The following is a 101,290-nucleotide window of genomic DNA, read 5'->3' as shown; positions in this document are numbered from 1 at the left end:
CATCACCAGCAACCTGTACGTCAGTCAATCCCCCTCCAGCACTAAAACCAGCGTAAAAAGTATCGACTGTAATATCTGTATATGCGTTACTAAATAGCGAAATCACATCGCCAGCATCTCTTGTTGGCGGTGTTGGTGCTGCTGTAGTTGGAGCATCTCCGCCAGCACCAGCAACAACATTTACGGTTCTAGTAACCTCCGTTGCAGCATTTCCAGCAGCATCACTTACATTATAAGTAATTGTATAAGTCCCAACTGTACCTGTATCGACAGTATCTCCTCCCACTGTGATGTTTCCAGATATGTCTCCGTCTACATTATCAGTAGCTGTTGCACCCGGATCAGTAAAAGTTTCGCCTTGCGTTACCTCAATGGTAGCGTCTCCATTTAAAGTAATAACCGGAGCCTCTGTATCACCACTGCCAGAATCATCTAGCATAAGTGAAACATTATCAATTACGACAGTGCCAACTTCAGCACCCATATCAAATAAAATGCGGCTATTGGCTCCACCGAAATCGGTAGCCGTCAACATCAAAGTGAAGGTTTGAGTATCTGTTGTTAAACTTACTGATTGACTTGTATTCGTAAACGGAGCCTCATTTAACCCAATTCCGGCTAGCATCGTTCGAGTGCGATCTGAAGACGCATCGAACTTTAAGATGTAGCTTTCGCCTTGGGTGATTGCAACCACCTGACTTAAATTAACATCAAATGGGTTACCCGCAGTCATTACATCAACTAAATTGAAACTATTACCACCTTCAGTAACAATATTTCGACCACCGCCAATCCATGGATCATCACCATTTTCAAAATCTCCGTTGGTAATAAGCCCAGAATCGAAACCGCCTCCACCACCATTGGTGTCACTACCATCGCCACCTTCTACTAAAGAAACATTATCTATCACTACAGTACCTACTTCAGCACCCATGTCAAATAGAACTCTACTATCTGCACCGCCAAAATCGTTAGCAGCTAATTGCAAGGTAAACGTCTGTGTTTCCGTCGTTAAATTAACGGATGGTGCCGTGTTTGTAAATGGATCCACATTTAGACCAATGCCAGCAAGCATCGTTCTAGCACGATCTGAAGAGGCATCAAAAGTTAATATGTAATTGGTGCCTTGCGTAAGTTCAACAACCTGACTCAAATTAACATCAAATGGGTTTCCTGCGGTCGTTACATCGACCAAATTGAAACTATTGTCGCCTTCAGTAACAATATTTCGACCACCACCAATCCAGGGATCGTCACCATTCTCAAAATCTCCATTGGTAAGAAGGCCAGAATCGAAAGGAGGAACTGGTGTTTCTACCTGAACAATATCATCAATATAAAAAGTACCAGCCGTAGTACCAGGTCCATCTACAAAAAGAGTAAGTCTTTCATAGGCTGCCGCATCAGTAAATGAGAATAGTATTTCTTCCCAACCTGAACCACCATGGCTCACTACCGTTTCAATACTTGCAGCACTACCTTCTTCTAGTTTCAGTAGAACGTCAATCGCTGACTCTGACCAGAAATTCATTTTTATGGTCTTTTCTGTGGCCAAATCAATTGGGGCTCCTAAGTCGAAAAAGATTCCTTCAAAGGCCGCTCCGCTATTCGTGATAGCTCCAACTTTTGAAGCCACATCGTTAGTTCCTCCTGGAGCAGGATTATCAACCACATCAAAACTTGTTCCTCCAAAAAGTCCTGCCTCATAATTCACATTAGCTCCATCAAATGTTATTGGCAGTGCCACTACTTCGGGAATGAGTACTGTAATTTCGTCTTCAAACGTATCAGAAGCTCCAGCAACATTCATCGCTTTTAATGTGATCGTGTACGTACCTGTTTCATAGGTTTTGATTGGGTTAATTTCCGTAGAACTAGTCCCGTCACCAAAATCCCATTCGTACTTAGTAGCTTTTTCTGATATATTAATAAACTTTACTGTTCCAGTATCTTCATTTAAAGTGAATGTAAATCCTGAAACTACTTTTGGTAAGTTGAAATCATCCTCGTTACATCCGAAGATGGTCAACACCAAAATAAATATTGAGATCTTTTTAAATTGTTGAATTACTTGTCGCATAATCTTGTTTTGTTGTTAGTTTAATTCGGTGTTTTTGTAGACTCTTACGTAGTCAACCAGCATTGTTTGTGGAAAAACTGTTTCTGCATTTGGTGACCCAACGAAAGATCCTCCTACAGCAAGATTCATTAGTATATAAAATGGTTTATTGAAAACCCATTCTCCTGTTACATCAGCAGGAGTGATCTGATTGTATAAGACATCATCTACATAAAAGTTAATCTTCTCTGGACTCCATTCGATTCCGAAAACATGAAAACCTGTATCGAAACGATCATTTGGCAGCGTATACTCCTTAGAAATTGCATTGCCACCGTTATATCCGGGGCCATGTACGCTGCCTATTAAAACACTTGGGTTTTGACCGCGATATTCCATAATATCTATTTCTCCCGCAGCCGGCCATGGATTTTCATTGATGTCAGCACCAAGCATCCAAAAAGCTGGCCAAATACCTTGACCGTATGGTAAGCGAATTCTTGCTTCAAATCGCCCATACTGTTGCTCGAACCTATCTTTAGTTAGTAATCTAGCAGAAGTGTAAGACGAACCTTCAAAAGATTCCTCTTGCGCGGTGATAAGCAATATTCCATTTTGTACAGTTACATTTTCCGTACGATCGGTGTAGTATTGTAATTCGTTATTTCCCCAACCATTTTCGCCAGTGCCAATATCAAAACCCCAAACTGCGCTATTAGGCGCTCCGTCATTGTCAAATTCCTCTTGAAGAACTAGTTGGTCGAAATTTGTTATCTGCTGCGTATCATCAGCATCGCAACTAGTAAAAAGAAGCGTTACGAATGGAGCGGTCAAACTGGTAACTAAAAAGATTAGTTGTTGTTTATTCAAGAAATCCCACTTAGAATAACTGAGAGCGCGGTCTCTTGCACTATTTTCTTTATCCATTTTCATATTTTTTTTCGTTATAGCCTTTTATTCAGTGTAGAAATAAATATTGTCAAGTATGAAATTAGGTCCGCCTGTCAATATCAAGGCTCCTAGATTATTCTTCTGATTAGCAATATCTCCATCAAGAGGTATGTCAAATGAGGTCCATTGCCCCGCGGTAAGACCTGTTATATCGAATCTTCGATCCCGATCGTCGCCAATTGGAAGACCATTATTAACATCTGTTTCTATCATTTGATTCGGTCCAATATCCCTGATCTGAATTCCGACTTCAGTTCCGGCTTCTTGCACATACACATCTACATGTAAGAATGTTAAGCCTGAAGCATCTACTGTATTCTCGAAAATGATTCCAGTAAAATTGTTATTGTTGTAGGTCAATACATTACCCCCACTTGTTGAAGTAACTGATGTTTCGGTCGTAGAGCCGCCAAAACCTGGAGTAAAATTACTTTCGGTATCATTTACATAAGCATCACTAAAAATAGATTTTACATTAGCTTGCGCTAAAGTGGGAACAGGAGCAGTTTGTAAACCTCCACTTGAAGTTATTTCGACTGAGCCATCAGCCAAAACACCTCCTAATAGCGCCGTTATAGTTGCGGTTCCTGCACCAATAACAGAAATTTCTCCAAGCTCGTTTACCCTTGCCACTTCAACGTTAGAAGATGTAAAATCGAAGTAGGAAGGTGCTGCACCAACTGTTTGATTAACTCCTGATTCTAAATTAAAAGTTTGTGTTAACCCTGTTATTGTAAGATTAGAACCTGTAAAAGCTTGTTCTGTCAAATCTTCACCTGAGAAGATTGCCGGTCTAGGTTGGGCAACTGTCCCTAGTTTTTCAAACTTAACCTCATCAAAGTATAGTACGTATCCGCCTTCATCACCTTCAAATGAGGCACCTTCCGCTAACCAGAATAAACCAGTTTCATCAACTAGCTTTGAAGGGTCAGGTATTGGGATAATATATTTTTCCCATCGAGTGCTGATCGCTAAACCATTTACGGTCACTTGAAAGTCAGTGTTTTCAGAAACACCATATCCTATTGCATCGATAGTTGCTCCTTGCGACGCTCGTGCATAAAAAGTAAGTGCATCAAAACCAGAAAGGTCTCTATTTGAAGTAGTAGCGAAGGTTGCCCCTACGAATCCGTTACCAAATGTAGGCACATCAAACCGCATAGCCGATGTGCCTGAAAATACGTCATCAGTCACAACGGAAAATGCTTCTGGATCTGCTCCTGCATCCACAAACGGGAAATAATTCAAGCCCGATGAAAATGCGTCAATAAAAACATCACCATCGGCAGGTAAGCCTGCAAACTCAACGTCGTCTGAAAATTCTCTTTCACAGCCACTAGCAATGGCAAGAATACATCCGATTAATACTATTTTTCTAATCGCTATCATTGTTAAATTTTTCGTTTTCATCCTGTATTATTTACCAATGTTAATATGAATGTATGTTCTTATTTCCCACTCATTTCCATCAGGAAAACCTACTGGACTAATAATTGGAGAAGTAGCAAATTCCTCTGCAGCATTAGGAGCATAGCGAGGTGAAAATTCGTTCAAAGCTCGCCAAGTTCCACGAATTCCGATTTGTGTGCTCGGCAGGATAAACCAATCTGGTTTACCTAAAGTTGTAGAAATATCTAGCATTAGCTGTGCAGGATATGTCAAGTTGAAATCTCTGTGATAATCAAAAGGCCCCCAATCATTTACTTTGAATGCGTGCTGCACCTTCAATTTCTTATATATCATTCTAATATCTCCACCAAAACGCTCGACTAATCGTTCATCACTACCATTAGCCTGACCATTGCCAAAATATAAGTTCGCAATTAGTCCAAGATCTCTATTTACTTTAGAAACAATACGCGTATGGGCTTCCCATAAATCGGTTGCTGGCGCTGAATTTGGGAAGGCAAAAAATGTCCGGTTTGCGAAGAAACCAATATGCGCATCTTGTGTTGTAGGAAGATGACGGTATACAAACCCGGCACTTACGGCCAACTTGGCATCTTCTGATCGATCACTATCCCATGCGTACATCCATGTTGCGGGAGTTGGATCATAAGTGAATAATATTTCACCCGCCGTTGTTTCCCTATTTCCACGAACCGCAAAAGGATCGTCGATGATGTTTCGCAGTCTTCCTGGAGAAGTCACATCGTTTGGTATTGCATTAACCAATGGTTTTTGCCATAAAAAATTGGGTGCTATTTGCCAATCGCCCATTGAGAAGGTGAATCCTGTCAAGAAGTTTGATTGATTACCGCTGCCGTTATCTTTTAGCTTCCAACCAGTAAAGGTTTGTGTTTGGTCTACACCGCCATTAGCAACTAATCCCATTACACCACCTTGGGCATACCAGTTAAATTTACCACCTTGGTAAGTGATTTTTCCTTTAGCTCCCCAATTATCTGTGTTTTGAATTTTGTCTTCAAATACGGTATAGTTTCCTGGTTCGCCAGTAACGTCTTGAAACGAACTACCATTTAAAGGACTTCCGCCCCAGATACCCCCTAATGTAAGACCGAATTTTCCGAATTCTCGTTCAACAACAACCGTTGCTCGTTCAGTCGGCCAAGCAGGAATTACACCACTACGTACCTGATTTGCATCTAACACCCTGCGACCACTAGCGTCGAATGTTACTTCTGTTTCAAGATCTCTATGATATATTCCAGTAACATCCCAATGACCTAGCTTACGACCATACTTTAATAGAACTGTTGGGTTCGCTCCCCACCAAAGTTGAGGGCCAAATGCGGCTTTAAAGCCTTTCAGTTCTTTCTTACCGTCAAATTCCATCCCCAGAATTTCACCATTGTAAATATCTAAGTTGGGACCGTAGTTAGCTTCAGGATATAATCCAAAAAAGTCCCCCTCATATCCCCAATGGTAGTGTCCTGTTCTATAAAAACCTTTTACGTCGGCAAGCTTAGTATTCCACTCAAACTCCGCATTGTATACACGTAACCTATTAAAATCTGCAATTTCAACATCTAAATTATTTCCGGCGTCTACACCTTGAACTGTAATTGGTCTACCTACATTTTCATAAAATATTTCATCAATAGGATTCTCAGCAACATTGCCCAGTATGTTAAAATTAACATTGGCTCTCATATTCGATGCAGGCTTTCCTTCTACCCCTATATAATAAGATTGCATGTGATCAAAGCCTAACTGGTTTGGAAATACGTTGGCATTAGGATCTTCATTATCTGGAGTTGTGATCAAATTACCGCCTGTATTGAAAGTAGTGAACTCAGCGCGTAAAGTACTCAGCTGGATCTTACCTCCACTTTCGGCATTTAAAGCGGCTTTATCTCCTCGCGCTTTTAAAACCGCATCCATTATTTGAATGTTATTGAAGTGATTATTTATAAAATCAAGATCTACACCATCTACATAAGGATTTAGTTGATGTGCCTCTTTTAAAGCGTAATATGCCGCTCTTGGAAACAATTCATAAAGTCCTCTAGAATTGGTTGGTCCCTTAGCACAGATACCAAACCATTCCTCGTTCATATTATTATCACCTTCTTTCGCCTGATCTCGACTATAACCTCCATTTGGCCATGATGCGTTATTGTCGTGTACATCGGCATTTTTTCGATCGTTGAAACCAAATTTCCACCAACCGTCACTAAATTGAAAGGTGAAACCACCAATTGAGTTATTAGACTTACCAAGACCAGCGGCATTTTCATAAATCTCTTTCCAGTTACCTACCATGTAATAGGCTTGAGAAAATTGATCTTCCTTTTTCTCTTTTTCGTTATAGGCATCAGCACCAAACTCAGTAAACATGACCGGCATGTCTAGTTTGCTTTTAACCACCTCGAACATATCACCGAAGGAAACACCTCTATAGGTATTGGTTCCGTAGATGTCTACATCTTTACATTCTTCAGCAACAATATCTATAAACAATACATCTCCATTACAAATAGCAACAGGATGCGAGGTGTCCATAGCTTTCATTTTCTTAGCAGCCTCGTTCATTAAGCGATACATTGGTCGCCCTCTTTTTTCTCCTATGAACTTCTTCTCATCTTCATCATCTGGAAACTCTTCGGTTTCAGCTCCCGCCCAAAATAAACCGTAGTTATTTTCATTGCCTAACAAATACATTAATAAGCCAGGTGTATTTTTATACCCTTTAACTAGTGTCTCAATTTCAGACATCAGAAATTCTTGAGTTTTTGGGTCAGCATAATCTGTAATAGGCGTCCATACCCCGTCTAGTGTCAGCCCATACCTTCCAAATGAATGGTTAAGCATCGTGTAAATGCCATACTCTTCGTATATATATTTGATCCATCTTGCAGGAACACCTGTATATTGTCTTATAACATTGACACCCATGTTTTTTAAAAGCGACATCTCAGTATCTAGTCCCGCTTTTATAATATCATCAGATTTTTCCCAGAATTGTGCGTCAACAGTATTCGTTCCAATTGGAATATAATCCCAATTCATCCCATTGATCATGAATTTTTTCCCATCTACTACCAACTGCATTCCTTTTTCACTTTTCTCCACGGATACTTTTTGGGTCTGAGAAAAACCAATGGTAAAAGCAAAAAGAACTATTAGGTTGAGTAGCTTGTTTTGAAGTTTAGACATATAGCGATTTTTGATTCTATAAAACTATCAGCATAGAATGAAGAATCCTTAAAAATCACCTCTACAAAAAACATACATCATAAAAATTTAGCAATTTTTTTGAGATATTAGCAGTTAAAACCCCGTCTTAGACTGATTTACAAGGGGTTGCAGAGTAAACAAAAAAAGCTTTGGAACGTGCCTATTTAAAGCACAAAAGAAGAACTGTATAGGTAATGTTGTGGTAAAAGCGCTACTTGTTGAGGTATGCTAAAGCTTCAAAATGTAATTGACGAGGTTTTCTTCGTGTTTCAAGTCCATTTTTTTGCGAAGTCGATACCTTTTAATCTCAACACTACGAGGTGAAATATGAAATAATTGGGCTATTTCTTTTGATGATAAATTCAACCGTAGATAAGCACATAATTTAAGGTCATTTGGTGACAATGAAGGGTGTACCTTCTTCAGCTTTTTAAGAAACTTACTATCAGCATTATTAAACGCTTTTTTGAAGAATTCCCAGTCATCGCTTTCATTCAGATTCGCATTAATAATTTTGACTACCGACCTAGTCACATTCTTATCGTCAATCTTATCAAGTTCGTTTTTTATAGTAGTAAGTAGTTCGTTCTTCTTAACAATGCTCATTGTAGAGGCGGCTAGCTCCTTACTTTTACTCTTATTTTCCTTTTTAAGCTGCTCATTCTTTATCTGGATGATTTCTTTTTCGTTTTCTGCTTGAGCCAACTGTAGTTCCTGTTTGTTCTTAAGTATTAATTTTTCGCGTTGCTTTCTATAGTAACGCCTATAATTTGTATGCATAAAAAATGAGAACAAAACAATTCCTATCGCATATAAGACCAACATCAAGTTCGAAATATACCATGGCTTTGCAATGGAAAATGAATATGTAGCAGTATTATTAGATACCTTATTGCCTATTTTAGCTTTAACGGAAAACACATAGTCGCCATAGGATAAATTTTCAAAACTACTAGTGGATGTTTCCGACCAATCACTCCAATCATCTCCTGTCCCTTCTAGCTGAAATTGATAATAGGTAGCGATATATTTATTAAATTCTGGGGTATAATATTTAATTACAATATCGTTCTCATTGTTTTTGAAATCTCCTACATCGTTTTTGTTTAAGAGGCCTTCTTTCTCTTTTATATCCCTATTAGATATTGAAGATATGTGCACCTCGAAATCTGGTTCTAACATTTTATCCACATCAAGATTAATATACCCTGAAGTAGTCCCTAACAAGTAGCTGTTTTGATCACCCAATCGTGTAATACTTTCATAACCCAAAATACCTTTCCTCATTTCCTTAGTAAGTGGAACACTTCTAATATTAGCGGTATTTGTAAGCTTTGATGGTTCTATAAAACTTATATTCGTCTGGGCAAATCCCCATAAAAGATTATCTTTTTCATCTAGGACGAGCTTGCCTGACTCATATTCATCTTCTGTATAAATACCACTTAAAAAATCATCTTTTATAAATTTTTTGTTGGTGGCATCATATTTAAAAATTCCTTTTTTATAAGCATACAAAAGCTCGTTATTATACTTGATCATCCCCGAATTCGATCCTTTGATAGTAGTATCGATAGTGACATTTCGGGCTTCATAGAAATCCGTATCAATTTCCATTTTAAAAACACCATTATACTCGTGATTTACGAATAGTAGTCCGTTTAAAAGTTCAAAATAGCGTACCGAGTTGTTGAAGTTCTTAATCTTGTTTCTAAGCGTCCAGCTACTGTTAGATTGTTTTAGCACATACAATCCATCATAATTTCCTTGCAATAGTAAATCCGGTCTGTTATTTATAGTAGATATCTTCCAAGTCCCTTCAATCCCAGCTATTTTTACTACCGCATCTCCCTTTACTTCATAGGTTCCCGTATTGTGGCCACAGAATAATGTTCCGGAAATTTCCTTTAAAAACCAGACTTGTCCCTGCGTGTTTTCAATAAACTTAAACTCATCATTACTATCAAACTTTCTATAAAAAAGACCTTGGTTGGTCCCCAAATACAAATTGCCATTATAAACAACTGAAGCATAAATACTACCGAGTATCCCTTTATTATCATTAAATACTGTGAACAGTGATTTCGTATTAATGTAGCTTATACCGTTATCTAGACCCAGCCAAATATTACTGTCTACATCTTCATAAAGAGCTAAAACCGTATTATTGGCAAGTCCGCGATCTTGGTCCAGTTGATATGCTATCTCACCAACATCATCAATATAAATTAAACCATTAGCAATTGTTCCTAAAACAAAATTACCGTCATCTAATTGAATACCGTCATACAAGCTTTCCTTGGATAATATATTATTAGGGAAACGATCGTCAAAGACTAAAATCCCATCCTCTTGTTTATAAAAACCATTATGCTGGGTAAGTATAACCTGATTACCGTTTTGTTCGAAAATAGCTATTACCTCATCTTCTTTCACGATCTCATCATCAAAAACTAGCACATCCCTTCCGTATTCAATTTTGAACAAACCCTCGTTTAATCGCTGGAAATAAATACGCTTTCCTGCTTTAAAAATTTTAGTGATCTTATTCTTAGAATCAATTGTAGTAAATGATTGATCCTTGACATTATAGACGTAAATACGCTTTAAAGACTGAAAAATAATAGAATCGTCTAATGCAATTATATTCCAAAATTCTTCATCTTCTAGAAGATCGCTCGCAATTTTATCAGATAATGAGGTATAACTTAATATACCCAATGTAGTTTTCGTCCAATATCCAAATTGCATAAAACAACCTGTGTAAATGCGATCGTTTACGACATATACAGATCGCATGATTGTTTCGTTTGGAGATGGATATAATTGCCAGCTCGCACCGTTAAATTCTAACAAGCCCTTACTGTTAGCTACATAAATTAATTTAGAATCGGACTGAGAGATAGACCAGTTTTGATTTTCGCTATGATAATCTTTAGGGTAAAAATTTTGAACTGGCGGGAGTTCTTGCCCAAACACAAACTGAAAAGCACCAAAAATGAGTATTGCACAAAAAAATCTCATGCATTAAAGATGAAGAAAAATATTTAAACTAGTAATGAAAGCCTAGAAAAACTAATCGATATTGAATAAAGTAGCTTCTGCCTTGTCGCCAATTACAGTAACGATATACACATTACCATAAACAGATTCGTCGATTTGTTCGTACTTTTTCTTACCTAAGATAGAATTTACAAAATTTGGAGTCGTATTACTATGTCCTACCACTACCACTCTCTTACCTTTAGTCTCCTTAAGAAATTGAGGTAAATTTATGTCACGCGGATCGTATGCTTTTACTGTAATATTAAATATACTTCCTGGCTCAAGCTTTTCAGGCATCTTCATAGCAACGGCTATGCCTGATGCCGTTTCTTTAGTTCGGTAATAATCTGTTGTGTAAATAACATCTATCTTTTCATTTTTAAACATAGTCCCCAATTTGTTGGCACGAGCTTTACCCTCTTCTGTCAAATGAGGGTTTCTAGTTCCATCCACTTGTTTTTCAGCATGACGTACAAAATAATATGTGGTGGCTACATCTTCTTGCGCTTGTAAATAAAAGCTGGCAGTAAAAAGTAGTATAAAGATTATGACTTTTTTCATGATGAAGATGCTATTTCAAGTAGAATAATTAAAAGTACACAAATTTATATTGTCTTTTTCCAAAAACGATATGATTTGGCTTCAAAAGGCATAGACAATAGCTTTTTTTTTAGGTTTGAACACTTTAATGAAATTTCATTACTTGTATCAGGAGAACGAAAAAAGTGATTAATGAACTTCTCAATAGTTAATCCAATCTCCACTGGCCCGAATTTAATTGTTGTGGGTCAGATTAACATTTTGATCATGAAGCTGATTTTGGTCATAGTTAGCCTTCCTATGTATCTCTAACTTAGTGCAGATAATTCCTAAACCATGAAGAGCTTTGCATATTACAAAAGCGGTTTTAAGATCGTTGTTCTCCTATTTTTTCTGAGCGCCTTTTGCTTCCATAGCCGTGCCCAAGAAATAGCAAATATTGTTGAGAATAAAAAACCGTATAAAGTGCTCCTATCTAAACAGGATAGTGATTTCAAAAATGAAGTGGTAGAAGAGCTGGAATTAAATTTTGATGATGTTAACTTTAAAGTAACCGAGCTTTCAGCATTAAAAGATTTGAATGTTAACAACTGGGATGCCATTGTTATTCTGCATAGTTGGGAGTTTCTAAATCCTCCTAGATCGGTAAAAAGATTCATACGGGCCAATACTTCAATAAAAAATAAAATCATTGTATTGACCACTTCAAGTGACGGAGATTCTAAAATGGATGAAGTAGATGCAATTACCGGAGAATCTGTGCTAGTAGATGCCTATGAATACGCATATTTAATTACACAAAGACTAAACAAAGTGTTTGCTAGAGCGAATTAAATCCTACCCTAATAAATCACATTCTTATGTATACTGAAGAACACCAGGCAATGGCCACTCAGTTTAGATTTCAAATTCAAACTGAACATGAAGAAACCTCTAAAGCAATTATGCAAGAGGCCTTTGCAATTGTTGATGATCTGGAATTAACACTCAGCAGATTTATTCCAGATAGTGATATTTCAAGAATAAATAGATTAAAGAAAAATGAGCATTTACCCATTGAACTTGAAACTTGGGAAATTATAAAGAACGCCATAGCTATTAGCAAAAAAACCTATGGAGCATTCAACATCAATGTTGGAGAATATATGAATATTTTTAAAGGTGCTAAGGAAGGTATTCTTAACGCAAATGAAGTAAACGATGCATTAAAAAAGGCGTACAAAATATCAACCGAAGCCAGTATTTACGTGGACCCTGATCAACCCAAAGTTTATTGCATTAATGAAGGAATTAAGATTGATCTAGGAGCTATAGGAAAAGGATATGCCCTAGACAGCGTAAAAGATTTCTTAGAAGAAAACGGAATTAATATTTACACTTTAGAAGCAGGAGATAGTACCATATTATCTGGTAATAACGCATCACCCAATACCTCTTGGTCATATCAACTTACATCACCCACAGATTGTAAAAACGTCCAATTAAAAAACACTAGCATATCAGCATCTGGCACCTACTGGCAAGGTGCACATATTTTTAATCCTAAAACCGGAAGAAATGAACTTAAAGATCAGTTTGACCGTGTTTGGGTATGTACAGATAATGCAGCATTATCAGATGCCCTCTCAACAGCTTTTTTTGTTATGCCAGAGGAAGAACTTAAAGAAGTAGTCAATCAAATAGACAGCCTAAATTGGGTGGCCTACATAAAAAATGGAAAAATCGAAACGCTAACAAATAGCAATTAAAACAGAAGTCATGAGCAACAAAATGAAACCAGAAAATACACGGCGCGATTTTATGAAAAAAAGCGCTTTGATAGGAACCGGGTTAGTGTTAGCAAAACCATTTAACATTATAGCCAACCCCCTATTTTCCAGAGAAAAGGTAAATATTGGTGTGGTAGGTTGTGGAGTGCGCGGTCGTGGTGTAATTTTTAGTAATATCCCCAAAATTGAAAGTGCTAATCTGGTTGCTGTTTGCGATATAGTAAAAAGTAGAAGAGATGGAGCAAAGCGTCGTTTTGAAAGGAGATATAATACTAAGATAAGTGCTTATGAAGATTTTTACGAAATGCTTGCTAAAGAAAACCTAGATGCTGTTGTTTTAACAACGCCTGATTTTTGGCATATGCAGCATACCGTAGATGCGATGGAAAGTGGTTTGCACGTGTATTGCGAAAAAGCGATGTCTAACAATCTAAGAGATGCTAAAAAAATGGCTAAAGCCATGAAAAAAACAGGAAAATTACTTCAAATAGGACGCCAAAGAAGAAGTAATGATCGATACAGATTTATGTACCAAAAACTAATACAGCAAGAAAAAATATTTGGTAATCTTACACATGCTATAGGCCAATGGAATCGATCAAAAATATATAGCTTTCCCAAAAGTCGTCAAGAAGATCTAGATATGGCAGTTATCAAAAATTACGGATTTGAAACACAAGATCAAGTTTATAATTGGCGAAATTATAAGAAATTAGGCGGGGGCGTTGTATCTGACCTAGGGTCGCATCAAATAGATATTTTCAATTGGTTTTTTAATGCATACCCGCACACAATATATGCTACCGGAAACAACTCTTATTATGGCCTAGAGCAGGCTGACACCATGGCAACTATTTTAGAATACGACACCCCTAATGGCAAGGCAATTGGGATTTATGAAAATATCTCGCATTCACGAGCAATCGGTGTTAATGAACGATTTATAGGAGACAAGGGTGCGTTTATTATTTCAGAAGGAAAAGACAATAAAATTTACCGAGAATCCAGAGTGAAAGCAAATGAATGGCAAAAGTATATTGACAATGGTTTTCTTAAAAATCTAGGCGGTTTGGCATCATACAAATCAAAAGAGCAAGGCGATTCTGGAATCACGGAAACTGCACCCCAAGTAAGTTATGAAATTAATGAAATGCTAGAAATGGATAAGGTGTATAATCTTAATTCGCATACAGCCCATTTATACAATTTTATTGAGGCGATCATTGGTAATGAAAAGTTGAACTACAATGCTTTAGCATCATACAAAAGTGAACTTTGTATATATAAGATACATGAGGCAATTAATAGCGGTGGTAAAAAGGTTACTATTAATAAGAGTGCATACAATATTTGATTAACAAAAAAATGTTGTAATGCTTAAAATAGCATTTAGAAGTCCTCGCATAGTATTTCAGTATCTTTGTACAAAGTACAAATTGCATGCTATTGCTATGAAGAAAAAACCAGATAATATTGTATTCAATGAAGATACAGAACAATACGAGGCACACATGCTTCCTTATGCCACTAATGTAGGTTCGCCTGTTATCAAAATTGATGACATTGCGCTTTGGAAAAACAGAAATATTAACAGTGCAAATCATCTGTTTGAAACACGTTATGAAGAATTAAAAGCGGCCTACGAAAAACTCATGACGGAGTTTGAATACAACAACATCATTTATAACGCAAAATTTAATTTTGAGCCAATTATTGGAGAAATCTACCATCTTTATGAGAAAATGGATAAAAACACATTCCTTTCGCTAATTGCACCAGACGAATGTAATTTTAAGCATTTAGGCTCATTTCAATTAAAAGCTGATAAGGTTTGGCAGCGAACCGATAACGATATCGTTGGCTAAACATATTGAAAGAAACTCTTTCCATTCGGCTCTGTCATTCATTCTTTTATCTTTAGTCGAAATTTTAACCAATGAAGTACCTTTTCCACTTAGTTTGCTGCTTTTTTTTAGTGGCGAGTTGTCAACAACCATTACCAGAAATTGATAATTCCAAAGCCGATTCCATTCGCATTAATCAGGTAGGCTATTATCCTAATGCTCCTAAAAAAGCAGTTATTGTTGAAGGAGATAATACAAGTAAATTTCAACTAATTGATCTTGCCAATAACAAATCAGTTTTTGAAGGTGAGCTTAGCACTTTGCAAAAATGGGATTTAGCTGGGGAAACAGTTCAGATAGCTGATTTTTCTACTTTTTCCGTTCCAGGCAGCTATCGATTGTATGTTGAAAATTTAGGCTATTCACATGCCTTCGATATTAATAATAATATTCTTGATGAATCAGCCAGAGCAGTAATAAAAGCATTGTATTATCAACGTGCTAGTACCGATCTTCCAGAAAAGCATGCAGGAAAATGGCATCGCAAAGCTGGCCATCCCGATAATAATGTGAGTTTTCATCCTTCGACAAATAAAGAAGGAACTATGGACGGTTGGGGAGGCTGGTATGACGCCGGTGACTTTGGAAAATATGTGGTAAATGGTTCTTACCCTCTTGGACAAATGTTAACGCTACATGAGCAATATCCCGATTTTCACAAAGACAATACTTTGAATATTCCAGAAAGCGGAAATGGGAATTCAGATCTTCTTGATGAATTGAAATATGAAATGAATTGGCTTCTAAGAATGCAAGATCATGATGGAGGCGTTTTCTTTAAATTGACTACCAAACGTTTTACAGGAATGATCCTGCCAGAAAAGGCTACTGAAGAACGCTTTATAATCGGAAAATCAACCACAGCAACTTTAGACTTTGCAGCCGTTGCTGCTAAAATGGCTCAAGCCTTTAAAGAGATTGATTCAGCATATTCAAACACCTGTATGTCGGCCGCTATAAAGGCATATAATTGGGCAAAAAAGAATCCTGAAATTGCATACAAAAACCCAGAAAATGTTGTAACAGGTGAATATGGCGATAGTGATTTTAGTCAGGAATTTTACTGGGCAGCAGCCGAGTTATATTTGACTACTCAACAAGAGTCATATTTAGAAGATATAAGATCAAGTAAAGTTGACTTTAGCTTTAAACCAGGAGAAAGTTGGGCAAATCACATGCACTATATAGGTGCAATTGCACTTATAGATCATTTAGAAGATGGCCCGCTTAAAACAAAATTAGAAACGGAACTTGTACTTGCCGCAGATGAGTTAGTAGAACTAACAGAAAAAACAGCTTACTTTCAACCATTATCCGATTTTCAATGGGGATCGAATAGCGACATCTTCAATACAGCTATGATCGTGGCAAATGCCTACAGAATCACGAAAAAGCCAATATACTTAAAAACAGTACAAGAAATTGCAGATTATGTATTTGGTAAAAATGCCACAGCTTATAGCTTTGTAACTGGTTTTGGTGATAAAACTCCGATGTTTATTCACCATCGTCAAAGTGCTGGAGATGAAGTATTAGAACCTGTTCCTGGATTCATTTCAGGAGGGCCAAATAGTCGGAAACAAGACAAGAATGAGGTAACATATCCTAACAACGAAGCGCCAATGAAAGCTTGGGCAGATGACGAAGCAAGTTATGCGAGTAATGAAATATGCCTAAACTGGAATTCAGCAGCGGTATATGTACTTGGTTTTTTAGCAAATGAGAGTAATTAATTAGTATATAACAACAAATTAAAGCACCAAACTACCTAAAACAACAATGACTAATTTTCCAAGCGATTTTTTATGGGGAAGTGCAACCTCATCGTACCAAATTGAAGGCGCACATGACAAAGACGGAAAAGGACCTTCTATTTGGGATGCCTACTGCAAAATTCCAGGAAAAATATTGAATGATGACCATGGCGATATCGCAATCGATCATTATCATAAGTACAAAGAAGACGTTGCTCTGTTAAAGCAACAAGGATTTACTGCCTATCGTTTTTCCATAGCTTGGACTCGTATTTTACCAAATGGAAAAGGGGAAGTAAATGAAAAAGGGATCCAGTTTTACAATGATTTAATCGATGAATTGCTGGCTAACAACATTCAACCTTGGGTCACATTATATCACTGGGATTTACCATTGGCTTTACAGGAAGAAGAAGATGGCTGGTTAAATCCTAAAATAAGCTATTATTTTGAGCAATATGCTACCGTTTGTTTTGATCGTTTTGGAGATCGTGTTAAGCACTGGATTACATTAAATGAACCTTGGGTAGTAGCAATTTTAGGTTATGGTCAAGGCGTTTTCGCTCCGGGACATATCTCTAATAGCGAACCTTATTTAGCTGCACATCATTTGCTTATTGCACACGCCAAAGCAGTAAATGTTTATAAATCATATTTTAAAAAACAACAAGGTACTATTGGTATTACCAATAATTGTGACTGGCGAGAGCCAATTGATAATCAACCAAAAAACATTGAAGCGGCTCAAAGAGCTCTATTGTTCTTCTTAGGCTGGTTTGCAGATCCTATTTATTTAGGAGATTATCCACAAGTAATGAAGGATCGCCTAGGGAATAGACTACCAGAGTTTAGCGAATTAGAAAAGAGTCTATTAAAAGACTCGTCTGATTTCTTCGGACTCAATCACTATACTACCATGTATGCAGCTGAACAGGATGAGAATGCCGTAGAAACATCGGCCTATGGTAACGGAGGACTTTCAGAAGATCAAGATGTGCAAATATCTCAAGATCCCAACTGGGATTTAACTGATTTTAATTGGGCAGTGGTACCATGGGGATGCAAGAAGTTATTAGAGTGGATAGCCGATCGATATGACAACCCACCAATATTCATTACTGAAAATGGATGCGCCTATCATGATAAGCCTTCAGCCGATGGCCAGGTCCATGACGAACGTCGAATTCAATTTTATAAATCGTACCTAGAAGCTTGCGACGAAGCCATAAAAAATGGCGTTAACCTAAAAGGCTATTTCGCCTGGAGTATGTTTGATAATTTTGAATGGGCCTCAGGATATTCACAACGTTTTGGCATCAATTATATCGACTACGACACTTTGGAAAGAATCCCAAAAGATTCAGCTAAATGGTTTACTAAAACCATCAAAGAGCATCAGGAAAGACATACTCTTAAAGATAAAGTGCACTAGTCTGATTACATCCTCTACCGATCTCTACTTTAAAGGTGATTTCTTTGCAAATGGCAAATTTCTCCCTTCCCTTGAGGGAAGGACCGGGGATGGGTGTTAATCTATTCTATAAAACTCCAATAGTATTACTATTTCGATCTAGCTCATGGTGAACACCCCTCTAAATCTCCCCTCTAGGGGAGACTTTCCTTACTCTTGCCCATTCTAGGAAATCCCTAAGCAAACTTAACGGCAGTTCCAACAATTGATACCATGGTTACGCCATTGGCCCCCATCATTTCAATATCAAAAGATATTCCTACCACGGCATCAGCAGCTTGGTTATTGGCATTATCTCTCAACTTTTGAAATGCTTCTTCTTTGGCTTCCTCTAAGCCATTTTCATAATTTGCATAGTACTTACTACTATTAAACATATCCTTAAAAGACATTCCCTTTGTACCATAATTAACAACATAGGTCGTTCCAGTAACGACACCTAAATAGTTTGATATTGTTTTTCCGTCAATTGAGTTTGTAGTTGTTAAGATCATTCTCTCTCGTTTTAATTATAAGTAGTGAAAACATAGTTTATGTTACATCTCAACAAAACGAATCATTGCGTTTATCTTAATCGTTTTTTTGTTTCTTTGTCCCTACTAAACACATAATTAAGCTTGAGCGCACTAAAACGTTTTTTTAAAGACACCGCCATTTATGGCATTACTACTGTGCTTGCTCGTTTTATTAGTTTTATTCTTGTCCCGTTGCATACAGCGGCTATGGGTACTGTCGATTATTCTGGCGTTACTGAGTTCTTCGTATATGCCGCTTTCCTAAACGTATTATTAAGCTATGGAATGGAAACTGCTTTTTTCCGCTTCTTTAATACACATAAAGAGAAGGATACTGTTTATACCACAGCATTAATCAGTCTTACAGTTTCAACAATCCTATTTTTTATAGGCGTCTGGATTTTTAAGGATCAGTTAGCTGATTTAATTAAAGTAGATCGTTATTATTTTAAAATATTAGTAGGGATTACAGCATTAGATGCATTAGTAGTTGCTCCGTTTGCATATTTACGAGCCAAGAATCGACCTATTCGCTTTGCAGGAGTTAAATTGACGAACATAGCCATCGTAGGTTTTGTCAATTTATTTTTCCTATGGATAATTCCAGAATTCTCATTAGAATTTTCATTTTATAATAAGGAGGAATTGCTTCAGTATGTCTTTTGGGCAAATCTCTCTGCAAGTGCAGTTACCCTAATCCTGTTATTCCCGTTGTTTTTTAAGTTGAAGTTGGTTTTCGACACTGGACTTTTCAGAAAATTGTTGAGTTATGGATGGCCCATTTTAGTTGCAGGATTGGCATTTGTCATTAATGAAAATTTAGATAAGCTAATGCTTCAAGAAATGATTGATGAAGATACCATGGGTGCCTATGCCGGTTGTTATAAAATTGCCGTCTTCATGACGATATTTATCCAAGGCTTTCGCTTAGGTGCAGAGCCCTTCTTTTTTAGTCATGCAAAATCGGATAATGCCGTTGAGAATTATGCTACTATCTTAAAATACTTCGTCATTGCCGGGGGGCTTGGGCTTTTGATCATTTGCTGTTTTATAGATCCACTTAAAAATTTCATCGTAAGAGATACTGCTTACCATAAAGCCATCGATATTGTTCCAATTGTATTGCTTGCCAATTTATGTTTAGGCATTTATCACAATTTATCTATTTGGTATAAACTAACTGATAAAACCCGATACGGGATGTATATATCAATCATCGGTGCTATTATCACTATTGCATTTAATTGGATTATGATTCCTAAAATTGGTTTTATCGCATCGGCTTGGGCGACCTTGGCGGCTTATGGCGGTATGATGATCATTTCCTATCAACTGGGAAAAAAACATTATCCTGTTCCCTATGATCTCAAAAAAATCGGATTTTACCTTGCACTCGCTATCGGATTATCGGCTGTATCTTTCATTCAATTCAGGGAAAACTACTGGCTCGCATCCGCTTTTGTTTTAGTATTTTTGGGAGCTGTTTTTCTGATAGAAAAGAAAGAACTAAAATCGATTTTAAACTAACAACTATATCACCTCTTTGAATAGAGGAAACGGAGAGAGCTTATGACAGTGCAAATCATCAACAAATCAAAACACGCATTACCTAATTACGAAACAGTGGCATCAGCTGGTATGGATATTCGGGCCAATATCGAGTCACCCATTACCTTAAAACCATTAGAACGTACAATCGTTAAAACGGGTTTGTTCATCGCCTTGCCGGTTGGCTTTGAAGCGCAGGTGCGTCCAAGAAGTGGACTCGCTGCCAAAAAAGGAATCACAGTATTAAACGCACCAGGAACGGTAGATGCTGATTATCGCGGTGAAATTGGTGTGATATTGGTCAATTTATCTAACGAAAATTTCGTAATCGAAGATGGCGAACGCGTTGCTCAATTAGTCATTGCTAAGCATGAGCAAGCAAGCTGGGAAGAGGTAGAAGTACTATCGGAGACCGATCGTGGAGCTGGCGGATTTGGCAGTACTGGGGTCAAGTGAAGTAGTTAATCAAAATATAGATTCCCGCCTTCGCGGGAATGAAATGAAAAAATATGAAAATAATAGTACCAATGGCCGGTCGCGGAAGCCGACTTCGCCCACATAGTTTAACTGTACCAAAACCATTAATTCCTGTAGCAGGCAAGCCGATCGTTCACCGATTAGTGGCTGATATTGCCGGTGTTTTAAAACAAGATATAGAAGAGATAGCTTTCATTTTAGGTGATCCTGCATTTTTTGGAGACGACGTTGTTGAAAGCCTGAAAGAATTGGCGACTGAACTCGGTGCAAAAGCCAGCATTTACCGTCAACTAGACCCTAAGGGAACAGGGCACGCTATTATGTGTGCTGAACCATCATTAAGTGGACCGGCGGTAATTGCATATGCCGACACCTTGATTCGCGCCGATTTTGACTTAGATGCAGATGCAGATAGTGTGATCTGGACAAAAAGAGTTGAGAATCCAGAAGCCTATGGCGTAGTCAACTTAAATGAAAAAAATGAAATCATAGAGCTTGTAGAAAAGCCGACTGAGTTTGTTAGTGATCAAGCAGTAATTGGCATTTACTACTTTAAAGATGTTGGAGTGTTGAAAAATGAACTTCAATATGTATTAGACAATAATATTATCAATGGTGGTGAATATCAAATTAACGATGGTATCAAGCAAATGATGGCCAAAGGCAAGATATTTAAAACGGGAACTGTTGATGAGTGGATGGATTGCGGAAATAAAACGGTTACTATCGAAACCAATCAGCGCATGCTTAATTTCTTGCATGCTGACGGTGAAAAGTTAGTTGCAGATTCAGCCCAAATAGAAAACTCTGAAGTAATTGAACCTTGTTTTATCGGTGAAGGTGCTGTAATTGTCAATTCTAAAATCGGACCACATGTTTCAATCGGAAAAAACACTAAAGTCTTGGATTCTAAAGTAAAAAATAGTCTAATTCAAACAAATTCCCTGATTAAAAATGCCACTCTAGAAGAGGCTATGATTGGGAATAACGCCAAGTTTGACGGTGAGTTTACACGAGTTAGTATCGGAGATTATTCCGTTTTGGAGTAGTTTTTCTATCAACAAAGCTTCATAGTACAATGTCAGATCGAGTGATTCTTATTGACTGATAAGAAAATAAGAATTGTATCGAGATCTATTTAAGTGATTCCATTTCTCTTAGGCGAAAGGTTCTCGATACAATCCCGATAGCTATCGGGATCACTCGAACTGACATTGAAATTTGACAATAACTATTGGACCTCATATTCCTATATTTTAGTTAACTAAAGCCCGTTTTGGGGAGAAATCCGTAATTTACAGCAAAAAGAAACCCACTATTGCTAGTTCAAAAAACAATACACGTACTTCTTTTATTAGGATTTTGCATTCCGCAGTTACTACTATCACAACAAGTAGAAATCAACGATGACCTTGGCGATGTAACGGATGAGTTTCAGGAGCACTTTTTTGAAGCCTTAAAACAACGTGGTATTGAGAATTATGAAAAGGCATTAGTGGCACTTCTAAAATGTCAACGCATTGATGATACTAAAGCCATTGTCAATTTTGAAATAGGTAAAAACAACTTGCTGCTTAAAAAGTTTGATGCTGCCGAAGTTAGCCTTAAAAAAGCACTAGAGAAGTCGCCTAACAACGAGTGGTATTTAGAGTCGTTATACGAGGTGTACTATCAAACTCAAAACCTTGATTTGGCAATTACTACTGTAAAAAAGCTCATCGCCCACCACCCTATTTATAAAGAAGATCTACTTACTTTATATATGCGAACGCGACAGTTTAAAAATGCAATAGCTGTGTTGGATGATCTAGATGCAACTCAAGGTCGATCATATTCAAGAGACAGCATTCGGGCACAACTCTATACCATAAGTGGGTTTGACAATGAAGAAGTAAATTATTGGAACAAACGCATTTCTGACAATCCAAAAAATGAAAAAAATTACCTCTCCTTAATTTATCTTTTAAGTGAAAAAGGAGATGCAAATGCTGCTTTTAAGGTTTCTGAGCGTTTGTTAAAATCAATCCCAGATTCTAAGCTAGCTCACTTGGGTTTGTTTAAATATTATTTAGAAAAAGAAGAGATTGACAAGGCTGTCAATTCCATGAATACCGTAGTAAAGGCAACGCAGATTAATAAGGAAGCCAAGTTTAAGGTCATCTATGATTTTATGCGCTATGCTGAAACTCATCCTGATCAGGAATTGGCATTAGAAAATGCAGCTACTTTGTTTTCAGAAATTCAAGGAAGCAAATCGATTTATATGGATTTAGCCAATTTCTTTTTAAAGAAGAACAATGATGCTCAAGGGACAAAATATATGCAGCTGGCTTTAGGTGGAAACAATCTCGCACTTAATAATTTCGATGCCCTTAAGAAGCAGTTATTCCTATTGGCAGAGCGTAAGGATTTTAAAACACTGTATGACAATTCCACTAAAGCTATTGATAATTATCCCTCACAACCAGTGCTGTATTTCTTAAAAGGAGCAGCAAGCAACAATCTCCAAAAATATAAAGAAGCAATTGACGTTTTAGAGATTGGTATTGATTTTGTAGTAGATGATATTAAGTTAGAATCTAGTATTTATAAGGAGCTAATTGTGGCTTATCGCAGTTTAAATAATTTTAAAAAAGTAAAGTACTACGAATCACAACTTATTAGAATAAATAGTTGATTATTAGGAATAAAGATTAATCTAAAAAATACTTTAGTGTTCCAAAAATTTAATATAGCTTTAGGAATTCTCTCTTTTGTGATAGTTTTATCTTCTTGCAAGAGCACTTCTTCTGTTGGAAATACTTCAATTGTAAATCCTATGAATGCGCGTAAAATTGTTAAAAATCATTATAAAAACTATATAGACTTTAAGACCTTAAAAGGACGCGCTAAGGTTCGTTATGAAGATGAAAGTCGAGGTCAAACGGTCACGGCCAATATTCGTATTGAAAAAGGAAAGACCATTTGGCTTAGCGTTTCTTTTTTGGGAATTGTTGGTGCAAAGGCATTGATTACGCCAACTCAAGTTCAATATTACAACAAGCTAGAAAAGAATTATTTTGATGGAGATTTTAGCTTACTAACTGATCTTTTAGGAACTGAGTTAACGTATTCTCAATTAGAAGATATGTTAATGGGCCAAGCCATTTTCGATTTAAAAGAAGAAAAGCTAGAAAGCTCTATTTTTAAGCGTTCCTATAAATTACAACCATCTCAAAACATCCCACTTTTTGACAAGCTGTTTTTTGTGAATAGCCAGAATTTTAAAATGGCAGAGCAACGGCTTCGTCAAGGCGATAAAGCAAGAGAATTATCGATTTTATACCCAGAATATCAAAAAGTGAAAGGAAAAGTATTGCCAAAAAAAATTGATATTATCGCTAGAGAAAATACCACACATACCAAAATTGCGTTTGAATATAGAACAGTTAATTTTGATGAGGATATTTCGTTTCCTTTTAAAATTCCAAATGGGTATAAGCAAATTCAAATTAATTGAGTTTTAGATTGAAGAAAATAGATGGTCATACCAAAAACCCTAGTGCCTTAAAATGAAAAAGACTTTTTTCTTTTCTCTTTACCCTATTCTTTTTTTCATTGCATTACTTTGTTGGCCCTCACTATCGACTGCTCAATCAGCTAAACAAAAAGAACTCCAACAACGACAGGAAAAACTGCAACAAGAGATCAAACAGATCAATAAGTTGTTTTTTGAGGTAAAAAGGGAGTCTAAATCTGTTTTAGAGCGATTAGAAGACATGGACCAAAAGGTAAATGCCTTACAGCGACTTATCCGCGTTAGCAATCAGCAAGCCAATTTATATACCCGAGAAATTGATGAAAATTTAAAAAGTATTGCCAAGCTTCGCTCTGACCTAAGCTCCTTGAAAAATGAGTATGCCGATATGATCAAGCGATCCTACAAAAGCAAATCGGAGCAAAGTAGAATTATGTTTCTATTGTCATCTGAAGATTTTTTGCAGGCCTACAAACGCATGCAATACATGAAGCAATTTACAAGACACCGCAGAAAACAAGGCGAGCAAATAAGCGCTAAAACTGAGGAGCTGCAACTTCTCAATATCGACCTAAAGGAAAAGAAAAAAGAGAAAGAAGCCGTCCTAGCAGAAAATAAGAAGACCCAGAAACAGCTTAAAGACGACCAAAAACAGCAACAAGACTTAATCGCTGTCTTGAAAAAAGATCAGAATCGATATGTTTCAGAAATTAGGAGCAAACAACGGGAGTCTGATAGAATCGATTCTCAACTAAAAGCCCTGATTGCCGAGGCGATTGCAGCTTCAAATAAAAAAGCAGGAAAAACAGGCTCAAAAACCTTCGCTTTAACGCCCGCTGATAAAATCATTGCCGGAAATTTTGTTGCCAATAAAGGTCGATTACCTTGGCCAATTGAAAAAGGGGTTGTTACCCGAAGTTATGGTGTTCAACAGCACCCTATCTTTAAAGGGAATACCATACGTAGCAATGGTCTTCGTATCGCAAGTGAAAAAGGTGCCAAAGCTAGATCAATTTTTGATGGTGAAGTATTACAAGTTCAAGTTCAAAAACGAGGAAATCCTAAAGTCCTAATTCGCCACGGGAATTATATTAGTGTGTATGGTAATCTGCAAAAAGTCTTTGTAAAAAAAGGCGATAAGATTAAAGCGAAACAGGAAATTGGCGAAGTTTTTACAAGTAGAAGTAGTGGTAAAACCGAGCTATACTTTAGTGTCTTTAAAGAATCTTCCACAATGAACCCATCTCCTTGGCTAGCTTCTAAGTAGTTCTCCTGTTAAGCAAATAGGGCTTTTAATTCAGTAGCATCTTCCGGTTTCATTTTTCCAGCTAAAACCAAACTCAATTGCTTTCTGCGTAAAGCAGCTTCATAACGCTCTTTTTCTAAGTCAGTTTCTGGTTTAATTGGTGGTATTGCGATGGGACGACCTGTTTCATCTACGGCTACAAAGGTATAGATAGCTTCATTCGCTTTAGTGCGTGCACCCGACTCGCGATCTTCAGTCCATACATCAATAAAAATTTCCATACTCGACGTAAAGGCGCGACTAACTTTTGCCTCGACAGTTACTACACTTCCTAATGGAATCGCGCGATTAAATGCCACATGATTTACCGATGCTGTTACCACAATTCGTCTTGAGTGACGTCTTGCCGCTATACTTGCTGCACGATCCATTCGGGCAAGCAATTCGCCACCAAAAAGATTATTTAGCGGATTGGTTTCACTTGGTAAAACAAGGTCGGTAAGTATGGCTTGGGACTCGCTTGGTGTTTTGGCTTCCATTCAAAAAATAATTTTGGCAAAGATAGGATTTCGACACTACTTCACTCAAACGTTCATACTACTTCCTACCTCAAGCAATGTTAAATCTTTTTTCGCAATTTTGAACTTGTTTTTTGCCTCTTCTTTGTCAATTTCTATATAACCAAATGTATCATAGTGAATACCTAATACACGATCACATTCGACAAAATCAGATGCAATCACAGCGTCATCTATTCCCATAGTAAAGTTGTCACCTATTGGGAAAACAGCCAAGTCTAATTTGGTCTGTATAGGAATGAGTTTCATATCCATTGTAAGCGCAGTATCCCCAGCAATGTAAATATTCTTATCTGCTTCTATTACAAATCCACCTGGTTGACCACCATAGGTGCCATCACCAAATGAAGAGGTATGAACCGCATTTACATATTTTACTTTTCCGAAATCGAAGTTCCAAGCTCCACCATGATTCATAGGATGAACTTTGTGTTCTTTTGCTTGATAATACATTGCAATTTCATAATTAGAAACTATAATGGCTCCTGTTTGCTTTGCTAGCGCATCGACATCCGCTGTATGATCAAAATGTGCATGAGTTACCAAGATGAAATCAGCTTTTAGATCCTCTAGTCTAATCTTGTCCTTAGCAAGTGGATTTTCGGTAATAAAAGGATCGACAATAATATGTTTATCTCCTATTTCTAATCCTAAACAGCCATGTCCGTATGCAGTAAGTTTCATAATTTATCTGAATTTAAGCTTCAATTTACAAAAATGAGGAGTAATGTTTTTAGACTGGAAATTGACTTGAAATAAAAAAGTACCTCAATTGATAAGAGATGCTTTTATATAGTATTACGAAAATATTTTTTTATGATTCTTCAGGCGCATTATTATCTGTTGTCTCAGTCGAAATAGTAGCCGCTGTAACAGAACTATCATAGGCATTATCATATTGCTCCAAAAGGTTCATTGTTGCCGTAATCAAATCTTGTGTTTCTTGAAGTAAGCCAAAATATAAGGTGGTGTTTTTCGGACTTGACTCTTCCGTACGTGTTCGTTGAATTTGCTTGTTGATTTTGTCGGAAACCTGATCGAGAAGCTTTTGTTTTTGATCGATTATAGCAGCAATATTGTGGAATTCTCTGGTCTCGAAGGTTTGTTGAATATCCGTAAAAAGCTCATTCAAATTTCCTTCAATTTCTTTTAACTCTTTTATTTGATTAAAGCGAAGGTTTTTGTGGTTGTTATTCACATGCTTAAAACTAGCCTTGCTTATATATTCCAACGATTGGGTCATGTCTTGCAAGTAACCTAGGGTGGTGATGTAAAACTGACTGGCTCCATCACTAGACTCATCTAAATTCTTGATGAAATAATAAATGTTATCCCTAAGTTCATCGACCTCCACATTAAGTTTGGTGATGCCTTTTTTGTTCTTTTTCAATCGTGAAAGATCTTGCCTTGCCAGACTATCGAGTGAAGTGCTGTATATTTTATTTCCTCGTTTTACTACAGAAGAAATATTGGCTGCGCTTTCCTGAATAACTCCTTGAATTGAGCTACTCTCTGCCTTTTGTAGGCTGCTCTCTGTTCGTATTTCTTTGCTTTTCCTTCTGTGATTAAGAAAATTGCGAGTCAAGAAAAAGCCCGCTAATAATAGCAACCCAATAATGCCCGGAAGCTTTAAAAAGTATATTGCCGCGGCCATTACACTAGCAGCAACAAAGGCACTGATTGCAGTAAAAAACCATCCTCCAATAACATTAAGTACCCCAGCAACGCGATACACTGCACTTTCTGTGCCCCAAGCTCGGTCGGCAAGCGAGGTTCCCATTGTTACCATAAAAGTAACATAGGTAGTCGAAAGGGGTAATTTCATTGATGTTGCGATGGAAATAAGCACACTAGCAATCATAAGATTGACTGATGCACGAACCATATCGAAGGCAGGAGCATCTTCCTTTTTAGCTCTAGAAATGGGAATTTGCTGAAATTGTTTATCCGCAAATTTCTTGAAGCCATTAGGTGTGACTTTATCAATAGTGTAGTTCGCATTCACAAAAAAGCGAACAAATACTCTTGAAAGGTAATTGGGTTCAAAGCGCTCGCTTCCTTCTTCTTGTCTTGCAAGATCGACTGATGTTTTTACCACAGCTTTTGCCTTACTCGAAAACCAAAGTGTAAGTACCATAATAAGGCCTGCTGCCAATAACAAAATAGGCTTTGTTGCAACCGCTCCAGCCAGTCCTTCCATGCTGTAAGTTGTTGGATCTGGTGATCCTGCAAGTGTCCAGCCTTCATATGAATTAAAAGCAGCAATTGGCACACCAATAAAGTTAACTAAGTCGTTACCCGCAAATGCCATGGCAAGCGCGAACGTGCCCAGTATGATGATTATTTTATAAATATTGAGCTTGAAAAACTGAATAAGAATAAATGAAACAACGGTCCAAAAAGCAAAATTAATTCCAATAGTTCCTAGTACATTCCCACTTACAAATTCCTTAATGTCTTCTGACATGAAAGATGCATTTTTAAAACCTTTGATTAAAAGGAAATAAACAATGGATGTTACTGCAATACCGCTAAATACAGAACCAAATAAAGCAGGTAATTTCTCAAACTTAAAAGAAAGTATTAAACGGGATATAAATTGGACAACCGCCCCTATGGTAAAAGCAATAAACACGGAGAGGAGTATTCCTAGGATTATTTCTAAGGCCTTATCGGAATTAATATAATTACCTAGAGCTAAGAAAGATTCACTGTCATTAGAAGCAATTTTTATGACTGCCACACAAACTGCAGCACCCAACAATTCAAAAACAATAGATACTGTGGTAGACGTAGGCAATCCCATGGTGTTGAAAAAGTCCAACAATAGGATATCCGTAAGCATAACTGCCAAGAAAATCACCATAATCTCGCTGAACATAAATTGCCCGGGAACGAAAATCCCCTTTCGGGCAACTTCCATCATGCCACTAGAGGACAGTGCCCCAAAGGCAACCCCAATACTGGCAACGATCATAATGGTTTTAAAGGAAACTGCCCTGGACCCAATGGCAGAATTTAAGAAGTTAACTGCGTCGTTACTGACACCAACTACAAGATCAATTATTGCTAAGGTTACCAAGGCAACCAACATGAAAATATAGATACTCTCCATCAAAAAAAATATGAGGATAAATGTCTTATTAAAATTTCAGCAGTATGTTACCATAATGTTATGTTATACTGAGAAAAGCACATCCCTATGTTAACATCAAATTTGGTCAAAATCACCTGTAATCATAAGCCATAGTGGCTCAGTGAAATTACAATTCTCAGGGTATCATAAATGGACGTTAAGATAACATCAATTGTTATCGTAATACATTGATTTAGAGTAGTTTATGTTTTTAATGTAAATTTAATGTTACCAAATTGTTTCAAAATAGGTAAATTAATGTTATGTTTGTAATGTAATTATTAATTCAAATCCTACTTAATATGAAAAAGATACTCACTTTAGTCGCTTTAGCTTGTATCACTTTTTCTTTTGCCCAAAAGAAGAAGACACTCAAACTAAACAAAGACACAAATTTAATAGAAGCTGCATTATTTCATGACAATGGTGTCATGAGTCAAGAAGGCACCTATAATATTCAAGGTAAATTAGAAGGTACTTGGACAAGCTACAATCAATTTGGCAAGAAAACTGCTGTTGGAGAATATACGAATGGCGTTAAAACTGGAAAATGGTTTTTCTGGGCAGATAACACTTTAAAAGAAGTTGATTACGATAACAATCGTATTGCCAAAGTAAGCCTTTGGAAAAATGAAGAAAAGCAAGTAGTCGCAATACGCGATTAAAAAATATTCCTTAATTACGCAAAATGCCCGATAGTTTTCCTATCGGGCATTTTTATTTTATGGCAATTCATGAGTATTCCAAATCAGAAAAGCGCTTACTTTCGTAAACGCTTTTCCTAGGTAAGTATTTGTATGATTAATACAAAAAACTATTTCCTTTTATAAACAAACTCTAATTCAAATAAGTTTCTTAATTACCTGTTGCCCAAGCAAAAGTTGCTACGTCAACTGCTGTACCATTAAATACATCATCATTTACTGAAGTTAATGGAGTCCCGTCAACAATAACATTCGCAACTGGCCCCATGTCTTTCATATCTACATTGGTAGCGTAGTTTGTTAAGAGTACATTGGTCATAGTAGCACCAGAGTTCTTCTTAAACTGTAATGCAATCCCTTCGTTAACTTCCGTAACCGCAGTGAAATTGGCGATAGTTGGATTTCCATTGGCCCCATCAGCTTCGATAGCTGTAGAGAAACCAGAAATCGTATGTGACACATAGGTATTGGTTAAAGTACCATTCCACCCTTCTGTCCAATCAACTGAATCGTCTTCATTATTCTCAGAGTAAAAGTTAGTCACAGAAACAGTTCCTCCAAAGAACTCAACACCATCATCTTTTCCATCGATAGCAGCTACCCATTCTATTGACGTTCCTGAACCAACAGCGTACAATGTCAATCCGTTATACTGTGATTCTGGGTTAATTTGTGCCCCAGCATATCGGATAATCAAATAACGAATAGAACCTGAATTATCTGCATCATTAGTTCCACCATATGTAATTTGACCTACCTCAGCAGTAGCATTAGCACCTTCAGTAGTCGTAGCATCACCTGCAATTACAAGTCCACCCCAAGTACCAGGGGTTTCCGTTGCCGAAGTCATTTCAACTGGCATTGCAGCTGTACCTTGCACGTTAATTTGTGCACCTTTTTGAATAACAATATAGGTACTTGTTTCGTCTCCTGATTCTACATCTGCTGTAATCTTCGTTCCAGCAGGAATTGTCAAAGTAGTACCTGCTTCCATACTTAAAGTTCCTTTTAAGAAATAGGAAATTGAAGCATCCAGCGTAAGGTCTGAAGTTTGACTACCGCCTATTACCTGCGTTGATACTTGATTTGTACTATTTACCCAATCGAATAAAGCCGCATCAACCGTTGCCGGAGCAACATAACTCAATGCTGGGTTCGAAGTTTCCCCGTCAATGGTAACATTAGTCAAAGCGCCATTGTCCTTATAGTCAATTGATGTGGTATAACCTTGTAATGATAAGCCGGTTATTGTTGCGCCCGATTCTTTTTTAAATTGAAGTGCAAGACCACCAACTGATGATACCGCAGTCAGATTTACTAAAGATGGGTTTCCGTTATTCCCATCTGCTTCAACAGCAGTAGAGAAACCATCTTCAGTGTGGATAATATAAGCATTGGTTAAAGTACCACTCCATCCTTCAGTCCAGTCAACCGAATCATCTTGGTTATTTTCTGAATAGAAGTTTGTCATAGAAACTGTTCCTCCAAAAAACTCAACACCATCATCTTCACCGTTTAGGGTTGCAACGTTTGATATTGTCGTTCCTGAACCAACTGCATAAAGCGTTAGTCCGTTATACTGGGACTCTGCATTAATTTGAGCTCCTGCATTTTTGATAATTAGGTAATTAATAGTTCCTGAATTATCAGTGTCATTAGAACCTCCGTATCTTATTTGACCTATCTCTGCAATAGCATCTGTACCTTCTGTAGTAGTAGCATCTCCAGCAATTACTAATCCTCCCCAATCTCCAGCACTATCATTTGCCGAAGTCATTATAACTGGATTGGCCGCTGTACCTTGTACATTTATTTGCGCTCCTTTTTGAATAACAATATATGTATTGGTTTCACTTCCACTCTGAACAGCAGCAGTTATTGTAGTTCCCGCAGGGATAGTAAGCGTTGCACCAGCCTCTACACTATATGTATTCGTTAATGTATATGCCAGCGATGGATCTAATGTTCTATCTTCAGTTAGTGTTCCTGTAAGGTTCAAATCTTCACTTACACATGGTGTACAAGTACCACCACAGTCAACGCCTGTTTCTGTTCCGTTCTGAATACCATCTGAACAAGAAGCTTCGGCAAGAGGAAGATCATCATCATTACCACAACTGGTTACAATCAATGCTCCTAAAAGTAGCAGCCATACAATTTTTTGGAATTTCATCATTGTTGTTTTCATAGTTTTTTAATTGTTGTTAAAAGAATGTTGGTTTAAAATTTATAACTCAGACCAAGGCTTATCCCTACACCATTGGTGTACGAAAGCACTGTTTCATCTCTTGTAATGCGTTGTGCTGAATCAGGATTTGCCAATACTTCTCCTGGATTTTGCAATATGCTTTGTACCTGCTTTACTGTAGGATTTAATAAATTCTTTCCTGTAAAAGTTGCTTTCCAGTGCTTCCCAAATTCTTTGCTTATTACAGCATCTAACACCACAAAGCCTTTTTCAACAATCGAATCATCATAAAATGCGACACGATTAGCTTGATCTGTAGGTACACCTAAAGCGAATATCTTGTCCGATGCGAAATTTGCCGATAATGATGCAGCAAACGGATTTTCACCCTCAGTGTTAAAGTTTAAGCTTGTATTAAAAATCCAATCAGACGCTCCTTGCAAATCAGTCTCGGTATTATCGCCATACTTAAATGTTCTTAACAAGGTGCCATCTTCATCTGTAACATCTTTTAGATCTTGAGTATGCCACATACGCGTTGCATTAAATACCATATTCAATCCGTACCCAGTATTATTTCCCTCTTCATCTTGATTAGGACTAATAAGGTCAATTTTGGTTTCAGCTTCTAAACCGAACACCTCTGCCTTTTCTGCTGAATTGAAATACGAAAACACACCCGCCGAACCTCGATCACGAACTCGGTTAATTGGGTCCTTAATGTCTTTGTAGAACGCTGCAAGGGATACTAACTGGCCTGCTGATGGGAAATACTCCCATTTAAGATCGTAATTCAAATCCGTTGATGCTTGAACATCCACATTACCACGAGTTACTTGTCCTGTTGGAGAAACATATTCAAAAGGAGACACCTCTTTAAATTCAGGAAGTGTAATCGTTCTACTAACCGCAAAACGGAAAGCATGCTTTTCATTTAATGAATACTTAGTGCTAAACGTTGGATACACATTATTGTAGTTTTGAATGCTCTCACCAACTCTAGGGAATAAGTTTCCGATATCGTATGTTACATTAATATCGTCTTCTTGCCAACGCAATCCACCATTAAAATTCCATTTTCCAAAGCCAACATTAACATTAGTAAAAATCGCTTTCGACTCTAACTCACCATCGTAAATATCTCGTCTTCTACCACGCGCATTTAAACCTAATAAGTTGATCTCTAATAGTTCGTTTTGGAAGTTAGGAAGTTGAAAAATTGCGCCTAAATCATCTATTGATGTTGGATTAATTGCATTTGTAGAAGTCTCTTCTACCCCAACGAATTCTGAGCTAAATTCACGTGCTTTATTTCTATAAGCTCCACCAACTTCAATTTTAAAAGTGTTGTTTTCTTCTTCAATGACATTGAAAATATCTTTTATACGAGCATTGTACTCTACATCTTCAATTTTTTGACTTGACTTACGCTGTTGGAATCCACCATTTCTACCTAATTGAACTAATGTTCCATTCGGGTCGAAATTGACTTCGTTTCTGATTCGATTAGGTTCATCAGCTTCTAAAAAGTTGAAACTTCCCGCCCATTCTAATGTGTTTTTTTCACTAAGACGATGTGTTCCCAAAAGTTGATTTACAACAACGTTTGTTTGCTTAGTATTCTGATCTCTTATGAATTGAAAAAGCCCTTCTGCTGGATTTGTTTCCTCGAAAATTGTGGCCTCTCCATTTCGTCCTCCTTCGAAAACCTCGTCATTCAATTTATTGATGAAGAAGAAGGTATATTTTAACTTATTTCTATCGTTGATGAAATAAGTTGCATCACCTAACAAGGTGTTCGTAATCTTCTTATTGTAAGTAGTTGCATCCGTAATCGTATCATCAATAAAGTTTGATCTAAATTGACGGAACAATCCTTTTCTGTATTCGTAAGATTGAGAATGAGATGCAGTTAATAATAAAGAAAGCTTTTCTTTCAATCTGTATCCAGCAGTAACAGAGGCTGAATAGTTTATCGGGTTATCTTGATTAACCGTATTCCAACTTTGCTGCGTAATTTGCTGCAATATTGGACGTTGCTGCTTGTAAAAGCCAAAATTCGCATCGTTCAGGTTAGGAGATACTTTAAAATTATCGTACACACCGTTTTGCGCAACATTGGTGTTTATTCCAGAACTTACACTTGCTGATAATTCAGATTGACCAGCTAAGGTTCTTGAAACAATATCAACATTTCCTGAAGCTTGATCTGCCGACGATTCTACAGCAAATGTTTTACTTATACCTACATTTTGAATAACCTTTGTAGGAAATAATGAAAGATCGATATTCTTTTTATCGACATCATCTGAAGGAATTGGCAAGCCGTTTAAGGTAGTTGCCAAATAACGATCTCCTAGTCCGCGTACAAAAACATCTCCTGAGCCTTCGCTTGACGCAACTCCTGAAATTTTTGTGGTTGCAGAGGCAGCATCAGAAACACCAACCTTTGCCAGTTGTTTTGCGCCAATACTCTCTTTTATTTGAACGGCTTTTTTCTGCTCTAACAGCAATGCCACTTGTGAATCTTTTCTAGCAACTGGAGCAGATAATATAACCTCATCCAGGCTTACTGCACTTGATCCAATACCGGTATTAACTTCCGTTACCTTACCAGCTTCAACCACAACATTTGGTACTTCTAAGGTTTCATACCCAACGAAACTAACTACAACAGTATAGGTTCCTGGCTCCAAGCCTTCGATAGTAAAAAGTCCATCAAAGTCAGTTTGGGCACCTTTAGTCGTGCCTTTAATGACAACTGTTGCAAAAGGTAAAGGATCGTTATTCATGTCCTTGTCTGTTATCTTTCCGGCAATACCTCCGGTTTGTGCAAGTGCAAATGATGTTACAAACAACATCAGAGTGATTAATTTAATTTTCATATTAAGTATTACAAATAATTACCGCTGCAAAGAAACCGTGATACTGTAAAGCGTTGGTTAACCAAAAATGAAGTATCAGTAATAAAACAGTTATCTAAATGTTACTAACTCGGGCTTCTTTTTTCAATCTGGAAACAATTTCCTAACACAACAAATACTATCTTGTGCCAATCAATATGTTACTATGAATTGGGAAGCTCTCCTATCACTTAAGCGCTTTGGCGATACACACAAAAGACTTCGAATTGAACAAGATGAAACCCGGCTTGGTTTTGAGGTAGATTATGACCGAATTATATTTTCGCAAGCCTTTAGAAGTCTTCAAGACAAAACACAGGTAATCCCGTTATCTAAGACTGATTTTGTACATACTAGACTTACACATAGCCTTGAAGTATCGGTTGTCGGACGATCATTAGGTCGTATCGTCGGAAAGCAATTATTAGAGCGTCATCCGCAATTGAAAAAAACACATGGCTACCAGTTTAATGACTTTGGAGCGATTGTAGCCGCTGCCGCATTATCGCATGATATCGGGAACCCCCCTTTTGGACATAGTGGTGAAAAAGCAATTGGTGAATACTTTAAATCGGGGAACGGGAAGCAGTTTAAAAATCGATTAACTGATAAAGAATATCAGGACTTAATTGACTTTGAAGGAAATGCAAATGGGTTTAAGATTTTAACTGAATCTAGGCAAGGAATAGAAGGTGGGCTGCGTTTGAGTTATGCCACTTTAGGAGCTTTTACAAAATATCCTAAAGAATCATTACCGATAAAACCGACCAAGCATATTGTCGATAAGAAATTTGGCTTTTTTCAATCGGAAAAAGAAGCTTTCGTCGACGTAGCAAATGAGCTGGGCCTAAATCAAACTAGAAAAGGAAAAGATATTAGTTTTAGTCGCCATCCTCTAACTTTTTTGGTCGAAGCTGCTGACGATATTTGTTACACAATCATCGATTTTGAAGATGGAATCAATCTTGGTTTAGTTGATGAAAGTTATGCCCTAGAATATCTGATTAATTTGGTTCGAGACACCATCAATATAAAAAAGTACAATGCCTTAAAGTTTAAAGAAGATCGATTGAGCTACCTACGTGCTTTATCAATTAGTACGTTAATTAATGAAGCCGTTCGAGTCTTTTTAGACAACGAAAATGCCATTTTAAACGGTGATTTTGATGTTGCACTAATCGATAAATGTCGATTTGAACCGCAGATAAATGACATTATTAAATTGAGTGTTGAAAATATTTACCAGTCAAATGAGGTCATCGAAAAAGAGGTAGCAGGCTACAAAATGTTGAATAGTCTACTTGATGTTTTTGTAAATGCAATCGTCAATAATAGTGAAGGCAAGGCCCATAATTACGACAAGCTTATTCTGAAACTGCTTCCTGCTTCTTTAAACGTTGAAGGCAATTCACCTTATAAAAACCTATTGGATGTTTGTTGTTATATCGCAAGTTTAACCGATGGACGAGCGCTGCAGTTATACAAACAGATTAATGGAGAGATTGGGTAAAGTTTTTAATTGAAAGTGATTTTAAAACTCGTTCCAACGTTGACTTCACTTTCTACTGCTATGGTACCACCTAAACTTTCTATTTGATTTTTGGTAATGAATAGTCCAATACCCTTAGCATCATTATTTCCATGAAATGTTTTATACATACCAAATAAATTTTTGCCATGCTTCTTAAGGTCAATTCCAATCCCATTATCAGAAACTTTAAGACTCAATTTTCCATTCTCATAAATGGTCTCGAGTATTATTTCTGGATTTCGATCGGCGTGCTTATACTTTAATCCGTTAGAAATTAGATTAAGTAATATACTTTCTAGATAGGCGGGGTTATGATCAACAAAGATCTCTGAAGAGACTTTGTTGGTTATTATAGCATTTTTTTTATCGATCTCTCCTTTTAAAACACTGACTGTATTTACGATACAATTTGATAAGCTTATTTTTTCAAGCCCCTTATTCAAGTTCGTTTGTATAGAAACTACTTTGTTTAAATGCGCTATTGTTTCAGAAAGAGATTCTGATACTTTTTTTAGATGATTGACCATTTCTAATTTCTCCTCCGAACTATCAGCTTCATCTACTAAATCTAAAAGCATTTCAAAATTGCCGGAATGTGAACGCAAATTATGTGAAACGATATGGGCAAAATTGGTTAATCTATTATTTTGATCTTCAATAATGTCAATTTTTGTGCGTGCTTCAAGCTCCCTTTGTTTTTGAAGACTAATATCGGAATGTGTGCCAATAACTCTAAGCGGATTTCCAGATGAATCCCATTCAATAACCTTCCCTCTATCTAAAATCCATTTATAATGCCCATCTTTACATAGAATCCTATGCTCATTAAAGTAGTAGGGTGTTTTACCATCAAAATGATTGTGCATATCATCATAGTAAGATGCTCTATCCTCTGGATGAACTTTACTATTCCAATCGTCTGAAGTATTTTTTAACTCATCTGGTTGATAACCTAATAAGGCTTTAGACTCATTAGAATAAAATACTTTGTCTGTCTTTACATTCCAGTCCCATAATCCGTCCTTAGTACTTTCCATAGCAAGCTGAAGTCTTTGCTTGCTTTCATAAAGATCAACCTCAATTAATTTACGATCTGTAATATCCATCATACAACCATTCCATAAGTAGCTACCGTCTGACAGCTTTTCTGGTCGACCATGTCCTCTTAACCATTTAAGGCCTTGTCTCGGTAAAACTACCCTATAATCATAATCCCAACTTTCTAAGGTTTCCATTGATTTCTTAATGACCTTATAAAAGGTTTTTTCATCATCGGGATGCAATCTTTCAAACACAGGAGTAGCATCTTGTTTTATTTGGTCGGGAGTTAAATCTAGAATACTTATTAAACCAGCACTAGCAAAAGGAAAACAAGAATGCTTTTTGTCGGGGAAATATTGAAATTGAAAAATTAACCCCCCAACATCTTTAAATGCTTTTTGCATGGCGCTTTGGCCTTCAACAAAAGGTCCTCTAGTATCTTTAATTGCTAAACTCATAATTTGGGGTTTTGTTTAACTACAATGGAATACACGAATATTCGAATTTAAGATTGATAAATCTACTTTAAGTATATTATAAAGCAAATATATCGATTAAATGTTTATTTTTATCGTTTATGTGTATTTATTTAATAATTTTTTTATGCTTATTGTGTAGCTATATAATGTTGAATGCTAAACAAAATGATCAATTTAAGTGATTAGATTTTATCCCACTCTCCAATTAATCCGAATAATAATTGCAAGAAGTGCAATACAAATATGTGAAGAATTTTATCGTATTATGCTTAATAAACACTGATAGTCAAAAAAACCATACACACCAAAGCAAGTATTACAACTAGCCGAAATACGAATTTTAAGTATTTATCATATCCCAGTTGTCCAACACCTAAAAATGCTAATACTAATGCTGTTGGATTAATGATATTAAAAACACCATGCCCTAGTTGATATGCACTAACGATATGCTCTCGGCCTATCCCGACGGTATCGGCCAAAGGTGCCATAATTGGCATTGTTAATACAGCAGTACCTGAGGTTGAAGAAACGAAAAAAGCAATTACGTTGTATATCCCGAAAAGTACATTAATAAAAAGCCCTTTTCCCATATCATTAGTCAGGTCACTAGCATAAAATAAAATGGTATCGCTAATCATACCGTCAGCCATGAGAATGGAAATACCTCGTGCGAGACCTATAATAAATGCAACGCCTAACAATTCGCCAGCACCTTTTGTAAATGCCTTTACAAATTGGGATTCCTTCATTCGATAAATAATAGCAACGATTATAGCACTAAATAGAAACAAGGATGTCATTTCTACAAACCACCAATCTAATGCCGAGACTCCTATAACCATAACCACAAAACTCAAGGTGAAAACTGTCAAAATCAGTCTTAGTTTTCCAGTTAGCTTTAATGTACTTCCTTCATTCGATGTCCCGAATAGTTGTTGCAATTGCTCTCGTTGGTCATACACCACCGATTTTGTAGGATCCTTGCGAACTTTTCGAGCATAACGCAATAGAAATACAATCGTAATTGTAATACAAATCACAAACATCATAATTCGCCCTTCAAGACCAGAGGTCCATTTTATTCCGGCTGCATCCGAAGCTATAATTGTGGCAAACGGATTAGTTGTCGATGTCATTGTACCTATTTGCGAACCTAAAAACACACTAGCAATTGCCACCATAGCATCATACTTAGCCGCGAGGAAAACTGGAATTAAAATGGGTAAAAAAGCGATTGCCTCTTCCGCAAAACCAAAAGTTGTACCGGCCAAACCAATAAGAAAAGTGGTACTGATAATTAAAATTGCTTCGCGACCCTTCAAAAATTCTGAAAGCCATGAAATACCAGCGCTAAAAGCGCCTGTTTTTTCAACAATACCGACCAAGCCCCCAATAATGAGTACCAAAAAAATAATATCGGCAGTTTCGATAATTCCTTTTATCGGCGCTTTTACAAATTCAAAAAAACCTTGAGGTTCTGCATCGACTGATTTATAGGTATCAGGAATACTAATAGGTTTATAAATGGCACCCGAAGTAAAATTTTGTAAAGGGATTTTTACATCAAGTTTTGCCAAGCTTTCTTGGGTAGCTGGAAGTTTTTCTGTAGTATCTACTCCAGTTATCACGAAAACTTTTTCGTCAGCATTGTACAACAAAGAATCGTATTTTCCCGATGGAATTAGCCAAGTTAGAATCGCCACAAATGCCGAGATCACTAATAAAATTGTTTGCGCTGATGGGAATTTTTTCATGGTTTTAATCTATGGTGCTGAAATTAATATTTTGTTCCCTAATAATTATTAATCGTTTGATTTAATCCTGAGACTTCACTTTTTCAATCACTTTGTCAACACAGTTTATTCCGTCGATAGCCGCAGAAATAATCCCACCAGCATAGCCCGCACCTTCGGCGCATGGATATAATCCTTTTACTTCTATATGCTCTAATGTTTCAGGATCACGGGGGATTGATATGGGAGACGAAGTCCTACTTTCTGGAGCATGTAATACGGCATCATTAGTAAGGTAACCTTTCATTTTCCTGCCATACGCCATAAAAGCTTTTTTCAATCTTTTTGCGATAAGTGGTGGCAAAACGGTGTTCAAATCTACAGACACAATACCCGGTTGATAGGACGTTTTTGGAAAATCCTTAGATACTCTTCCATCTATAAAATCTCTCATACGTTGTGCTGGAACTGCCTGTGTTTTTCCCGCCGCTTCCCAACAATCGCGCTCTACTTTCTTCTGGAAATCGAGACACACAAAAGGATCACCTTCCTTATAATTAGGTAGATCTTCTGGAGTAACACTTACAACAATTCCTGAATTAGAATAGGGATTATCGCGTTTAGAAGGACTCCAACCATTAGTCACTACTTCTTCTTGTGCTGTTGCACAGGGGGCAATTATCCCTCCTGGGCACATACAAAAAGAATATACTCCCATACCATCTACTTGCTCTACTAAACTATAGGAAGCTGGAGGCAAATACGAATTATCACTATCCCCGTGATATTGAATATGATCTATTAATTCTTGTTGATGTTCTATTCGAACGCCAATAGCAAAGGGTTTTGTTTCTATTTTAATATTCCGTTTATGTAATAGGTAAAAAATATCTCTTGCACTATGTCCAGTAGCCAGAATCACGTTGTCATACTCAAGCCACTCTTCATTATTTAATTGAATAGCTTTGATCGCATTATCCTCCACTTTAAGATCGGTAAGCTTTGTATTGAAACGCACTTCTCCGCCATGATCGATAATCGCCTCCCGCATTGCCACAATAATTTTAGGCAATTTATTAGTTCCAATATGTGGATGCGCATTGACCAAAATATCTTCTACTGCACCAAAATGTACAAACCACTGTAGCGCCTTCAATACATTTCCCCGTTTTTTAGAACGGGTATATAGTTTTCCATCGGAATAGGTGCCTGCTCCTCCTTCGCCAAAACAGTAGTTAGAATCGGGATTTACAATATGATCTTTATTAATCGCTGCAAGATCGCGACGTCTTGCTCGTACATCTTTTCCGCGTTCAAATACAATAGGTTTTAGTCCACCTTCTATTGCTCGTAATGCAGCATACAATCCGGATGGTCCTGCACCGATAATTGCTACTTCTTTTGCATTAGAAACATCCTGAGGCACAAACGGTGGTATATCTGACCGTTCTTCACCAAGCTTCCAAAATTCAATTTGTAACGAGATTTTTACGGGCGATTTCCTAGCGTCAATAGACCGTTTTCTAATGTTCCACTCGCGAACTTCGTCGGTGCGTAATTTTGCTTTTGCCAATGCGGCCTCTGCAATATAATCTTCATCTTCTACTTGATGCGGAAGGACATTTATTTGTACGAGTGTGGACAATAGCTTGATTTAATGTATTTATCAAAACTACATTAATTACATGGAAGTTAGCTACATTTTGAAACTGAGGCTCATTACATTGAACTCAGAGTTGTTTTAAACATTCCTCACGATATTTAACAATTTCTTCTAGGCTCTCTAGGTAATAATCAAATGTCTTTTGAAACCACACAACTATCGACTACTAAAGTTCTAAGTATTAAATTTACAAGACTTTGGTGAAAACCAATCCATAAACCTTAAAATGAAACACGTACTCATTACTAATTTTATTAACTTAAAATCATGACCAAGTATTGATTAAAATTGTGACCTATTACCCAACTCATTTTTTGCTAGTATATGTCTTTCTATGTACAACTTTTTTTGTCAATTCTCAAGAAGCTCAAATATCTAGTTATCCTTTTTATGACCATGAAGGACTATTGCTAAAAAACTTCACTATTATAAGAGGTTCAGATGGTTTTTTATGGTCTGACCATAGTAATGGTCTTATTAAGCATGCTGGAAACCACAAAGTGTTTTTTCCGTTTGATTCAATAGAACTGGAAAGCCCAGAGAATATCATCTTCCTAATTGAAATTAACCCTTCTACTATACTTTGTAATAATGGAAGAACTATTTTCACCTTTAATAAAACTACTGGGTTATATTCGATACTATATTCTCACCCAATAAAAAAAGATGTATTTTTTACAGACTTCATAAAAGACTTCCAAGGAAATGTATGGACTACTATAGGTGGAAAAACATTAATCAAAATTAGTAAGCAAGGAACTGAATTGAATGTATTTGATATGAGCCAGTATATCAATATTTCTGAGGACAAAAAAATAATTGAAATTGAATCAACTCTGCATAATGGAAACATTATATTTCGAATAGGGAGGGATTATTATCTTTTTGACTATAATAGTATTACTCATTTAGGGAACTATTCAAGTAATATAGGTTTTTATCACTACTCTTCAAATGGTACCCTATTTCCAACTAATGAGACAGGGACGTATCAATTTGAAAATAAAAAATACAGATATACCTATTTGCCAGAATTTAATGTGCACCACTATCAAGCACCATTCATATTTAAAGATATTATAGAGGATAAACAAAAACGGTACATCCATTTTCCAGCATCAAATGATTACCCTGAAAATAGCTTCTCCCTTTTGTACTTAAATGAGAATAAAAAAATGCTCTCTGAGCACTATTCCTTTAATGGAAAAGTATATAAGCCAATTATAGATGGAAATGAAATTACTGTTGCAAGCTTCAATAAAATCAACAAAATTAAGCGTAAGTCTGAAGTTTATTTAACCTATCCGTTTCGCTCTAGAGATAATCAGCTAATAAATAATGTAAGTTGTAGATCGATTTATAGTAAAAAAGATGGCTCTGTCATTATGTTAACAAACAAAGGTTTTTTCGAGTTGAAAAAAGGAGAGAATGTATTTTCAGAAATTGTTTTTAGAACAGCTTCACCAAATAATGTTAAAGATATTGCTCAATATGCACTCTATGGGTTCAAAAAAATATCGGATTCTGAAGTTCTTGCTTATGGCTATTCAAATGATGTCTATTTAATTAATTTAGAAAAAAACGAATTTAAAATTTTACCTGTATTTGAAGAATCCAAAAACGCTGTAAAAATAATCTCAGATATAGCCATAAAAGACTCTATCTCTTATTTATTGGCAACAGATCAAGGGCTTTTCAAATACGATACTAAAAATAATGTAACCCATGACCTCAATAAAATTAACGATTCTACGAGCTTAAACAACAAGTATATTGAAACCCTTTATTTGGATAAAAATAATAATAGTCTTTGGATTGGTTTATTTAATAACGAAGGGCTTTACAAACAAAATCTTACTAATGGAGCGCTTATTCATTTCAAAAACAAAGATCCTAACTACCCACTTATTGATAACAATGTATCGGTAATTGTTCCTGATGAAGAGGAAGATATTGTTTGGGTGGGAACAAAAAAAGGACTTCAAAAAATAAATTTCAATTCTTATAAAAATCAGTTTTATGATTTTGGGGAGCCCTCAACTAACTATATTACGGGAATTTTACAAACTCAAAATACGCTTTGGATCAGTACTTATAATGGGCTGGTGCGTTTCAACAAAGAAAAGGGGATTGAAGAAGTATATAAATTAGAAGGTGGTCTACCTGATAATGAATTTAATAAAAAATCATTTTATAAAGAGTCGGATAGTTTACTCTTTTTTGGAGGAATCAATGGAGTAGTAAGCTTTAAACCGCTTTCACATCTACAGCAAAAAAATACCAATCATATTTCGCTTGTAGAAGCTTCTTATTATTTCGATAACTTAAATGAAACACAAATAAAAACTACTGGTCTTGATAAAGTAGATGAATTTAATATCCCAGAAGCGTTTAATTACATTAATCTAAAATTGGCTTATAATGAAGGGCTTCGCAAACAAGGAGCCAGATTTCAATATCGCTTAATTAGTAACAATCAACAATGGACAAATATTGGTGAGTTAGATGAGTTAAATTTAGCTGGATTATCGCCTGGCCGACATAATTTAGAGATTCGAGGGATAAATGAATTTGGAACTATTTCGAATTACTTAAAATATAAGATTAGGGTCACTCAAAAATTATATAGAAATCCATGGATTGTCCTAATATTATCTTCTGCGTTGTTAGTGTCTTTTGCCCTTTTCTACCGCTCCAGAAAAAATAATGTTGAACAACGATACAAGCTTCTTAAAAGTCGATCCAACGAATTGGGAGCACAAATGAACCCTCATTATGTATACAATATATTAAATTCAATTCAAAGTACACTTTTATTAGACGATCCTAAGAAAGCCAATAAGTACATGGTAAAGTATTCTAAATTAGTGAGAAAGTCACTGACGCTACACCGAAAGAGCTATGCCTCATTGAAAGAAAAAATAGACCTTCTAAGGTCTTATCTAGAATTGGAATATTTGCGACTAGAACAAAATTTGGAATACTTTATAACTCTAGATTCAACGCTCAATATTGAAACAACATTTATTCCCTCATTAATCATACAGCCAATAGTTGAAAATGCAATTATACACGGATTGACTCCAAAAACAAACAATCGAAAGCTTTGGATTCGGTTCTTAAGAAAAGGAAAACACTTAATTATTGAGGTTGAAGATAATGGGATTGGAAGAAAAAGCGCAATGAAGAAAAAAATTAAAAAAGATCCTAAACGAAATTCTTTTGGCCTGGATATCATGAAAGAACGAATAGAAATATTAAACTCCATCTCTAAAAAAAAACAAATTACATATAATGTAATAGATTTATATGAAGATAACACTCCAAAAGGTACTAAAGCTATTTTACGATTTACGTTAGAATAAGTAACAATTCTATCCCAAAATCACTTGGATAAACTAAAAAGCACATGTTAAAAAATGCCTTATCAGCAATTATTGTTGAAGATGATCCTAAAGGTGCCAAATTATTGGCCCATATTATAAATACTTATTGCGATACTATTAATTTAACTGGAATCGCCTTCAATTTAGCTGATGCAAAAAAACTAATTAACCAAAACCCTCCTAGGGTGCTTTTCTTGGATGTCCAAATTGGAAATCAAACCTGTTTTAGCCTTTTAGAAGAAATAGCATATGAAAACATAAAAATTGTTATTGTTTCGGCATATGATAATTTTGCTATTGAAGCTTTTAAATATCATGCCGTTGACTATATTTTAAAACCCGTAGATATCGATGAAATGATAAAAACTACACAAAGAATTTATCAAAATTATTCTAAGGAGATTTATTCTCTACAAGATCAAAAAAAATCACTAGACTCAATAATCGTCAACAAAAATAACTCCAATTTCATCGCGATTGCATCCCTCAATGATATTCAAATCATTAAATATGATAGTATCTTATATCTACAATCTGATGGTCGTTATACATCAGTCTTTTTAATAGATGGAAGCAAAATTGTAGCAACAAAAAACATTGGCGAATATGAAAATGACCTTACACCGTTTGGCTTTTATAGAATACATAAAAAATATATTATAAATTTAAAACATATGGCATCTATAGATAAAAGAGATGGAGGAAGATGTAAATTAATAAATGAGTGTTACTTTCCTATAGCCACAAGAAGACGTGATGGTCTTTTTCGTTATTTAAACTTAAAAAAATAAGAAAATACAATTTTCAGTCTACCTCCTGTAAGTATTCATTTTGGTTAATTAGTATTTTTTAGATGGAAGTAAAAAGCGTTCTTTCCTCTATATGATCATTGGTTGTTCATATTCCTCGCTTCTAACATTAAATATCTTCCCGGTACAATTCTTAATATATTTAATTGCCCAATTCTTTTAAAATGTTTTACTTACGCTTAACTCACGGTACTCTTTTCTGTTTTCTATACTTAATTCCTAGTTTCGTAAAATCAGACTTTACGACGAAGTGCTACGCACAAACTTTAGAGCAACTGGAAGAAAAAAAAATATCTGCTTACACCCGCATTAAAACTGAAGATATTGATCTAAATAAGGCAACTATATCTATGCCAGAGGTCAGCAATGATAAAAACTCACTCGCTCTTCTTGACATAGATACTACAAATGTAATTGCCTTCAACAACCTTAAAACAGTAAATCTGGATAATTTAGAAGAAGTTAGTGCAAGAAAACAGTCTGTGTTTTCGCTAATTAAGTCTAGATGGGTCAATGTATCAGAAAATCTTAGTGGTAAAAACCCAACTAAACCTAATTCTGCAACTTTATTAACTGGACCTCAAATCGCCCTTGTTAATGAAAGCACACTACAGGATGCTAATGATGATGGATGTCTTAGTGTTGGAGAAATCATCACATATAACTATACAGTGAAAAATACGGGTGATGTTACCCTCACAAATATAATTGTAGAAGACTACCTATTTCGAGCTCCCAATCCCTATGTAGAAATAAAATACTTAGAAGGTGATATAGATGGAGACAACGAATTAGATGAAAACGAGGCGTGGATCTACAAAGCGGATTATTCCATCACACAAGATGATTTTGATTTAGGCAGGGTAGATAACCAAGCTCGAGTGACAGCTACAGTAAATGACTCTGAGATTTGTGAAAATACTGATATTTGGGGAGAAAGCGGTGAGCTTTGGGACCCTAATGGTCTTGTTCAAGACTTTTCAAATGTAGGATATATGCAAGGTGATGCTATCCCAGAATGGCCAGTAGGAGTTAATGTACTCGATTTTGGTGCAATTGGTGATGGTGTTAATGATGATACCCAAGCCTTTAGAGATGCCATTGCGGCTTGTCCTAACAATATGGCTGTTTTTGTACCTAATGGCCGGTATAGAATTGAAGATTGGATTCAAGTTAATGATCAGGATTATTTTGTGCTTCGAGGAGAGGACATGTATGAGACCATACTTGAGTTTCCTAATAATTTAAGTGAAATTTATCCCGAGCTTGATTATACACACGCTCAAGGGGCAGGATTTATCAACTTTAATGGTGGGACTCACCGTAGTATAGAGAACTTCACCCTTGAGTTTAGGGAGGAACAACATAGTGGACATTTTAGCGGTACTGGAGCGAATGGTATTTTTGCTGGTGCAGAGCATAGTTGGATACGCAATATCTCTGTTAAGAATGCCAATCTTGGGCTTCGAGTAAGTGGAGATCATATTAGTACTATGAACATTCTTCTAGACCAATATGAGCGAAGGCCCTTGCGTCAAAACCAGATGAATATGGTTGGGCATTACGGAATAACTCTATATGGTGCTAGTAATTGTTTGGTACACGACGTGCTCATTACCGGGCAATGGGCTCATGATATTGGGACTCATCAAGGAGCTAATAACAATGTGTTTTCTAAAGTAAAATCTCTTGTTGGTGGTGTTATTACACATAAATCGGGCAGTGATAGGAGCAATCTTTACACTGAATTTGACTTAGGAGAAGACTCGCGTTTTGGAGGAGATTCTCGACGAAATACGGTGTATTGGAATATCAAAGCAGGAAAAAACATATCCTATCCAGACCAAAACCTTAACAATGTAGTGGTTGGAATAACTACAGATGAAACCACTTCCATTACTTCAGATCATTGGCATGAAACCATAGACCCAGATTTTCTGTGTCCCCCAAACCTCTATCTGGCTCAATTAGATGTAGCCGGTAAATCTTTGCAGAGTCCACCACTTAGGTTGCCGCCTTCTTGGCCAGCTCCAAACCCTAATAGTTTAAGGCCTATAGATGACACATACGTAAGCGATCGTGAGGATGAACCATTTGGAGGTAGTGGGGAATTAAGAATGGGCAGTAATCAATTTAGGGATAGGCGAACCTTTTTAAAATTTAGTCTTCAACAGTCAATGCACTCCGAAGTTGAACAGGCCATTGTTCGGCTTTACAGAAAAGGTTCAGGAGACAACTATAATATTACAGCACTAGGAATAGAAGATGATTCTTGGGTAGAAGAAGATCTAATTTACCATAATATGCCCACAGAAGTTGGTGTCGAAATTAGTACCACAACTTTAGACTCTGGTGAAGGTTGGTATGAATGGGATGTTACCACCTTTGTAAATGAGCAATTAGTAGGCGATAAAATAGTATCGATTTATTTAAGAGACCTTGAGCTTTCAGGCGGTCGAACAGATTGGGTTTCAAAAGAGGGCTTATATAACTTTCCTGAACTCATCCTCATACCTGGTGCAGATGCACCGCCTCAGCCGCCACTTGAACAAGATAATCCTGGTAACGTTACTATGATTACTGATTTATCAGGTACTGAAACTGATAATGACACTTACACTAGCACTGCTCTCTGTCAGGATGCGCAGGACACAGATGATAATGAAACAACGGATGGTGATGAAACACCGGATGAAGATGAAACAACAGATGACGAAGAAGCAACCGATGACACTGAGACAGATAATGATGAATTAGAAGGTTTCAAGATAGTTCCAAATCCATTTACCGAAGAGATTAGCATTAATCTGCCTCCAGAACTTGAGAATGAAGTATTTAAAGTTAAAATTGTCGATATTCTCGGACATGTGATTTTAGACGATAAGATTACTATGCGCAATGGTGAGCTTCGGATATCTAATCTTGCTAAAATTGCAAGTTCCCTTTACTTTCTTCGTCTAGAAGGTACTGTCTCTAATTTTAGTATTAGAAAGAAAATTATTAAGCAATAATTGTTTTTTTAAATTCAAGGATTTAGACATGTGCTGCTCATTTTTAAATGACGGGTAGCACTATTATTGCCCTTTTCTCGGGTCAAATGGGGCTAAGACTAAGCTTACATTTAGAGCGTATTTACGAAAACTAGGCGATAGACTAAATAAGACAGTAATCAAAAATTCCAATTACCATTACTGCCCGGTAAACTTATGTAATTGCCATTTTCATGAAACTCCATTCGTTGATCAAAATCTAAAGTTTTACCTCTATTGAATCAATTGAGCCTTTTGAGAATATAACATGTAGACAGTTTTAGACACCAAACTAAAGTTAACAAAAAAGCCAGTCATTTTTGACTGGCTTTTTAAGCTCCCCCTCTTGGGCTCGAACCAAGGACCCTCTGATTAACAGTCAGATGCTCTAACCAACTGAGCTAAGGAGGAATTTCAATATTTTAATACCTTTTCAAGCAAACTATTTTGCTTAGGCGGGTGCAAATATAATAGTTTTTTTAAAGCTCCAAAACAAAAGAATTCATTTTTTAAAGGAATCTTTTAATAATATTCCAGATATCATTTCCGAAAATGATTCCCATTAAAGCAACTAGGAAAATAAATCCTGCAATTTGACCATATTCTAATACCTTCTCACTTGGCTTACGACCTGTAATCATTTCGTATAATAAGAACATGACATGCCCACCGTCTAAGGCTGGAATTGGTAGGATATTTACAAATGCTAGCCATACTGAGAACATGGCTGTAAATCTCCAGAAAAAGCCCCAGTCCCAGGTCTTAGGTAATACTTCGATAATACCAATAGGGCCTTTTACCTGGGTATATGCCTTTGTTTTCGGTTTGAAGATTACTTTAAATTGACGTATTTGCTTGCTTAATTCTCGAAATGTCTTTTTAAAACCTTCGGGGATTCCTGCTCCTAATGAATATTCATCAGTTTTAAATAATGCAGCTCCTGCCATTGTACCAACACCAATAGCTTCACCCTTGTCTACATAAACCGATTTGTTTATTTGCCTTCCGTCTCGATCAATAGTTAAATTAAGGTTTGCATTTTCCGTATCCTCTATTGCACTCACAAACTCATTCCAAAATCGAATAGGTTTCCCATTTGCTGAAAGAATTCTGTCCCCTTCTTTTAATCCAGCTTCACCAGCATTAAGGGTGTCTCTTACATGACCTATAACAGCCTCAACTCTCGGTGCAAAAAATGGATTTTTTAATCCGGTAAACACCTCACCTAGTGCCTCATCGGTAATAGGAATAAATACTTTTTTGTCGTTTCTTATTACTTCAACTGTATCCGCAAGAATAACCTCAAGCATGATCTCATCAAAACGTTTGATCTTTTCACCATCTACTGCTATAATGTTATCACCTTCCTGAAAACCTAATTTTTGGCCTTCAGCGGTAACTTGTAATCCATCCTTTAAATTTTCAACGGGAATATAAGTATCTCCTTTTACTATTAATAAGGTTGAATAAATAAGCCAAGCGAGTAAAACATTCACTACGACTCCGCCGACCATAATAATCAATCGTTGCCAAGCTGGTTTTGATCTAAATTCGTATGGTTTTGGTGGCAACTTCATTTGCTCTTTATCCATACTCTCATCTATCATTCCAGCAATTTTGACATAACCTCCAAGCGGAAGCCAGCCAATACCGTAAACAGTTTCGCCAATCTTCTTTTTAAAAAGGGAATACTTAACATCAAAAAACAAGTAGAATTTCTCAACCTTAGTCTTGAATAGTTTAGCCGGAATAAAATGGCCTAACTCATGTAAAACGACCAATAAAGAAATGATTGCTATAAATTGTGCAATCTGTACAACAATGTCCATAAGGGAGATTTGTATCAGTAAAAATTAGGGCGTAAAAGTACGTTTTTAGCGCTATGTAAAAAAAGATAGTTCTAGCCTCGGTTTGTTTTTATGAATTTTTTAATGAAAACCTCCAAAGTTTATGGTATTCTGGTCGTAATTTTGCAGAACGAAATCAGCGAATATGATCAGTTTTTTTAGTCGATACAAAGTCTTTGGAATTGTTTTTCTGATGCTCTCTATCATTATCATTTTTTTGTTTTACAATGCCTTAAAGCAAAAAGAAAAGCTTCCTATTATTAATCCCAATGGAGTGGATTCATCTCTGGTTGACAGCAGCATTCAACACAAAAAAAAATATCATAAAATAGCCAACTTCAAACTTGTCAATCAAAACGGTGATACGATTACACAAGAAGATTATAAAGACAAGATTTATGTGGCTGATTTCTTTTTTACCACTTGCCAAGGCATATGCCCAATCATGACCAAAAACATGGGCGATGTTCAAAAATTAATTTTGAATGACCCTGAAGTCAAACTACTTTCTCATACGGTAACTCCAGAAATAGATTCGGTCGCACAACTCTATAAATATGCCACAGAAAAAGGTGTTATTGGTAGTAAATGGAACTTAGTAACAGGTGACAAAAAACAGATTTATGAGCTAGCGAGAAAGTCGTATATGGCAGTGCAAGATGACGGTGACGGCGGACCTTATGATATGATACATACTGAGAATTTTATGTTAGTAGACAAAGAAAAACGCGTTCGTGGTTATTATGACGGAACGAAAGAAGAAGAAATCAAAAAACTTCTAAAGGACATCAAAATTTTAAAGGAAAGTTATGTTGATTAATAACTGCATTCTAAATAGCTCATTTTGAAATTTAACCTTGACAATTGGGGATTAGAAACAATTCCAACAATATTCATTTGCATTTTTACGCTGCTATTTCTGTACTTTTCGTATTGGTTATTTATTTCGGGAATTGTAGGTTATATACAAATGCGAAAAAGCCGAAACTGGAAACGGGTCATCGGTAAGGTTATTGCTACTGAAATTAGGTTTAAAAAATTTGGAAGCGGCGTTGATGGCGATTTTAGATTCATTATTGTAAAGACCTATGAATATATTGTTGGCGCTAAAACATATACCTCTAACCAGACCGCTCCAAGCGATTATCTCTTTATTAAAGACTATAAACACATAAGCAAATACAAGGGCAATTATTTTGAACAGGCCGATTTTATAAAAACAGAAGAACAAAATAAGCTTCTTATTGGCAAGCAAATTCCTGTTTACTACAATCCCAAAAAGCATGACCAAGCATGTTTAGAAAATCGAGTGAATAACCAGATATTTATAGGTTTACTAGTAGGTTTGATTTTAAGTATTGGTATTACATATTTCATTTATTATTTACTAAGTGTAATAGTCGTTTTCGACTGATATTTTACCGTGACAAACCAGATGAGATAACTGTCAATTTTAATTTTTCATTAATAGTTTTTCCCGTATTTTTGCTCTTAATTAAAATCAATCTAAATAAAAATTGAAAAGAACCGTTGCTAATTTAGAACGAGGAGAACGTGCAATTATTAAAAATGTGGAGTCTGATCTTGTTCCTCTTAAACTATTAGAAATGGGTTGCCTCCCCGGCAACGAGGTTCAATTATTACAGGTAGCACCTTTTAACGACCCCATGTATTTAGATATTAATGGATGCCACCTTGCCATACGCAAAGAAACAGCTGCCTTTATTGAAATTGAAGAAATAGCCTAATCCTAGATGAGTAAACAACTAAACGTCGCACTCATTGGCAATCCCAACACTGGAAAAACATCTGTTTTCAATGCTCTTACAGGTTTAAATCAAAAGGTAGGTAACTACCCGGGTATTACTGTGGAAAAAAAAGAAGGTGTTTGCAAGCTTCCCCGGGGAGTAAAAGCACATATTTTAGATCTTCCAGGTACTTATAGCTTAAACGCTTCATCACTCGATGAAAATGTAGTGATCGAGTTACTATTAAATAAAAACGATAAAGATTATCCTGATGTTGCTGTCGTAGTAAGCGACGTGGAAAACCTTAAGCGCAATCTACTCCTGTTCACACAAATAAAAGACCTGAATATTCCGACTATTCTTGTCATAAATATGGCAGATAGGATGTCACGTAAGGGAATTTCTCTGGATATTCCGCTACTCGAAAAGGAATTCAAAACAAAAATAGCGCTCATTAGTACTCGCAAAAATACTGGGATTAATGAATTAAAGGAATTAATCATATCTTATAAAAGAATTGATACAACGCCCTGTTTAAATACTTCAGAGATTGATACTGATTATTTTAATGGTCTGCGCAAGGCATTTCCTAACCAATCCTTATACAAACTATGGTTGGTGATTACCCAAGATGTGAATTTTAAAAACATCGACCGAAAAGCAATCGCCGATGCGACGCAATTTCAAACAAAATCGAAGTCGTATTTAAAGCGCCTACAGCAAAAAGAAACTATTAAGCGCTATCAGTTTATTAATAATGCTCTTAAAAAAGGGCAAAAAATAGACCTTTCATCTGCAACGGATCTGCGCATAAAATTAGACCGAATTCTTACTCATAAGGTATGGGGTTATTTTATTTTCTTTGCCATTCTATTGCTAATTTTCCAAGCAATTTTTGATTGGAGTAGTGTACCGCAAGATTGGATTGAAGGAACTTTTGCCTCTTTAAGTGAATTGACTAAGAATAGCCTGCCTGCAGGTGCATTTACTAGCCTAATTGCAGAAGGCATTATACCTGGATTAAGTGGTATTTTCATTTTCATTCCTCAAATAGCATTTTTGTTTCTATTTATTTCAGTGTTAGAAGAATCCGGATATATGAGCCGAGTTGTGTTTCTACTGGATAGAGGAATGCGCCGTTTTGGCCTTAGTGGTAAAAGTGTTGTCCCGCTAATATCTGGTACCGCATGTGCCATTCCAGCAATTATGGCAACCAGAAATATCGAGAGTTGGAAAGAGCGATTAATTACCATTTTAGTAACACCGTTTACAACCTGTTCTGCTCGACTTCCTGTTTATGCAATTATCATCGCACTCGTTATTCCAGATGATCGTTATCTAGGATTAAATGCACAAGCGCTTACGCTGATGATGCTTTACCTAATCGGCTTTGCAGCGGCAATTATTTCAGCTTACATTTTAGATAGGACTTTAAAAATTAAAAGCCGATCGTATTTCGTTATAGAAATGCCAAGCTATAAACTTCCCATGTTTAAAAACGTAGCGATCAATGTTATTGAAAAAACAAAGTCATTCGTATTCGGCGCAGGTAAGATCATTCTGGCAATCTCCATTATACTCTGGGTATTGGCATCAGTAGGCATTAATGATTCCTTTAAAAATGCCGACGAGATTGTTACCAGCGCTATTTCGCAAAACGGATTTAATGAGATTCAAGAAATTTCATTTCAAAATAAAATTACACGTTTCAAAAACCATTTAAAAGAAGAAGCAGAAATAGACCAAAAAGAACTGACAACTCAAGAAATTAATGCCGCTGTATTACAAAAAACTCCTGAATTTAAACAGGCAGTTATTGATGATGCGGTAGCCGCTTCAAAACTAGAAAATTCAGCTTTGGGTACCGTGGGTAAAGTTATTGAGCCCGTAATAAAGCCACTGGGGTATGACTGGAAAATTGGGATTGCTTTGGTAAGTTCATTCGCAGCTCGTGAAGTGTTTATAGGCACCTTGGCAACCATTTATAGTGTAGGTAGCGAGGGTGACGATGAAGAAGGAAATACTATTACCGCTAAAATGCAGTCAGAAGTACATGCTCGTTCCGGTAAAAAAGTGTTTACATTTGCTACAGGGATATCATTATTATTGTTTTATGCATTTGCAATGCAATGTATGAGTACATTGGCTATCGTTAAAAAGGAAACCAATAGCTGGAAGTGGCCAATACTTCAATTGGTTACTATGAGCGGTATTGCGTATCTTGCTTCTTTAATTGCCTATCAATTTATAAAGTAAGTTGATTATGAAAAAGTTCGTTGTAATACTCTTTTTGTTTCTATCAGGCGGGCTTTTTGCTCAACAAAATATTGAAGAAAAATTACTAGGCAATCACATGCTATCCCTTCAATGGATTTCTTGGGATTACTTTGGGAAAGCTACTATTACCAAAAGTGAAAAGGCAAATGAATATCGCATTATAGGCGAACAAAAAAGCAAAGAAAATAGCGACTACCTCAAAATAGAAGGCACTTTAAATCCTGTAAGCGAGACTGAATTAACCTTTACAGGAATCATTGAAACAGAAATAAGTCATATCAACAACGGAGAACCTTGTAGGCGAAACGGCATTTTTACCTTCAAAGCCAAGGGAAAAAGAAAATACTGGCGATTACAAGATATTGACAATCCTTGTGATGGAGTTGCTGATTATGTAGATATTTATTTTAAGCAATAGTAAGGATAGCTAAACTAGCTTCGACTTAAATACTAATAGTATCTTAGCAAAATGAAGATCGATTTACAAACTATACTGGTTATTTTCACCTTCTTAGGAGCGGTTATCTTCTTAGTGCATAAATTCTTTCCAAAGGGTATAGGTGTTCGTAAAAATCACAAAAAAGGTGGTTGTAGCGATGACTGTGGTTGTAATTAAGATTGTTATTTTCAACTAAACGACTTATCTTTATTAACTTATGAAAATTCAATTGGCGATTGTGTCGCTTGAATTTCATTGTAATATCAACGACCAACTACAAAACTAAAAGCTATGGGGATTAAAAGTTTTAGAGGCGCACAAGCCGAGCAGAAAAAGGAATATGATGCTCCTATTCTTGTATCAGATTATATGACGAAAGTTAAAGATCTTATTCTTTTCAAACCAGATCATTCGGTTTTAGAAGTCATGGAAGTCTTAATAAAAAAACGCATTTCAGGAGGCCCTGTAGTTGACAATACTGGTAAACTAGTTGGCATGATATCAGAGGGTGATTGTATGAAGCAAGTATCAGAGAGCCGGTATTTTAATATGCCAATGGGTGATCAAACAGTTGAAAAATATATGTACAAAAATGTACAAACGATTGAATGGGATCAGAATATTTTTGACATCGCACGTCTTTTTTACGATTCTAAAAGAAGACGTTTCCCTGTAATGCAAGATGGAAAAATGGTTGGCCAAATTAGTAGAAAAGATATTCTAAAAGGGGCGCTTAAGTTAAGTGGACAAAGCTGGTAGTTTAGTTCACAGTACTTTTAGTTGAAACTTTTTTCTTGGTACTTCTTAGTGGAACTTTATGTTACAAACAATCAAAAATTGTAATTAAAACCAACTCCCAGCACTTGCCTAAATTGTACTCGAGGGCCTAAGGTTTCTAGAGTGCCATCACCATCAAGGTCATCTCTAAATTTCACATCGTCATCATACAATAACTGCGTGCCTATTGAGGCATTAACATATTCATTTACTTTAAAAGTAATTAGCATTTCCCAGTCGACGTCGATATTGCCAAATTTATTAAGATAGTCGCTATAAAAGGTGCTGTTCGTTTTAAAATTCATGTTCTTATAAATGGGAAACTCCCAATTATGGGTAATAAGAATTCCTAATTCGTTCCTAGAATTTTTTCCAGGAATAAGTACGTTTCCATCACCATCTAAAACCGCTTCATCCACTCCAAAAGATCCAGCATCCGCCAAGTCTTGATCTAAAACAAAAGTTGATTTTTGGGTTAAAGGCGATAGGAATAATTTAAACTTCTTATCCTTTGGGGCATACTCCGCACCAATACCAAGAAACAAATAGCCTGGAGCCATAAAACGAGAAATGGGCGTCGATGTATCGGGATACTTAAACCCATCCGTAAATTGTGTTCTAAAATCTAGTTTAACCGAATAATACCAACTAGAAATGCTATCCTTTCGATACCCAAAAGTACTCTTAAGCCGCACGAGATCTTCCGTTTTTCTAACCTCGATATCCTGCTGTTTGCTCAGTCCATATCGAGCTTCTATTTCATTGTCCCAGCTAACCTGCTTGCGCAAATAACTTCTTACAAATAGACCCTTTACAAGGCCAGCTATCGCATTATTACCTCCAGCATTCCAATTCACAAATGATGCTTGACTAAGATCAATTCCAAAATTGTTTTTTTTTGTCCACCAAATAGTATCTAAAGCCACACTAAATCTCAACCATCGCTCATCAATAGGTAGAATTCCTAAGTCGGGTTTGAATTTTACAACACCTTCAGTTTCAATCTCCGGAATTGGATTTTGGTAGCCTCGTTGTGCATAACTAAGACCACTTAGGAGCATAAAAACAAGAAGAAAAGATGCCTTGTGCATAGATTTAGACTAATAAAGCTTCAAAAATACATATGATTGACAACAACGAAGAAGCTTACTCCATTATTTTTTGAATGTGTTTTTTAACACTTTCCATATCGATTCTAGCAATTTGCTGAAGTTCTGAAACACTGCCATGTTCAATAAACTCATCTGGAACTCCGAACACTTTAATATCATTTTTATATTGATGTTCCGATGCAAATTCAATTACAGCAGACCCGAAACCGCCAATTTTTGATCCATTTTCTATCGTTACTACATATTTATAGTTTGAAAAAATATGGTGTAGCATCTTCTCATCTAGCGGTTTCACAAAACGCATACTGTAATGCGCTATAGCATTGTGTAGGTTTTTGTCTTCTGTTAGTTTAGCAATTGAATTGCCGATATGTCCCAATGATAAAACAGCTACTTTATGGCCATCATTTAGTTTTCTAGCAGTTCCAATATCTATTTTTTCAAAAGAAGTTTTCCAATTGGTAAGCATTCCGCGCCCTCGAGGATATCGAATCGCAATGGGATTATCTAATCCCAATTGCGCCGTGTACATGATATTGCGCAGTTCACTTTCATTCATCGGTTCGAATATGATAAGATTGGGGATACATCTTAAATAGGCAATATCAAAAACCCCATGATGCGTTGCTCCGTCCTGTCCTACTAGTCCAGCACGATCTAAACAGAAAATCACAGGTAAATTCTGTAAAGCAACGTCGTGAATTACTTGATCATAAGCGCGCTGTAAAAAGGTGGAATATATATTGCAAAAAACGACCATCCCTTGTGTTACCATTCCAGCCGCCAGCGTTACCGCATGTTGTTCCGCAATACCAACATCAATTGCTCGATCGGGCATTGCTTCCATCATATATTTTAATGAACTACCTGTTGGCATTGCCGGCGTAATTCCTATGATTTTTTCATTTTTCTCGGCCAGCTCGACAATCGTATGTCCAAAAACATCTTGATATTTTGGCGACTCATCGCCATTCAAGATTCTTGGCTTTAATTCACCGGTAGTTTTGTCAAATTTTCCAGGAGCGTGGTATTGCACCTGGTTTTCCTCAGCTTTTTGCAAGCCTTTTCCCTTAGTAGTAATGACATGCAAAAACTTCGGCCCTTTAATATCTTTAAGCCTATTTAATTCCGCTATAACTGCACTAAGATCATGGCCATCAATCGGGCCTGAGTACTCAAAATTGAGCGCTTCGAAAATGTTTTCTTCTCTAGCGCCCCCTTTTTTTACATTGGTTAAATATTGTTTTAAAGCGCCTACGCTTGGATCAATTCCTATCGCATTGTCATTTAATATCACCAACAAATTAGCGTCCGTAACTCCAGCATGGTTCAAGCCTTCAAAAGCCATCCCACTAGCAATAGAAGCATCACCAATGACTGCTATATGTTGTTTTTCTATTTCTCCTTTTAAGTTAGACGCAATTGCCATACCTAGAGCGGCAGAGATCGATGTAGAAGAGTGTCCTACTCCAAATGCATCATATTCACTTTCCGCTCTTTTAGGGAATCCGCTAATGCCATTCAACCTTCTGTTAGATTCGAAGATTTCCTTACGTCCGGTTAATATTTTATGGCCGTATGCCTGATGACCTACATCCCAAATAAGCTGATCATTTGGCGTATTAAATACATAATGCAAAGCGATTGTGAGTTCAACCACCCCAAGGCTAGCCCCTAAATGGCCTTCTTTAGTCGAAACCACTTCGATTATAAAATCGCGGAGTTCTTGTGCCAATTGTGGCAAATCATTCTCATTTAAAGAACGAAGATCAAGTGGTGAGTTGATATTTTTTAACAATGACATAATCAGACGATAAAGGTACATCTTGAAATTGTATTTTTACAGCATATGATGACTCCTTTTGACGATACCTATTTCATGAAAAAAGCCTTACAAGAAGCTGAAGCTGCTTTTGAAAAAGGTGAAGTGCCAGTGGGTGCAATTGTAGTAATTGAAGATCGCATTATAGCAAGAGGTCATAACCTTACCGAAACCTTAAACGATGTTACCGCCCATGCTGAAATGCAAGCTATTACTGCTGCTGCTAATTTTTTAGGCGGAAAATATCTTACAGGTTGCAAATTGTATGTCACATTAGAACCTTGCCAAATGTGTGGTGGCGCTTTATATTGGAGTCAAATTTCAGAAATCATCTACGGTGCAACCGATGAAAAAAGAGGTTGTGGGTCTATGGGAACTACTTTACACCCCAAAACAAAAATCAAAAGTGGAATTTTGGAAAAAGAATGCTCTGATTTAATGAAACGCTTTTTTATTGAGAAGCGGAACCTTAACTAGAAACGAGATCACTGTGCTTTAAGAATCAAGATACACGGTTTTGCTTCAATTCAATTTACTCCTATCCTCTTCATCATTTTCATCATCATTCTTAGGAAGAATTGAGTAGCCGCTTAAATCCTTATTCTTATATCGGTGATAGATAAAAAGTGGCATTAAAATAAACGAAAGTGCCAAAATGCTTATCCCTATTATCTTATCCCCAGTTGGAGAATCTCCTGAGTTTTTAAAGTAATATCCAACTGCAACTCCTATTATAATAACAATCAGTAAAAAACGTAATATATGCTTCATCATCCAGTAAAATCAATCAGTTTTCGTCTGTAGGCCGTCAATAATTTCGATTTTGAGACAAAACCGACATAGAGATTATCCTTTACGACCGGCAAATTCCATGCTCCACTATCCTGAAATTTTCGCATTACTTCTTTCATAGAATCTTTGCCTTGGTGGATAAGGGCAGGCGGATTTTGCATCACCTCTTTAACAAAAGTAGTATCATATAAACTAGTATCAAACATAAACTCGCGAATATCATCAAGCAAGACGATTCCTTCTAAATAGCCGTCTTCATCAACTACTGGAAATAAATTTCTTGCGGACTTAGCCACGCCATTATGAAGCATTTCTCTCAATTTCATTTCCGGATGTAGGCTAATAAAGTTATCTTCAATGACACTTTTCAAATTCATTAAAGTCAATACCGTTTGGTCTTTATCATGCGTTAAAAGTGCTCCTTGTTCTGCAAGCTCTCTTGTGTAAATCGTATGTTCCAATGCATTTTTTGTAATTATGAATGAGATTGCAACTGTAATCATGAGTGGAACGAACAACTGATAACCGCCTGTAATTTCCGCAATTAGGAATATTGAAGTCAAGGGTGCATGTAACACTCCTGCGACCAACCCAGCCATGCCAATCAAAGTGAAATTCGCTTCAGATACATTAAAACCTAGACCCAAATTGTTGATTATCTTGGCTACTACATTGCCTAGTGCGCTGCCCATCACCAAAGTCGGAATAAAAATACCGCCCGCACCTCCTGCAGCGAAAGTAGTAGTCATAGCAACGGCTTTAAAAATGGTTATCCCAAACAGTAAAGCAATTACTACCCAGATATTTTCTTTATAATTATCAAACGGAGTTTCACCTAATGCCTTTAAATGATCGCCTTCTAATAAACTATTAATAAACCCAAAACCTTCACCATATAGCGGAGGTATAAAATAGAGCATGCCCCCAATCGCTAGCCCCCCCACTAGTAATTTTTTAATCGGACTTTTAAAACGTTGAAAAAACTGCATGATTCCGAAATACATTTTGGTAAAATAAATCGAGGCAAATGCAGTAGCCACACCAAGTAATACATAGAACAAGGTGTCTTTAATTTCAAATCGATCTGCAACTAAAAAATCAAATAGCACCGTATCGCCAAGAAAAAAATAAGAAGTTATGATCGATGAAATTGATGCAAGTAACAAAGGTAAAAGTGAAGCAAAAGTAAGGTCCAAACTAAACACTTCAACTGCAAAAATAATAGCTGCAATTGGCGACTGGAAAATAGAAGAAATCGCCCCAGCGGATGCACAGGCAATCAATAACATTTTGGTTTTTCCTTTTAAATGGAATAATCGTCCTAAAGTCGAACTCAGTGCTGCGCCTGAGGCAACAGCTGGTCCCAGTAGTCCGACCGACCCACCAAAACCAACAGTTAATGGTGCCGTGATAAGTGGATAATATATTTTAGTACTATTTATAAAGCCATTCCTTTTTGACAATGAATACAAAATGGACGGTATGGCATGCTCAATTGGTTTTTTGATAACGAATTTGACTAACAAAAACACTAGAAACAAACCTATTACTGGAAGAATAAAGTAGAGCTGGTTTTTAGAAAAAACAATTCCCTCTTCAAGTGTCGCTTCAATAGCATAGGTAATGTTTTTGATAAATACCGCTGCTAGTCCCGCCAATAAACCAACCATAGCACTGAGAATTAAAATGAAGGTTTTCGCAGAGATGTTCTTATACTTCCAAATTAAAAATTTCTTGAAGTAGTAATTTTGTTTCATAAACAGTTAGCTGGCAACACTTAAAAGTACTAAAAAAGACCTATAAGCTTGGCACTACTTATAGGTCTTTTATTTTAAAAATAGATTTATATGTTTTACAAATCGAGTTTTAAATTTAATTCCTTTAACTGCTCATTATCAATTGTTGCCGGTGCATCAATCATAACATCTCGTCCTGAATTATTTTTAGGAAAAGCAATAAAATCACGAATCGTTTCTTGTCCACCTAAAATAGCAACCAGTCTGTCTAAACCGAAAGCAAGTCCGCCATGCGGTGGTGCTCCGTATTGAAAAGCATCCATTAAAAATCCGAATTGCGCCTTCGCTTCTTCAGGCGTGAATCCAAGATAATCGAACATTAATGCTTGCGTTTCTTTATCGTGAATTCTAATCGATCCTCCACCAATCTCATTTCCATTCAACACTAAATCATAAGCGTTTGCCTTGACATCTCCAGGATTTGTAGCCAATAATGCTAACTGACCAGGTTTTGGAGAGGTAAACGGATGATGCATTGCATGGTAACGTTCTGATTCTTCATCCCATTCTAACAATGGGAAATCGATAACCCATAGTGGTGCAAATTCATCTGGTTTACGAAGACCTAGGCGCTCGGCTAATTCCATTCTTAAAGCACTTAATTGTGCCCTAGTTTTATCCTTTTTACCTGATAATACACAGATTAAATCTCCAGCTTTTGCTCCTGTTTTTTCGGCCCATTTTGCAAGATCATCCTGATCATAAAACTTATCTACAGATGACTTAAATGTACCATCTTCGTTACAACGAACGTAAACCATTCCTAAAGCGCCTACCTGCGGTCGCCTTACCCAATCGATCAATTTATCAATCTCTTTTCTGGTAAATGTATTCGCTCCGGGAACTGCAATACCAACAACTAATTCTGCCTTATTAAAAACATTGAATTCTTTATGTTGTGCTACTTTATTCAACTCACCAAATTCCATCCCAAAACGAATATCGGGCTTATCATTGCCATATAAACGCATGGCATCATCATAGAGCACTCTTGGAAACTTGTCAACTTCAACACCATTTACCTCCTTTAACAAATGACGGGTTAAGCCCTCAAACGTATTCAAGATATCTTCTTGCTCAACAAATGCCATTTCACAATCAATTTGTGTGAATTCGGGTTGACGGTCAGCTCTTAAATCCTCATCACGAAAACACTTTACAATTTGAAAGTATTTATCCATGCCACCTACCATAAGCAACTGCTTAAAAGTTTGTGGTGATTGAGGAAGCGCATAAAACTGCCCTTCATTCATGCGGCTTGGCACCACAAAGTCACGCGCGCCTTCTGGAGTAGATTTAATTAAATAGGGTGTTTCAACCTCGATAAAATCTTGGTTAGAAAGATATTTGCGCACTTCCATCGCCACTTTATGACGAAAGATCAAGCTATTTTTTACCGGATTACGACGAATATCTAAATATCGATACTTCATACGGATATCATCGCCACCATCAGTCTCATCTTCAATGGTAAAAGGCGGCGTTTCGGCGGCGTTAAGCACCGTTAGTTTAGTAACCAAGATCTCGATATCGCCAGTAGCCATACTTTTTGTTTTCGATTCACGTTCGATCACTTTTCCTTCGGCTTGTATGACGAACTCACGACCTAAGGTTTTAGACTGCTCGAGTAAATCCGAAGCAGAACGTTCTTCATCAAATACCAATTGTGTTGTTCCATATCGATCACGAACAACAACCCAGTTTAAAACACCTCTATTTTTAATACGTTGCACCCAACCTGAAAGTGTAACTTCTTTTCCAACATCTGCAATTCTTAATTCGCCGCAGTTATGACTTCTATACATGCCTAGTTTTTTACTGGCTGCAAATTTAAGAAGTTATATTTCTTAATGCCCAAAAGCGATTGTGAATTACACCAAGAATTTCTTCCTAAGAAATCACATGAGATTCATTTATTGTTAAAAATTGCTGTTTAGAACATATTTGTTGCGAAAAACGTAGTTATCCGTTGAAATAATTACTAATTTGTTAACAAACAATCTTAAAACCAATAATTATGAAACATGTTTTATTTAAAAAAGCTGTGCTTGCTGTATTTGCTTTTTTACCCATTTGGGTTTTTGCACAGCAAACAATTACCGGAAAGGTCACAGACGCCTCTTCTGGAGAACCGCTCTTCGGGGTTACTGTATTAGTCAAGGGTACTACCACAGGAGCCTTAACTGATTTTGATGGTAATTTCTCTGTTGAAGCTTCAGCTGATGCTACCTTAGTTTTTTCCTACATCGGATATTCGACCATTGAAGTTCTCGCATCGGATGCATCAACTGTTCAAATGAAAGCGGATGTCACGAATTTAGATGAAGTCGTTGTTACTGGACTTGCAACTAGTATTAAACGATCGAATTTAGCAAATAACATTTCAACCATAAGTAGTGAGTCACTTACAGGGACCACCACAGGCTCAACCTTAGATGGTGCATTGTATGGAAAATTAACAGGGGTAAATATTAATTCCGCCGGTGGTGCCCCAGGAGGGCAAACTGCAATGAGATTAAGAGGTATTTCTTCTTTATCTGGGAATAATCAACCCTTATTTATTGTTGATGGTGTTTATATAAGTAATGTTCAGTTAACAAACGGATCTTCTGTTGCTTCTGGAGCAAATGCTGGTAGAGAAGAAGGAGGGTCTAACAGAGTTTCAGATATTAATCCAGAGGATATTGAGAGTATTGAAGTTCTTAAAGGTGCCTCAGCTGCTGCGATTTACGGAACTAGAGCAAATGCTGGTGTTGTAATAATAACTACAAAAAGAGGTAAGGCTGGTAAGACAGTAGTGAAATTTGATCAAGATGTTGGATTTAATACAATTCAAAATTATGCAGGAAGAAGACAATTTACTTCCACTACTGTAGCTTCTACTTTCGGTGCGGCAGAAGTCCCAATTTTCGAAGCCGCGAGAGATGCTGGAAGAATCTTTAATTATGAAGAAGAGCTTTATGGAGAAACAGGACTTATCACGGAAAGTCGATTTTCCATTTCTGGCGGAAATGAGAAGACCAAGTTCTATTTCAATGCAAGTAAAAGAGATGAAGATGGAATTATGAAGCGCACAGGATATGGAAGAAATTCATTAAGACTTAATTTGGATCATAGATTTAATGACAAATTAAAAGTTGGTTTTTCTTCTAACTATGTGAACAGTACTGCTGAAAGAGGACCTGTTGGAAATGAAAATAATGGAGGGTTTAGTGTTGGTTATAATCTTGCATTAGTTACTGCTGACTGGGAAGATTTATTTCCTGATGAAAATGGAGTTTATCCTGATGGGCGATTTGCAGCAACCAATATTATATTAAATAGAGATTTAATTGATAATGAAGAAGAGATTAATCGCTATATCCAAGGAGCTAATTTTGAATATAAAGCCATTACGAATGAGAATTTTAGATTAAAGTTCACTGCTAATGGAGGTTTAGACTACTTTCAGGCAAAGACCTTTGTTTACATTCCAGAATTTCAACAAACACAACGTGCTAATCAAAATGGTTTTGTGAGTGCGGGAAATACTAATTCTTTACAGTTGAATTATAATGCGTTCGCGGTTTTAGATTTCACAACAAACAATAAAATAAGTATCAATGGCCAATTCGGTATATCTTATTTAAATTTTGAAAGTGACGCGATAATCAATCAAACAACGGAGCTGTTTCCGCAACAAACAAATTTAGCTCAAGGAAACTCTTTTGCAGTTTTTCAAAGACTTACGGAAGAAGAAGAGTTTGGAATTATTGCCCAAAGTACAGCTAATTGGGATGATAAAATTATTGCAACAGCTGGGGTACGATTCGATAAATCAAACTTGAACGGAGACCCTAACAAGTTCTTTGCATTCCCAAGAGCTTCTCTCGCGATAAATGTCGCAAATTTTGATTTCTGGAATGTAGAGGATGTTAACTTGCTTAAACTGCGTGTTGCATATGGCGAAACAGGAAGCAGCGCACGTTTTGGATCCCTATTTACACCGCTAGGACCTACATCAATAGGTGGAGTTCCAGGACTTGGGCTACCAACTGTTGGTCAGAATAATCAATCGGCCCAATTAGGAGATGCAAATTTGGAACCAGAAATATCGCAAGAAATTGAATATGGTATTGACTTTTCTTTCTTAAATGGGAAAATTGGACTGGAGCTTACAGGTTACAAGCGTGATGTGAAAAATTTAATTTATCCTTTCTCCTCTATTCCACTGTCCTCCGGTTTTGCAAACGAAATTAGAAATGACTTTGATCTAAGTAACACAGGATTCGAAATCGCTTTAAATGCAAATCCAATAAGTAATTCTAATATCAATTGGAACACTACTTTAAACTGGTGGAAAAATGAAGCAGAAGTTGAAAGTTTAGGAGTAGGTGAGTTTCAGCCTTCAGGAGAAGGTTTTAGTCTTACATTTGGTAGTTCCTTTATTCGCGAAGGAGAAACCGCTACATCTCTAGCGGCTAACATTGGAGGGGTTCCTACCATAATTGGTGATGCAGCTCCTGATTTTGAAATGAGCTGGTTTAATCAAATAAGTTTGTTTAAAGATTTTGATCTTACCTTCTTATGGCATTGGAAGAAAGGCGGAGATGTGCTCAATCTTACAAAGTTATTGTCTGATTTTGGTGGAGTAACGCCAGATCTTGATGATCCTGATGTTATCGCAAACCCGAGGTTCGGAACTTTTGGAGCCGCTGGGTACATTGAAGATGGTACTTATGTTCGTCTTAGAGAGGTTGGTTTATTTTATACGCTTCCAACTGAGTTAGATTGGTTTGAGCGAGTTCGTGTTGGTGTTTCTGGTAAAAATTTAATTACCATTACGGATTATAGTAGCTACGATCCAGAAACTTCGGCCTTTGGTCCATCTGGATTATCGCAGGGTATAGAGGTTTCGCCTTTCCCAAGTGCAAAGCAGGTTTACTTTCATATAGGATTTACATTTTAAAAAAAAGAGATCATGAAAAACATAAAATTTATAAAAATAGTTGGGTTAGCATTCGTCTTGATTCTATCTGCATGTAGTTTGGATGAAGTCGCAGATCCTAATCAACCTAATATTTCAAGTGTTACGGACAATCCGACGGAACAAACTTTAAATTTCTTAACTCAAGGTTTAGAATCTAAAGCAAGAAGCGGTTTGGGAGGATTTATAACTGCTACCGGTTCTATTGCTAGAGAATTGTATAGTTTTAATGCATCCGATCCTACTACAACTGCAACTTTAATCGGAAAAGATGGTGTTACCTTAACAGGTTCGGAACCTCAATTAACGGGAACATTGTTTGCTCGATATCAAGCTGTAAAAAGTGCTGATTTCATACTGGATGGCTTAGAAGGTTCTCCTGTTTCAGATACTAAGAAAAATGGGTATCGTGGCGTGGCACTAACCTATCGAGCTCTAATGCTTTTAGACGTACTTAATTTACTTGGGGATAATGGAGTTAGAATTGATATTTCCGATCCAAATAATTTAGGCCCTTTCGTAAGTAAAAGTGATGGCTTTACAGCACTTCGTTCCATGTTAGATGATGGTTTTACGGCCCTACAAAATGCTGAGTTTTCGTTTGAGTTTTCTACGGGTTTTGATGGTTTTGATACTCCTGAAACCTTTGCTCAATTTAACAGAGCAGTTGCAGCTAGAGTAGCAATACATCAAGAAGACTATGCTGCGGCTTTGACTTTATTAGATGATTCTTTTTTATCATTAGATGGTAATGATTTAGGCATTGGGCCGAAGCGGGTTTATGCTCAAGGGGGAACAGAGCTTTTAAACCCAATTTTCAAAACCCCTCAACAAAGTGGAGACCAATTTGTTGTACATAACAGATTTATCAATGATATTCAAGCTGGAGATACAAGGATAAATAAGTTTAGACTGAGAGACGATCCTGTAGCCCGAGATGGGCTAAATGGTACGCATGAAATTGACTTATATGAGTCTGCAACTTCTCCAATAGATCATATAAGAAATGAAGAATTAATATTGATCTATGCCGAAGCGAATATTCAAGAAGGTAATCTTATGGATGCTGAATCAGCTCTCAATATTATCAGAAATGCATATGGCCTAGGCGATTATGCAGGAGCTGTTGATGAAACAGGATTGACCGATGAGATGCTTTATAACAGGTCGTACTCTCTTTGGGCCGAAGGTCATGCAATGTTCGACTTGAGAAGGTATGGTAGATTAAATGCTACTTTTTTACCAATAGATAGGGCGGGCGATATTGTACATACTCAATTCCCAATCCCACCTTTTGAGGTACAATAAACTTACTAAAAAAGGGAAGCCATTGGCTTCCCTTTTTTTTTATCTATTAAAACTACAGCTTAGGCTGCTGACTTCTCTTCTATCACTGGCGTAGTTAGCACTACTTCTTCAACACCTTTCCCTCTCCAATTTCTAAATCGGATTTTAATTTTGTGTACGATATAGAATAATACGGGTACAATAATCAAGGTTAGGAAGGTCGCGATGAGCAATCCGTAAATTACCGTCCATGCCAGTGGCCCCCAGAAAATAACGTTGTCTCCACCAAGATATATGTTAGGGTTGAATTCACTAAATAGCGTAAAAAAGTTAATATTTAATCCTATGGCTAAAGGAATTAATCCTAAGATAGTAGTTATCGCAGTAAGTATTACTGGACGCAGACGTGCCTTTCCTGCTTTGATAATGCTGACGCGAATATCGTCAATCGATAAATGCTCATCATCGGATAATTCTAATTCTATCCGTTTACGATCTAGTAATAATTGAGCATAATCTAGCAGCACCACTCCATTGTTTACTACAATACCTGCCAGGGAAATAATTCCCATCATCGTCATTAAAATAACAAATGAGGCTCCTGTAATCACAATTCCTCCAAAAACACCAATCAAGCTTAAAAAGATAGCGATCATTATAATTGCTGGTTTTGATACTGAGTTAAATTGAAAAATCAATATTAAAAAGATGAGAAAAAGTCCAAAAAAGAAAGCGCCCATTAAAAACTGCATCTCCTTATTTTGCTCTTCAATCTGACCTGTATAATCAATTTTCACATCTTCTGGAAGGCCTGTAAAATTAGCCATCTGCTCCTGAATTTGGCTAACAATTGCACCAGCATCTGTATAGCCCGGAGCCAAGCCTGAATACACGGTCACTACTCTTTTTGCATCTTTATGTTTAATGGTGTTGAAACCGGAGCTGTTTGATCGTTTGGTAACCGCAGAAATAGGTATTGCTTTAATTTTTCCAGAAGCTTGATCTCTAAACGTAATACTTTGATTAAATATGGCACTAGTATTATATCTATTCGCCTCATTAAAACGGACATAAATATCATAATCCTCTCCGCCTTCTTTATAGATACCCGCTTTTGCTCCAAAAATGGCATTTCGTAGTTGCTGGCCCACCTGTCCAGTGCTTACACCAAGCTCTCCAGCTTTTTTACGATCTACATTAATTTGCATTGATGGTTTCCCTTTATTCACATCGATCTTTAACTCATCGATACCAGGAATGTTCTTTGAATTAATGAAGTTTCGCATTCTTTCGGCTATTGCCACCAATTCGCCATAATCATTACCTTCTAATTCAATATTTACTGGTGAACCTTGTGGCGGCCCATTCGCATCCTTTTCAACGGAAATGAGCACTCCAGGATAAATACCTGATATTGCAGCCTGCACTTTTGTGCGCAGTTCTTCACTATCAGCACCTCGACGATATTTATACTCACGCATCGAAGCAGTAATTTTTCCTTTATGTGGCATTTCAGCAGCCGACCCTCCATCAGTCATTGGATTACCAGCACCCTCACCTACTTGAGAAACTGCACTTTCTACCAAGAAATTTTCTTCACCATCAACATAAGCAGCATCGTTTAAAACATTATAAACACGTCGCTCGATATCGTTCGTGATTTTATTGGTCTTTTCGATATCAGTTCCCTCAGGATATTCGATATACACAATAATCTGGTTAGGCTTGTTATCTGGGAAGAATTCGATCTTTGTACGTTGCGAAGCGACCGATCCTCCAAATGCCATAAAAGACATTATTAAAAGTGTGAAAATCCCGAAAGTCAAGAAATAAGGCCTTTTTCCTGTTAGCGCCTTTCCTAATTGACGGCGATACCAATTCTCTAGCTTAACCAAGGTTTTAGTCTGGAAATTATTGGCCATTTTTCTTAAAAACAAGCGATATGCCCACAATAAAATTGCTGTGACTACCATAAGCGTACCAAGCGCTCTAAATTCACCGCCGAAAATTATGATTATTAAACCGATTCCAGCTACAATTCCTGTGATACTAATAATCTGTTTCAAGGACATTTCTTTATCCTCAGTTTTCATAAACTGCGATACTAAAACCGAGTTAAAGAAAATAGCAACGAACAGGGACGATCCCAATACAACCGATAGTGTTTTTGGGAAATAGATCATAAATTGCCCCATTAATCCAGGCCATAATCCCAGAGGTACAAATGCAGCAACGGTAGTGAGCGTTGATATAATAATAGGAAAAGCAATTTCCCCGATACCTTTTTTAGCAGCTTCAATTCGGCTTAGTCCTTCTTCATCCATTAAGCGATAGACATTTTCGACCACTACGATACCATTGTCTACCAACATCCCTAATCCCATAATCAATCCGAATAAAATCATAGTGTTCATCGTAAAACCTGCCAAACTTAAAATGGTTAAGGACATGAACATTGACATAGGGATTGCAAAACCAACAAATAATGCGTTCTTAAATCCTAAAAAGAACATCAAAACGGTGGTTACGAGAATGATTCCAAAGATGATGTTATTCACCAAATCGTCAACCTGTCCAATAGTCTTTTTGGATTGATCATTGGTTATAGTCGATTTTAAATCTGGCGGAAAAACATCAGCCTGTGTTTTCGCTAAAATATCCCGCACCTTTTCAACGGCTGCCACCTCATTTTTACCAGCGCGTTTTTTAATATCGAGCATAACGACAGGGGCTCCAAACTCCCGGGCATAGGTAGTTTTATCTTTGTCTTTAAATGTTACTTTAGCAACATCTTTAAGGTAAACGGGCTTATCATTTTCTGATTTTATAACAAAATTATTCAGTTCAGCAGGATCTTGAATTTCTCCTAAAATTCGCATAGTACGTCGTTGCCCACTGGCAATTAGGTTACCTGCTGATAAGGTTGTATTCCCATTTTGAATAGCTCCAATAATGTCATTAAAGCTTATTTGAGCAGCCATCATTTTATAAACGTCAACCGCAACTTCTACTTCTTTTTCCTGTGCCCCACGGATGTCAACCTTTTTTATTTCCTCAAGATCTTCAATTTCATCTTGTAAGTATTCTCCGAACTCTTTTAGCTTATCAACAGGATAATCACCTGAAATATTAATATTGACAATAGGCATCTCTTCTGACATGCTTAACTCAAAAATATTGGGCTCAACCTTGGCATTATTAAACGTTGGCCAGTCCTCTCCCGAAGTTTCTTGATCGACCTCATCTTTTACTTTTTGCTTTGCTTGATCTACCGTAATATTCTCGTCAAACTCCACAATAATCATAGAATAATCCTCTTGAGAATTTGAAGTTGTCTCCACCACATTACTCAAGTTTTTTAATCGGTCTTCTAACGGATCAGTAATGAGTTTTTCAACATCCTCAGCAGTATTACCTGGATATAGTGAACTGATATAAATTTTGGTTTCCTTAATCTCCGGGAAATTTTCTCGCGGCATATTAAAATAAGCCTGTCCTCCTAAAAAGAGAATCAAAATCATCAATACATAGATCGTGGTTTTATTATTAATAGCCCACGATGACAATTTAAACTCCTTATCTACTTTCTTTTTCTTGTCTTGCATGGCTGTTGGTTTATTCGTTCATTACTTTGACTCCCTGCCCATCTTTCACGCTACGGGCTCCTTCTTCAATGATCTCATCTCCAGAAGAAAGACCTTCTAAGACTTCAATAATTCCTCCTTGAGTTTTACCAGTTACAATAATTCTTTGTGACGCCGTTGCCTCATTATTGTTTGCTCTATTTTTTACGACATATACGTACTGGTCACCATTAGCATTTTCCGATATAATGCTCTGTGGAATCAATATTGCCTTTTCGTTAGTGTAATCATTAATACGAAGCCTTGCCGTTAAGTTTGGTTTAATATCGCCCTCCTTATTTGGTACGGCAATTTCTACATTAAAAGTCCTATTAGCAGGATTAATAAAATTACTGGACTGACGAATCTTGGCATCAACACTTTTTCCCAATACCGGGAAATCAACCTCGACCTTTTTTCCTTTTTTAATGCTTGTAATGTATGTCTCAGGCACATCGGCACCAATATACATATCGCTTAGGTTGACCAATCTAAATACCATTGATTGTCCAGGGGCAACTACAGTGCCTTGGTCGGTGATCACTTCATCGATCACACCTGAAAAGGGAGCGTTAATAGTCGATTTTGCCAATTGGCTTTTTGCCTGATTTACGGCATTTTGAGTTGCCTCGTAGTTGGTCTTCGCCTGTAAATATTGAATTTCTGATCCGATATTTTGATCCCATAATCTTTTTTGGCGCTCGAAAGTTGTTTTTGCTAAAGTTGCTTGTACTTGCAGCTGTGCTACTTGTTGACCCATACCTCCGTCATCAATAGACGCAAGTAATTGTCCTTTACGAACCCTTTGTCCTTCTTTTACATAAACACGTTGTAAAGTACCCGCCATTTCAGGATAGATGACTACATTTTGCTTGGTAGCAACACTTCCCTGCAACTCTAAAAAGTGAATAAACACTGTGTCTTTGGCTTTGAATACCGTTACCAAGGGTAGTTTTTTGGTGGTGTCTTTAGCGCTAATTTCATCTTCGAGCAATTTAATTTTGTCTTCTATAACAGCTTGTTCTGCAGATAAACTTTCTTTTAGAGCTTTCATAGCTGCCAAGTCACCATTTTCGATGGTAGTTGCTACGTCAACATCACCTGATGCTCCTGACTTTGAACCACATGCCGTAAGCATTATTGCGATCGCGAAGTATGTTAATGTCTGTTTCATTTTTTGATTGATTATTTGGTGATAGTATTTAATATTGTTTCTAATTCTGCCTTATTATTAATCACAGTGATCATGGCATTTAAATATTCTTGTTGGGCAGAGTACAGCTGTGTTTGAGCTTGGCGCAGTTCAAAACTACTGGCAATACCTTCGGTAAATTTTGTTTGATTCTTATTTTCAATACGTTCCGCCAAATTCAAATTTTCCTTTGAAGTTTCATATTGTTCAATGGCAAAACTGTAATTGCTTTTTGCTTGTTCTGTCTGTAGCTTTAAACGTTGCTCCGTCTCCGTAAGCTGTGTTTTGGCTTGCTCAAATGCAATTTTAGCTCGCTGCGTTCTGGCACTTCTTCCTAAGGAGCTAAAAATCGGAATATTCAATCTTGCCCCGACTAAAGCTGACCCAAACCAGCGTTGGTCACTATCTAAAAATGTAAAACTATCGCTGTTACCATTGTAACCGGCATTTAAAAACCCCGAAAGTGAAGGAAGTGCTTTTGCCTTTTCGTTCTTAAACTCTAGCTGACGTTGTGTAGTGAGATTTTCGGCAATTCTGAAATCAACGTTATCGGTCAATGTTAGCTCATTCGCTAATAAAGTAGGTTCGATATTCTGTACGACCAACTTATCTAGTTCTTCCGTTAAAGTAACATTAGCCTCAACTGGAATTCCCAGTGTAATATTTAATAGCTGTTCTGTAATTATTAAAAGGCGTTCAGCGTTTTTTAGCCCGCTTTCTACATTAGCCATTGTAATTTTAAGTTGCTCAACACTCTCCTCTTCTGCGAGTCCATTTTGAAAAGTAATCGTTGTTTCGTCTAAGTTTTTTTGAAGTGCGTCCTTATTCTTTTTAAGTATTGCAATATTCTCCTTAGACAGCAACACATTGCCGTAAGCATTTATAACCGACTTACGAACCTCAAGATCTGTTTTGTCTTTAAAATTTTGAGAGTATTGGGTAAACGCTTTTGCAGCTTGAAGTGCTACTATATAGGATCCATCAAAAATTAATTGATTCACATTTATATTTGCATTTACCGCTTGTTTTGTTCCAAAAACAACTGGGATAAACCCTTCTGGTGGATCTGGAAACTGCTGTATTTGTAGAGCATCGAGATTATAGTATTCTTCAATATCTCTTAAGCTAGCTAACGGATCGAAAGCTGAAGCCGGCAATAAAGAAACTGGCTGTTTAAGGAAGTTTTGATATTCAATACTAGCACTTACTTGGGGTAATCCAGTTGCGGTGGTTTCCCATTTTTGTTTTTTTGCAGCCTCAATATCTCTATTGGCGTTAATGGCTGTGTAATTATTTTCTAGCGCAAATGCGATTGCTTCATCTAATGAAAAGGTGTACTCCTTTTCTTGAGCAAACAAGCTTACACTACAAAATAATGCGGCGGTTAGTAATACAAATTTCTGTATCATTACTGTTAGCGATTTGATTGTATGAAATGGTTTAATGTTTCTAGTCCTTTTTCGGTTACTATTGCCCTTAAGTGATATTCTAAATAACTCTCCATAAGATTATCAGCAGCGTATTTTTCTTTCGGAAATAATTGATCATCTTTTATACCTGACATCCCATTAAAATACATGCGGGAAACAAAGTCGACATCGAGGTCTTTTCTAAAAATTCCTTGGTCCATGCCTCGTTGTAAATTCTCAGACACGCTTTCGTGCATTACTTCAAACTGTTTCCAACTTAGATTGGTATAAATTTTCGGGTAGTACTTTTTAAGTTGATATTGTGGTGATGATTTTTCATTTTTTAAATGAAGCATTACAAAACGCTTTATATGATAAAGCTCCTCAATCGGGTTTGGCGTGCTTTCGCAAATAGCATCGATACCAGTACATATTTTGTCAAAAAGATGAAAAGTACTTGCCTCCACTAATTTGGTCTTGTTCTCGTAATGGGTGTAGATCGTCTTTTTTGAAATCCCCATTTCCTCAGCAAGATCATCCATGGTGACACTTTTGAAACCGATGTCCAAAAATAGTTCTGTGGCTTTATGAAGTATTTTGTTTTTCATATTGGACAGCAAAAATAGGCAAGGAAACTTTATGTACGATAAAAGTTTCCAAAGTTTTGCAATTATTTAACATTTTCTAAATACAAGAACTAAGTTGTTGATAAATAAGTTTATAAAGCATATTTCTCCTGCTCGTCATTTTTATCGACTATATAGCTTTGCCAATTAACACAGCGATATTCCACAAAAAATGATGCTTTTAAGAAAAGGAAGATCGATGAATGACAATACCACCTATGAGAATTGGGTAAAAAACTGGGGATTAATGACTTATTAAGAGTTGTTTAGCCATTTAATATGACGTTAATGAAGTATTATTTCCAAAAACAATCTACTTAACACTCCAGTCTTATCAATCCGGCAGTCTGTTGTTATTCTTATTTTTGCGTGATCTTATTATCGTACATGCTCAAAATAGCTTTCCACCCCATTTACAAACATCCGCTTCCGACAGGTCATCGCTTTCCGATGATTAAATATGATTTGCTGCCAAAGCAACTATTGCATGAGGGTACTTGCGATGAGGGTAATTTCTTCGAGCCCAAAATACCTAGCGACAATTACATATTAAGAGTACATGACATCACCTATTATAATGAACTAAAAGAACTGACTCTAGCCAAAAAAGCCGCTCGCAAAATCGGATTCCCACTTTCCGAAGAGTTAGTTAGAAGAGAAGTCATTATTGTAGATGGCACCATAAAAGGTTGCGAATACGCATTACAAAATGGGATTGCAATGAACATTGCTGGTGGCACCCATCATGCATATACTGATCGCGGTGAAGCATTTTGTTTGTTAAATGACCAAGCTATTGCGGCAAGGTATTTACAAGACCGTGGTTTAGCTGAAAAAATTTTAATTGTCGATCTCGATGTCCATCAAGGCAATGGTACGGCTGAGATATTTCAGGATGACCCTTCAGTATTTACTTTCTCTATGCATGGCACTTCTAATTATCCCTTTAAAAAGGAAAAAAGTGATTTAGATATTCCCCTACAAAAAGGAACTAATGATAACACCTATTTGACCATTCTAAAAGAAACATTACCTCAACTCATTAAAGAACAAAAGCCTGATTTTATATTTTATCTTTGTGGAGTCGATATTTTGGATTCAGATAAATTGGGTACTCTAGGAATGAGTATTGAAGGCTGTAAAGAACGTGATCGCTTTGTTTTCGAACAATGCATTAAAAACAACTTACCCGTTCAATGTAGTATGGGTGGTGGATATTCGCCAACAATCAAAACCATTATCGAAGCACACGCTAACACATTTCGTCTCGCACAAGAATTGTATTTTTGACCTGCTTATGAAAAAGTTCTTACTTATTACCATTCTGATTAGCTCATTTGCTTATTCTCAAAATGATTCTTTCGTAGTTAACGAGCGTAACGGCTGGCAAACCTTTACCTATGATATGGGTAATGTTTTTGGTGGTGTAGGTTACGCATATAGTAGACCACTGTATTGGAAAGGCTCTCAATTTAGAAACTTTGGTCTATTCGCAGGAGGTGTTGGAGCCTTATATTTAATTGATGATGAAGCCAGAACCTTTTTCGCAGATCTTGAGGAAGATGTTCCAAAACCCGTTCGCGAATTTGGTTGGTACTTCGGAAATCCTCAAAACAACTATGCATTTACTGGTAGTGTCTATTTGGTAGGCTTGTTTACCAAAAATGAAAAATTAAGACGCACGGGGGTATTGATGATGAGCTCAGCCACAGCCGCGGGATTTTTACAGCAATTAACTAAATCATTGGTAGGTCGAGCGCGACCAACAACTGAGCTTGGCAAAAACTATTTTCAACCTTTTGGAGGTGAATCCGGTTTGCGATCGTTTCCTTCCGGTCATCTCGTCATGGGACTTACCATAGCTTACGCGGCAGCCAAACAGTTTGAAAACCCTTGGGTAAAAGCTGGTTTTATAACCTTAGGTTCCATCCCTGGATTATCAAGACTTTTAAACGAGCAACATTGGTTAACCGATATAGCGACTAGTGCAGTTATGAGTATTTTTATCGTAGAAGCGGTAGACCAATATCTTGATCGTAAGTACGATGAAAAATACAATAACGACACCAAAAAACTAAGCTGGAATTTAAGTTTTGGACTTAATCAGGTTGGTGTGAATATTACTTTTTAACCGCAAGGAATTACTCAAAAAGCTTGACTACCATGTCTTCATCTGTAGCTGCTAAGGTGACCAAAAGCTTTCTTCCTATTTTGTTCTTTTTATAAACCTTGGTCCCAGTTGTCCAACGCTCTTTTTTAGTAGCACCAGGCATCATCGGGAAACCATAACTAAACGTATTCCCATCAGGCTTTGGTCCAACTACCACAAAGTGATTTCTTCTTAGAGAATTGTTTTTGATCTTTACACTAATATATTTGATGGCGGCGTTTTTCTTAGGATCAGCATTAGAAATGGCTTTTTTAGCACTATTCCCTTTTATTTTTTTAGGTTGATTCACCAAAACCAATCTAGCATCAGCGCTCAAGGTATTGTCTAAAACTTCAGTAACATTAACCGTTGCTTTACCTCGACCCCAAATATTCAAAAACACCTCCTTAGCTTCTAATCTGCTGGCATCAATAATGCCATTTTCAGCACCAATTCCCACACTATTTACTATACCATTAACGGTAATTCCACCTATCAAAGCAGTTAGACTTGCACCATTATTCGTTAAGTTATTGATGATTACCGTTTCATGTACACCTACCTGAACTCGTTTTAAATTAGGCATTCCAATCTTGACAATAACATCAGCAGAGGGTTGAATCCATTCTGTTTGTGCAAGAATCATTTTACCATCTACTATTTCAGTATCGATAAGATCCAGCAAATTACTGTCTGCCGTAATAGTCATTTCTTCCTTCCCATTTTGATCGATTTCTACCTTTGCATACAATTCCATTTCAAGATTGGTTAATCCTGCAATATCAATTGTTCTGGTTTCAATGGTTTTGTTTCCCTTTATCTGCGCATTTGTAATTACTCCTATCAACATGCATGCAATTACTATTAGTTGTTTTCTCATTTTCTTTGATTTTATATTGATTGATTATTTACCTTCTAAAACTGTTTGTTTGCCTCCGGGATTATTAAAAACTGCTTCGTACAAGATCGTTTGCGGTTTGTATTCCAACTGAATTCTTCTATTGTCCTGACCACGCAGTTCATAATCGCCATCGTTTTTTACAAACTTGAACTCAAAACTGTTTACTGCTGTTTTCTCCGATAGCGTCACTTCATAAATACCATCCTTATCCTCATCAGTCATTGGTACTGTAACTTGCCATGAAGGGTCTGTCATTTGCCCTCGTAAACCAACTTGGTTTAGGTTTTCAATTCCATTTACATCCACTTTAAAAGTGACTGTCTTTTGGTGCACTTCTTGCACACAGCTGCTAAAAAAAGATGCTATCACTGCTAGTAGTACTATATTTTTTATTTTCATTTTTTATGTTTTTTATTATTCTATTTCTATAGACCAAACTCCGTAGTACTATCTGCATTACAAGGACTATCCAACTCAATAGGAATGTATTTTTCGATAATCCAATGTTCATCAAGCAATGACGAATAGCACAGTTTCACTTCTAAGTCCGAAAATTGCTTTTCGAGCTCTCTGGTTTCTAGAGTCCATTGTAAAAAAATGAGGTTTACTTTTTCGTTTGGTGTGATCATTTCATTTCTAATATTTCCGGCAGTTCTTATAATGCTGTAATCAATACCAGTTGCATCAGGCGCTAAGGTTTTGAGTAACTCTTCCCAATTATTAAAATAAGTCCCGTTGGCATACACGCGATAGGAGTTTATTTTAGCTAATCCGTTACCACTATTTTTTAAAGTGATCCCGAAGCCTTCTCCATTATAAACCTTGCTAACAGTTAAATAAGGATACATACTAGCTCTTTGCTGAATACGCATAATACGCACTTCTTGAATTGAGATAAACAATGCACAAATACTTACTACTAAGGCTGTACCACCGACAAAAAAGTTCGTGTTTATTGCTTTAAATTTTGATATGATTTTTGAAAAAGTTTTCATTTTGGTCAATACTATTAATTGCTCTTTTTTTTAATACTTATATTCTAGTATAGCTGTACCTATTGCGCACAAATCGTTCTGATTCTCCATCGAACAATACTTCTTTTGTAATAGTCACTGTTTTTGCATTAAATACATAGCTTTTAAACATAGTAGCAGGCCTATTCGCATCTTTTCCAGTGTACTCCGTTGTAATTGTTATTGTTCCATCATCCGCTATAGCTCTTGCCGTTACTTTTTCATTGCCAAATAGCATCCCATTCTTTTTAATCTTTATAGTCTCCTTTGAATTTGCCTCTGGCTCAGAAGAAAAGCCTGTAGCAAAAACAACCTTGTTCCCTTTTACTTCGATTTTCAGGGTTGTAGGAAGTACGACTTCCTTTCCATCTCCGTAATTCACATACATTAATTGTCCTTTCCAATTAGTGTTGTTTAAAATTTCAAAATCAGAAGTACTTACTGAGCTTTGCGAAAAACAAATAGTAGTAAATAGAATAGCTAAAAATTGAATAGTAGTTTTCATAATAAATGGTTTTAAAATTGATGTTAGATTAATTGTGATACTGGAGTTTTCATTTCAATATCCCCTTTTAGAGATTTGCTAATGAGATAATCGAAACCAAACCGACCTGAACCTAAAAACAGATTGTAAACAGATACCCATAAAAATCCCATTGCCGGTAGCATGCCCCAAGTGCCTTGCCCCCATTTTTGAAGGAAAATAGCAACCAACATAGTACACATAATTAAGAATGACGCGATTCTGGTTTTAAGTCCGAATGCAAGAAAAAGTCCCCCTACTGCTTCGCTGAAAGCGCCCATCCAAGCAAAAAATACTGGGGCAATTGCAAAGATTCCTCCATAGGACGCAACATCTTCAGGAAACCAAGCAGAAACTTCAAATAGGTTTAAATTTTGACTTTCAGGAGTCCAAGGCATTCCAAATTTATCAGCTCCAAAACTTAGTGCAAGCAACATTCCACATATAAAGCGTATTGCAGCAAAAAGTAGATCGGCAGACCAATGTTTTTGTGTTACAGGTGTAATTAGTTTTAAGAATAACTTTTTCATCTTGATAGTTGTTTTGATTCGACAAGACAAAATTGCCAAACAACAACAAGGTGCACGCTTCAAAGCGTATTAAGTCGTCTCAAATACGATTTGAGTCGTCTCAACTTTATAGATTTGAGATAGGAGACGCGAGATATTAGACTGGTGTAACGTGAGTTTGATTTAATTCAAACTTTTTACAAACTCTGTCGGTGAAGTATTTGTTAGTTTTTTAAAAACCCTATTAAAGGTGGCTTTACTATTGAATCCGCATTCCAGTGCAATGCCTAATAATGATAATTGCTGCTGTTTACCTTCCTGAAGCATTTTTTTGACAGCATTTACGCGGTATTCATTAATAAAATCATTGAAGTTTTTACCAAACCCTAGATTAATAGTCTCAGAAAGTTGAGCTCTATTCATATCAAGTTTCGATGCAAGTTCAATAAGGTTGATTTCTGGATTTAAAAAGGGTTTGTTCTCATCCATAAACTTGATGAGCTGCTTTTTATCTTGTTCTACCTCAACAGGTATTGGTGCAGCAACTGATTCGAAACTAATTTTAGAAGTGCCAACGTTCACTTCTTTCATATCTAATTTCGCGAGTATCTCAGTCTTCGTAAAATACCCTTTTATTCCCACATAAATAATCACAATGGCAGAAACGAAATGATACCACCACTCTTGTGTCCAGGTCAGATTAAAAATACTACTATCAATAAGATCTTGTGTAACACCATAGAGAAACAAAAATGCATACACGACAAGAAAATTTCGGAGCCAGTTCAGTTCCAACTTATAGGTATTCGAAAAATAATGCTGAATTTGTTTTCGATAGGTAAAATACAACTGGAAGCTAAAAGCAAAATACAGTAGCAATTGAAAATTAGAGACCACAAAATATATTGGGTTGATGTACTTAAAATGAAATCCTTCAAATAGCACTCCATTTTGAGTGTCAGCGAATCCTGGTTGCTGTGCATCATAAATAAAAACACCGTAGCGGTAAATGAGAAAAACAATGCCTGGTATAAAATGCCAAATATGCTTTTTAGTAAGTTTAAAACTAGCATTAGTCACCGACCGCACATAAAAATAAAGACAAGGAGCAAATATGAGTTGCAAAGGCGCTAACCAATAATTGATCTTTGTATTTCGAAAGGTATCGTACCAATCCATGAACCCAATAGTATACGTGGTACGATGATAACAGGTGATTAATAAAATACAGGCTAAGAAAAGATCGGCTAAATAACGTTGCTGATAATACCTTCTAAACAATAAAAAACTAAACAGCAAACCCTGTGATACAAGTATTAATAGGGGTGTGCTGTATAAATTAAAATTCGGAAAGGTGAAAAGCATGTCTAAAAATAGAAAAAGCTTGCCGATTATGGGCAAGCTTTTAAGCTTATGTCAAACAGCAATTATAATAAAGTCAGAATTACACTATTTAAAATAGGTTTTATACATTTTTATATGTGAAGTGATATCCTCTAACATCGCTTTCTTCTCGCTCTCGTCAGAACTTTTTAGAGCATCAATTTTATCCTTCAACGGGAGGATGTAATAATGAAGTTGATCATGAGGCTCACCAGTCATGGTGCATTTTGAAACGATAAGCTTAAACTCCATTTCTAAGCTTTCAGCCAAGGCTTTTGCATCAGTTTCACCAGGAATAACACCAGCAACTAGTTTCGCCATATTTTCCATGCCGACAGTTGTTTCTTTATTTGCCAACCACTTTTCTCCATTATTAAGTGTTAGGCTATTCTCATACGAGACCTCATCTGTGGTTGTTTTATCTTTTTCTTTTTTATCACAACTGCTTATTAAAAAACTCAACAAGAAAAATGAGAATACGATGTTTATTTTTCTTTTCATGTTCTATTTATTTAAGAGGTTTTGACTTGTTTTACTCGCTCTACTTTATCTTTAATGGAAAGTGATAATCGCACAATACTATCTTCAATTGCAACAAGATCGTGCGGCACACCTCCCTCTAATGCAATAAGATTTCCTGCTACCAATTGATGCTTTTTTCCGTTTACACCAAAATCGATACGGCCGCTATACAATTCAACAACAATTGGAAATGGTGTTTTATGCTCTTTCATTAATTGCCCTTTCTTAAATACAATTCGTATTTCTTTAGAAGTTGGTGTTTCGAATAGAACGGTTATGGCAGGCTTAGTATCGCCAAAACTAATATCGTCTGTTAAGGATGCTATTTTCATAATTAAAGACTATTACTTGCTAGTTTGTATTGAAACATTTGAGCCATTTTTTTTGCTCGCATTTTTGCTTCATCAGCTTTGGTGCCCTTAAAATTTTTGTCAATACAGTTATTGAAATGATTCAACCAACGATCGAAATGTTGTTTTTGAATTGGCAGTTTTCTATGCGGATGAAAAGGAGAACCCTTATAGGTATATTCCTGAAGAAGGATTGTTTGCCAAAAACGAATCATCTTGTCGAGATGTAATGGCCAATTGTCCTTAATTACATTGTTAAAAATCGGACCTAAAACCTCATCTTCTCTTACCACAGCATAGAAGGTGTTAACCATTAACTCAATGTCATCTATATCCTGTATATCTTTCATTTTTATTTAGGATATTTTTATCCTTTATTATTCTAAATTTTTTTATCGCTTTAAAAAAGTAATTCCCTGATTAAGTCCGAGTGCAACATCTAGTAAATTAGATGATCCGAGGGTCTCATTAATTTGATCCCGAATAACCACGAACTTCTCGTGCATAGGACAGGGAGCGCTTGCATTGCATTTTTCTAGACCCAATGCACAGCCGGTAAACAGCTGATCGCCATCTAAAGCAGTTACAATTTGTTTAAGTGTAATCTTAGCTAAACGATCTTTATCTATTTTAAAACCTCCTTTTGGTCCTTTGGTAGAATCTATAATATTTTCCTTAACAAGTGCCTGCAAAATTTTGGCGGTAAACGCTACAGGCGAATTAATAGCATTGGCAATATCATTTAAACTCACCCGCTCTTCCTGTTGCGCTTTTTTCGCAATAAATAAGGTTGCCTTAATTCCGTATTCGCAGGTTTTTGAAAACATCTTTCTCTTTTTCTGATGGTACAAAAATACGTCTTATTTTATTTCGGACAAAAATATCCGAATTAAATTTATTACTAACACGGCCAACACCTTTTTTATGCCTGCATGATGGACAGAAATGCGTTAGGTTTTCTGTCTATACGTATATTTACGCATGACTAATCAGGAAGCTACCGCTAAATTTCACCAACTTACCAATTCTCAAGATGTAATTGCTTTTAGTGAATTAGCTGAAGTTTTCTCCGAGCTAGATCCACTAAACATTGACGAAATACTTGGGTCTTGGAAAGGTGGTTTTTTTAAAACCGGTCGACTTATTGATTGGGCTCTGAAGGACTATGGAATTATTAAATGGATTGGGAAGAACTACATCTCAGAAAATAAGGTCAAAGCGTTACGATATTGCTTTTTGGGACTCAATTTTAGTATGCCAATTATTGGAAGAGCGCGCGTTCGGCATCTTGCATTTAGAGAAAAAGTATCGACTGCAATGATCTACAATCACCTACCCATTATCGATCATTTTAGAAAAGTAGATGATGATACCTTAATGGGAGTAATGGACTTTAAAGGGAAGATTGTTTTGTATTTTTATTTATATAGGTAGGTCTCGATTGCGCTCGACCAGACATGCTAAAAATTAGACTATTTTTGTACTACTGCACCTTCCTTTTCAATAAGAAACAAGCCCATTTTTAGTTTCCAATAAGGCATTTTTTCCTTAAAATATTCGAAGTATGGTTTTAGGCCTTCGGCATCCATAAGCTCATTTTTTGCTTTATTGATTTGTGCGACCTCATCTTGAGAAACAAAGTCTAATAAATTCAGTGACTTTTCTCCTTCGTCATAAATTTTCAAAAGATGACTGTAAATTGTGTTCTCAGCCAACTCTCGGTGTTCGCATATTTCACCCACGGTTAAACCTTCGTTATAAAGTGTCCAGGTTTTTAAGTGAGTCAGCACCTTTGTTTTTTTAGATGCCGTATATTTCTTTATTTCACTAATAAAGGTAGCAGCGTATTTTTCCATTTTCGCCTGACCCACTCCTTGGATTTTTTCGAATTCTTGCTCGGTAGTCGGCTTTTTTTCTTCGAGTTCCTTTAAAGTTGCATCACTAAACACAACATAAGCTGGCACATTGGCTTCTTGAGCCAATTCGTATCGTAATATTCGTAATTGCTCGAATAGCCCACTTTTTTTGGTGGTCTTTTTACGTTCTTTTTCTAATTTTTCTTGTTTGACTTGAATACTTGCCAAGCTTACCTTCTTACCATCAAACAAAATACTTTTCGCCAACGGTGTAAGCATTAATCGACTATGCTCTCTAAAATTAATTTCTAGAACTCCTTGATTCACAAGTTGAATAATATATTGCTGTAAATCTTTCCAGGACACATCACTTGCGGAACCATAGGTTTTTAAATGCTGATAGTTTTTGTCATATACTTGCGCATTTTTTGCGCCTCGCAAAACATCAATCACCAATCCCACCCCTTCTTGTTCTTTCATTCTGGTAATTGCGGAACAGACTTTTTGCGCCAGAATGGTGCCATCAAAATAGGTCGGTGGTGTTTTGCAGATATCACAATTTCCACAATTCTCTGTATAGTGTTCTCCAAAATAATTAAGCAGGACTCTGCGACGACAACTAAGCGCTTCAGCAAATTGTTGCATGCGATCTAACTTGGCATGTTGTACCTCAGCATTATCGACATTGGCTATGAATTGTCTTAGCTGGATGATATCAGCATAACTATAAAAAAGTAAGGTGTTAGCAGTTATTCCATCCCGGCCACTACGACCAATTTCTTGATAGTAACCTTCAATGTTTTTTGGTAAATTATAATGAATAACCCAACGAACGTTACTCTTGTCAATTCCCATTCCGAATGCGATGGTAGCCACAATAATTGGAGTGCGGTCGTTTATAAATTCTTCCTGAATTTTAGATCGCTCCTGAGACGACATGCCTGCATGATAGGCAGCGGCATCATATCCTGAGCTTTTAATTTTTTCCGCTATCTTCTCCGTACTCTTTCGACTTAAGCAATAGATAATTCCACTTTCATCGGGATGCTCTTCAAGAAAATTTAAGATCTGATTAATCCGATTATTTCCTGGTCGAACTTCTAGGTACAAATTCTCGCGGTCAAATGAGGACACATGAAATTTTGCTTTTGGAATATTCAATAGTGTTGCAATATCTTGCTGGGTAGCTTTGTCGGCAGTTGCCGTAAGTGCGATTACGGGAACCGCTGGAAATCGCTTTTTAAGATAGCCAAGTTGCACATAGGCTGGTCTAAAATCATGGCCCCAAGACGAGATACAATGTGCTTCGTCAATCGCTATTAAACTAATATCAATTCCAGAAAGCGCATTGTCTAGCAGTGGCAAACTTTCAGGCGCAACATATAGTAATTTTAAATTCCCATTTGTAAAATCGTCTAGAGTCTCTTGCTGTAATTCTGGTGGCTGCGAACTATTAAAATAGCTAGCCGAAATCCCATTTGCTCGAAGTGCATCTACCTGATCTTTCATTAAAGCAATCAAAGGCGAAATGACAATAGCAGTTCCATTTTTTGCCAAGGCAGGAAGCTGAAAACAAAGTGATTTTCCACCTCCAGTTGGCATAATAGTCACAACATCACTCCCATCTAGCAAATCGTTAATGATGGCTAGCTGATTCGGTCGAAATGAATCATAGCCAAAATGGTTTTTTAAAAGTGATAAAAGTAGTTCGCTAGATGCCATGAGGTAAATGTATGGGTTACTATTGAATTTTGGTTAAATGGTTAATAAGTTTGATTTGGAGAAAAGAGACAGGATCGTCTCGCTAAAGCGAGACTGCTAGAATCAGGAGGCAAGACTTTTTCTTTAGTAAGGTAAAAGTCGCTTGACACCTCACCCTAGCCCTCTCCTCAAGGAGAGGGGACTAACTATATGGTCTTGACTCTTGATTCTAGATTCTTGCCTCTAAAAATCCTATTTGCTAATCAACAATAGTTCATTACACAAAATCTCTGTGGTGTAGCGTTTGTTTCCTTCTTTATCTTCCCATGAGCGGTTGGTCAATTTTCCTTCAATGGCGATTTCTTTGCCTTTGCTTACATAGTTTTCGACTACATTAACGAGTCCACCTCTTACGACTACATTATGCCAATAGGCTCGTTCTACTTTTTGACCATCTTTATCTTTGTAACTATCATCTGTGGCCATGGAGAATTTAGCCATTTTGTTACCATCATTAAAGATTACGATTTCTGGGTCTTGCCCTAATCTTCCAATCAACTGTACTTTGTTTCTAAGTGCGTTCATAATTATTGTTTTTTGTGTTAAACAGTTAATACTATCGACTGACTATCAATCGACACTGCAAAGATTAGACGGTCTTCAAAAAACATTCGGTTAGGAAGTGTTTGTTTTCGTTTATAGTTGTTTGTAAACGTTTGTAGTCGTTTAAAATTGATTAATTCACCTATATTGTGGGCAACTATATAACCAAATAATGAAACTGACTTTCCAAAAACTCCTACTCCTTGGCATACTAGCCGAACTGCTGATACTACTAGCCTGCTACCTCCTCCACACAGAACTAGAAGAAACCTTCCGCTACGCCGCTCGGTATTCTGGACGATTATCTGCTGCTCTGTTTTTATATTGCTTTTATCAATATGCATCGGCATTTCCTAAGCCATTAAAAGAAAATAACTCGTTAAGAAATAGCCTTACACTTTTTGCCGTGCTACATATTATTCATTTTGGATTTTTGGCGAATAATGTGTACTTAAATGACATTCCATTAGTGCCGGCAAAATTGGCTGGTGGGGCACTGGCCTATTTCATGATTGTGGTGGCGCCGTTTAAACTACACGCGCTTAAAATCCCATTTCAACTTGTCTACTTTTACTATGTTACATTAGTAATGAGTATGACCTATGTGGCTAGAATAAAAGGTGATTTTGAAGGTGCAGAACCATATTGGCTTCATTATTTAGTTTTAGGTACTTTTATTCTCTGCGCCATCCTATTCGCATTTTGGATGGGCAAATCGAAAAAACTAACTAAATGACCAATCAAATACCAAAAGAACTTCGCACCATTATTGATAACGAAGAAACTGATTTTATTACCAAGAGCCGCCGTAACCATCCTAGAAAAAAAGCAATCAGTTTACTTTTTTTTTCATTATTCTGGAATGGATTTATAAGCATTTTTGTTGTCGCATTTTTCGGCCCCTTACTTAAAAAGTTATTCAACAAACAATCTTCCAACGACATTAGTTTCAGTGATTTCTTTGATGTAATGCCTGCCTTAATAATCAGTCTATTTGTAATTGTTGGTATAGGGCTTCTTGTTTGGACCATTATGATGTTTTTTCAAAAAGGCGCTTTTTTTGTCGGTACACCAACTCGGTTTATCAAATTCAGAAAGGGTAAAGCAGAAATAAAAGACTGGGAACAGTTTTCTGGCAATATTAAAATAGACGGTAAAGGCATCTATGGAAATCTAGAATTTGAACTTCGAACTGGAAAAACAAAAAGTCGAGATAACGGTCCCGACAAATTTGTTCCCGATGTAATCGATATGGCGGGAATAAAAAACACTTATGACATAGGAAAAAAGTGTAGAAAACGAATTAAAGAAAACGATCCAACACCGGCTATAAAACTATGAGTTACGAACATTTAATGTACGCTCATTTAGTTACCGTACTACCTTGTGTACTCATTGGCGGCTTATTACTAATCATTAAAAAACGAACCTCAATTCACCGTTATTTTGGTCGAGTTTATATGATACTTATGCTTATCACTGCGGTTATTACCTTATTCATGCCCGCTGAAGTGGGTCCACAAATATTCAATCATTTTGGATGGATACACAGTTTTAGTTTTTTAACCCTTTACACCGTTCCTACTGCTTATACTGCTATTAGAAAAGGAAATGTAAAAAAGCATAAACGAAAGATGATACTGCTCTATTTTGGAGCAATTATTATTGCTGGTGGATTCACTTTAGTCCCTGGTCGGTATTTGCATCAGGTGTTGTTTGGATAAACTGTAAAGTTGAGATTTATTCAAAATACTGTAATTTAGAAGGTATGAAGGTTTTGGTGGAAACAGATCGGCTTATTCTTCGTGAACTCACCGATGATGATCTCGAAGGAATGTTTGTGCTTGATTCTGATCCTGTTGTGCATCACTTTCTAGGAAAAAGTCCCATTAAGGATAAGCTGGATGCGCAAAAATATATTGACAAAACCAGAGAACAATATGCAACATACGGCATAGGCCGTTGGGCTGCAATCGAGAAAGAAACGGGTGATTTTATCGGTTGGTCGGGCCTAAAAATGAATTTTGAAAACAAAATGAATGGCCATAGAAATTTTATAGATGTCGGCTATCGTTTTATTCCGAAGTACTGGGGCAAGGGCTACGCCACCGAATCTGGAAAAGCCGCTGTAGCATACGGATTTGAAACCATGAAATACAGCGCAATATATGGTATGGCAGAATTAGAGCATAAAGCTTCTAGAAAAGCCTTGGAAAAAATTGGATTGGTCCACGTTCAAGATTTTATGTACGAAGAAGAGAATATCCCCTTGGCCTGGTACCAAATAAAAAACAACTACAAATCATGAAAAAGACACTATGCATTACATTGCTTTTCCTGATTGGGATAAGCTGCAACGCTCAAAAAACACTTCAACTTAAAGAAGGTGAGGTATCTCCTAAAGCAACTTTAAATGAGGTTTCATGGATTACTGGGCATTGGAGATGTGAAGTTTTCGGTGGTATTGCTGAAGAGATTTGGAGTCCTCCATTAGGTAACAGCATGATGTTTAGTTTTAAGTTGGTGAATGACAATGCTATTTCCTTTTATGAGATAGGTCATATTCAGCAAAAAGGTGAAACACTTATCTTGCAGTTAAAACACTTTCATGGCGATTTAAAAGGCTGGGAGGTCAAAGACAAAACAGTCGATTTTAAATTGGTGAAAATGGATGAAAATAGCGTTTACTTTGAAGGATTGACTTTTGAAAAGGTAGATGAAAATGCCATTAATGTATATGTGATGGTAAGCAATGAGGATGGCAAAGCCGAAGAAGTAGCATTTGAATACAAGCGTTTTAAATAGTATGGAAAAAACCTGTCCTGAATGTAGTAATAAGATTATTGGCAGAATTGACAAGAAATTCTGCAGCGACTACTGTCGCAATGCCCACAATAATAAGATTAATAAAGACAGTAAAAACCTGATAAGAAACGTCAATAACCGACTTCGCAAAAACTGGCGCATTCTTGAGGAGCTAAATCCCGACGGAAAAACCAAAACCACAAAAACCAAACTGATTGGTAAGGGTTTCGATTTTAACTACTTTACAAGTATATACACTACTAAAAAAGGTACGATTTATTATTTCTGCTACGATCAAGGATATCTGCCCTTAGAGAATGATTATTACGCACTGGTAAAGCGGGATAGTTAAATTGACTTCAATAACAATACAATACTATCACTTGCTAGTACAAAAGGAACTTTAGGTGTAAAAAACTTTCAAAGCACATACCATTTATTCCGTTTCTTCTATATTTTTAGGTGTGTATAAATTGATATCTTATCACTTTATTTAAAAAGTAAACCAGTGCAATTCGCTTTGATTTTACAAATTAATCGAGTTTACATATGGTCAAACTAACCAAACATTTATTGCCTATATGATACTTTTAATAGTGGTTCTAGGGATTGGTATCCTGTTGTTACTAACGGCCAAATTCAAACTTAATGCCTTTCTTGCGTTTATCATTGTCTGTTTTTTTATAGGCATTTTTGGTGGTATTGAATTGAATGAAATCATCAACTCTATACAAACAGGCATTGGCAAAACACTTAGCTTCCTCACACTTATTCTAGGACTGGGCGCCATGCTAGGAAAACTGGTTGCTGATAGCGGAGCAGCTCAAAAAATCACTTCAAAACTTATTGAGCAGTTCGGTATTAAAAATATTCAATGGGCAGTAATGATTACTGGCTTTATAGTTGGTATTCCAATGTTCTATTCCGTTGGCTTCGTTATACTTATCCCGATTGTTTTTACGGTTGCCGCTGCTTCTGGTTTGCCTTTATTATATGTTGGCGTGCCTATGCTTGCTTCCTTATCTGTCACACATGGATTTTTGCCTCCGCATCCTGCTCCAACGGCCATTGCAGGCACTTTTGATGCTGATATTGGAAAAACCATTTTATACGGAATTTGTATTGCTATTCCGGCCATTATCGTAGCCGGCTTATTTTCAAGAACATTGAAACATATTAAAGCTTCGCCATTAGAAGAATTTTACAACGTAGAACCTATTGACGAAAGCCAAATACCGAGCACGCTAACATGCATTTTAACAGCTCTGTCACCAGTACTTCTAATTGGCCTTTCAGCCTTGTTAGTTTTATTAGTCCCTGAAGATTCTGCTAGCTTGCCATTTATATTATTTTTAGGTGATCCGGCTGTAGCGATGTTTCTTGCTGTTATGATTGCCATTTTTACTTTGGGAATCGCTAGAGGGAAAAAAATGAAAGAAATCTCGACATCATTAACACAAGGTGTTGCAAGTATTGCCATGATTTTATTAATTATATCAGGTGCAGGTGCATTAAAACAAGTATTAGATGATACGGGTGCCGATACTTATATTGGCGAATTATTGATGAATACTGGTTTATCACCATTATTTTTAGGTTGGCTTATTGCGACCTTAATTCGAGTTTGTGTAGGCTCAGCAACTATTGCTGGATTAACAGCAGCTGGAATTGTAGCTTCTATTGTTTCGCCAGAAAATGTAAATCCTGAATTAATGGTACTTGCAATAGGCGCAGGTAGTCTAATGTTTTCTCATGTAAACGATTCCGGGTTTTGGATGTTTAAAGAATACTTTGGACTGAGTATAAAACAAACTTTTAGAAGTTGGACGATTATGGAAACTATTGTTGGCACAATGGGATTAATCGGTGTTTTAGTTCTTGATCTTTTTATTTGATAATCTAATTTTCAACCTATGAGTGCAAAACCCTCAGAACGAATTAAAGAATTAGGACTTGTACTTCCGCCTGCACCAAGTCCAGCAGGAGTGTACAAACCATTGCTAGTCGTTGACGGTCTTTTATACATCTCAGGACATGGCCCCGTTAATCAAGATGGTACTTTGATGCAGGGAAGAGTCGGATTTGATACTGATATTGAACAAGGGGCCGTTGCTGCGCGACAAGTAGGCCTTGCAATGCTATCTTCCATTCAAACACATTTTGGAGATATCGATAACATAAAGCGAATCGTCAAAACTATGGGTATGGTGAATTGCACGCCAGATTTTGTAAGACACCCTTTAGTGATAAATGGTTTTAGCGAGCTGATGGCCGATATTTTTGGTCAAGAAAATGGGATTGGCGTGAGGAGCGCTGTTGGCATGATGCTACCCGATGGTATTCCCGTAGAAATTGAAGCAGTTTTTCAACTCCACTAAACAAACTAATAATGAAGCCTGACTGGTATCTTGTTAATGACACCGATGATTTGGTATCCCCTTCATTGCTGGTATATCCTGAAAGAATTCAAAGTAATATTGCATTAATGATTGCCATGGCGGGCGGTGTTGATTCACTTCGGCCCCATATAAAAACACATAAAATTGCCGAAATTATTCAGCTACAACAAGAAGCTGGCGTCTACAAGTTTAAATGCGCCACCATTGCAGAAGCCGAGCTTTTGGGAATGTGTAAAGCCAAGGATGTCTTATTGGCTATGCAACCGGTCGGTGCACAAATGGCGCGTTTTATTCAATTAATAAAAAAATATCCTGGCACCCAATTTTCAACCTTAGTCGATAATGAACTAACATTTCAAAAACTTTCCAGTCTTGCTCGAAAAGAACGATTTATTCTCCATCTATATATTGATATAAACAATGGTATGAACCGAACTGGAATTGCCATTGGAAATGAGGCTAAGCGGTTATTTTTAGCAATGCAGGATGATGAGAATATTCAAGTAAAAGGTCTTCATGTGTACGACGGTCATATTCGCGATATCGCTATTGAAGCACGTACGAAACGCTGTAATCAGGGTTTTGAGGCTGTTGATTCCTTTAGAAATAATTTGAAATCGGCCGGTATTAGCAATTGTGACATTGTGCTTGGCGGCTCACCTACATTTTCCATTCACTGTAAACGAGAAGATGTAGAAACCTCGCCTGGAACTACACTTTTATGGGATGCTGGTTATGCTAAATACAAAGATTTGTCTTTTTTACCCGCAGCAGTATTATTTACCAGAGTGATAAGTATGCCAACAGCACAAAACGTCTGTTTTGACCTAGGTCACAAGTCAGTGGCATCAGAAATGCCATTTCCCCGAGTTGAATTTCTTACGGAAGTAAACGGAAAACAGCTTAGTCAAAGCGAAGAACATTTGATTGTTGAGCATAAAGAAAATTCAATTCAAATTGGAGATGTCGCTTATGCATTACCCATTCATATTTGTCCGACAGTGGCTAAGTATCCTTCAGTTAAAGTAGTAGAAAAGAATAAAATAATTGGCTCTTGGAAGGTTGCCGCTCGAGATCATAAAATCAACATTTAGCTATGTTCATATTCGACGCACATTTAGATTTGGCAATGAATGCCTTAGAATGGAATCGGGATTTGACATGGCCCGTTGCCGACATTAGAGCTAGCGAGAAAGGGATGACTGATAAACCAGATCGGGCTAATAATACTGTTTCGTTACCTGCAATGCGGAAAGGAAATATCGGACTTTGCGTCGCTACTCAAATAGCGAGATATGTGAAAAAGAATAGTGAGCTTCCCGGGTGGAATTCTCCAAATCAAGCTTGGGCGCAAACTCAGGGGCAGCTTGCTTGGTATGAAGAAATGGAGCGTGTCGGCCAAATGGTAAAAATCACCAATTATACTGAACTGCAAGCCCATTTAAAATTATGGGAATCGCCAACTGACTCGACTCCGATCGGCTATATTTTAAGTTTAGAAGGTGCCGACTCCATCGTGACTATCGATCATTTAGAACGGTCTTTTGAACAAGGACTAAGAGCAATTGGCCCGGCACATTATGGCCCCGGTACTTATGCTTACGGTACCGATTCAGTAGGGCCTATTGGTATAAAAGGAAAGGCGCTTTTAAAAAAAATAGAAGCCCTTAATTTGATACTGGATGCTACGCATTTATGCGATCAGAGTTTTTGGGAAACAATGGATGTGTACAATGGTCCCGTTTGGGCAAGTCATAACAATTGTAGGGCTTTTGTAAATCATAACCGACAATATGCCGACGATCAAATAAAGGAACTTATACGAAGAGATGCCGTTATCGGTATCGCCTTGGATGCTTGGATGATGGTTCCGAATTGGATTCGGGGAGAATCAACCCCAGAAGACATGAATGTTACCCTAGATCAAATGATCGACAATATTGATCATATTTGCCAACTTTCAGGAAACAGTCTTCATGTTGGTATTGGTACTGATTTAGATGGTGCCTTTGGCAAGGAACAGTGTCCTAAAGATCTTGATACCATTGCCGATCTTCAAAAAGTGCCTAAAATGCTTGAAAAAAAGGGCTACGCTCATGATGACATTGAAAACATAATGTCTAAAAATTTTATTAGGTTTTTGGAGCGGGTTTGGAGTTAAGTCTGCGGGCTGTTACACTAAGATGCTCAAAGAAGCACAAAAGATCACTTAAACACCATTTTTGGCTTGATCACTGAACAACTCATTTAGAATTCAACAAAAACAACAAGCCGCGGACTGCCATTGCAAACTATAATTTATCCCGTTGTGGTTTGCTAGATGGGTAAATCAACATCTCCTTTTCCTTGATGTTATCAATCTTGAAGTATTTAGTCTTACCATCCTGTTGGTAGCTAACAACACATTGATCTTTCTCTAATTCAAATGGGATTTTTGACATCGCCTTAGGAGGCTTATTACCAACTTCATCTGCCGGATTTGCACTTGAGATAATATCTGGCTTTTTAATCTGAGGAAAGCTAGCTATATATTGATTATTTGTGCTTTTATACTTTGTCATATCCTGATACTCCAGCTTCGCTAAACGCCCTCTAAAATAAACACTATCAAGAGTTACATTCTTTACCGACTTATCTGGTAATACAAAATAGATATTGAGTCCGCTAGAACCAGGTTGCCCGCCCATATATTGTTGGCATGAAACATCCATTGTCATCGGTGCCGATTTTTCTAATTTATATCCTCCACATTGTGATGCACTAAAAAGTATAGCGAATATTCCTATTGATTTTGTAATGATAGCTGCGATCTTCATAATCCCTAATTTATAAAGTAAAGTTCAAAATTGATGCCAAAAAAAAAGAGGCTCTAAGTTAAGAGCCTCTAATGTACTAATATATTTTGTGTCTTACTTACCCGTTCAGCGCCTCGGCTCCACCAACGATTTCTAAAATCTCGTTTGTAATAGCCGCCTGACGTGCTTTGTTGTATGTAAGTTTTAACTGATCTCTTAATTCAGTCGCATTATCTGTTGCCTTGTGCATTGCTGTCATACGCGCACCGTGTTCAGACGCAAATGAATCACGAACGGCTTTGTATAATTGCGTTTTTAACGACTTTGGAATCAGCTGTTCAACGATTTCTGCTTTTGACGGCTCGAAGATATAATCGGCATTCGAAGTAGTTTCTCTCGACATAGGAACGATCGGTAAAAACTGCTCTGACTGTACAATCTGAGTAGCAGCATTTTTAAACTGATTGTAAATCAATACTACTTTATCAAATTCGCCTTCGTTAAACTTCTCCATGATCATTTCGGCAATACTTGCTACATTGTCAAAAGTAAGCTGATCATAAACATCACTTTTATTAGCAATTACTTGTCCTGTTTTTTCGAAGAAATCATTTGTTTTTTTACCTATAGCAAGTACAGAAACATCTTTACCAGCATAAGTCTCTTTCATAAGAGAGCTTGTTTGCTTAATGATGTTCGAATTGAACGCACCACATAATCCTCTATTAGAAGAAATAGCAACTAATAACACTTTGTTCACCTCGCGTTGCTCAGCAAATTTACTGCCGCTATCAGCATCAAGTGTAGCGCTAAGGCTCTGTAATAACTCAGTTAATTTATCAGCATATGGGCGCATTGCGGTAATTGCATCCTGCGCCTTTTTCAGCTTTGCTGCCGATACCATTTTCATGGCACTGGTAATCTGCATCGTTGATGATACTGATGATATTCTGTTTCTTATTTCCTTTAAGTTCGCCATTCTCTCAAGTTATGAGTTATGAGTTATGAGTGTTGAGTTAAGAGTTCTTGATTATCTTGACAAGAATTTTTATCAACTCTTCACATTCATTTTTCATATTTTCAGGTACTTTCCTTCCAGTAGCTTCCAAAATTTCTAACCAATACATGGTTTCATCAGCCTCCTTTAGTGCAATACCAAACTTATTCTTAAAATCCTTAATACTAACTCCGCGTTGTGCTTCTCTAGTATTTGCTCCAATGCTTGTTCCGCTTCTTAGTAATTGTGATGCCAATTCATAATCTTTATCGGCCTTTAACTCATCACAAAACTCAACTACTCTACAAGCAAACTCGAAACTCTTCTTTCTTATTGGACCATCTTCGTTATTCATTCAGTAAAAAATTAAACTCTGAACTCATAACTCTGAACTCCAAACTAAAAATTCTTAATTAAATTTAGCTGAAAGATCTTTACACACTGCTGTAAGCGTATCGGTAACTTCATCTGTAAGTTTACCTGCTTTAAGCGTGTCAAGAACTCCTCTATGCTTTGCATTTAAGAATTCGATAAAATCTCTTTCAAATTCTTTCACTTTATCTACAGGAACATCTTTAAGCAAGTTCTTAGAACCTGCGTAAATAATTGCCACCTGATCTTCTACCGTAAACGGATCGTTTTGAGCTTGCTTTAAGATCTCAACATTACGCTTACCTTTTTCAATTACATTCAACGTTGCTGCATCAAGGTCAGAACCGAACTTAGCGAATGCTTCTAATTCACGGAACTGTGCTTGATCTAGCTTTAATGTACCTGAAGTCTTTTTCATTGATTTAATCTGCGCGTTACCACCAACACGAGATACCGAAATACCTACGTTAATCGCTGGACGTACACCAGAGTTAAATAAGTCTCCATCTAAGAAGATTTGTCCATCGGTAATCGAAATTACGTTTGTTGGGATATATGCCGATACGTCACCTGCTTGTGTTTCAATAATTGGCAATGCAGTTAATGAACCACCACCTTTTACCATCGGTTTTAACGAATCAGGAAGATCGTTCATTTCTTTAGCAATAGCATCGTTATTAATGATCTTTGCGGAACGCTCTAATAATCTTGAGTGAAGATAGAAAACGTCACCTGGGTAAGCTTCACGTCCCGGTGGTCTTCTTAATAATAATGATACCTCACGATATGCAACAGCCTGTTTTGATAAATCATCAAATACAATCAACGCTGGTCTACCAGTATCTCTAAAATACTCACCAATAGATGCTCCAGTCATTGGTGCATATACTTGCATTGCAGCAGGATCTGATGCATTTGCAGCAACTATTGTTGTGTATGCCAATGCGCCTTTTTCTTCTAACGTTTTAGCAATGTTTGCTACAGTTGAAGCTTTTTGTCCAACGGCAACATATATACAATATACAGGCTCACCTGCATCGTAAAATTCTTTTTGATTTAAGATCGCATCAATACAAACAGTTGTTTTACCAGTTTGACGGTCACCAATTACTAACTCACGTTGTCCTCTACCAACCGGAATCATCGCATCAATTGCTTTAATTCCTGTTTGTAATGGCTCTGTTACCGGTTCTCTGTAGATTACACCAGGTGCTTTACGCTCAAGCGGCATCTCAAAGGTTTCACCAGCGATAGGTCCTTTTCCATCAATTGGGTTTCCTAAAGTATTTACTACACGTCCTACAATACCTTCACCTACATTTACAGATGCGATACGAGCAGTACGTTTTACAGTAGATCCTTCTTTTACTCCAACAGATCGACCTAGTAATACGATACCTACATTATCTTCTTCCAAGTTAAGTACGATTCCTTCAGCTCCTCCGTCGAATTCAACTAATTCTCCGTATTGAGCGTTGGCTAATCCGTAAGCACGTACAATACCATCACCTACAGTTAATACTGTTCCAACTTCATCTAAAGAAGCGCTTGCTTCAAAACCTGATAGTTGTTTCTTTAAGATCGCTGATACTTCAGCTGGTTTAACTTCTGCCATTTTTATTGATATATAACTTAGTCCGGTTGCCCTTTCTAAGATTTTTAACTTATACTAAATTCTCTTTTTAATTTACTTAGCTGATTAGCGATACTTGCATTATACTGCATATCACCAACTCTTAGGATAAAACCCCCTAAAATTGTTTCATCAACTATATTTTCTAAGGCTACTTCTTTGCCCGTAAGCTCTTTTACTTTTGCCGACACCTTTTTTTCAAGATCTGCGGTCAAAGGAACAGCAGTGGTAACTCTTGCAACCTCATTTCCTTTCATAGTATCGAAAAGAAATACATATTTATGCGCTACATCTTCTAGCAAATCAATTCGCTTGTTTGCAACTAATACATCAAAAATTCCGTGCGTATGCGCACTCGCTTTCGGGAAGATTTCTTTTAAAGAAGCGTTTTTCACACTGCTTTTAACTACTGGGCTTTGTAAAAAAATAGCTAGCTCCTTACTATCATTAATTGCTTGAGCGATCTCCAGCATGTCATTATTAACAGCCTCATCTGCTTGGTTATCTTTTGCAAGATTCAACAAGGCTTTAGCGTATCGTATTGCTGCTCTGCTTCCTGCCATAGTAGCTTAGTTTAAGGTTGTTTCGCTTAATAGTTTATCAACCAATGCAGCTTGTTTACCTTTATCAGCTAATTCACCTTTAACTACTTTTTCAGCTATTTCTACTGAAAGGTCAGCAACCTGCTTCTTCAAGTCTGCAACAGCTGCATTACGCTCGCTTTCTATTGCCGCTTTTGCTTGCTCCATAATTTTCGCTGCTTCGGCTTGCGCCTCCGTTTTTGCTTCATCGATCATTTTCACCTTCACTTCACGTGCATCTTTTATCATTGATTCGCGTTCAGCACGCGCCTCTTTTAAAAGATTTTCGTTATCAGCCTGAAGGTTTTGCATTTCTTTCTTAGCCTCCTCAGCAGAAGCCAATGCATCTTTGATAGATTGTTCTCTATCGCTAACGGCTCCAAGAATTGGTTTCCAAGCTAATTTTCTAAGTAGTAATAACAAGAAAATAAATGTAAGTGCTGTCCAAAAAACTAATCCGAACCCTGGTTTTACTAACTCCATTCTTTAATCTTTTTTAAAATAATCTAATTTTATAGTAACCTTTTAAAGGAATAAAAATACAGAAGTAACCAACCGTTACTTCTGTATTTAATTACTTAGGCATTAGGAGCTGCTTGTAATAAAGCAACAACCACACCGAATAACGCTACCGCTTCAACGAAAGCTGCAAGAATAAGCGCAGAAGATTGGATCTTTCCGTGCATTTCTGGCTGACGAGCCATAGCTTCCATAGCTCTTCCTCCGATGTTACCAATACCAACTCCAGCTCCAATAGCTGCTAAACCAGCACCAATAGCTGCGATTCCATAAATAACCATACTATAAAATTTAAATTAATGATGTTCTTCTTCAGTTGCCATACCAAAATAAAGGGCTGACAAAATTGTAAAAATATATGCTTGAATTGCCGTTACGACAATTTCAATTACTGTTATGAATAATGAGAATGCGACAGAAATTGGCGCAACCGCAATTGTTTCAAAAATGAAAATTAGGGACATTAATGCCAATATAATAATATGTCCTGCCGTAATATTTGCGAACAAACGTATCATTAATGAGATTGGCTTTGTGAATATTCCAATAAGTTCAATCGGCATTAAAAATATCTTCATTGGCACAGGTACACCTGGCATCCAGAAAATGTGTTTCCAATAATTTTTATTACCACTAACGGTCGTAATAATGAAAGTGAATAATGCTAATGTAAATGTAAAAGCAATGTTCCCACTTAAGTTAGCTCCGTTTAATATTGGAATAAGACCGAAGATATTATTGATCCATATAAAGAAGAATATGGTTAATAAATACGGCATGTATTTTTTATACTTATGCTCACCAATCATTGGTCGTGCAATCTCATCCCGAACAAAAACAATTAAAGGCTCGACAAAACTAGCGATTCCTGTTGGCACATTATTCTCTGATTTCTTATATACTCTTGCTGCTGATGAAAATATTAGTAGCAATACAAGTACCGAAACCCACATCATAAAAACGTTTCTAGTAACAGAAATATCTAATGGTAACGTAGCGTTAGTAGGATGATGTTTTGCATCGAAAGAAACCGACGTTGCACCAGATTCAAGTTGGTAAATTTTTTCGTGAAGTTTTACGAACTTTCCACCATTTGCTTCAACAACAACTTTACCTTCATCGTCATGATGAAATTTATTTGACATGAATGTGGTCAAACCATTGTCAGTCCATAAAATTATCGGAAGTGGAAGAGAATACGATTTATCCTTATAGTCAAAAAAATGAAATTCGTGAGCATCCTTTACGTGATGCATAATCATCTCATTCGGATCAAATTTTTTATCTGATTTTGCATCATCTTTATCAATAGCAAAACCGGCAATGGGCAGTGCAAGTAAAAGTCCTAAAAAAACTGCCTTAAAAGTACTTATTCGCATTCGTTCGTCAGATTAAAAATACCGCTCTCAAAATTCGGTGCAAATGTACACACATTATATTAATTGACAAACAATAATTAAAAGGATTATTCAGCCGTTAAAAACTGATTAATGCTGTATACTTCAAATGCCAAAAAAACGAAGTAGGGAATGAAAAAATTGACAGCGTCACCAACCTTGTTAGGAGCGTCAGAAAGAAACAAGGGAAGTAGAAAAACTATCACCAAAATCATCTTTAAAATCATTAATAAAATAAATGGATTAAAGACTTCCGTTTTCCCGTTTGAAAATCGGAAATTAATTATGGAGTATACGATTAAGACCGATATTGTATGGAACATATAAACATTCCACAAAGGAATTATAAATTCCCGTTCTGGCATTAGCGAACTCAATAAATATATATGAAGCAAGTAAATAATTGCAGCACCGATTACTAACTGCAACATAAAAAGCAATTGACGCTTTTTAAAAGACTCATTCATGGCGTTTAGCTATTAGACATCTTTATAATTCGTCTTACAACAAAGTACATCGAAATTAAGACTGCAAATAACGAACAAATTACAGTATAAATAGAATGCTTGTTTGGAAATTTTTCGTCTAGAAACACACCCAAATAGGTGCCACCACCAATAATCGCTACCATTTGAAAAGCGAGGCCAGAATAAACAGCATAAGCACTTGTCGACTTAGATTTTCGCCGTGATTTGTTTTTCTTGGGTGGTGCTGGCTGTTGCTGAGGCTCCATTATTATTTTGTGTGGTGTTTTTAAATGAAGAACCTTTCATGCTGCACGATGCGTTAAAAGTAGCTCCTGGCTCGACAGCCAATTTACCAGCGATGACATCTCCTTGAATATTTGCACTTGATTTAAGAGCTAATGTATCAGCAACCGCTAATTCTCCAGAAAATTTACCTTCGATATCAGCATTTTGACATTGCACTTTTCCATTAATACTACCAGTGCGGCCAATAACCACTTTGCCTGAAGTTTTTACATTTCCTTCTAAGGCGCCATCAATTCTAAAATCGGCATCGGAAGTGATGTCTCCGGTTATACTTGTGCCTTTTCCAATTCGGTTAGGTTGTCCTGCTGTATCTACGACTTGTCGTCCTTTCTTATTTTCTGAAAACATTGGTGTTGGGATTTAGGGATTATCGGTTTTTTGATTTCTTAAATACGTTTCTAAATTTTTATGGATCTGCAAAATCTCATAGTTCTCTGTTAAAATTACGAAATTTTCATGATCAATTTTGTAATTCTTATTCTTTAACATGATGTCAGCAAAGCCTTTCGCGGCATTTGCAGTACTAAATCCGTGTACTACAACGAATAATTTTGTCGGATCGTATACGTCTTTCGATACTTTTAGAAAACGCAGATCTTTACGTTTCATCACAGCCTTAATAGAATCTACAGCTGGGTTAAAGGCAGCTGTGTCTAATTTTTGGTAATTATACACCAACTTAAAGCTCCTTCCGCCTTCTTCACTTTTAAAATTCTTATTTTTTTCAAAACGTGGCAGTGTGTTGTCAATAATGTTCTGTGCTTCTTTTCCTTCAGATTTATTCGGATAATTTAAAGCGACAAAATTCAGTCCCTTCTTATATGTTTCAAATCCATTTAATTTACCATCAGCAGTTGCCTTTAGCATTTCAAATTTGGGGACTATTTCGTCACCATTAAAAAGATCGATATATTTTTTACTTTTTAAAATGACCTCTTCGTAATTCTGCGCTTCGTAATTGCGATACAGTTGGCTGTAGAGTTGTTCTGGGCTATTCCCATCGCTAGAAACCATCTGTTGCGGATTCCTGATTATGGCTGCATAACGGGAATTAGGATGGTTGCTTAAAATGTCATTTTTGTATTGTTCGGCTAAAGGTGAATTAAGTAACTCATACACCTTTATCAAATAATATTTTGTCGGAATAATCAATTTATCCTCAGGCTTATTCGC

88 protein-coding genes and 1 tRNA gene (1 of these 89 running past the window's edge) are annotated in these 101,290 nt (G+C 36.7%); 39 read left to right on the top strand and 50 right to left on the bottom strand.

From position 1 onward, the window contains the following. The 6 genes from GWK10_RS17540 to GWK10_RS17515 all read right to left on the bottom strand — a co-directional run. A partial coding sequence (locus tag GWK10_RS17540) for an immunoglobulin-like domain-containing protein (protein WP_164033703.1) occupies window positions 1-2,083 on the bottom strand: 2,083 nt, incomplete at its 3' end. 15 nt (window positions 2,084-2,098) lie between these two features. Continuing rightward, entirely contained in the window at window positions 2,099-2,989 is an 891-nt protein-coding gene (locus GWK10_RS17535; RefSeq protein WP_164033702.1) for a glycoside hydrolase family 16 protein, read from the bottom strand. Between the two features lie 27 nt (window positions 2,990-3,016). After that, window positions 3,017-4,423 carry a glycosyl hydrolase family 16 gene (locus GWK10_RS17530; RefSeq protein ID WP_164033701.1) on the bottom strand — a complete coding sequence of 469 codons (1,407 nt, stop codon included), beginning with the start codon at window positions 4,421-4,423 and terminating at the stop codon, window positions 3,017-3,019. Window positions 4,424-4,429: 6 nt separating this feature from the next. Further along, entirely contained in the window at window positions 4,430-7,633 is a 3,204-nt protein-coding gene (locus GWK10_RS17525; RefSeq protein WP_164033700.1) for a glycoside hydrolase family 2 TIM barrel-domain containing protein, read from the bottom strand. 249 nt (window positions 7,634-7,882) lie between these two features. Continuing rightward, window positions 7,883-10,678, bottom strand: coding sequence for a helix-turn-helix and ligand-binding sensor domain-containing protein (locus tag GWK10_RS17520; RefSeq protein ID WP_164033699.1), 2,796 nt, complete (start codon window positions 10,676-10,678; stop codon window positions 7,883-7,885). 51 nt (window positions 10,679-10,729) lie between these two features. Next, window positions 10,730-11,260: a histidine phosphatase family protein gene (locus GWK10_RS17515; protein WP_164033698.1), complete on the bottom strand. Its 531-nt coding sequence runs from the start codon at window positions 11,258-11,260 to the stop codon at window positions 10,730-10,732. A 315-nt stretch (window positions 11,261-11,575) separates the two neighbouring features. Between GWK10_RS17515 and GWK10_RS17510 the strand changes: the two genes are divergently transcribed. The 6 genes from GWK10_RS17510 (at window position 11,576) to GWK10_RS17485 (ending at window position 18,098) form a co-directional block, all read left to right on the top strand. Next, window positions 11,576-12,073 (top strand): hypothetical protein, encoded by a 498-nt coding sequence (locus tag GWK10_RS17510; RefSeq protein ID WP_164033697.1) that lies wholly within the window; start codon window positions 11,576-11,578, stop codon window positions 12,071-12,073. A 26-nt stretch (window positions 12,074-12,099) separates the two neighbouring features. Further along, window positions 12,100-12,987 carry an FAD:protein FMN transferase gene (locus tag GWK10_RS17505; RefSeq protein ID WP_164033696.1) on the top strand — a complete coding sequence of 296 codons (888 nt, stop codon included), beginning with the start codon at window positions 12,100-12,102 and terminating at the stop codon, window positions 12,985-12,987. Between the two features lie 10 nt (window positions 12,988-12,997). Next, window positions 12,998-14,362, top strand: coding sequence for a Gfo/Idh/MocA family oxidoreductase (locus GWK10_RS17500; RefSeq protein WP_164033695.1), 1,365 nt, complete (start codon window positions 12,998-13,000; stop codon window positions 14,360-14,362). 19 nt (window positions 14,363-14,381) lie between these two features. Beyond that, entirely contained in the window at window positions 14,382-14,873 is a 492-nt protein-coding gene (locus GWK10_RS17495) for a DUF2452 domain-containing protein (RefSeq protein WP_317164703.1), read from the top strand. Window positions 14,874-14,944: 71 nt separating this feature from the next. Beyond that, window positions 14,945-16,645: a glycoside hydrolase family 9 protein gene (locus GWK10_RS17490; protein ID WP_164033694.1), complete on the top strand. Its 1,701-nt coding sequence runs from the start codon at window positions 14,945-14,947 to the stop codon at window positions 16,643-16,645. A gap of 46 nt (window positions 16,646-16,691) precedes the next feature. Next, on the top strand, window positions 16,692-18,098 hold the full coding sequence (locus tag GWK10_RS17485; RefSeq protein ID WP_164033693.1) for a GH1 family beta-glucosidase: 1,407 nt from the start codon (window positions 16,692-16,694) through the stop codon (window positions 18,096-18,098). Window positions 18,099-18,313: 215 nt separating this feature from the next. Here the strand turns inward: GWK10_RS17485 and GWK10_RS17480 are convergent, their stop codons facing one another. Further along, window positions 18,314-18,631 carry a YbjQ family protein gene (locus tag GWK10_RS17480; protein ID WP_164033692.1) on the bottom strand — a complete coding sequence of 106 codons (318 nt, stop codon included), beginning with the start codon at window positions 18,629-18,631 and terminating at the stop codon, window positions 18,314-18,316. Window positions 18,632-18,754: 123 nt separating this feature from the next. Here GWK10_RS17480 and GWK10_RS17475 point away from each other — a divergent pair, with 123 nt between their 5' ends. The 6 genes from GWK10_RS17475 to GWK10_RS17450 all read left to right on the top strand — a co-directional run bounded on the left by GWK10_RS17475 (window position 18,755) and on the right by GWK10_RS17450 (window position 25,461). Beyond that, window positions 18,755-20,179 carry an oligosaccharide flippase family protein gene (locus tag GWK10_RS17475; protein ID WP_164033691.1) on the top strand — a complete coding sequence of 475 codons (1,425 nt, stop codon included), beginning with the start codon at window positions 18,755-18,757 and terminating at the stop codon, window positions 20,177-20,179. 42 nt (window positions 20,180-20,221) lie between these two features. Further along, window positions 20,222-20,656, top strand: a complete 435-nt coding sequence (gene dut / locus GWK10_RS17470; RefSeq protein WP_164033690.1) for a dUTP diphosphatase — start codon at window positions 20,222-20,224, stop codon at window positions 20,654-20,656. A 53-nt stretch (window positions 20,657-20,709) separates the two neighbouring features. Further along, a complete protein-coding gene (locus GWK10_RS17465) occupies window positions 20,710-21,726 on the top strand; it encodes a sugar nucleotidyltransferase (protein ID WP_164033689.1) in 1,017 nt (338 codons plus the stop codon). Window positions 21,727-21,995: 269 nt separating this feature from the next. After that, window positions 21,996-23,354 (top strand): tetratricopeptide repeat protein, encoded by a 1,359-nt coding sequence (locus tag GWK10_RS17460; protein WP_164033688.1) that lies wholly within the window; start codon window positions 21,996-21,998, stop codon window positions 23,352-23,354. Between the two features lie 141 nt (window positions 23,355-23,495). Further along, on the top strand, window positions 23,496-24,176 hold the full coding sequence (locus GWK10_RS17455) for a DUF4292 domain-containing protein (RefSeq protein WP_164033687.1): 681 nt from the start codon (window positions 23,496-23,498) through the stop codon (window positions 24,174-24,176). A gap of 52 nt (window positions 24,177-24,228) precedes the next feature. Next, window positions 24,229-25,461: a murein hydrolase activator EnvC family protein gene (locus GWK10_RS17450; RefSeq protein ID WP_164033686.1), complete on the top strand. Its 1,233-nt coding sequence runs from the start codon at window positions 24,229-24,231 to the stop codon at window positions 25,459-25,461. An 8-nt stretch (window positions 25,462-25,469) separates the two neighbouring features. Here the strand turns inward: GWK10_RS17450 and GWK10_RS17445 are convergent, their stop codons facing one another. The 3 genes from GWK10_RS17445 to GWK10_RS17435 form a co-directional block, all read right to left on the bottom strand. Then, a complete protein-coding gene (locus GWK10_RS17445; protein WP_164033685.1) occupies window positions 25,470-25,979 on the bottom strand; it encodes an acyl-CoA thioesterase in 510 nt (169 codons plus the stop codon). 45 nt (window positions 25,980-26,024) lie between these two features. Continuing rightward, window positions 26,025-26,702, bottom strand: coding sequence for a metal-dependent hydrolase (locus GWK10_RS17440; protein WP_164033684.1), 678 nt, complete (start codon window positions 26,700-26,702; stop codon window positions 26,025-26,027). A gap of 130 nt (window positions 26,703-26,832) precedes the next feature. Continuing rightward, window positions 26,833-29,133, bottom strand: a complete 2,301-nt coding sequence (locus GWK10_RS17435; RefSeq protein ID WP_164033683.1) for an inorganic phosphate transporter — start codon at window positions 29,131-29,133, stop codon at window positions 26,833-26,835. A 323-nt stretch (window positions 29,134-29,456) separates the two neighbouring features. On the opposite strand from GWK10_RS17435, the gene GWK10_RS17430 reads away from it, so the two are divergent. Then, window positions 29,457-29,819, top strand: a complete 363-nt coding sequence (locus tag GWK10_RS17430) for a toxin-antitoxin system YwqK family antitoxin (protein ID WP_164033682.1) — start codon at window positions 29,457-29,459, stop codon at window positions 29,817-29,819. A gap of 190 nt (window positions 29,820-30,009) precedes the next feature. Here GWK10_RS17430 and GWK10_RS17425 read toward each other — a convergent pair whose 3' ends face one another. Further along, entirely contained in the window at window positions 30,010-32,046 is a 2,037-nt protein-coding gene (locus tag GWK10_RS17425; protein ID WP_164033681.1) for a hypothetical protein, read from the bottom strand. 32 nt (window positions 32,047-32,078) lie between these two features. Continuing rightward, window positions 32,079-34,931 (bottom strand): TonB-dependent receptor, encoded by a 2,853-nt coding sequence (locus GWK10_RS17420; protein WP_164033680.1) that lies wholly within the window; start codon window positions 34,929-34,931, stop codon window positions 32,079-32,081. A 184-nt stretch (window positions 34,932-35,115) separates the two neighbouring features. Here GWK10_RS17420 and GWK10_RS17415 point away from each other — a divergent pair, with 184 nt between their 5' ends. Then, window positions 35,116-36,459 carry a deoxyguanosinetriphosphate triphosphohydrolase gene (locus GWK10_RS17415; protein WP_164033679.1) on the top strand — a complete coding sequence of 448 codons (1,344 nt, stop codon included), beginning with the start codon at window positions 35,116-35,118 and terminating at the stop codon, window positions 36,457-36,459. A 5-nt stretch (window positions 36,460-36,464) separates the two neighbouring features. Here GWK10_RS17415 and GWK10_RS17410 read toward each other — a convergent pair whose 3' ends face one another. The 3 genes from GWK10_RS17410 to GWK10_RS17400 all read right to left on the bottom strand — a co-directional run bounded on the left by GWK10_RS17410 (window position 36,465) and on the right by GWK10_RS17400 (window position 41,381). Beyond that, a complete protein-coding gene (locus tag GWK10_RS17410) occupies window positions 36,465-37,979 on the bottom strand; it encodes a PAS domain-containing sensor histidine kinase (protein WP_164033678.1) in 1,515 nt (504 codons plus the stop codon). Between the two features lie 290 nt (window positions 37,980-38,269). Then, window positions 38,270-39,757 (bottom strand): YfcC family protein, encoded by a 1,488-nt coding sequence (locus tag GWK10_RS17405; RefSeq protein WP_164033677.1) that lies wholly within the window; start codon window positions 39,755-39,757, stop codon window positions 38,270-38,272. 61 nt (window positions 39,758-39,818) lie between these two features. Continuing rightward, window positions 39,819-41,381: an NAD(P)/FAD-dependent oxidoreductase gene (locus GWK10_RS17400; RefSeq protein ID WP_164033676.1), complete on the bottom strand. Its 1,563-nt coding sequence runs from the start codon at window positions 41,379-41,381 to the stop codon at window positions 39,819-39,821. A 296-nt stretch (window positions 41,382-41,677) separates the two neighbouring features. On the opposite strand from GWK10_RS17400, the gene GWK10_RS17395 reads away from it, so the two are divergent. The 3 genes from GWK10_RS17395 to GWK10_RS17385 all read left to right on the top strand — a co-directional run bounded on the left by GWK10_RS17395 (window position 41,678) and on the right by GWK10_RS17385 (window position 48,605). Beyond that, window positions 41,678-44,764, top strand: coding sequence for a sensor histidine kinase (locus GWK10_RS17395; RefSeq protein ID WP_164033675.1), 3,087 nt, complete (start codon window positions 41,678-41,680; stop codon window positions 44,762-44,764). A 44-nt stretch (window positions 44,765-44,808) separates the two neighbouring features. After that, on the top strand, window positions 44,809-45,576 hold the full coding sequence (locus GWK10_RS17390; protein ID WP_164033674.1) for a LytR/AlgR family response regulator transcription factor: 768 nt from the start codon (window positions 44,809-44,811) through the stop codon (window positions 45,574-45,576). 182 nt (window positions 45,577-45,758) lie between these two features. Continuing rightward, a complete protein-coding gene (locus GWK10_RS17385) occupies window positions 45,759-48,605 on the top strand; it encodes a CBM96 family carbohydrate-binding protein (RefSeq protein WP_164033673.1) in 2,847 nt (948 codons plus the stop codon). 355 nt (window positions 48,606-48,960) lie between these two features. On the opposite strand, the gene GWK10_RS17380 is transcribed toward GWK10_RS17385, so the two are convergent. Together GWK10_RS17380 and rseP are read right to left on the bottom strand one after the other, a co-directional pair. After that, window positions 48,961-49,034 (bottom strand) — tRNA-Asn (locus tag GWK10_RS17380). Window positions 49,035-49,132: 98 nt separating this feature from the next. Continuing rightward, on the bottom strand, window positions 49,133-50,452 hold the full coding sequence (gene rseP, locus GWK10_RS17375; protein WP_164033672.1) for an RIP metalloprotease RseP: 1,320 nt from the start codon (window positions 50,450-50,452) through the stop codon (window positions 49,133-49,135). A 163-nt stretch (window positions 50,453-50,615) separates the two neighbouring features. Between rseP and GWK10_RS17370 the strand changes: the two genes are divergently transcribed. The 6 genes from GWK10_RS17370 (at window position 50,616) to GWK10_RS17345 (ending at window position 55,693) form a co-directional block, all read left to right on the top strand. Next, window positions 50,616-51,290 (top strand): SCO family protein, encoded by a 675-nt coding sequence (locus GWK10_RS17370; protein WP_164033671.1) that lies wholly within the window; start codon window positions 50,616-50,618, stop codon window positions 51,288-51,290. 24 nt (window positions 51,291-51,314) lie between these two features. Continuing rightward, a complete protein-coding gene (locus GWK10_RS17365) occupies window positions 51,315-51,884 on the top strand; it encodes a DUF3592 domain-containing protein (RefSeq protein WP_164033670.1) in 570 nt (189 codons plus the stop codon). Window positions 51,885-51,987: 103 nt separating this feature from the next. After that, window positions 51,988-52,218 (top strand): FeoA family protein, encoded by a 231-nt coding sequence (locus tag GWK10_RS17360; RefSeq protein ID WP_164033669.1) that lies wholly within the window; start codon window positions 51,988-51,990, stop codon window positions 52,216-52,218. A 6-nt stretch (window positions 52,219-52,224) separates the two neighbouring features. Further along, the gene (feoB, locus tag GWK10_RS17355) at window positions 52,225-54,474 is read left to right on the top strand and encodes a ferrous iron transport protein B (protein WP_164033668.1); all 2,250 of its coding nucleotides are present in this window, start codon (window positions 52,225-52,227) and stop codon (window positions 54,472-54,474) included. A 7-nt stretch (window positions 54,475-54,481) separates the two neighbouring features. Further along, window positions 54,482-54,913: a hypothetical protein gene (locus GWK10_RS17350; RefSeq protein ID WP_164033667.1), complete on the top strand. Its 432-nt coding sequence runs from the start codon at window positions 54,482-54,484 to the stop codon at window positions 54,911-54,913. Window positions 54,914-55,225: 312 nt separating this feature from the next. Continuing rightward, window positions 55,226-55,693, top strand: coding sequence for a CBS domain-containing protein (locus GWK10_RS17345; protein ID WP_164033666.1), 468 nt, complete (start codon window positions 55,226-55,228; stop codon window positions 55,691-55,693). Window positions 55,694-55,764: 71 nt separating this feature from the next. Here GWK10_RS17345 and GWK10_RS17340 read toward each other — a convergent pair whose 3' ends face one another. Both GWK10_RS17340 and GWK10_RS17335 read right to left on the bottom strand, forming a co-directional pair. Then, window positions 55,765-56,802: a DUF3078 domain-containing protein gene (locus tag GWK10_RS17340; RefSeq protein WP_164033665.1), complete on the bottom strand. Its 1,038-nt coding sequence runs from the start codon at window positions 56,800-56,802 to the stop codon at window positions 55,765-55,767. 55 nt (window positions 56,803-56,857) lie between these two features. Then, the gene (locus GWK10_RS17335) at window positions 56,858-58,627 is read right to left on the bottom strand and encodes a 1-deoxy-D-xylulose-5-phosphate synthase (protein ID WP_164033664.1); all 1,770 of its coding nucleotides are present in this window, start codon (window positions 58,625-58,627) and stop codon (window positions 56,858-56,860) included. Between the two features lie 45 nt (window positions 58,628-58,672). On the opposite strand from GWK10_RS17335, the gene GWK10_RS17330 reads away from it, so the two are divergent. Then, complete coding sequence (locus tag GWK10_RS17330; RefSeq protein ID WP_164033663.1) at window positions 58,673-59,122, top strand: nucleoside deaminase; 450 nt, start codon at window positions 58,673-58,675, stop codon at window positions 59,120-59,122. Between the two features lie 45 nt (window positions 59,123-59,167). On the opposite strand, the gene GWK10_RS17325 is transcribed toward GWK10_RS17330, so the two are convergent. The 3 genes from GWK10_RS17325 to aspS all read right to left on the bottom strand — a co-directional run bounded on the left by GWK10_RS17325 (window position 59,168) and on the right by aspS (window position 63,038). Continuing rightward, a complete protein-coding gene (locus tag GWK10_RS17325) occupies window positions 59,168-59,416 on the bottom strand; it encodes a hypothetical protein (RefSeq protein WP_164033662.1) in 249 nt (82 codons plus the stop codon). Further along, window positions 59,416-61,194: a chloride channel protein gene (locus GWK10_RS17320; RefSeq protein ID WP_164033661.1), complete on the bottom strand. Its 1,779-nt coding sequence runs from the start codon at window positions 61,192-61,194 to the stop codon at window positions 59,416-59,418. The genes GWK10_RS17325 and GWK10_RS17320 overlap by 1 nt, the downstream gene beginning before the upstream one ends. A gap of 95 nt (window positions 61,195-61,289) precedes the next feature. Further along, window positions 61,290-63,038, bottom strand: a complete 1,749-nt coding sequence (gene aspS / locus GWK10_RS17315) for an aspartate--tRNA ligase (RefSeq protein WP_164033660.1) — start codon at window positions 63,036-63,038, stop codon at window positions 61,290-61,292. 212 nt (window positions 63,039-63,250) lie between these two features. Here aspS and GWK10_RS17310 point away from each other — a divergent pair, with 212 nt between their 5' ends. Further along, window positions 63,251-66,181, top strand: a complete 2,931-nt coding sequence (locus tag GWK10_RS17310) for a SusC/RagA family TonB-linked outer membrane protein (RefSeq protein ID WP_164033659.1) — start codon at window positions 63,251-63,253, stop codon at window positions 66,179-66,181. 12 nt (window positions 66,182-66,193) lie between these two features. Beyond that, on the top strand, window positions 66,194-67,507 hold the full coding sequence (locus GWK10_RS17305; protein WP_164033658.1) for a RagB/SusD family nutrient uptake outer membrane protein: 1,314 nt from the start codon (window positions 66,194-66,196) through the stop codon (window positions 67,505-67,507). 59 nt (window positions 67,508-67,566) lie between these two features. On the opposite strand, the gene GWK10_RS17300 is transcribed toward GWK10_RS17305, so the two are convergent. From GWK10_RS17300 to GWK10_RS17285, 4 genes are read right to left on the bottom strand one after another with little or no spacing between them, the layout of a single operon-like run. Next, entirely contained in the window at window positions 67,567-71,091 is a 3,525-nt protein-coding gene (locus GWK10_RS17300) for an efflux RND transporter permease subunit (RefSeq protein WP_164033657.1), read from the bottom strand. A gap of 10 nt (window positions 71,092-71,101) precedes the next feature. After that, entirely contained in the window at window positions 71,102-72,283 is a 1,182-nt protein-coding gene (locus tag GWK10_RS17295; RefSeq protein ID WP_164033656.1) for an efflux RND transporter periplasmic adaptor subunit, read from the bottom strand. A gap of 11 nt (window positions 72,284-72,294) precedes the next feature. Further along, window positions 72,295-73,710: a TolC family protein gene (locus tag GWK10_RS17290; protein WP_164033655.1), complete on the bottom strand. Its 1,416-nt coding sequence runs from the start codon at window positions 73,708-73,710 to the stop codon at window positions 72,295-72,297. 5 nt (window positions 73,711-73,715) lie between these two features. Continuing rightward, a complete protein-coding gene (locus GWK10_RS17285; RefSeq protein ID WP_164033654.1) occupies window positions 73,716-74,318 on the bottom strand; it encodes a TetR/AcrR family transcriptional regulator in 603 nt (200 codons plus the stop codon). Window positions 74,319-74,723: 405 nt separating this feature from the next. Here GWK10_RS17285 and GWK10_RS17280 point away from each other — a divergent pair, with 405 nt between their 5' ends. Together GWK10_RS17280 and GWK10_RS17275 are read left to right on the top strand one after the other, a co-directional pair. After that, on the top strand, window positions 74,724-75,626 hold the full coding sequence (locus GWK10_RS17280; protein WP_164033653.1) for a histone deacetylase family protein: 903 nt from the start codon (window positions 74,724-74,726) through the stop codon (window positions 75,624-75,626). A gap of 7 nt (window positions 75,627-75,633) precedes the next feature. Then, the gene (locus GWK10_RS17275) at window positions 75,634-76,467 is read left to right on the top strand and encodes a phosphatase PAP2 family protein (RefSeq protein ID WP_204263168.1); all 834 of its coding nucleotides are present in this window, start codon (window positions 75,634-75,636) and stop codon (window positions 76,465-76,467) included. Between the two features lie 10 nt (window positions 76,468-76,477). Here GWK10_RS17275 and GWK10_RS17270 read toward each other — a convergent pair whose 3' ends face one another. The 10 genes from GWK10_RS17270 to GWK10_RS17225 all read right to left on the bottom strand — a co-directional run bounded on the left by GWK10_RS17270 (window position 76,478) and on the right by GWK10_RS17225 (window position 82,513). Further along, window positions 76,478-77,365 (bottom strand): GIN domain-containing protein, encoded by an 888-nt coding sequence (locus GWK10_RS17270; RefSeq protein WP_164033652.1) that lies wholly within the window; start codon window positions 77,363-77,365, stop codon window positions 76,478-76,480. A gap of 24 nt (window positions 77,366-77,389) precedes the next feature. Then, window positions 77,390-77,785 (bottom strand): CBM20 domain-containing protein, encoded by a 396-nt coding sequence (locus GWK10_RS17265; protein WP_164033651.1) that lies wholly within the window; start codon window positions 77,783-77,785, stop codon window positions 77,390-77,392. A 26-nt stretch (window positions 77,786-77,811) separates the two neighbouring features. After that, on the bottom strand, window positions 77,812-78,381 hold the full coding sequence (locus GWK10_RS17260) for a hypothetical protein (RefSeq protein WP_164033650.1): 570 nt from the start codon (window positions 78,379-78,381) through the stop codon (window positions 77,812-77,814). 37 nt (window positions 78,382-78,418) lie between these two features. Then, window positions 78,419-78,904, bottom strand: a complete 486-nt coding sequence (locus GWK10_RS17255; RefSeq protein WP_164033649.1) for a hypothetical protein — start codon at window positions 78,902-78,904, stop codon at window positions 78,419-78,421. 23 nt (window positions 78,905-78,927) lie between these two features. Next, the gene (locus tag GWK10_RS17250) at window positions 78,928-79,452 is read right to left on the bottom strand and encodes a DoxX family protein (RefSeq protein ID WP_164033648.1); all 525 of its coding nucleotides are present in this window, start codon (window positions 79,450-79,452) and stop codon (window positions 78,928-78,930) included. Window positions 79,453-79,614: 162 nt separating this feature from the next. Next, complete coding sequence (locus GWK10_RS17245; protein WP_239540791.1) at window positions 79,615-80,610, bottom strand: helix-turn-helix domain-containing protein; 996 nt, start codon at window positions 80,608-80,610, stop codon at window positions 79,615-79,617. Window positions 80,611-80,880: 270 nt separating this feature from the next. Beyond that, window positions 80,881-81,315: a hypothetical protein gene (locus GWK10_RS17240; protein WP_164033646.1), complete on the bottom strand. Its 435-nt coding sequence runs from the start codon at window positions 81,313-81,315 to the stop codon at window positions 80,881-80,883. 11 nt (window positions 81,316-81,326) lie between these two features. Next, window positions 81,327-81,668 carry a cupin domain-containing protein gene (locus GWK10_RS17235; protein ID WP_164033645.1) on the bottom strand — a complete coding sequence of 114 codons (342 nt, stop codon included), beginning with the start codon at window positions 81,666-81,668 and terminating at the stop codon, window positions 81,327-81,329. 2 nt (window positions 81,669-81,670) lie between these two features. Then, on the bottom strand, window positions 81,671-82,036 hold the full coding sequence (locus tag GWK10_RS17230; RefSeq protein WP_164033644.1) for a group III truncated hemoglobin: 366 nt from the start codon (window positions 82,034-82,036) through the stop codon (window positions 81,671-81,673). A 42-nt stretch (window positions 82,037-82,078) separates the two neighbouring features. Continuing rightward, entirely contained in the window at window positions 82,079-82,513 is a 435-nt protein-coding gene (locus GWK10_RS17225; RefSeq protein ID WP_164033643.1) for an RrF2 family transcriptional regulator, read from the bottom strand. A 154-nt stretch (window positions 82,514-82,667) separates the two neighbouring features. On the opposite strand from GWK10_RS17225, the gene GWK10_RS17220 reads away from it, so the two are divergent. Next, the gene (locus GWK10_RS17220; protein ID WP_164033642.1) at window positions 82,668-83,120 is read left to right on the top strand and encodes a DUF4334 domain-containing protein; all 453 of its coding nucleotides are present in this window, start codon (window positions 82,668-82,670) and stop codon (window positions 83,118-83,120) included. A gap of 38 nt (window positions 83,121-83,158) precedes the next feature. Here the strand turns inward: GWK10_RS17220 and recQ are convergent, their stop codons facing one another. Beyond that, window positions 83,159-85,264, bottom strand: a complete 2,106-nt coding sequence (recQ, locus tag GWK10_RS17215; protein WP_164033641.1) for a DNA helicase RecQ — start codon at window positions 85,262-85,264, stop codon at window positions 83,159-83,161. Between the two features lie 231 nt (window positions 85,265-85,495). Next, entirely contained in the window at window positions 85,496-85,828 is a 333-nt protein-coding gene (locus GWK10_RS17210) for a single-stranded DNA-binding protein (protein ID WP_164033640.1), read from the bottom strand. A 190-nt stretch (window positions 85,829-86,018) separates the two neighbouring features. Here GWK10_RS17210 and GWK10_RS17205 point away from each other — a divergent pair, with 190 nt between their 5' ends. The 10 genes from GWK10_RS17205 to GWK10_RS17160 all read left to right on the top strand — a co-directional run bounded on the left by GWK10_RS17205 (window position 86,019) and on the right by GWK10_RS17160 (window position 93,211). Continuing rightward, entirely contained in the window at window positions 86,019-86,582 is a 564-nt protein-coding gene (locus GWK10_RS17205) for a hypothetical protein (protein ID WP_164033639.1), read from the top strand. After that, complete coding sequence (locus tag GWK10_RS17200) at window positions 86,579-87,187, top strand: hypothetical protein (protein ID WP_164033638.1); 609 nt, start codon at window positions 86,579-86,581, stop codon at window positions 87,185-87,187. The genes GWK10_RS17205 and GWK10_RS17200 overlap by 4 nt, the downstream gene beginning before the upstream one ends. Next, window positions 87,184-87,570 (top strand): DUF2306 domain-containing protein, encoded by a 387-nt coding sequence (locus tag GWK10_RS17195; RefSeq protein WP_164033637.1) that lies wholly within the window; start codon window positions 87,184-87,186, stop codon window positions 87,568-87,570. Before GWK10_RS17200 ends, GWK10_RS17195 begins: the two co-directional genes overlap by 4 nt. A gap of 44 nt (window positions 87,571-87,614) precedes the next feature. Beyond that, the gene (locus GWK10_RS17190; RefSeq protein WP_164033636.1) at window positions 87,615-88,154 is read left to right on the top strand and encodes a GNAT family N-acetyltransferase; all 540 of its coding nucleotides are present in this window, start codon (window positions 87,615-87,617) and stop codon (window positions 88,152-88,154) included. Beyond that, the gene (locus tag GWK10_RS17185) at window positions 88,151-88,651 is read left to right on the top strand and encodes a DUF6265 family protein (RefSeq protein ID WP_164033635.1); all 501 of its coding nucleotides are present in this window, start codon (window positions 88,151-88,153) and stop codon (window positions 88,649-88,651) included. Before GWK10_RS17190 ends, GWK10_RS17185 begins: the two co-directional genes overlap by 4 nt. A 1-nt stretch (window position 88,652) precedes the next feature. Beyond that, a complete protein-coding gene (locus GWK10_RS17180) occupies window positions 88,653-89,003 on the top strand; it encodes a hypothetical protein (protein WP_164033634.1) in 351 nt (116 codons plus the stop codon). A gap of 229 nt (window positions 89,004-89,232) precedes the next feature. Next, complete coding sequence (locus tag GWK10_RS17175; protein ID WP_164033633.1) at window positions 89,233-90,546, top strand: gluconate:H+ symporter; 1,314 nt, start codon at window positions 89,233-89,235, stop codon at window positions 90,544-90,546. An 18-nt stretch (window positions 90,547-90,564) separates the two neighbouring features. Beyond that, entirely contained in the window at window positions 90,565-91,029 is a 465-nt protein-coding gene (locus tag GWK10_RS17170) for a RidA family protein (RefSeq protein ID WP_164033632.1), read from the top strand. 11 nt (window positions 91,030-91,040) lie between these two features. After that, window positions 91,041-92,144 carry a D-TA family PLP-dependent enzyme gene (locus GWK10_RS17165; RefSeq protein WP_164033631.1) on the top strand — a complete coding sequence of 368 codons (1,104 nt, stop codon included), beginning with the start codon at window positions 91,041-91,043 and terminating at the stop codon, window positions 92,142-92,144. A gap of 2 nt (window positions 92,145-92,146) precedes the next feature. Continuing rightward, a complete protein-coding gene (locus GWK10_RS17160) occupies window positions 92,147-93,211 on the top strand; it encodes a dipeptidase (RefSeq protein ID WP_164033630.1) in 1,065 nt (354 codons plus the stop codon). A gap of 130 nt (window positions 93,212-93,341) precedes the next feature. Here the strand turns inward: GWK10_RS17160 and GWK10_RS17155 are convergent, their stop codons facing one another. From GWK10_RS17155 to porW, 12 genes are all read right to left on the bottom strand, one after another. Then, window positions 93,342-93,866 (bottom strand): hypothetical protein, encoded by a 525-nt coding sequence (locus GWK10_RS17155; RefSeq protein ID WP_164033629.1) that lies wholly within the window; start codon window positions 93,864-93,866, stop codon window positions 93,342-93,344. Window positions 93,867-93,963: 97 nt separating this feature from the next. Further along, window positions 93,964-94,824, bottom strand: a complete 861-nt coding sequence (gene atpG / locus GWK10_RS17150; protein WP_164033628.1) for an ATP synthase F1 subunit gamma — start codon at window positions 94,822-94,824, stop codon at window positions 93,964-93,966. Between the two features lie 37 nt (window positions 94,825-94,861). Then, a complete protein-coding gene (locus tag GWK10_RS17145) occupies window positions 94,862-95,197 on the bottom strand; it encodes a four helix bundle protein (protein WP_164033627.1) in 336 nt (111 codons plus the stop codon). Window positions 95,198-95,251: 54 nt separating this feature from the next. Then, the gene (gene atpA / locus GWK10_RS17140) at window positions 95,252-96,829 is read right to left on the bottom strand and encodes a F0F1 ATP synthase subunit alpha (protein WP_164033626.1); all 1,578 of its coding nucleotides are present in this window, start codon (window positions 96,827-96,829) and stop codon (window positions 95,252-95,254) included. A gap of 44 nt (window positions 96,830-96,873) precedes the next feature. Beyond that, window positions 96,874-97,410 (bottom strand): ATP synthase F1 subunit delta, encoded by a 537-nt coding sequence (gene atpH / locus GWK10_RS17135; RefSeq protein ID WP_164033625.1) that lies wholly within the window; start codon window positions 97,408-97,410, stop codon window positions 96,874-96,876. Between the two features lie 6 nt (window positions 97,411-97,416). Then, window positions 97,417-97,911 (bottom strand): F0F1 ATP synthase subunit B, encoded by a 495-nt coding sequence (locus GWK10_RS17130; RefSeq protein WP_164033624.1) that lies wholly within the window; start codon window positions 97,909-97,911, stop codon window positions 97,417-97,419. A gap of 95 nt (window positions 97,912-98,006) precedes the next feature. After that, window positions 98,007-98,228, bottom strand: a complete 222-nt coding sequence (gene atpE, locus GWK10_RS17125) for an ATP synthase F0 subunit C (RefSeq protein WP_164033623.1) — start codon at window positions 98,226-98,228, stop codon at window positions 98,007-98,009. Between the two features lie 15 nt (window positions 98,229-98,243). Then, window positions 98,244-99,326, bottom strand: coding sequence for a F0F1 ATP synthase subunit A (gene atpB, locus GWK10_RS17120; protein ID WP_204263167.1), 1,083 nt, complete (start codon window positions 99,324-99,326; stop codon window positions 98,244-98,246). An 86-nt stretch (window positions 99,327-99,412) separates the two neighbouring features. Continuing rightward, complete coding sequence (locus tag GWK10_RS17115; RefSeq protein WP_164033622.1) at window positions 99,413-99,811, bottom strand: hypothetical protein; 399 nt, start codon at window positions 99,809-99,811, stop codon at window positions 99,413-99,415. A gap of 5 nt (window positions 99,812-99,816) precedes the next feature. Beyond that, window positions 99,817-100,077 (bottom strand): AtpZ/AtpI family protein, encoded by a 261-nt coding sequence (locus GWK10_RS18590; protein WP_164033621.1) that lies wholly within the window; start codon window positions 100,075-100,077, stop codon window positions 99,817-99,819. Continuing rightward, the gene (locus GWK10_RS17105; protein ID WP_164033620.1) at window positions 100,019-100,465 is read right to left on the bottom strand and encodes a bactofilin family protein; all 447 of its coding nucleotides are present in this window, start codon (window positions 100,463-100,465) and stop codon (window positions 100,019-100,021) included. Before GWK10_RS17105 ends, GWK10_RS18590 begins: the two co-directional genes overlap by 59 nt. A 12-nt stretch (window positions 100,466-100,477) precedes the next feature. Further along, window positions 100,478-101,290, bottom strand: the end of a protein-coding gene (porW, locus tag GWK10_RS17100) for a type IX secretion system periplasmic lipoprotein PorW/SprE (protein ID WP_204263166.1). The gene runs 1,737 nt beyond the window's last position; 813 of the gene's 2,550 nt are visible here — the last part of the coding sequence; its start codon lies off the right edge, out of view — the gene reads right to left on this strand; the stop codon is at window positions 100,478-100,480.

The organism is Spongiivirga citrea, assembly GCF_010671565.1.
Taxonomy (GTDB): domain Bacteria; phylum Bacteroidota; class Bacteroidia; order Flavobacteriales; family Flavobacteriaceae; genus Spongiivirga; species Spongiivirga citrea.
Note: the sequence above shows the minus strand (reverse complement) of the source record. Positions and strands in the feature narration are given on the sequence as shown.

Coding starts and splice junctions, on each gene's coding strand:
- GWK10_RS17535 (WP_164033702.1), bottom strand. CDS start 2,989: ATGGATAAAGAAAATAGTGCAAGAGACCGCGCTCTCAGTTATTCTAAG.
- GWK10_RS17530 (WP_164033701.1), bottom strand. CDS start 4,423: ATGAAAACGAAAAATTTAACAATGATAGCGATTAGAAAAATAGTATTA.
- GWK10_RS17525 (WP_164033700.1), bottom strand. CDS start 7,633: ATGTCTAAACTTCAAAACAAGCTACTCAACCTAATAGTTCTTTTTGCT.
- GWK10_RS17520 (WP_164033699.1), bottom strand. CDS start 10,678: ATGAGATTTTTTTGTGCAATACTCATTTTTGGTGCTTTTCAGTTTGTG.
- GWK10_RS17515 (WP_164033698.1), bottom strand. CDS start 11,260: ATGAAAAAAGTCATAATCTTTATACTACTTTTTACTGCCAGCTTTTAT.
- GWK10_RS17510 (WP_164033697.1), top strand. CDS start 11,576: ATGAAGAGCTTTGCATATTACAAAAGCGGTTTTAAGATCGTTGTTCTC.
- GWK10_RS17505 (WP_164033696.1), top strand. CDS start 12,100: ATGTATACTGAAGAACACCAGGCAATGGCCACTCAGTTTAGATTTCAA.
- GWK10_RS17500 (WP_164033695.1), top strand. CDS start 12,998: ATGAGCAACAAAATGAAACCAGAAAATACACGGCGCGATTTTATGAAA.
- GWK10_RS17495 (WP_317164703.1), top strand. CDS start 14,382: ATGCTTAAAATAGCATTTAGAAGTCCTCGCATAGTATTTCAGTATCTT.
- GWK10_RS17490 (WP_164033694.1), top strand. CDS start 14,945: ATGAAGTACCTTTTCCACTTAGTTTGCTGCTTTTTTTTAGTGGCGAGT.
- GWK10_RS17485 (WP_164033693.1), top strand. CDS start 16,692: ATGACTAATTTTCCAAGCGATTTTTTATGGGGAAGTGCAACCTCATCG.
- GWK10_RS17480 (WP_164033692.1), bottom strand. CDS start 18,631: ATGATCTTAACAACTACAAACTCAATTGACGGAAAAACAATATCAAAC.
- dut (WP_164033690.1), top strand. CDS start 20,222: ATGACAGTGCAAATCATCAACAAATCAAAACACGCATTACCTAATTAC.
- GWK10_RS17465 (WP_164033689.1), top strand. CDS start 20,710: ATGAAAATAATAGTACCAATGGCCGGTCGCGGAAGCCGACTTCGCCCA.
- GWK10_RS17455 (WP_164033687.1), top strand. CDS start 23,496: ATGAATGCGCGTAAAATTGTTAAAAATCATTATAAAAACTATATAGAC.
- GWK10_RS17450 (WP_164033686.1), top strand. CDS start 24,229: ATGAAAAAGACTTTTTTCTTTTCTCTTTACCCTATTCTTTTTTTCATT.
- GWK10_RS17445 (WP_164033685.1), bottom strand. CDS start 25,979: ATGGAAGCCAAAACACCAAGCGAGTCCCAAGCCATACTTACCGACCTT.
- GWK10_RS17440 (WP_164033684.1), bottom strand. CDS start 26,702: ATGAAACTTACTGCATACGGACATGGCTGTTTAGGATTAGAAATAGGA.
- GWK10_RS17435 (WP_164033683.1), bottom strand. CDS start 29,133: ATGGAGAGTATCTATATTTTCATGTTGGTTGCCTTGGTAACCTTAGCA.
- GWK10_RS17430 (WP_164033682.1), top strand. CDS start 29,457: ATGAAAAAGATACTCACTTTAGTCGCTTTAGCTTGTATCACTTTTTCT.
- GWK10_RS17425 (WP_164033681.1), bottom strand. CDS start 32,046: ATGAAAACAACAATGATGAAATTCCAAAAAATTGTATGGCTGCTACTT.
- GWK10_RS17420 (WP_164033680.1), bottom strand. CDS start 34,931: ATGAAAATTAAATTAATCACTCTGATGTTGTTTGTAACATCATTTGCA.
- GWK10_RS17415 (WP_164033679.1), top strand. CDS start 35,116: ATGAATTGGGAAGCTCTCCTATCACTTAAGCGCTTTGGCGATACACAC.
- GWK10_RS17410 (WP_164033678.1), bottom strand. CDS start 37,979: ATGAGTTTAGCAATTAAAGATACTAGAGGACCTTTTGTTGAAGGCCAA.
- GWK10_RS17405 (WP_164033677.1), bottom strand. CDS start 39,757: ATGAAAAAATTCCCATCAGCGCAAACAATTTTATTAGTGATCTCGGCA.
- GWK10_RS17390 (WP_164033674.1), top strand. CDS start 44,809: ATGTTAAAAAATGCCTTATCAGCAATTATTGTTGAAGATGATCCTAAA.
- GWK10_RS17385 (WP_164033673.1), top strand. CDS start 45,759: ATGTTTTACTTACGCTTAACTCACGGTACTCTTTTCTGTTTTCTATAC.
- rseP (WP_164033672.1), bottom strand. CDS start 50,452: ATGGACATTGTTGTACAGATTGCACAATTTATAGCAATCATTTCTTTA.
- GWK10_RS17370 (WP_164033671.1), top strand. CDS start 50,616: ATGATCAGTTTTTTTAGTCGATACAAAGTCTTTGGAATTGTTTTTCTG.
- feoB (WP_164033668.1), top strand. CDS start 52,225: ATGAGTAAACAACTAAACGTCGCACTCATTGGCAATCCCAACACTGGA.
- GWK10_RS17350 (WP_164033667.1), top strand. CDS start 54,482: ATGAAAAAGTTCGTTGTAATACTCTTTTTGTTTCTATCAGGCGGGCTT.
- GWK10_RS17345 (WP_164033666.1), top strand. CDS start 55,226: ATGGGGATTAAAAGTTTTAGAGGCGCACAAGCCGAGCAGAAAAAGGAA.
- GWK10_RS17340 (WP_164033665.1), bottom strand. CDS start 56,802: ATGCACAAGGCATCTTTTCTTCTTGTTTTTATGCTCCTAAGTGGTCTT.
- GWK10_RS17335 (WP_164033664.1), bottom strand. CDS start 58,627: ATGTCATTGTTAAAAAATATCAACTCACCACTTGATCTTCGTTCTTTA.
- GWK10_RS17330 (WP_164033663.1), top strand. CDS start 58,673: ATGATGACTCCTTTTGACGATACCTATTTCATGAAAAAAGCCTTACAA.
- GWK10_RS17325 (WP_164033662.1), bottom strand. CDS start 59,416: ATGAAGCATATATTACGTTTTTTACTGATTGTTATTATAATAGGAGTT.
- GWK10_RS17320 (WP_164033661.1), bottom strand. CDS start 61,194: ATGAAACAAAATTACTACTTCAAGAAATTTTTAATTTGGAAGTATAAG.
- aspS (WP_164033660.1), bottom strand. CDS start 63,038: ATGTATAGAAGTCATAACTGCGGCGAATTAAGAATTGCAGATGTTGGA.
- GWK10_RS17310 (WP_164033659.1), top strand. CDS start 63,251: ATGAAACATGTTTTATTTAAAAAAGCTGTGCTTGCTGTATTTGCTTTT.
- GWK10_RS17305 (WP_164033658.1), top strand. CDS start 66,194: ATGAAAAACATAAAATTTATAAAAATAGTTGGGTTAGCATTCGTCTTG.
- GWK10_RS17300 (WP_164033657.1), bottom strand. CDS start 71,091: ATGCAAGACAAGAAAAAGAAAGTAGATAAGGAGTTTAAATTGTCATCG.
- GWK10_RS17295 (WP_164033656.1), bottom strand. CDS start 72,283: ATGAAACAGACATTAACATACTTCGCGATCGCAATAATGCTTACGGCA.
- GWK10_RS17290 (WP_164033655.1), bottom strand. CDS start 73,710: ATGATACAGAAATTTGTATTACTAACCGCCGCATTATTTTGTAGTGTA.
- GWK10_RS17285 (WP_164033654.1), bottom strand. CDS start 74,318: ATGAAAAACAAAATACTTCATAAAGCCACAGAACTATTTTTGGACATC.
- GWK10_RS17280 (WP_164033653.1), top strand. CDS start 74,724: ATGCTCAAAATAGCTTTCCACCCCATTTACAAACATCCGCTTCCGACA.
- GWK10_RS17275 (WP_204263168.1), top strand. CDS start 75,634: ATGAAAAAGTTCTTACTTATTACCATTCTGATTAGCTCATTTGCTTAT.
- GWK10_RS17270 (WP_164033652.1), bottom strand. CDS start 77,365: ATGAGAAAACAACTAATAGTAATTGCATGCATGTTGATAGGAGTAATT.
- GWK10_RS17265 (WP_164033651.1), bottom strand. CDS start 77,785: ATGAAAATAAAAAATATAGTACTACTAGCAGTGATAGCATCTTTTTTT.
- GWK10_RS17260 (WP_164033650.1), bottom strand. CDS start 78,381: ATGAAAACTTTTTCAAAAATCATATCAAAATTTAAAGCAATAAACACG.
- GWK10_RS17255 (WP_164033649.1), bottom strand. CDS start 78,904: ATGAAAACTACTATTCAATTTTTAGCTATTCTATTTACTACTATTTGT.
- GWK10_RS17250 (WP_164033648.1), bottom strand. CDS start 79,452: ATGAAAAAGTTATTCTTAAAACTAATTACACCTGTAACACAAAAACAT.
- GWK10_RS17245 (WP_239540791.1), bottom strand. CDS start 80,610: ATGGATTGGTACGATACCTTTCGAAATACAAAGATCAATTATTGGTTA.
- GWK10_RS17240 (WP_164033646.1), bottom strand. CDS start 81,315: ATGAAAAGAAAAATAAACATCGTATTCTCATTTTTCTTGTTGAGTTTT.
- GWK10_RS17235 (WP_164033645.1), bottom strand. CDS start 81,668: ATGAAAATAGCATCCTTAACAGACGATATTAGTTTTGGCGATACTAAG.
- GWK10_RS17230 (WP_164033644.1), bottom strand. CDS start 82,036: ATGAAAGATATACAGGATATAGATGACATTGAGTTAATGGTTAACACC.
- GWK10_RS17225 (WP_164033643.1), bottom strand. CDS start 82,513: ATGTTTTCAAAAACCTGCGAATACGGAATTAAGGCAACCTTATTTATT.
- GWK10_RS17220 (WP_164033642.1), top strand. CDS start 82,668: ATGACTAATCAGGAAGCTACCGCTAAATTTCACCAACTTACCAATTCT.
- recQ (WP_164033641.1), bottom strand. CDS start 85,264: ATGGCATCTAGCGAACTACTTTTATCACTTTTAAAAAACCATTTTGGC.
- GWK10_RS17210 (WP_164033640.1), bottom strand. CDS start 85,828: ATGAACGCACTTAGAAACAAAGTACAGTTGATTGGAAGATTAGGGCAA.
- GWK10_RS17205 (WP_164033639.1), top strand. CDS start 86,019: ATGAAACTGACTTTCCAAAAACTCCTACTCCTTGGCATACTAGCCGAA.
- GWK10_RS17200 (WP_164033638.1), top strand. CDS start 86,579: ATGACCAATCAAATACCAAAAGAACTTCGCACCATTATTGATAACGAA.
- GWK10_RS17195 (WP_164033637.1), top strand. CDS start 87,184: ATGAGTTACGAACATTTAATGTACGCTCATTTAGTTACCGTACTACCT.
- GWK10_RS17190 (WP_164033636.1), top strand. CDS start 87,615: ATGAAGGTTTTGGTGGAAACAGATCGGCTTATTCTTCGTGAACTCACC.
- GWK10_RS17185 (WP_164033635.1), top strand. CDS start 88,151: ATGAAAAAGACACTATGCATTACATTGCTTTTCCTGATTGGGATAAGC.
- GWK10_RS17180 (WP_164033634.1), top strand. CDS start 88,653: ATGGAAAAAACCTGTCCTGAATGTAGTAATAAGATTATTGGCAGAATT.
- GWK10_RS17175 (WP_164033633.1), top strand. CDS start 89,233: ATGATACTTTTAATAGTGGTTCTAGGGATTGGTATCCTGTTGTTACTA.
- GWK10_RS17170 (WP_164033632.1), top strand. CDS start 90,565: ATGAGTGCAAAACCCTCAGAACGAATTAAAGAATTAGGACTTGTACTT.
- GWK10_RS17165 (WP_164033631.1), top strand. CDS start 91,041: ATGAAGCCTGACTGGTATCTTGTTAATGACACCGATGATTTGGTATCC.
- GWK10_RS17160 (WP_164033630.1), top strand. CDS start 92,147: ATGTTCATATTCGACGCACATTTAGATTTGGCAATGAATGCCTTAGAA.
- GWK10_RS17155 (WP_164033629.1), bottom strand. CDS start 93,866: ATGAAGATCGCAGCTATCATTACAAAATCAATAGGAATATTCGCTATA.
- atpG (WP_164033628.1), bottom strand. CDS start 94,824: ATGGCGAACTTAAAGGAAATAAGAAACAGAATATCATCAGTATCATCA.
- GWK10_RS17145 (WP_164033627.1), bottom strand. CDS start 95,197: ATGAATAACGAAGATGGTCCAATAAGAAAGAAGAGTTTCGAGTTTGCT.
- atpA (WP_164033626.1), bottom strand. CDS start 96,829: ATGGCAGAAGTTAAACCAGCTGAAGTATCAGCGATCTTAAAGAAACAA.
- atpH (WP_164033625.1), bottom strand. CDS start 97,410: ATGGCAGGAAGCAGAGCAGCAATACGATACGCTAAAGCCTTGTTGAAT.
- GWK10_RS17130 (WP_164033624.1), bottom strand. CDS start 97,911: ATGGAGTTAGTAAAACCAGGGTTCGGATTAGTTTTTTGGACAGCACTT.
- atpE (WP_164033623.1), bottom strand. CDS start 98,228: ATGGTTATTTATGGAATCGCAGCTATTGGTGCTGGTTTAGCAGCTATT.
- atpB (WP_204263167.1), bottom strand. CDS start 99,326: ATGCGAATAAGTACTTTTAAGGCAGTTTTTTTAGGACTTTTACTTGCA.
- GWK10_RS17115 (WP_164033622.1), bottom strand. CDS start 99,811: ATGAATGAGTCTTTTAAAAAGCGTCAATTGCTTTTTATGTTGCAGTTA.
- GWK10_RS18590 (WP_164033621.1), bottom strand. CDS start 100,077: ATGGAGCCTCAGCAACAGCCAGCACCACCCAAGAAAAACAAATCACGG.
- GWK10_RS17105 (WP_164033620.1), bottom strand. CDS start 100,465: ATGTTTTCAGAAAATAAGAAAGGACGACAAGTCGTAGATACAGCAGGA.